This window comes from Xanthobacter sp. DMC47, from assembly GCF_056313845.1.
This window is the reverse complement of the sequence record NZ_JBQUZM010000001.1, coordinates 1,834,423-1,945,902: the sequence shown is the minus strand read 5'-3', so window position 1 is coordinate 1,945,902 and position 111,480 is coordinate 1,834,423. Positions and strand designations below refer to the sequence as shown.

Below are 111,480 nucleotides of genomic sequence, written 5' to 3'. Positions count from 1 at the left end.
CCATCAGTCCGCGCAACGCATGGGCGCGCTCCGGCACGGCGACGCCGCGCGCGGCTTCCACGGCGCGGCAGAAGGCGAGCGTGTAGGCCACCGTCGCATCGCCCGAATGGCGCCCGGCGATGCGGGCGGCCTCCTCCGGCGTGCGGCCGGTCATCAGGCCTTCCATGCCCTTGTGGACATAGCCAAGGCGCTCCTCCAGCCGCACCACCGTCTCGCCATAGGCGGAGAAGCGGAAATGGCCGGGCTCGATGATGCCGGCATGGACCGGGCCGACCGGGATCTGGTGCAGCCCTTCACCCTCCACCGGCAGCACCGGATAGGCCTCACCCGCCCCTGCATCGGGGATAGCGGCGCCGAGCGGCGCGCGCACGCCCCAGCGGGCATGGTCGAGCCACGGGCGTTGATCGGGGGCGCCGGTGGGCGTCAGGCCGAACAGGTCGCGGACGGTCCGCTCCAGCCGCGCCGCGGGGGGATGGTGCCGCGCCACGGACGGGAAAGAGCCGGTGGGGCAGGGGAGGGTGGCGAGGGCGAGGCGGCCGGTGGCCTCCTCCAGCAGCGCCATGTGGACGGCGCCGCTATCGCCGAACAAAGCGGAGAGGGTGAGCCGGCCCGCAGCGAGTTCCGCGCACAGGCCGGTCCATTCCGCCTCGTTCACGCTCACGCGCGGCCAGGGGCGGCAGGCGGAGCCGTTGCGGGCGAACAGATCGGAGAGGTTGACCATGCCGCCCTCCTAGCCCAGCACCGCGGCCACATGGCGGAACCACGCGACCAGCTCCGGCGGCAGATAAAGCCCGGCGGCGAAGACGAGGGCGAGGTGGACGCCCATGGGCACGAAACTCGCTTTCACCGGATCGGTGCCCGGGCTCGGCTCACCGAAGGCGATGGCGGAGAGCTTCACCATCAGCGCCCCGAAGGCGATGAGCAGGCCGAGGACCAAGATCAGCGCCAGCCAGGGCCGGGCGGCGAAGGCGCTGGTCACCACCAGGAACTCGCTCATGAACACGCCGGCCGGCGGCAGGCCGGCGATGGCCACGACACCCGCCACGAGGCTCCAGCCCAGCAGCGGGTGGGAGGTGGTGAGGCCGCGGATCTGCGCCAGCTCCTGCGTGCCTTTCACCTGACAGGCATGGCCCACGGCGAAGAAGATGGCGGACTTGGTGAGGCTGTGCATGGTCATGTGCAGCAGCCCGGCGAAATTCGCGAGCGGCCCGCCGAGCCCGAAGGCGAAGGCGATGATGCCCATGTGCTCGATGGAGGAATAGGCGAACAGGCGTTTGATGTCCCGCCGCCGGTACAGCATGAAGCCGGCGAGCAGCAAAGAGCCGAGGCCCATGGCCATCATCAGCGGCCCCGGTGCCAGCGTTCCGGGATGGGCGGCGAGCAGCGACTTGAAGCGCAGCACCGCGAACAGCGCCACATTGAGCAGGAGGCCCGAGAGCACCGCCGAGATGGGGGTGGGGCCTTCGGAATGCGCATCCGGCAGCCAGGCATGGAGCGGGGCGAGGCCCACCTTGGTGCCGTAGCCCAGCAGCAGGAAGACGAAGGCGACGTTGAGCAGCGCCGGGTCGAAATCGCGGGCGTGCTTCATCAGCACGCTCCAGATCATCCCGTCCGTGCCTTCGCCGACCACGGGCTGTGCCACCATGTAGACGAGGATGGTGCCGAACAGGGCGAGCGCGATGCCCACCGAGCCGAGCATGAAATATTTCCACGCCGCCTCGATGGCCGCCTCGGTGCGGTAGAGGCCGACCATGAGCACGGTGGTCAGCGTCGCCACCTCGATGGCCACCCACATCACGCCGAGATTGTTGGAGAGCAGCGCCAGCGTCATGGCGCCGAGCAGCACCTGATACATGGCGTGGTAGAAGCGCAGGTTGAGCGGCGTCAGCCGTCCCGTCTCCAGCTCGTGGGCGATGTAGTCGGCGGAAAACCACGCGGTGGTGAAGGCGACGAAGGTGTTCAGCACCACGAAGACGATGTTGAGATCGTCCACGATGAGGAACGGCCCGGCGATCCGCGGCGCGCCGAGCAGCAGCAGGGCCAGCGCGAAGGTGAGGCCGCAGGCCGCGACATTCAGCAGCGCGCCCGCGCGATAGGACGGCACCAGCGCCAGCAGCACGGCGCTCATGGCGGGTACCGCGACGAGGAGGGGAGCGGGGTCTGAGAGGATGCTCATGCGCGCCCTCCCCGGAAGCGGTCGAGGGCGTCCACGTCCACGGTGTCGAACCGCTCGCGGATGCGGAACAGGAAGATGCCGATGACGATGAGGGCGATCAGCACCGAGAAGGCGACGGAAATCTCCACCACCAGCGGCATGCCCTTCGCCCCCGTGGCGGCGAGGATGAGGCCGTTCTCCAGCGACATGAAGCCGATGACCTGACTGACGGCATTGCGCCGCGTCACCATCATCAAAAGTCCGAGCAGCACCACGGAGAGGGCGAAGGCGAGGTCTTCGCGCGCCAGCGCATCCGCCGCGCCGCCGACACCGGCGGTGGCCTTCAGCATGACCACGAGGGAGAGCGCCACGAGGGCGATGCCCGCGAGCATGGTGGGGCCGATGGAGACCACCGTTTCCACCTGACGGTGGATGCCGAGGCGGGCGACCATGCGGGCGAGCGCCAGCGGGATCACCACCGCCTTGAAGACGAGGGCGATGGCGGCGGTGACATAAAGATGCGGCGCATCCTGCGCCAGCGCCTGCCAGCCTACCGAGAGGGCGAGTACCACCGCCTGAAGGGCAAAGACTTTCAGCAGCGCATAGAGCCGGTCCTGATAGAGCATCAGGAAGCTGATGAGCACCAGCGCGCCGGCGAACAGATGGGCCACGTCGAACACGAGGCTGGCCGAGAGGGCGGCGTCCAGCGGCGTTCCGTGCGCGAGTTCGAGCGTGCGGTCCATCACAGGATCCTCGACACGAAGAGGAGCAGGGTGCCGAGCAGCCCCAGCATCAATGCGGCGCCGAGGAAGTCCGGCACACGGAACACCCGCATCTTGGCGATGGAGGTCTCGAACACCGCCAGCAGCACCGCGCCCGCCGCGAGCTTTGCGCCATAGCTCGCCATGCCGAGCAGCACGGCGCCGGCCCCGGCGCCGGCCGGTGCCAGCCCCCACGGCACGAACACGCAGGCGACGAGGGAGAGGAAGAGGAGGAGTTTGAGCTGCGCCGCCAGCTCGATGAGCGCGAGGTGGCGGCCGGAATATTCCAGCACCATGGCCTCGTGGACCATGGTCAGCTCCAGATGGGTGGCGGGATTGTCCACCGGGATGCGCCCGTTTTCGGCCACGGCGACGATAGCGAGCGCCACCAGCGCCAGCGCCAGCGATACGCGCAGGCCCACGCCCGCGACCATCACCGAGGCGATGGTGGAGAGCTGGGTGGAGTGGGCGACGAGGGCGAGGGAGAAGACGATCATGATCATCGCCGGCTCGGCCAGCGATGAGATCATCACCTCCCGGCTCGATCCGATGCCGCCGAAGCTGGTGCCCACATCCATGCCCGCCAGCGCCAGGAAGAAGCGGGCCGAGCCGAGCAGCGCGGTAATCACGATGAGGTCGGCGGACCAGGAGAAGATGAGCCCAGTGCCGAAGGTGGGCACCAAAGCCGCCGCCACCCAGGTCGCCGCGAACAGCAAATAGGGCACGGCGCGGAACAGCCAGGAGGCGTTCTCCGCCAGCACCGCCTCCTTGTTCAGGAGCCGGGCGAGGTCGCGGTAGGGCTGGAAAATGGAGGCGCCGCGCCGCCGCGTGAGGCGCGCCTTCACCTTGCGCACGAGGCCGGTGAGGAGCGGCGCCAGGGCCAGCACCAGCAGCATCTGGGTGCCCTGCACCAGCAGGTTCGCCATCATGTCCATAGCGCCAGCACCAGGAGCAGGAGGACGAGGGCCCCGAACACCAGCGCCAGATACTGGCGGATGGTGAGATATTGCAGGCGGTTGGCCCGCGTCGCGATGCGCTCCGCCAGCCCGGCCAGCGGCAGGAACAGGAAGGCCCAGGCGGGATCGCGGGCGGTGATCTCGATGCGTGCCGGGGCGAGCGCGCCGGGCGGCGGCATCTCCACCCGTTCGCGCGCCGCGAACAGGGTGCGGGCGAAGACGCGGCGGATGGGCTGGGCGAAGGAACCAGCGGAATATTGCGTCACCGGGTCGGCATTGGGAAAGCCGCAATCCCACGGCGGCGCGCGCCGCACCGCCCCGGTGGCGAGGCGGTGGATGATGAAGGCCGTGAGCAGCGCCGAGGAGGCGATGAAGAGGAAGACGAGGAGGCCGTTATAGGACGAGCGGCTTTCCGCCACCGGCACGATGGAGAGCCATGCCACCTCGCTCTGCGCCGGCATCTTCACGCCGATGAGGGCCGCGACGGCCGGCTGTAAGGCATCGATGACGAGGCCGGGGAACAGGCCGGCGGCGACGCAGATGCCGGCAAGGGCCAGCATGGCCGCGCGGGAGAAGGCGTCCACCTCATGGGCGTTCGCCGCCTGCTCGCTGCGTGCCCGCCCGAGGAAGACGATGCCGTAGAGCCTTACGAAGCACGCCGCCGCCAAAGCCGCTGCCAGCGCCAGCAGCGCGCCGGCTGCGGGCACGGAGAGCTTCAGGCCCCAGGCCGGAAGTTCCGGGCTGAGCAGGATGGCCTGGAACACCAGCCATTCGGAGGCAAAGCCGTTCAGCGGAGGCAGGGCCGAGATGGCCGCCGCGCCGATGAGCATGGCCACCGAGGTCACGGGCATGCGGTGGATGAGCCCGCCGAGGCGGTCCATCACCCGCGACCCCGTGGCGGTGAGCACCGCCCCGGCGCCGAAGAAGAGCAGGCTCTTCATGGCCGCGTGGTTGAACACGTGGAACAGCGCCGCCGTGAAGGCCAGCGCCGCCGCCCCGCCGAAGCCCGAGGCCTTGAAGGCGAGGGCGAGGCCGAGGCCGACGAAGATCAGCCCTATATTCTCGATGGTCGAGAAGGCCAGCACGCGCTTGGTGTCGCCCTGCAGCAGCGCCTGCAGCACGCCGACGACGCCGGCCACCGCGCCCGCGACGATCACCGGGATGCCCCACCACCACTCGGGCGGGCCGGCGAGATCGAACACGATGCGGATGAAGCCGTAGACGGCGACCTTGGTCATCACCCCGCTCATGAGCGCGGAGACATGGCTCGGCGCGGCGGGGTGGGCCAGCGGCAGCCAGACATGCAGCGGCACGAGGCCGGCCTTGGAGCCAGCGCCGAGCATGGCGAGCGCCAGCACCACCGCGCCGGCCCAGCCGGTGGGCGGGGCGGCGCGCATGGCCTCGAAGGTGAAGCCCCCGCCTGACGCCAGCAGGCCGAAGGCCAGCATCAGCGCCAGCGTGCCGAAGGAGGCCATGAGGATATAGACGAGGCCCGCCTGCACGTTGCCGGCCTCCTTGTCGTGGGAGACCACCAGCGCCCAGGAGGCGAGGGACATGAATTCCCAAGCGAGGAGGAAGGTATAGGCATCCGCCGCCAGCGGCACGAGGCTCATGCCGGCGAGGAAGGCCGGGAAGAAGGGCAGCACCCGCTCGGGCGCATGATCATGCCGACCATAGCCGAGGCCGTAGAGGCTCGCCGCCGCGCCGCCGAGATTCACCACGAACAGGAAGACGGCGGAGAGCGCATCGAGCCGGAGGTTCGCGCCGATCCACGGAATGCCCAAAGGCAGCACAAGGGCGCCCGTGGGCGCGGCGATGGCGGTAAGGGCGGAAAGCGCGGCGAGCAGCGTCACCACCAGCGCGCCGCCATAGACCACTGGCCGTCCAAGCGGCCCGCGCGCCAGCAGCACGCCGGCCACGGCCAGCGCGAGCAGGGCGGCCACGGCTGCGAGCGCCGTCAGAAGCTGGAAGGTGGGGGCGAGGGCGGGGGCCATCTCAGTCCCCCGTCGCGCGCGGCGCCTTGAGGCGCACGCCCCGTCCGCCGCCGTCGCTCACCGCGCCTTCGCCGATGAGATCGACCCCGGCGGCATCCAGAGCCCCCACCAGCTTCATCAGCGAATCCACATTGCCGCGGATCACGCCGTCGCTGGCTTCCATGCGCTGGATGGTGGGGAGCGAGAGGCCGCACAGGCCGGCAAGGGCGCGCTGGTCGAGGCCGAGAAGGGCGCGGGCGGCACGGAGCTGGGCAGCAGTGATCATGATCGCTGACGGCAGGCGTTAAGCGTGATTTGTGCTGCTTACACCCGGTCTATTAAGCGATCAAGCATTATTAGTGATGTTTAAAACATCACTTCATCGCGAGGGCGGGCGGCAACGGTCGGCGCCCGCCCCATGTCGCCCGCCCTTGCCGCGGGGCTCACGCCTCGCGGATGTCGTTGGCCACGCGAGCGAGAATCTCGACGATCCGCGTCTCGGCGCCGCGGTTCTGCTCCAGCTTCTCGCGCGTCACGTCGCGCAGGTTTTCGAGCGCCGCCTCCACCAGGCGGGGCAGCTCGGCGCCGTGGCTCGGGCCATTCTCGCTCCAGCCCATCCACTTCTTCACCCGGCCCATCTTGAGGCCGATCTCGGACAGGCGGCCGATGATGGCGTCGGCGAAGTCGCGGTTCTCGGCGAGGTAGGCGCGGCCTTCCTCGGTGATGGCGTAGCGCTTCTTGGAGCCGTCGGCCTCGGCGGTCACGTAGCCGGCCTCTTCCAGGAAGGTGAGGGTGGGATAGACCACGCCCGGGCTCGGCGAATACCAGCCGGCGGTCTTCTCCTCGATCAGCTTGATGATCTCGTAGCCGTGGCGCGGCTGCTCGGCGATGAGCGACAGGGCCAGAAGCTTGAGGTCGCCCTGGGCCAGCATGCGGCCGATGCGGAACATGTCGCCGCCGCCGCGCCCGCCGCGTCCCCCCGGCCCGCCGCGATGGCCGCCGAAATCGCCAGGACCATGGCCATGGCCGCCACGGCCCGCGAACTCATGTTCGCCGAAGTCCCCGCCCATTTCGCCGCCAAACCCGCGGCCACGGCGGGCGTCCCGCCAGTCTCGTCTGCATCCGAACATTCGGAAGTCTCCTTAGATATGTCGTTCGATATAACGACGATGGTTATATCGTTCGATATATCTCGATGACAAGGGGGCCCTCCGAAAATTCCGTTCAGGCTTTCTGAAGGCCGGCGCTTGCAGGATCGGCCGGATCGCCGGAGTCTTCCCACATGGCCATGACCGATCAGGACCGAGCCGCCCGCGCCGCCCACGGCCTCGCCAGCGCCGCCGCGCCGGATGTGGCGACGGCCATCGAAGGCTGGCTGGCGCGGCTCGCCCATGAGCGCCGCCTCTCGGCCAAGACGCTGGAGGCTTATGCCCGAGATCTCTCCGTCGTCCTGCTGCGGCTCACCGACCACCTCGGCCGCCGCCCGACGCTGACGGATCTGGCCGCGCTCACGCCGGCGGATATCCGCGCCGTGCTCGCCTCACGCCGCGCCGAGGGCGTCGCGCCGCGCACGCTGGTGCGCCTTCTCGCAGCCGCGCGCTCCTTCGGCCGGCATCTGGAGCGGGAAGGGCAGGGCAAGGTCGGCGCGCTTACGGCGGTGCGCGCACCCAAGGTGCCGAAGGGTCTGCCCAAGCCCGTCTCCGTCTCCGCCGCCCGCGCGCTGGCCGATCCCGACACCCGTGCCGGCGAGGCGCGCGAGCAATGGGTGCTGGCGCGCGATGCGGCGGTCATCGCCCTTCTCTACGGCGCTGGCCTGCGCATCTCCGAGGCGCTGGGCCTCACGGCCGGGATGCTCTCGCCCGGCACGGCGCAGATCACGGTCACCGGCAAGGGCAACAAGACGCGCATGGTGCCGCTGATTGCCCCCGTCCTCGCGGCGGTGGAGGCCTATCGCGCGCTCTGCCCTCATGCGCTGGCGCCGGACAAGCCGCTGTTCCGGGGCACCCGGGGCGGGCCGCTCTCGCCGCGCATCGTGCAATTGGCGGTGGAGCGGATGCGCGGGGCGCTGGGCCTGCCCGACAGCGCGACGCCGCACGCCTTGCGCCATTCCTTCGCCACTCACCTCCTCTCGCGCGGGGGCGACCTGCGCGCGATCCAGGAACTGCTCGGCCACGCCTCGCTCTCCACCACCCAGATCTATACCCAGGTGGATGCGGCGGCCCTCATGAATGCCTGGCGCGCCGCGCACCCGCGGGCCCGTGCGCACACGGGGAACTGACCCATGACGTTCACGCCCATCCGCCCCATCATCGAGCATCTGTCCGTCACCACCGTGGACCTTGCCCGCGCGGTGCGCTTCTACGATGCGGTGCTGGCCCCTCTCGGCCTCGTGCGGGTGGCGGATTATGACGAACCGGAGGGGGCGTCCGCCTGCTGGGGGCCGCCCGGCACCCTGCCGGCCCCGGAGGGTGTGCCGGGCGCCGCGCCCTTTTGGGTGCAATTGCGCGAGGGGCCGGTGACGCCGCCACCGGGCACCCATATCGCCTTCTGCGCGGCGGATCGGGCGGCGGTGGAGGCCTTCCATGTGGCGGGCCTCGCCACGGGCGGCACGGATTACGGCGCGCCGGGCCTGCGGCCCCAGTATGGCCCCGGCTATTACGCCTCGTTCCTGATGGACCCGGACGGCTGGCGCATCGAGGCCGTCGCCTACGTTTAGAAGCGGCAAAGCCATTTGCCGGCTGTGGGCCGGCCGCGGTCGGCCCTTTCAATGGTGGTAAACGCTCCGTTATCCTTCGCAAGTGATTCGCGGCGCGCCGCAGAGAGGCTGCGGCAACCGCAGGGCAGGGGAAGGACACCGGGGCGAATGGCGGAGCGCATCCGGAGGAGCGGCGCGCGGCGGCCGGCGCGCGGGCGCAGGCAGCAGCCAGCCCCGGCGACGGGATGCGCGAATTTCTGCGTCGGCACCCGGACCGCACTGTTCGGCTCCTTCCTCCTTGCCACCACTGCCCTCGCCGGCACCCCGGCCGCCGCCGACGGCTGGAGCATCGCCATGGGCGCGGCCGAGGCGCTTTGGCCGGTCATCGCATTATCCGCCTGTGCCGTTGCCGGCCTCGTCGCCCTGAGGTCCCGCCGGGTGGCGGCCGATCTCGGCGCGCGCATGGACAAGGCCGAGGCCGAGGCCCGCGACGCCGGTGCCGCCGCTGCCCGGGCGCGGGCGGAAGCCCATGCCGCGCGCACCCTTCTTACCGTCGGCGCGCCCGCCTTCATGGCCTGGAGCGGCCGCGCCCTGCCGGTGGATGTCCATGGCGCGACGCCGGAAGCCTTCCGCGCCGGCCTCGGCGCCGCCTCGGTGGTCTTCGACCGGGCCCTGGAGCAGTTGCGCCGGGAAGACGGCGCCGTCTCCCAACAGGTGGAGACCCCGGCGGGCCCCATGCGCCTCGAGGGGCGCAGCCTCGGCGGCGCGGGCGTGCTGCTCGTACGCCCGGCCGATGCTGCGGAGACGTCCGCAAAGGCCGAGGCTGCCGATTTCGCCGAGGCGGAGCGGATGGCCCATGGCCTCGCGGCGGCCCTCGATGCCGCCGCGGCTCCGGCCTGGCTGCGCCGCCCGGACGGAACGCTGGTCTATGTGAACCCCGCCTTCGCCACGGCGGTGGGCGCGCCCTCCTCCGAAGAGGCGCGCGCGGCGGGCCTCGACCTCCTCGACGCCCGCATCCGCAGCGCCGCTCTGACCGCCGAAGGGACGGCCGGCACCTTCCGCCAGCGTGTGAAGGCTGTGGCCAGCGGCCAGCGCCGCCAGATGGACGTGGTGGAGGTGGCCGGCCCGTTCGGCACCGCTGGCATCGCCATCGATGTCACCGGCGAGGATGCGGCGAAGGCCGAGACGGCCCGCACCGTCGCCGCCCACCAGCGCACTCTGGACCAGCTGACCACCGCCGTGGCCATCTTCGGCGCCGACGAGCGTCTCGTGTTCCACAATGCGGCCTATGAGCGGCTGTTCGATCTCTCCCCCGGTTTGCTCGACCAGCGCCCGCCGGAGAGCGAGATCCTCGAAGACCTGCGCCGCCGCCGCAAGGTGCCCGAGCAGGCCGATTTCCGGGCGTGGCGCGCGCAGTTGCGCGAGGCCTATCGCGCCATCGAGCCGGTGAACGACTGGTGGCACCTGCCCGGCGGGCAGATGCTGCGGGTGGTCATCACGCCCAATGCCGAAGGCGGCATCACCTATCTGTTCGACGACCTCTCCGAGCATCTGGCGCTGGAGAGCCGCTACAACAGCCTCATCCGCATCCAGGGCGAGACGCTGGATGGCCTCGCCGAGGCGGTGGCGGTGTTCGGCGCGGACGGGCGGCTCAACCTCTACAACGAGGCCTTCCTCGCGCTCTGGTCCCTCGATGCCCAGGCCATGGGCGACAAGCCCCATGTGGACGCGGTGGCCGCCATGTGCCGCCCGCTCTATGGCGAGACGGCCGCCTTCTCCCGCATCCGGCAGGCCGTGACGGCCATCGGCCCGCGCGATGCGACCACCCTGCGCATCGAGCGGCCGGACGGCCGTGTGCTCGACGGCGCCACCCAGCCGCTGCCCGACGGCGGCACCATGGTGACCTTCCGCGATGTGACCGACAGCGTGCAGATCGAGCGCGCGCGCACCGAGCGGGAGCGGGCGCTGACCGAGCGCGCCGAGGCGCTGGAGGCGGCAGACAAATTGAAGAACGCCTTCGTCGGCCACGTCTCCTACCACCTGCGTACGCCCCTCAACACCCTGATGGGCTATGCCGACATGCTGCGCGAGGGCCTCGCCGGCCCGCTCAACGACCGCCAGCGCGACTATCTCGACCATATGCGCCAGTCTTCGGACCTGCTGCGCGCCCTCATCGATGACATCCTCGACCTCGCCACCATCGATGCCGGCGCCATGGAGCTGGACCTCGCCGAGGTGGATGTGCGCGAGCTGGTGCTCTCGGTCGCCGAGGCGGTGCGCGACAGCGTGGACGAGGCGCGGCTTTCCCTCGCGGTGATCATCGATCCTGCCGCGGGCACCTTCGTCGCCGATGCGCGGCGGCTGCGGCAGATCCTGTTCAATCTCCTGTCCAACGCCATCGCCGTCTCGCCCGAGGGCGGCACGGTGTCGCTCGGCGCCGCGCGGCGCGAGGGGGCGCTGGTGTTTACCGTGCGCGACGAAGGCCCGGGCGTCCCGGCGGAGGTGCGGGAGACGCTGTTCGACCGGTTCGAGAGCCGCAGCGCCGGCCCGCGCCATCGCGGGGTGGGCCTCGGCCTTGCCATCGTGCGCTCCTTCGTGAGCCTGCACGGCGGCTCGGTCACCGTGGGGCCGGCCTCCGCCACGCGCGGGACGCTCGCCACCTGCATCTTCCCCCTCGACGGCGAGCGCCGGCGGGAGGCTGCCGAATGAGCATCCTGCTCGAACGCCTCGAAGGCCAGCCGGTGGCCTGCCGCGTGGTGCTGAAGGACCTCGCCGCCACCAGCCGCCTCGCCGCCCTCATCGCCAGCTGGTTCGGGGGGAAGGACACCATCACCCTCACCGGCGACCTCGGCGCCGGCAAGACGGAGCTGGCCCGCGCGCTCATCCGCGCCTTCGCCGACGATGGCGGCGTGGACGTGCCGAGCCCCACCTTCCCGATCCTGATCTCCTACGACTTTCCCCGCGGCCGGGTGGTCCACGCCGACCTCTACCGCATCCAGGAGCCGGACGAGCTGGACGAGCTCGGCTGGGACGAGCTGCGCGACAACGCGCTGCTGCTGGTGGAATGGCCCGAGCGCGCCGAGGAGCGCCTGCCTGCCGACCGCCTCGACGTGGCGCTCTACCTCGCCGCCGGCACGCGGGACGCGGCCGATCTCGGCCCCGAGGCGCGCATTGCCATCGTCACCGGCTACGGCAGCTTCGGCCCGCGGCTCGACCGGCTGATGATCGCGCAATCCCTCATCGAGCAGAGCGGCTTTGCCGAGGCGGCCCACCGCTTCCTGCAGGGCGACGCCTCTTCGCGTTCCTACAGCCGCCTCGTGCTCGGCGACCGCTCGGCCATCGTCATGAACGCCCCGCGCCAGCCGGACGGGCCGCCGCTGAAGCGGGGCCTGCCCTACAGCCAGCTCGTGCATCTGGCGGAAGACGTGAAGCCGTTCGTCGCCATGGACCGGGCACTGCTGGCGCAGGGGCTCTCCGCACCGCTGATCTATTCGGCGGATCTCGAAGCCGGCATTCTCGTGCTGGAAGACCTTGGCCCGGAATTCGTGGTGGCCGGCACCCCGCCCGCCCCGGTGCCGGAGCGCTATCGCCTGGCGGTGGAGGTGCTCGCCACCCTGCACAGCCGCCCCCTGCCGCGCACGCTGAACATCGCACCCCGGGTGGAGCGGGCGCTGCCGTCCTACGATGTCGCCGCCATGCTCACCGAAATCGACCTGATGCTGGACTGGTATCTGCCGTCCCGTGGCATCCGGCTGGACGGCGTGGTGCGGGAGGAGTTCCGCCTGCTGTGGCGGAGCGCGCTGAACCCGGCCATGGCCGAGCCGCCCACCTGGGTGCTGCGCGACTATCACTCCCCCAACCTCATCTGGCTGCCCCGCCGCGAGGGCCTGCGCCGCATCGGCCTCATCGATTTCCAGGATGCGGTGATGGGGCCGGCCGCCTACGACGTGGTGTCGCTGGCGCAGGATGCGCGGGTGGACGTGCCGGAGGAGCTGGAACTCGATCTCGTCTCCCGCTACGTGGCCCTGCGCCGCGAGGCGGATCCGACCTTCGATCCCCGCAGCTTCGCCCGCACCTATGCGCTGATGGGCGCCCAGCGGGCGAGCAAGATCCTGGGCATCTTCACCCGCCTCAACGATCGCGATAGCAAGCCGCACTATCTCAAGCACCTGCCGCGCATCCGCCGTCATCTTGCGCGCTGCCTCGCCCACGAGGAGCTGGGATCGCTGCGCATGTGGTATGAGGCGGTGCTGCCATCGAAGGACCTCTCCGCGTGACCGCTGCCCCCGACACGCTGCTTGACCCGCCCGCCGCCGGAACCGTCCGGATCGATACCGCCATGGTGCTGGCCGCCGGCCTCGGCACCCGCATGCGGCCGCTCACCGACACCCGCCCCAAGCCGCTGGTGGAGGTGGAGGGGCGCGCGCTGGTGGATCATGTGCTCGATCGTGTCGCGGCCGCGGGCATTCCGCGCGCCATCGTCAATCTGCACCACCATGCGGACATGCTGGAGGCGCATCTCAAGGCGCGGACGGGCGCACCGGACATCGTCCTCTCGGACGAGCGCGGGGTTCTGCTGGAGACCGGCGGCGGCGTGCGCAAGGCGCTGCCCCTGATGGGGGGAAAGCCCTTCCTCGTCATCAATTCCGATACCATCTGGATCGAGGGCGCGCGGCTCAACCTCATCCGGCTCATGGAGCAGTTCGACCCGGAGCGGATGGATGCGCTGCTGCTCCTCGCCTCCGCGGCCCATTCCATCGGCTATGACGGCATGGGCGATTTCCAGATGGACAAGCTCGGCCATCTGGAGCGCCGGGGCGAGCGCACCATCGCCCCCTTCGTCTATGCCGGCGCCGCCATCCTGAAGCCGGAGCTGTTCGAGGGCACCCCCGAGGGCGCCTTCTCGCTCAACCGCGTGTTCGATCGGGCGGGGGCGGCGGAGCGGCTGTTCGGCTTGCGCTTGGACGGCATCTGGATGCACGTGGGCACGCCCGACGCCATCGCCTTGGCCGAGGAGGCCATCGAGCGGTCGAGCGATTGAGGCTTTTCATCTGGTGGGACTGGGAGTGAAGCCGTGCCGCGCGTGCTGACCATTCCGCCGTCCGCGCCCTTCCTGCCGGTGCTCGCGCGTGCCCTGCTGGACGGCGCGCTGGTGGAAGGCTTCGCGCCGCGGACCGATCCCCTCGCGCTCGCCGGAGCCACCGTCTTCCTGCCCACCCGCCGCGCCGGGCGGCTGTTCGCCGAGGCGCTGCTGGAGGCGTCGGGCGGAACGGCGCTGCTGCTGCCGCGCATCGTGCCCCTCGGCGACGTGGACGAGGACGCGCTCGCTTTCTCCGAGGACGCCCCGGTGCTCGCCGCGCCCCACGCCATCGCGCCGGTGCATCGCCGGCTCGTGCTGGCCCGGCTCGTGGCGCACTGGCGCGATACCCTGTCCAAGGCGGTGGCGCGGGAGGCTGTCGCCGCCGGCACCGCCTCAACCTTCGCGCTGGCCGATGCGTTGGGCGCCCTGTTCGACGATCTCACCACCGCCGGCCTCGGTGTCGAGCGGATGGACGGGCTCGTGCCCGACGAGCTGGACCGCTATTTCAAGGTGGGGCTGGATTTCGTGCGCATCGCCCGGCGCGCCTTCAGCGCCTATCTGGCGGAGGAGGGGCTGGTGGAGCCCGCCGCCCGCCGCGACGCGCTGGTGGATGCGGAGGCGCGCCGCCTCACCGCTTTGGGTACGGCGGCCGGGCCGGTGATCGCCGCCGGCTCCACCGGCTCCATGCCGGCCACCGCGCGCCTCTTGAAGGCCATCGCCAGCCTGCCCCATGGCGCCGTGGTACTGCCGGGCCTGGACCTCGATCTCGACGCGTCGTCCTTCGACCGGCTTGCCGATCCCCTGCTGGGCGCGCCCGACCATCCGCAGTACGGCCTCGCCCGGCTGCTCGGGACCCTCGGCGTGGAGCGGCGCGAGGTGATCCCGCTGGCCCCGCCCGCCCCCTTCGGCCGCGAGCGGCTGATGGGCGAGGCCCTGCGACAGGCGGAGACGACCGATCTCTGGGCGTCGCTGCCCGTCCGCCTGCCGCCCGACGCTCTCGCCGCCACCATGGCCGGCATCAGCGTCGTCGAGGCGGACGACCCCCGCTCTGAGGCGCTGGCCATCGCCCTCCTGTTGCGCGACAGCCTGGAGCGGCCGGGCGAGACGGCCGCCCTCGTCACCCCCGACCGCGATCTCGCGCGCCGGGTGGCGGCGGAGATGGCACGCTTCGGCGTGGCGCTGGACGATTCCGCCGGTACGCCACTGGCCGACGCGCCCGCCGGGCGCCTCGCGGGGCTGCTGGTGACGGCGGCGGCGGAAGAACTGGCGCCGGTGCCGCTGTTCGCCCTTCTCACCCATCCGCTGGCGCGCTTCGGGCTCGATGCGGATGCAAAGGCTCATGCGGTGGCGGCGCTGGAGCTGGCGGCCCTGCGCGGACCACGCCCCGCCACCGGCATCGCCGGCCTCTTCGCCGCGCTCGATGCCCACGATCCCGAAGGCTACCGCCGCTCCGATCCCCGCAGCCGCATCGACGGGGCGGCCATCGCCGCCGCGCGCGATCTGGTGCGGCGGCTCGAGGGGGCGCTAGGCCCGCTGCTGGCGCTGGGCGAGCGGCACGGCGCGGTACCCCTCGACGAACTCGTCGCCGCCCATCGCGCCGCTGTGGAGACGGCCGGCGGCCCGCTCGATCCCGAGGCCGAGGATGCGGCCGAGGCGGCGCTGGCCCGCACGTTCGAGACGCTGGGGCGCGTCGCCGGCGACGGCCCCGCCCTCGACCTCGCTTCCTATGCCGATGCGGCGGGCGCGCTCTTCTCCGACACCATGGTCCGCCCCCGCGCCGAGCCCCATGCGCGCATCCGAATTCTCGGCCCGCTGGAGGCGCGTCTTGTCCATGTGGACCGCATGGTGCTGGGCGGTCTTGTGGAGGGCTCCTGGCCGACCATTCCCGAGACCGACCCGTGGCTGAGCCGTCCCATGCGGGCGCAACTGGGGCTGGACCTGCCGGAGCGGCGCATCGGCCTCGCCGCGCACGATTTCGCTCAAGCCTTCGGTGCCCGCGAACTGGTGCTGAGCTTCGCCGCCAAGGTGGGCGGCACCCAGAGCGTGCCCTCCCGCTTCGTGCAGCGGCTGAAGACGGTGGCCGGGGAGGCGGAATGGGACGCCACCCGCGCGCGCGGCGCGCGCTTCGTCCGCGCCGCGCGGAAGCTGGACGAGGCCCCCGCCGTGCCGCGCGCCACCCGCCCCGCGCCCGCCCCGCCGCTGGAGCTGCGCCCGCGCCGGCTCTCGGTGACGGAGGTCGAGACATTCCTGCGCGATCCCTATTCCATCTACGCTCGCCACGTGCTCGGCCTGTCTCCGCTGGATGACCTCGACGCTCCTCCGGGCGGCGCCGAGCGCGGCAGCGCGCTGCACGAGGCCGTGGGCCGCTTCACCCAGGCGTTTCCCGATGAGCTGCCCCCCGACGCGCTCGCGCGGCTGCTCGAGGAGGGTGCCCGCGCCTTCGCGCCGCTGAAGGCGTTCCCCGCCGAGCATGCCCTGTGGTGGGCGCGGTTCGAGCGGGCGGCGGCCTTCCTCGTCGCCTTCGAGCGCGAGCGGCGGATGCATCTCGACCGCATCGTCGCCGAGACCAAGGGGAGCCTGGAGATCCCGCTCGCCGCCTCCACCTTCCGCCTCACCGGCCGCGCCGACCGCATCGAGATCAAGCGCGACGGCACGCTCGCCATCATCGACTACAAGACCGGCACCGCGCCGAGCGCCAAGCAGGCCGCCTCCCTTTCCCCGCAGCTGCCGCTGGAAGCCGCCATGGCCCGGCGCGGCGGGTTCGAGGGGGTGCCGGCGGCGCCGGTGGAGGAACTCACCTATGTGGAGCTGAAGGGCGGCGCCGAGGGCGGCGCGGAAAAGCCGGTGAAGGTGAAGGACCGCTCCACCCACGATCTCGCCGAGGATGCCCTCGCCGGCCTCGAAAGCCTGCTGAAGGCGTTCGAGAATGTGGCGCAGGGCTATCGCTCGCTGGCTGCGCCGCAGTGGTCCGGGCGCTATGGCGACTACGACCACCTCGCCCGCGTGCGGGAATGGGCGCTGGCCGGGGAGGAGGGCGAATGAGCACCGACACTCCTCTCGCCACCGGCCCCAAGGCCGAGGCCACCCGCCGCCAGTCGGAGGCGTCACACCCCGCCGTCTCCGCCTGGGTCTCGGCCAATGCCGGCTCGGGCAAGACCCATGTGCTGGCCCGGCGCGTCATCCGCCTTCTGCTCGCCGGCACGCCGCCGGGGCGCATCCTGTGCCTCACCTATACCAAGGCGGCGGCGGCCAACATGGCCAACCGCGTGCTCGCCATCCTCGGCCGCTGGGCGCGCATGGACGATGCCGCGCTCGATGCCGCCATCGCCGAGACGGTGGGCGAGCCGGCGGATGCCGCGCTGCGCGCCCGCGCCCGCCGGCTGTTCGCGGCGGCGCTGGAGACGCCGGGCGGGCTGAAGATTCAGACCATCCATGCCTTCTGCGGCGGCCTTCTGCACCGCTTCCCGTTCGAGGCGGACGTGGCGGCCGGCTTCCGCGAGCTGGACGAGGTGGCCCGGCGTGAACTGATGGCCCGCATCCGCGCCGACCTCGTGGTGGCGGCGAGCCTTGCCCCCGTATCCCCCGCCGGCGAGGCGCTGGCGCGGCTGACGGAGGAGATGTCCGACAGCGGGCTCACCGGCCTCATCGAGGCGGCGGTGGCGCTGCGCGCGCGCATCCTGCCGCTCGGCGACACGCCTGCCGCCCGCCGCGCCGCGGTGGCGCGGGCGCTGGGGCTTCCCGACGGGCTAACGGTGGCGGACGTGGAAGCCGAGATGTTGGCGAGCCCGCATCTGCCGCGCTCCGGATGGGAGAGCGTGGCCGCGACCCTCGCCACCTCCGACAAGGCCACCGACCGCAAGCGCGCCGACGACCTCGCCGCCGCCGCTGCGGCGGAGGACGACGCGTCGGCCCTCGTCGCCTATCGCGGCGTGTTCTTCGGCTCGGAAGGCCCGCGCTCGGACAAGAACCTCCTCACCAAGGGAATGGGCACCCGCGAGCCGGACCTCCTCGCCCGCCTCACCGCCGAGCGCGACCGTCTCGCCGGCCTCGACGACCGCCTCAAGGCCGCCTGGACGCTGGAGCGCACCGGCGCGGCTCTCACATTGGGCGCGGCGGCCTGCCAGGCCTACGAGACCGCGAAGGCGGCGCGCGGCCTGCTGGATTTCGACGATCTCATCACCAAGGCGGCCGCCCTGCTCGCCGAGCAGCCGACCTTCGTGCAGTTCAAGCTCGACCAGGGCATCGACCACATCCTCGTGGACGAGGCACAGGATACGAGCCCCGAGCAGTGGAAGGTGGTGGAGGGCCTCGCCTCCGACTTCTTCTCCGGTGAAGGCGCGCGGGCGGGCGTGACACGCACCATCTTCGTGGTGGGGGACGAGAAGCAGTCCATCTTCTCCTTCCAGGGCGCCGATCCGCGGGCCTTCGGCGCCATGCGCACGACCTTCGAGCGCAAGGTGGGGGCGGACGGCTTCCGCCGGGTGGAACTGCCCCACTCCTTCCGCTCGGCGCCGGGCGTGCTGGAGGCGGTGGACGCCATCTTCCAGAGCGCCGACGCCCATGCCGGCCTGACGCTCGATGCTGTCGCCCCGGTCCATGCCGCCATCCGGGCCGACGCGCCGGCACTGGTGGAGATCTGGCCCACCACCGTGCCCGAGCCCCATCCCGAGCCGGACAACTGGCGCCGGCCGCTGGACGAGGTTCCCACCGACGATCCCGTCAGCCGGCTTGCCGCGCGCATCGCGAGCTTCATCCAGGCGGGGATCGCGAACGGCCTCGCCATCCCGTCCCGCGACGGGCGGCCCATGCGGGCCGGCGACGTGCTGGTGCTGGTGCGCCGGCGCGGGCGGGTGTTCGAGGCGGTCATCCGCGCGCTGAAGGAGCTGAAGGACCCGCGCGTGCAGGTGGCCGGCGCCGACCGGCTGGTGGTGCCGGAGCACATCGCCGCCCTCGACCTGATGGCGCTGGGCGATGCGCTGCTCTCGCCGCACGATGATCTTTCGCTCGCGTCAGTGCTGAAAAGCCCGCTGTTCGGCTTCACCGACGACGACCTCATGCGTCTGTGCCCGCAGCGCAAGGGGACGCTCGCCTCCGTGCTCGCCGCCTCCGACGATTCGCGCCACCGCGCCGCCGCGGCCCGGCTCGCCGGCTGGAAGGCGGAGGCCAAGGGGCTGCGGCCGTTCGATTTCTACGGCCGCGTGCTCGGCCGCGACGGCGGGCGGCGGGCCATGCTGGCGCGGCTCGGCCCTGAGGCGGCGGACGTGCTGGACGAATTCATGGCCCTCGCCCGCACCTATGAGGGGGCGGAGCCCGCGAGCCTCGCCGGCTTCCTCGCCTTCCTGCGGCGCGGCGGGGCCGAGACCAAGCGCGACATGGAGAGCGGGCGCGACGAGGTGCGGGTGATGACCGCCCACGGCGCCAAGGGGCTGGAGGCGCCTCTCGTCATCCTCGCCGACACGGTGGATATGCCGCGCCCGCGCATCGCCGGTGGCCTCCTCACCCTGCCGGGGGAGGGCGTGCCCGTGCTGGCGCCGCGCAAGGCGGAAGACCCGGAGGTGCTCGCCACCGCCCGAGCCGCCGCCGCCGCCCGTGAGCTGGAAGAATATCGCCGGCTGTTTTACGTGGCGCTGACCCGCGCCGAGGATGCCCTCGTGATCTGCGGCGCCGAGACCCGTGCGCCGGCCAACGACAAGCCCCACGCGCGGCCCGAGGGTTGCTGGTACGACCTCGCCCGCGCCGCGCTGGAGCCGGAAGCCGACGCCGGCCCGGCGCTGGGCTTCGAGGGCGAGGTGCTGCGCTGGCGCCGGGGGCCGGGGCTGAAGGTGGCGGGCGGCGGCGCTGCCGTGGTGGCGCCGCTCGAGGCGGGGGAGGCGCTTTCCTTCCCCAATCCCCCGCCGCCCGAGCCGGTGCTGCGGCGCCTGCGTCCCTCCAGCATCGAGGGCGGCGCCGTTCCCGAACGACCCGCCGCGCCCGCGCCGCTGCCGGAGACTGCGCTGCCCCCCCTCGTGCGCGGCGATCTGGTCCACCGGCTGCTGGCCGGCCTGCCGGAGGTGACGGCGGCCGAGCGTGAGGCCGCGGGCCTGCGCCTGCTGCGCCACGCGGCGGACGGGGTGGACGCGGCGGCGCACCGGGCGATTCTTGCCGAAGCGCTGGCTGTGCTCGGCCATGCGCCCCTCGCGGAGCTGTTCGGCGCCGGGAGCCGGGCCGAGGTGCCGGTGATCGGGCGCATCACGGGGGCGGGCGGAGAGGTGTTCGCCGTCAACGGCCGCATCGACCGGCTCGTCCTTCTCCCTGACCGCATTCTCGTCGCCGACTTCAAGACCGACCGGGTGCCCCCCGCAAACCCCGCGGAGGCCGGCGAGAGCTACATTTCCCAGCTGGCGGTCTATGGCGCCATTCTGTCGCAGGCGTTCGGCGGGCGGCCGGTGGAGGCGCGGCTGATCTACACGGCCGGGCCGCTTGTGGTGCCGCTCGATCCCTCCCGGCTCGCCGCGGCGCTGGCGAAGCTTGGCGTTGCGGCGCCGGCTTTCGCCTCCCTCGGCGTCAAGGGCGCGTGAAGCCGCCTTGACGGGGAGGGGAGGGGCTACCTACGTTCTCCCCCAACATCCAGTGGTTCTCCCCGTTCTGCCCTACGAGGTATGTCATGGCCGTCGAGAAGGTTTCCGATCAGAATTTCGATCAGGACGTGCTGAAGTCCAGCGCGCCGGTCATCGTCGACTTCTGGGCGGAGTGGTGCGGCCCCTGCCGCATGGTTGCCCCCATCCTGGAGGAAGTCTCCGGCGAGCTGGGCGAGAAGGTCCGCATCGTGAAGCTGAACGTGGACGAGAATCCGCAGACGGCATCCAAGTACGGCATCATGTCCATCCCCACCCTGCTCCTGTTCAAGGACGGCAAGATCGCCTCCCGCCAGGTGGGCGCCGCCCCCAAGGCCAAGCTGGTGCAGTGGATCAACGGCTCGATCTGAGCGGTCCGTGCCCCCGAATGTGAAAAAGCCCCCGGTTCGGGGGCTTTTTTGCGTTTGGGTGATTGGATCGGGCGTCAGCCCAGGCTTGCCAACGGCTTTCCGGAGGCGGTCACACGCTCCACCATGAAGGCCGAGGCGGCGCGCACCCGCCAGGGCCGGTCGAGGCAGAGGCTTGAATCGTTGAGGCGGGCGGCCTCCGCCTGCGCCTCCCCCTCGCTGGCGAAGCGATGCGCCTCGCGCGGGAAGAAGGCCCCGCCGGGGATGATGACGGCCTCGCCGTCTTGCGTATCGATCCGCGTCTCGCTGCCGTCGAAGAAGACCCAGCCGCACGGCGCACCGGGCACGGCGCGGGCAACGACATGGGCGAGCGAGAGGGGGACGCGGCGGCGCGAGGGCTGCCAGCGCGGCATACGGAAACTGAACATCGGACCCGTCGTCCTCTATCGCCCCTGAGGTGTCTTCCATGGGGAAATGCTCAAGGGCGCCGGACCGTTCCAACCTGCGACGTCAGGAACGTTTACAGGATGTTGCCGACCGCGGGGCATGGGCCCGCGAATCAGCGTGGACTCAATAACTGACGGCTGCGAGATAAAGCCCGGCCGCCGGCGCCATCGGGCCGCAGCGGGTCCGGTCGGCGGCGGCGAGGGCGGCGGCGAGGTCATCCGCGCTCCAGCGGCCTTCGCCCACCCGCATGAGCGAGCCCACCATGGAGCGCACCTGATGGTGCAGGAAGGACCGGGCCGAGGTGACGACGCGAATCTCGTCGCCATGGCGGGAGACGTCCAACTGGTCCAGGGTCTTCACCGGCGAGGCGGCCTGGCATTCGGCGGCGCGGAAGGTGGAGAAGTCGTGCTTTCCCAGAAGGCGCTGCGCGGCGACGTGCATGGCGTCGGCGTCGAGCTTCTGGGGGATGCGCCACGCCCGGTCGCGGTCCAGCGCGAGATCCGGGCGGCGGTTGACGATGCGGTAGAGATAGTGCCGCTTCGTGGCCGAGAAGCGGGCGTCGAAACTGTCCGGCACCTTCTCGGCGGAGAGCACGGCCACCGGGTGGGGCCGAAGCTGGGCCGTCATGGCATCGCGCACCGTGTCCGTGTGCCAGTCCTTGCTTAGATCCACATGGGCCACCTGCCCGGTGGCATGGACCCCGGCATCGGTGCGCCCGGCGCCCGCCACCGTCACCTTTTCCCCGCAGAAGCGCTGGAACGCCTCGGCCAGCACGCCCTGCACGGTCGGCAGGTCCGCCTGCATCTGCCAGCCGGCGAACGAGGTGCCGTCATATTCGATGGTGAGCTTGTAGCGGGGCATGGCGGGTTGCCGCCGTCAGGCGAGCCGGCTTCCGGGCGGGACGGCATTGCCCCTAAGGAAGGTGTCTGCGCCCATGGGCTGCTTGCCGGCCTTCTGCAGTTCCACGAGACGCACCGCCCCCGGGCCGCAGGCGATGGTGAGGTGGTCGTCCAGCACCGTGCCGGGCGCGGCGGAGCCGTCCGCCAGCGTGGAGCGCAGCACCTTCACCCGCCCCTCTTCCGGCCCGAGGGGGAACCAGGCGCCGGGGAAGGGGGAGAGGCCGCGAATGCGGTCGTGGACTTCTTGGGCGGGCTTCGACCAGTCGATGCGCGTCTCCGCTTTCTCGATCTTGGCGGCATATTCCACGCCGGTGGCCGGCTGAGGCGTGAAGGCGAGGCCGCCGCGCTCCAGCGCCGCGAGCGCCCGGCCCATGAGGTCGGCGCCGATCACCATCATCCGGTCGTGCAATTCGCCGGCGGTCATGTCCGGCCCGATGGGGATGCGCTCCACGAGGCCCACGGGGCCGGTGTCCAGCCCCGCTTCCATCTGCATCACCGCGACGCCGGTCTCCTTGTCGCCGGCCATGATGGCCCGCTGGATGGGCGCGGCGCCGCGCCAGCGTGGCAGCAGGGAACCGTGCAGGTTCAGGCAGCCAAGGCGCGGGGCATCGAGGATGGCCTGCGGCAGGATGAGGCCATAGGCCACCACCACCGCCACGTCCGCATCATGGGCGCGGAAGGCGTCCGCCGCCTCCTCGCCCTTCAGGCTTTTCGGCGTGAACACCGGCAGGCCGAAGCGCTCGGCAACCGCATGGACGGGCGAGGGGGTGAGGTCGAGCCCCCGACGGCCCGCCGGGGCAGGGGCGCGGGTATAGACCGCAACCACCTCATGGCCGCGCCCGACGATCTCCGAGAGGGTGGGCACGGCGAAATCCGGCGTGCCCATGAAGACGATGCGCATGAACCTCGTGTCCCGTGATCGCCCGCTGCGACGGGGTCAGGCCTCGGCCTTGTGCTTCGCCTGCTTGGTGAACTTCTTGATGACCCGGTCGCGCTTCAGCTTGGAGATATGATCGATGAAGAGCACGCCGTTGAGGTGGTCGATCTCGTGCTGCACGCAGGTGGCGAACAGGCCCTCGGCCTCCACCTCCCGCGTCTTGCCCTCCACGTCCAGGAAGCGCACCGCCACCTTCGCCGGCCGCTCCACCTCCTCGTAATATTCGGGGATGGAGAGGCAGCCCTCGCTGTAGACCGAGGTCTCCTCCGAGGCGGCGATGATCTCGGGATTGATGAGGGCGATGGGCTTCTTGTTCTCGCCGTCGCGCGCCACATCGATGGTGATGACGCGGCGCTGCACACCCACCTGTATGGCCGCCAGCCCGATGCCGGGGGCGTCGTACATGGTCTCGAACATGTCCTCCACCAGCTTGCGCACCTCGTTGTCGATCTTTTCGACCGGGGCGGAAAGCGTGCGCAGCTTGGGCTCGGGGATGATGAGGATGGGCCGGATCGTCATTCGAGCGAGATAAGCGAAGCTGCCGCATAGGTCAACATGTTCGCCGTTTGTTCAAGGAAGAGAATCACGTAAGAAGAGAAGGTTCACGCAAGAGCAAGGCATGCCGGTTGTGCTGTTCACCTTCGGCGGGCGGCCCTTCACCGTGGCCGAGGCGGCTGCGGTCGCCGCGGCGGTGCTGGCGCTGCTGCTGTTTCTGGTGCTGGTGAGCCTCGTGCGCCAGTCGCGGGCGCGCGCCGCCGCCGCCTCCGAGGAAGCCCTGCGGCGCGACGAGATGGACCGCCGCCTGCGCGAGCTGGTCCGCGTGCAGTCGGAGACCGCCGGCCGCGTCCAGAGCATGACGGAGATCCTCGCCCAAAGGCAGAGCGAGCTTGCCCGCGCCGTCTCCGACCGCCTCGACCAGACCTCCCATCGCCTTGGCGAGACGCTCTCGACCGCCGCCCGCGCCACCCATGAAAGCCTGACGCGGATCGCCGAGCGCCTCGTGATGGTGGAGGCGGCCGAGCGCAGCCTCGGCGATCTCTCCGCGCAGGTCGTTTCCCTGCGCGAGACGCTCGCCAACAAGCAGGCGCGCGGCGCCTTCGGGCAGGCGCGGATGGAGGCCATCGTCTCCGACGGGCTGCCGCGCGGTAGCTTCGCCTTCCAGTACACCCTCTCCAACGGCAAGCGGCCGGACTGCGCCATCTTCCTGCCGGGCGACCCGCGCCCGCTGCTGGTGGATTCCAAATTCCCGCTGGAGGCCGTCACCGCCTTCCGCGAAGCGCCGAGCCCCGAGCACCGCAAGGCCGCCGGCCAGCGCCTGCGCAACGATCTCTTGAAGCACGTCTATGACGTGGCCGAGCGCTATTTCATCCCCGGCGAGACGCAGGACGTGGCGCTCATTTTCGTGCCGTCGGAATCCGTCTACGCCGAGATCAGCGAGCATTTCGACGGCGTGGTGCAGGAGGCCTATCGGCTGCGTGTGGTGCTCGTCTCCCCTTCGTTGCTGATGCTGGCCGTACAGGTGGTGCAGGCCATCGCCAAGGATGCCCGCATGCGCGAGGAGGCGGACCGCGTGCGGACGGAGGTCGCCGCCCTCGTGGACGATGTGAGCCGCCTGCGCGAGCGGGTGGGCGATCTCGCCAAGCATTTCGCGCAAGTGGGTGACGACGTGCAGCGCGTCATCGTCTCCGCCGACAAGATCGCCCGGCGCGGGCTGCGGCTGGAGCAGCTGGATTTCGACGCGCCGGGTCCGCCGCCCTCCGCGCCTCCCCAGTGAGGGCAGCCCCATGCAGAAGCACCGCATCTATACGACCAGCTTCGCCAGCGTTTACCCGCTCTATATCGCCAAGGCCGAGCGCAAGGGGCGCACCCAGGCGGAGGTCGACGAGATCATCCGCTGGTTGACTGGCTATTCCGATGCAGAGTTGCGCGCCCTCGCCGCCAGCAGGACGGACTTCGAGACCTTTTTCGCTGAGGCGCCCACACCCAATCCCGCCCGCGCGCTCATCACGGGCGTCGTCTGCGGTGTGCGGATGGAGGACGTCGCCGAGCCGACCATGCGGGAAATAAGGTATCTCGATAAGCTCATCGACGAACTGGCGCGCGGGCGGCCGCTGGAGAAGATCCTGCGCAAGGGCTGAGGCTGTTGATGTGGCCGCCCTCCGCATCTGCGGCATCTTGCGCGGCGGCGTTCGAGGCGGGATGCTGGCAGCCGAGATGAATCGCGCGCCGGTTGTTGCGCGCCCGTGACCTTTAAGGACGAAATGCCCGAACTGCCCGAGGTGGAAACCGTCCGCCGCGGCCTGATGCCCGTCTTGCAGGGCGCCGTGATCGAGAGCGCCGAAGCGCGCCGCCCGGACCTGCGCTGGCCGCTGCCGGAGAATTTTGCCGAACGTCTGGCGGGTCGCCGCGTGGAGGCCATCGGCCGCCGCGCCAAATACCTGCTCGCCGATCTCGATGGCGGCGAGGTGATGATCCTGCACCTCGGCATGTCCGGCTCCATCCGGGTGGAGGGGGCAAAGGCGGTTCGGCCGGGCGCCTTCCATTATCCGCGCGCCGAAGCGGGGCCCCACGATCACGTGGTGCTGCACCTCGCCGGCGGCACCACCGTCACCTTCAACGATCCGCGCCGCTTCGGCGCCATCCTGATCGTGCCTTACGACCGGCTGGAGAGCCATCCGCTGCTCGCCGGGCTCGGCCCGGAGCCGCTGGGCAATGCTTTCCACGCGGACTATCTCGCAAGCGTCTTCGCCCGCCGCAACACCTCGCTGAAGGCCGCGCTGCTGGACCAGAAGCTCGTCGCCGGGCTCGGCAACATCTATGTGTGCGAGGCCCTGTTCCGCGCCGGCCTCTCGCCGCGCCGTCTCGCCCACACCATCGTGACGGGCGACGGCAAGCCGACGCCGCGGATGGAACGCCTCGTCACCGCCATCCGCGACGTGCTGCGCGAGGCCATCCAGGCCGGCGGCTCCTCGCTCCGCGACCACAAGCAGGTGAGCGGCGAGCTGGGCTATTTCCAGCATACCTTCCGCGTCTACGGCCGCGAGGGCGAACCCTGCCGGACCCGGCATTGCAAGGGCATCGTCCGCCGCATCGTGCAGGGCGGGCGCTCCACCTTCTACTGCCCCGTCTGCCAGCGATAGCGCAGCCTCGCACGGCCGCTGTGCGAGGCTGCCACTTCGCATCAACGCCGAGGCACGGTAGAGCACGTCTCCCGTGCGCGCGAAGCGCCGCCGAGGCTATCGACCGGTGTCACGCCGGCTGAGGAGGAGATGAGGATGGCTTACGAGACGATCCTGTTGGAGGTGGACGAGCGGGTCGGCATCATCCGGCTGAACCGCCCGCAGGCGCTGAACGCGCTGAACGCCCAGCTCATCAACGAGCTGAACGCCGCCCTCGACGTGCTGGAGCACGACCGCGCCATCGGCTGCATCATCCTCACCGGCTCGGAGAAGGCGTTCGCCGCCGGAGCCGACATCAAGGCGATGCAGAACTTCACCTATCCGGACACATATCTCGACGACTACATCACCTCCTGGGAGCGTCTCTCGCGCACCCGCAAGCCGGTGATCGCGGCGGTGGCCGGCTTCGCGCTGGGCGGCGGCTGCGAGCTCGCCATGATGTGCGATTTCATCCTCGCCGCCGACACGGCGAAGTTCGGCCAGCCGGAGATCAAGCTCGGCGTCATGCCCGGCTCCGGCGGCACCCAGCGCCTCACGCGCTTCATCGGCAAGTCGAAGGCCATGGAGATGTGCCTCACCGGCCGCCTGATGGATGCGGTGGAAGCCGAGCGCTCCGGCCTCGTCTCCCGGATCATCCCCGCCGCCGAGCTGATGACCGAGGCACTGAAGGTGGCGAAGGTGATCGCCGGCATGTCGCTGCCTGTCGCCATGCAGACCAAGGAGGCGGTGAACCGCTCCTACGAGACCTCGCTCGCCGAGGGCATCCGCTTCGAGCGCCGTGTGTTCCAGTCCCAGTTCGGCCTTCCCCACCAGCAGGAAGGCATGGGTGCCTTCATCGAAAAGCGCCCGCCCGACTTCAAGGCCTGACCACGACGCGGGTGCGGCCCCACCGGCCGCACCCGCCTTCCCCATCTTTCCGCGACAGAGCGCAAGGAGCGTGTTGACAAGCAAGCCGCACCCCCTCTATGTGTCGCGCTCCCAGCCGGCCAAAACCGGACGGGGCCCAGGTGGCGGAATTGGTAGACGCGCTGGTTTCAGGTACCAGTGGTGAAAGCCGTGGAGGTTCGAGTCCTCTCCTGGGCACCATCCCCTTCGGGATAAGCCTTATCCGTCAATGGCTTAAGAGCGATTTTCGTCCCACTTTCCGGGGGTACCGGAGACGGTGGGACAAACTCTTCCCTAGATAGCTTCTGCCGCGCCGCCGCTGCCAATCGTTTTTGGCTGGCTGATCGCGTGTACCGATCCACCTCCTTTGAGGTGCGGTGTCCCGTCATCGACATGATCTCGCGATCGCTCGCGCCGTGCTCGGCGAGGGTGGCGGCAAAGTGCTTGCGCAGGCCGTGGGCGGAACGGCCCTGAAGCCCGGCTTCCCTGCACCAATCCCTGAAGCGGTTGCCGAACACGGCAGTCGAGGCGAAGGGCTTGCCATGCTCGTTGACGAGGAATGTGCGCCGGCCCTCGGGCAGCGCTTCGAGAACAGCGCGCAAGCGCTCGCTCACGGGGAGCGTCAGCGTCACCGGCTTGCGATTGCGGTTCTTGTGTTGGGTGAAGGTCAGGGCCCCATCCTTCATCATCGGCGGACCAAGCCGATGCACATCCGAAATCCGTTGCCCGAATTCAACGAAGAGCATCAAGGCAAGGCGGGCCATCGTGCCAGTGGGGTGCTTCGCCTCGAATGCCCGCACGTCGTCGTCACTCCAGGCGGGGATGCCGTCAGGGCGCACAGGCGGCAGATAGGGCACCTCCTTCGCCGGATTGTTGTCGGCGAGGTCGCACGCCACGGCAAATGTGAAGAGCTGGCGCAGCGCCTTCACCATGGAATTTGCCGCGCCTGGGGTGTCGGCCTTCTTGTCGCGGAAGCTGCGAACATGGCGGGGCAGCATTGCCTTGAAGGGCAAGTCTCCGCATGGCGAGCCTGATGGCGTCGTCTCTTGGCACAGGCGCTCAAGGATAGAGCGGCGCACTCGCCGCGTCGTCTCGTCCAGGCCACGGAAATCCCCGCTCGCGAAATAGCGCTCGCACAGGGAGCGGAGAGAGCCGGGGGGAGCCGGCTCCTTCTCGGTTCGCGAACCCGCCTTTTGCGGCCTGATGCCCACCAGCGCGTCACGATAGATCGACCAGAACGCCGGCGTTCCGTAGTCCTCACGGATGCGCACCTTGGGCTTGCCGGGCATGCGCACGTACCAGCGCACGTTGCCGTGCCTGTCGGTGTCGCGGGAAAGGTGGGGTGGGTTCTGGCGAGGCATTTTAGCCGACAGCTTCATCCCAAGGATTCGCGGCTTCGCCGGTGACAGCGTCCGGCATGGGCGCAACGGGGTTTTCGGCGACAAGCACCACCTTGCCGCCAGGCTCGATTTCAAGCCTCGGATTATTGAAGCCAGCATCGCGCGCCGCTTTGAGCAGCTGCGTCGCGTCGGACTTCCGAATGAGCGCGGGGCGTTTCGCCATCACATGCCTCGTTACGAAATTGGTGCGGCTGCGCTCGCCTTGGCCCTGACATGTGCGTCTGCGTGGGAGGGAGGCGAACTTTCCGGTGTTGGGCCAGCCGCAGGCCCTCAGGATGACCCCACGCCGAACGGGTTAAACGCCTTTCGAAGAATGGATGAGCACGGTGCGCACCGGCGTGCGCGTCAGAGCGGCAAGGCGCCGCTCCAGATCGGTGATGACGCGGCCCATCTCATCGAGCGAGCCGTATTCGTGGGCACGGCCATCGCTGTATTGGACTTTGCGGATGCCGCGGGCGCGGGCCGCGCGCAGCTCGGTGAGCTGCGCTTCCAGTGTGGCGAGGTCATCGGCCATGGTCAGTTCCCTGCGTTGCGGTACCAACCGCGCCAGTCGATGAACGCGCACCCGAAGTCGAGGCGAATGCGGGTCTCGATGCCGTCCACGTCGAAGCCCGCACGGCTTTCCAGCTGAGGGCCGGGCTCGCTGGCGAGGTGGGCGTAGATCAGGCCGTCGACCGTGGGATCGACCACATACCAGGCGTTCCCGGCAATGCGCGGCTCCACCACCGGCGTCAGCTTGCTGGCGAAGGGGTTGGCCTCATCGACCGAGGTCGCGGAGATGGACGAGACGATAAGGTCGGCCTCGGTCTCCTTGGCCGGGCCGACGACGAGATACTTCGGCACCACGCTGATGAGGTGGCCGGCATCGTCCGTCTGCGCCCGCATGGCGAGCCGCGCCGCGCTGAGGCTGGACACATCCACCGCCGCGCCGGTGGCGGCGAGGTTGCCGTGCCCGGCGTGAAAGAGCGCCTTGCCGTCAGCCATAGTCGGGCCAACACCGCCCCCGGAGGTGAGGAGCTTTGCGAGCTTGTCCGCCTCGAAGCGTGCGGCAGCATCGCCGAACTTGCGGGGCACGTCCGAAAGCGCCCCCGTGTCGTCGTTGACAAGCGCCTGGCGGGAGATGCCGAACACCTTGCCGAAGGTTTCGAGGATGACGGATTCACCGGCCTCCCCGAACGTCCCGCGCTTGAACTCGCCCGCTTCGTTCACCTTCTCCAAGTCGGAGATGCCAGAAGTCCGGATGAAGGTCCGCTTCCGGAAATCAGGCAACGTCACCTGCCGGGCGAGGGGTTTCAGGCCGGAAGCCGCCGCCTTGTAGGCCGTCGCGAGCACCCGTCCCTGGGTGTCGGCGAGGGCCAGCGCGAAGTCGGACGTGGTGTGCAGCGCGCGCGTCACCACCTCGGCGGTCCCGAGGCCCGTCACAGGCACGCCGCGGGCCCGAAGGCAGTCGCGGGCGATCTCCGGAATGGAAAGGCCCACATAAGCACGCGCCGCTTCGGAAGGGGTGTGCCCCGGATTGGCGCGGGTGTAGAGCGCCTCGCCGATGGCCGCCGCCCGCATCGCCGGGTCGGTATGGTCGACACCGACGCTGATCGTGCTGGTGCGGAGCTGACCGGCCGGGGCCGATCGGGCGCGCATGGCGTCGAACGCAGCAGCACGGGCCGCTTCGGTGTTCACGCCGGCATCGATCTGGCCATCAATCCAAGCCTGATCGAGTCCGGCGACGCTCGCAATGGAGCGGATCTCCGCGTTGACGGCGGCCCGGTCCGCGGACGCCGTGGGGATGGGGGCCGCCGCGGCGGGCGGGGTCACGCTCGCCGATTCAGCGGGCGCACTGGTGGGGGCCGTCATGGTCTCACCTCGAATGGTGGCCTGGCGGTCGGCGGGAATGGGGACGATGGAAAGCTCAACCGGGCTCCAGCGGGTCGCGGTCTTCACGCGCCGTCCGCCTTCGGTGGTTTCTTTCCAGTCGTGAACGACATAGCCAACGGAGACACCGCGAAGGTGCCCGTCGCGAATGTCCTGAACGATGGGATCAACATCCGCCCGCCGGGACAACTTGATGACGGCGCGGGCCTCTCGGTTCCCGCCGACCGTCCAGGCTTTCTGGACGGAGCCCAGCACGTCGGTCAGGTCGCCCCGGCGGTGGCTGTTCAGGACGGGGGCGCCGATGAAGGTCGACCAGTCCTGATCAAGGTTGAGGCGCTCGGTGTAGGCGCCGCGAGCGTCGTAGCGCTCCACCGGCGCACCCGTGGAAAAGGTCACTTCAAGGGTGCGCTGCTCGGCGTCCCAGCTGGTGGCGGCGAGCGGTGCGCGGCGGGTGATGATGTCGGCAGGCGCGTTCATGCTGCCCCCTTCTTCCGGCGCTTCTGCGCGAGGATGTCGAGACGGTCGGCGAACAGGCGGCAGGCGCGAGCCATCCGGCGAAGCTCATCGCGCGAGCATTGGGACAGGATGGGATTGGCGAAGTGCCAGAAGCGGGACCATGAGGGGACGATGAGGTCGGGTTTCATGCGTCGGCCTCTTCCTTCGCAGCTTCGCCCTCTTTGCCCTTGGTCTCCTGGCCTTGCGTCGCGGCTGGCGCCGAACCTCCTGCCGCGAAATTGAGCCCGAGGGCTGCGGCCCGCGCATTGTCCGCCGCGATTTCCGCATCGAGGGCTTCGAGGTCATAGCCACGGGCCGCCACCGCCTGCCGGCGGCTCATGAGACCGGCGCCGATAGCGGCAATTTCGGCCTGGCTGTCCTTCGCCGGATCCACCCATTCCTGGCGCGGCGTGATCCAGCGGGCCGAAAGGTAAGGCTCCGGATCGCGCTCGAAGCCCGGCGCAGCAAGTCGGCCGGAGAGCACTTCGGCGGTGATGAACCGGCGCCAGACGGGCCGGCAGAACTGATAGACCAGCAAATTGTGCTGGAGCGCTTCTACTCGGCGGCGGAACGCCACCAGTCCGGCGCGGATGCTGGAATAGTTGGTGCCCGAAAGGTCGCCCGTGAGCGTCTCATAGGGGACGCCGAGGCCGGCGGCGATTTCCCGCGCCGTCACCTTGAGGAACTCGATCACCTCGGCACCGACACTCGCCGGGTCGGAAAAGCGGATGTCCTGCCCCGGATGGAGCACCTTGAGCGCGCCCGGCTCCATGCCGCCCTCGAGATTGCCCGAGCTGTCCGGCTGACCGGGGAACCCCACCGGCTCCGCGTTCGGATCGATGATGAAGCCGGTCAGCAGTGCCGCCACCTTTTGGCGGACAAGCTGGGCGTCCGAGGCGGCGTCATAGTCGGCGAGACGCAGGAGCACCGGGGCGAACCACGAGAGGCCGCGCACCTGGCCCGGCACGTCCATTCGGAAAATGTGGCAAACGTCTTCGGCCGGCAGGCGCACGGTCTCGAAGGTCGTGCCCAATGGCAGGCCCGGCCGCTCGCGGAACACGTGATAGGCCAGCCGGCGGCCCGCCGCGTCGAACTCGATGCCGGCGATGATCCGCACACCATCCGCCAGCTCGCGGTGCATGGATGCGTCGACCTGTTCGCCGTCGATCAGACGAAGGCGCAGACTACCGCGCGCATCATGGACGAAGGCCACGAAGGCCTCGCCGTCGACCACCATGCGGCGCATGATCAGCTCTTGCAGGCCGTAGAAGTCCGACCGCCCTTCCGCGTCGGCGGTATCGGTCCAGCGTTCGAAGCTGGCGCTGATCGTCTCGCGAACGGAAACCTGTGGGTGCGTGCACTGCCCCTTGATGCCTGCGCCGACGCCGGCCGAAACCCACGCCTCGGCCCCCGATGCGGCAAGCGGGTTGTTCGCGACCAGGGCACGGGCACGCTTCGCCACTGGGCCGCGCGCGGCGAGCTGTGCGCCGAGCTGGTTGGACATGTCGTTGAAGCCGCGCCACCGCCGGCCGCCTCCGGCCGCATCGTAAGAGCGGCGGGCGGCCCCGAACGCGGCGAACGGCCGGCCAAGCGTGTCGAATAGGCGGGTAAGGGACGGGATCATTGGGCCACACTCCGCTCGACGCGGATCAAGGGGCGCGGGAGACGCTGCGCCAGCTCTTGGCCGAGGGCGCGGCAGTCGAGAATCAACGCACTCGCTGACTTCCCTTCCGCGTCCTGTCGCGCGAACCACTCGGCGGGCGCATCGCAGCGCGCTGCATCGCCGTCGTGGGGAACGACGAGGAAGCGGCGTGCCTTGCTGCCGTGGAGGCCGACGAAGGGTGCATCTTCGGGGGTGACTGATGCCCACTCGGCGAAGGTCATGACCAGGGGTGCAGCGAGGGCGGCGATGTCAGCCGCGGCCCCAACGAACATCTGATGGTGGGTCAGCTCCCGCAGGATCACAAGGAAAGCCAGATCAAGGCCCTTGAAGGCTGTCCGGCCGCCATTACGACCGGGCTGGATCAATCCGCGCCGCAGCCAATCTCTCTGGGTGACTTGGCTCACCAACGTTGCCGCCTCAGCCTCGGCGGAGCTAAAGCGCTCCTCATGAATTTCGATACGAGCACCGGGCTTGAGCGACATGTGAGACGTCCCACGATTTCGTTCACCATGCCACAGCTCGGGTGGCGTGGGAAGTCTCACGATTTCGAATTTTGAACTAGGCGAGGATGACGGTGGGCGCATAGGTGCCCGATGCAGTCTCATCCTCAGTCCATCCGAGGTCCGGCTCCTCGTCGCCCTGTTCCGGCTCGCGGCCATCGTGCTCGTCTTCGAGGTCGGCGCCGCTGTGAGTGTCGCCTTGGCCCCAATGCTCTTGCGAGGGGTTGCCGAGCGGCGAATACCAGCCCTGGCCGGGTGTCTTGAGGCCGCGTGGCCACGAATAGGCAACGCCGCTCGGTTCCTGTGCACCGAGGCTTGGTTCATCATCGCCATCGGGTTCGGCGTCGGCGTCCGGCTCCAGGTCGGCCTCGCCTTCCAATTCATCGAGCATGGCGAGCATCGCTTCGATGGCGGCTTCCATACGCTCCCGAAGGCGCGCCTGCTCCACCATCACGAACTCGCGGACATGCTTTCCCCGTTCGCGAACATGGGTGCCCATGCGCGTGCTCCTGTGGTATAAACCCAAATCAGGCGAGATTGCCGATTTGAAGTATACCTAAAACAGGCAACGTTGCAACATGCCTCTCACCCCTGCGCAGTGCCGGGCAGCTCGGGCTCTTATCGAATGGTCAAGGGAAGACCTGGCATTGCGAGCCGGTGTCGCTATTCGAACAATCGCCGACTTCGAGGCAGGCCGTAGAGAGCCGATCAAAGCCACAATGGGGGCGATGCAGCATGCGTTGGAAAGCGCAGGCGTTGATTTCATCGCGGGCGACGGCGGCGGGCCAGGCGTTCGCTTGCGCCACGTTGACACTTAAGCGTTGCTATGGGCACCATCCGCGTGGCCCTTAGGGGAGAGCTTCTCCCCCCGTCGTCTAACGGTTAGGACGTCCAACTTCTAATTGGAAAACGTCGGTTCGACTCCGACCGGGGGCCGTTTCGCCCGTTCTCGCTGCATGCATAGCCGTGGGAGTTCCGGTAAGGCAGCGGCTCCGTACATATCTCGCGGCACCGTCTTTGCTTGCAGCTACGTGTTGTCGGCGCTGTACAGCGGTGCTGACGAGTTCGCGTACACGGCGAAGTGGCTGGCTACACAGAACGTGAGTTGCGTGACTTGACGAAGTCATGTACGAAGTTAATGCCTCCGGCCAATCGAAGCTGTTCGCGCAGCCTTGTTCAAGGTACTTGAACAAGGCTGCGCAAACGGCTTGGCGTACCGGCGGCTTGGTGGGAATTTTGCGTTGATCGACAATGCAAATTTCCGTGATGCAGAGTCGCTATATGGCTGATCATCGTTCACCCAAGACGACATAGAACGTCGGGTTAACGAGTGCGCCGTAGAGTAAGAGGCAGGGAGACGAGTATGACCAATGTCGCGAAGTCACATGATCTGGAATCGCTCGCAACGTGCCTGGAGCGTCTAGAGGTCATCGTGTCGAAGACCGGGGATGGCTCGTTCACGGTTTATAGCACCTCAGAACCGTTATTTTGCTTCGAGAGAGATACACTCGGCGAAATACACGAACTTGTTGTGGATTCGTTAAAATCCTACGTTACATCGTTTTATCAGGTGGATGGTGCTGAGGTAACGGTTGAGAGCCACCCGGTTGTACCATCCGCACCTATTCGCGTCGAACACGTGGAGCCCATCTCGCGTTTGCGGCCAACTATCGGTAATCTCTTTGGCGGGAATCAACTAGCCTGTGCGTGATTCATGCCTTGGTTTCGCCTGCCACCTGACCGTCTCAAAGATCTTCCCCTGTTCGGAATTGACCTCATAAAAGACGAGGGGGATTTTGCTTGGTATCATGGTGAGAACGGACGGATGCGCGTCGAAAAGGCGTGCCCCTGCGTTTTCTTCAGTGATGTAGCAGAAGCCCATCAGTGTGGGGCTGAGGCAGTATTGATAACGGGTGGATCAGAGCACGGAAGTTAGCCCTGGTCCCCTGTTACCCATCGCGATTTGAAAGAACAAATTTCTTCTGCGGGGGGCAAACCCGGCGGTGTGGTGGCCTCGCCGTCCAAAGAGCGAGATTCCGTCAGACGTAAATTGCCCGAATTTTGCGCCTGTAGTGCTGCATAGGCATACACTCGGCAATCTAAAGCCTCGTTTCGGACCCCCGGATCCTTCCGCCATTCACGGATCGGCACACCTCGCCGCCACGTCTTAAGGAGCCGTTCGGCGCCGAGCTGGCGGAAATAATCGAGGTCCCGCCCCACGGGGAAATGGCAATAGCCGGGGCCGGGGGTGGTGAGCCGCAAGCGGTTCGTGATCGCCTCCTTTGCCGCATCCACGCCCACGATGAACGGCGTCAGCAGCTTCGCCCGATCCTTCGGCTTGGGCGGGCGCTTGGGCCAGACCGGAAGGCCGGGGCCTGCGCGGCCCTTGATCGCCCAAACCCGCCGGCCGCCTCGGTCGCGGGCGAAGCGGTAGACGGTTTGGGTGTGATGACCGCCCGAATCGATAGCGACAGCGCGGATGGGTACCGCGCCCATCAGTCGATGCGGGAAAGTCCGAAGCAGCTCGGCGTCGAGCGCGCGCCACACCTCCGGCTCGGCCGGATTGCCCCATAACACCGTATATTCGAGAGACCACGATTCCTCGCCCGGTCCCCAGCCCACGATTTCCAGCTCCAGGCGGTCGCCCTGCACGTCCACGCCGGCGGTGATGACCGCCACCGGCTCCGGCAGTTCGTCACCCCAGTCCTCAAGGCGGGAGAGGAAGCCCGCCGCCTCGATGGCGGCATCGTCGCGATCCTCGAAGGGCTCGCCGAGCTTCAGGTTGGTCCAGGCCTTCAGCCGCAGCGGGTCGCTCTTCGCGGCGAGGAAGTCGGCGGCGATCTCACCCCAGCTCTCGAAGGGCGAATAGAGCGCGGAGAGGTGGAAGCCGGCGGTGAGCCCATCGCCCTCGGCGGTCGCGCGCCACTCGCCGGCCGCCAGCAGCCCCGGCTTGTCCGCCTCCTCGATCACCCCGCCGCAGGCCTCGCAGCTATAGAAGGCCTTGCGCGGCTCTCCTTCGGGCCACGTCACCCCGCGCCACGCGAGCACCTGGTGCGTGCCGCAGTGGGGGCAGGGCACGAAATAGCGGCGACGGTCGCTCTCGGCATAGGCCTTTTCAATGCGGGAGATGCCGGCCTCGGTCGGCGTCGAGATGAGGAAGATTTTGCGCCGGCCGCGGAAGGTCACGGTGCGCTGCACGGCGAGGGCCACCGGGTCGCCTTCCCCGTCCGCGTCGGCCGGGAAGGCGTCTACCTCATCGAGCACCAGATAGCGGGCGGGGGTCGAGCGCAGCCCCGTGGCCGAATTCGCGCCAGTCATCACCAGCGCGCCGCCGGGAAACTCCTTCATGCCGACCGTATTGCCGGGGTCCTTCGCGCGCGCGGGCGCGATCTTGTCCTTCAGGGCCGGCGTGCCCTCAATGAGGGGCTCGATGCGTGTGCGCGAATTCCGTCGCACCATGTCGATGGAGGGCCACACCGCAAGGATTAGGCCTGGCGCGTGAGCGATCCAATAGCCGATGGCGTTAAGGCCGGCTTCGGTCCCTCCCGTCTGTGCGCCCTTCATGAGCACCACCCGTTCCACCGGCGAGGCGGTCGAAAGGCAGTCCATCACCGCGGCGAGGTAGGGTACGCGGCTGGTGCGCCACGGGCCGGGTTCGGCGTTCATGCCGGGCAGGATGCGGTGTCTATCCGCCCACTCCGTCACAGTGATCTGCAATTCCGGCCGCAGGCCCGCCCGCCATGCGGCGTCCACCAGCTCGGCGGTGAGCGAGGCGAGGTCATCCATGGTCGATATCTCCGAGCGGCAGATCGGCGAGGCGCACCAGTTGCTCGCGCACCAGGCGGTCGAGGAGGGGCACCACGGCGGCGAGGTCCGCATTGGTGAGGCGGGCGATGTCGGGCGCCACTCGATGCACCCACCCGATCCAGGCGTCGCGTTCGGCGCGTGCGCGGGTCTCGATGGTGCGCAGCGTCGCCCGGCGGTCGATAAGGGCACCGCCCATGCGCTCGGCCTTGAGGCGGGCGATCTCGGCTTCCGATTCCTCCTTGGCCGCGCGAGGGGTGAGTGGAGCCGGCCGGCGGCCATCGTCGTCCAGGGAGGCGCGGCGCCGGTTCGGGTCCACGTTCGCGGCCACCCAAGCACGGCCCCGCGCCACATGGATGCGCCCGTTCGGCTCCACCGGGAGGCCGGCAGCGATCATCTGCGACACCCGTCCCGGCGAGACGCCGATCAGCTCGGCGAAACCCTTTTTGGACATGGTGTCGGGCGGGCCGCCACCGCCGCCGAAGAGGTCGGAGCCATGCGTCTCTGGCATGCTCAAGTCTTCCTCAAGCCTCGGATTTTAGGCCTAAAATGCTCCCCCTCTAAAAAACCCTCGCGCCCTGTCTGCCCGTATTGAGATCCGGCCGGGAGGACCCTTGCCAAGGCCTTCAACTCGGCCTCGATGGCCGACTTCTCCTCATGGAAGGCTTCGGGGTCTCGGTGTGACGGCGCCAGCCGTCGCACCCGACCAGCGAGGCCCACCAATGCCGCAGCGGCGGTGCTGGTGTCGGGACGGGGGACACCCCCTAAGGGGGGATGTCCCCCGTCCCGCTCCCACCGGGACAATCGGGACTGTCCCGCTGGGACATGCGTGTCCCGCTTCATCGGATGATCCATGCGAAGGGCTCCCAAACGCCAATGATGCCCTTGGCCTTGAGGCCCTCCCGCGCGCGCTGGAACGCCTTCTTCTTCGCGTCCGGCGTGTCGCCAAGCCCTCGCCTGTAGGCATACTCCCGCCATGTTTCGATGCGCACGCCACGCGTGGAGGCGGGGGCATGGTTGCCCTTCATCTCCTCGCCCTGCTGATCGATCGCCTCTATCAACGCCTCACGCGCAATCCGCTCGGCATTGGAGAGCTTGGGCAGGCCCTTCGTCTCACCGGTGCTCGCGTCCGCGGGCGACACAACGCAGGAGGTGATGTCATCACCTTCCTCGTCTGTCCCGAGAACCGATTGCAGCAGCTCGTACGTGAAAGGCGCTATGTCCCCGCCGTCCTTCACCTTCGCGATCTTGCCCTCACACAATCCCGTCTCGTGGCGGGATATCTCTATTGCCGCATCGACAGCTCCGAGCAGGGCGTTCGAGCCCCGCGCGCCTCGCTCGCGGTCCTTGCCGGAGTGGTGCACAACGAGCACGTGGCACCCCAGCTCACGCTGCATGCGCTCGGCCCGCTGCACCACGACATTGATGTCACGCGCCTTGTCCTCGTCACCGCCGCCGATCATTCGGGAGAGCGTGTCGAGCACCACCAGGCGCAAGGGCGCGCACATCATGCCGGCGTGCTGCTTGACGTCGGCGATCAGCGTCTCGACACCATCGTCGTCATCGAACAGGTTGACGGAAGAGGGCACGAGAACGAACGGCCGGCCGGGTTCTCCGCCACGCTCCTTGCGCCATGCTTTCATGCGCTGGCGCATGCCGGAGCCACCCTCGCCCGAGACGTACACCACGCCTCCGGCCGTGACGCGCCGGCCGAACCACTCACGCCCGTGAGCAACGTGCAAGGCGAGGTCAAGCACAAGGAACGTCTTCGAGGTGCCGGGCGGACCGTAAACGGTCGATAGACCGCCGTCGACCAGCATCCCCTTCACCAGCCACTGCAACGGCGGTTGCTTGTCTTCGTCGCCCCACCAGACGGCGGGGAGCCGCGTCGCAACGGTCGGCTTCCATGGGGGAGCCTCTTCGGCAAGGCGGTGCAGATCCTCCGCGCTGCCGCCGGCCGCAATCCAATCGGACACATCGCCCTTGCGCGGCAAGCCGGCGAGGGCAAGCACGCGCACGCGCGCCGCCACCGGTGCGAGCGAACGCGCGACCTTTTCAGCATGGTCCCGGCCGGCGTCATCGTTGTCCGGAAGGATGACGATATCGGCGCCTGTGAAGTGGGTGGCGAAGTCATCCCGCCATTTGCCTGCACCGCCCGCATTGCACGTGGCAGGGATGTTGAAGGCCCGAAGGCGGTCAACGTCCTTCTCGCCCTCTACGATGAAAACGGTTCGCTCATGTGCAATTGCTTCGATCAGCTCCGGCAAGTGATACGGCACCTGCCGCACGCCCTTGAGGTTCCACGCATAGCCCCCCGCGCCATCGGGGCGCCGCTGGCGGAAGTCCTTCGGTTCCGAGCGGACCACCTCGAAAAGGAGGGTGCCTGTCTCATCGTGGTAGGGATAGGTCGCCACGATGCGGCCGCGGGCGCTGGGCACCTCCGGGCGGCCGGCGAAGTCCGGGAACTCACGCCGCAACCAGCTAATGGCCGCATCCTTGCCGCCGCCAAGGTGCCGCGCGATGAGGTCCAGAACGCCCCCGCCCTCGCTCGCCTCATGGTCTGCCCACGTGCCTTTGTGGGGACCGCCGACCTTGACTGACAAGCTGCCGTTGGTGCCGTACCGCCATTCATCATTGGAAGAGTGGCGCGGGTTCGGCGGTCCCAAAAGACGCTCCGCGACCGCTCCCATCAGCTCGGTGAAATCGGTCATTTGTCCGACTCCGCCGGTGGGATAGCCCCGTCGAAAACGTCTTTCGGATCAGTAGAGGAATTTTCGTCCCACTTCTCGCCAGTGCCTTCGGAGAAGGACCTATTGCGGGTCCTCTCCTGGCACCATTTACCCTTCCGGGTAAGTCCCAAAAGCTCCTAAAACCCTTGCAAACACTTAATTGGCCGGCCCAGCCGGGTGCGGGGGGTGTCCGGTAGTATCCCCGGTGCCGTTGACCATGCGCGTGGCGCGGGGTGGCCGAGAAGCGCTCGCGGGGGTGCTTGTATCCTTGAGCGATGCCTTGCCGGCGCGGGTGATTTCGGTGGACGGCTTCGATCGCTCCGGCGTTGCCTATGTCCAGCTCTGCTCTTCCCCCAAATCACGCCTCGACGGATGGTTGGAATCGCCGCCGCCCGTCCCGATGCGGCGCGGGCATCCTGATCCTTCGGCTGCAACAGTTCGCGCTTCAGGCCGCGGTCGATCCCGCGTGATGCAGCGATCCATGGTGACAGCGATGCGACGGGCGCTGCAGCTTTTCGCGGCGTACCGCACCTCCGAGGGGGTTGCGCATCGGCGCGACTTGGCCTGTAGAGAGGGCCGCGGGCGCGATGCGATGCCCGCACAGGGATCTGGAGACCAAGATGGCCGACCTCATCATCATCGCCTATGACTCCGAGGCCAAGGCGGAGGCCGCGCGGCAGGAGCTGCTCAAGCTCCAGAAGGAATATCTCATCGAGCTGGGCGATGCCGTGGTTGCGGTGCGCCAGGAAGACGGCTCCATCAAGCTGCACCAGCTCATCAACACCACCGTCGCGGGCGCAGCTTCCGGCGGCCTGTGGGGCGGGCTCGTCGGCCTTCTCTTCCTCAACCCGCTGCTCGGCATGGCCATCGGTGCCGGCGCCGGCGCGCTCGCCGGCAAGTTCACCGATGTCGGCATCAATGACGACTTCATCAAGCAGGCGAGCTCGGCCCTCGGCCCCAATCAGGCTGCGCTCTGCGTGCTGGTGGGCAAGGTGACGGCCGACAAGGTGGTGGCCGACATGGCCCAGTTCGGCGGCACCGTGCTGCAGACCAGCCTCTCCAAGGAGCAGGAAGAAAAGCTCCAGGCCGCGCTCAAGGGCGCCTGAGGTTTCGACTAGAGCGGGCGCCGTCTGAAAACGGGCGGCGCCCGCTCAATCCAGCCGCTGACGCGCCAGCCACTGGCGCGGCGTGGTTCCGAGTTCTGAGCGAAAGGCGACGCGCAGGGCCTGCGCGTCCGCAAATCCACAGCGCTGGGCGATGGCCTCGAGCCCGCGGGCACCGGAGGCGAGCAGATCTTGCGCCTGGGCGAGACGCGCCCGTTTCAGCCAGTCCCCGAGGCTGCCGCCGGTGCGCGCGCGGATGTGGCGGGTGAGGCTGCGGCGGCTCATGCCCATGCGGGCGGCGAGGTCATCGAGCGCCGGGGTGGCCGAGGGATCGGCCCTGAGGCTTTCCAGCAGATCGGTGACGCGCTTGTCGGCGGGCGTGGCGATGGTGGGCCGCGCGATGATCTGCGGCTGGGCGCCGGCCCGCTGCGGCGCCACCACCAGATGGCGCGCCACCCGGTTCGCCTCGCCGACGCCGGAGAGCCGCGCCATGAGGTGCAGGCAGCAATCAAGACCGGCGGCGATGCCGGCCGAGGTCAGCACCTGGCCTTCGTCCACGAACAGCGCGCCGGCATCTACCCGCACCAGCGGATAGCGCCGCGCGAAGGTTTCCGCCCGCGCCCAATGGGTTGTGGCGCGCCTTCCGTCGAGCAGACCCGCCTGCGCGAGCCCGAAGGCGCCGAGACACAGGCCCGCCACCAGCGCGCCGCGCGCTTCCGCCGCTTTCAGCTCCGCCACCAGCGGTTCCGGCACCGGCTCGTCCGCATCCCGCCAGCCGGGGAGGATGACCACATCCGCCGCGCGGGCGGCCGACAGGGGATGCGGCGCCTCGATCACCAGGCCGCCGGTGGCGGACAGGCGGGGCGCTTCCGCGCAGACATCGACCCTGTGGCCGCCCGCGAGGAAGGGCTCGCCGAACACCGCGAGGGGCGTGGACAGCATGAAGGGGCTGATGCCGTCATAGGCGAGGATGGCCAGGCGCATTGGCCCGATTTACATGGTTCTTGTCCATCAGGCCACTGACGGCCGGCGCGGCGCCGCCCTAGAAGAGGGGCATGCACAGGAGCGAGCCATGACCCGAACCCTTCTCGTCATCGACATCCAGCAGGATTATTTCCCCGGCGGCGTGCTGCCCCTGTGGCAGGCCGAGGAGACCGAGGCGCGTATCGTCGCGGCCATCGGCAGGGCGCGGGCGGCGGGAGACCGCATCGTCCTGGTGCGCCATGTCTCCGCCGCACCGAAGGGCCTGTTCGCGGCGGACGGGCCGGGCATCGTCATTCGTCCGGCGATCCTGGAGGCGGCGGGCGATGCGCCCGTCGTCACCAAGCGGTTCGCTGACGCCTTCCAGGAGACGGACCTTGCCGCGCATCTCGCCGGCACGGACGACCTGCTCGTGTGCGGAATGATGACGCAGAACTGCGTCGTCTTCACCGCTCTGTCGCGGGACGCCGACGGCTATTCGGTGCGCGTGATCGGGGATCTGTGCACCGCGCCCATCGAGGTCGTCCACCGCATCGCCCTCAATGCCATCGGCTCGAAGACGAAGCTCGTCACGGCCGCGGAGGCGGGGCTCGCCTGAGCGCCGTGGCTTTCAGGCGAGGGCGTCGATGAAGTGCGCGAAATTCTCCAGCGGCTCGCGCACAGTCTCGAAAGTGTTCTCCGGCGCCGCGAGGTCGGCGTGGCCAAGTGCCATGCCGCAGATGACCATCTCGGTGTCGGGGATGGCGAGGCGCTGCGCGATCACGGTGCTGTAGAGCATGAACGCCGCCTGCGGGCAGGTGTGGAGGCCGAAGGCGCGCGCGGCGATCATGATGTTCTCAAGGAACATGCCGTAATCGAGCCAGGAGCCCGCCTCCATGTCGCGGTCGATTGTGAAGATGAGGCCCACCGGGGCACCGAAGAACAGGAAGTTGCGGGCGTGCTGCTCGCGCATCCGGCCTGTGTCGGTCTTGCCGATGCCCAGCGCGCCGTAGAGGTCCCACCCCACCTTGCGGCGGCGGCCGAGATAGGGCTCGCGCCACTTGCGGGGGTAATAGGCATATTCCTCGGCACCCCGATCGCCGGAAAGCGAGAGCGCGTGCAATTCGGCGGTCAGCGCGGCGAGGGGCGCGCCGCGCAGCACCCGCACGCGCCAGGGCTGGATGTTGGAGCCGGATGGTGCGCGGGCGGCAAGCTCGAGGATCTGCGCGACGATTTCGTCTTCCACCGGCGTCGGCAGGAAGGCGCGGATCGAGCGGCGCGAGCGGATCGCCTCCGCGGCGGAGAGGGGGGCGGCGGAATCGGTCGGAAGGGGCATCGGGCAGAGATCACCGGCAATGAACGGGCCTGGACGGGCGGCGCGGAAGGTAGCGCGCGCGGGGCGGTCATTGAAGGGGTGGATGCCCGGGAAGTGATGCTGGGGGCGGACCCGGTATGCGCCCCGGGTCCGCCTTGAGTGGGGTCGGTCGACAGGCCCCCGCGCCTGTTCGATCGCCCTCTTCGCGCAGATGACGAGCGCGCACGCCGTAAGCGGCGCGCCTTCGGCTCAGAATGTGGCCTTCAGACCGGCATAAGCGGAGAAGGGCTGGCCGGGCGACTGCATCTGCGGATTGCTGAGACCAAGATATCCAGTGTCGAAGAAGGTGCCGTAGCTGGCGTACTTCGCATTGAACAGGTTGTTGATGTAGCCAAACACCTGGAAATTGTCGGTCACCTGATAGGACGTGTGGAGATTTGCGACCCAGTATCCAGGAAGCATCGGCGCCTGGTTCGCATCGTCGCCCACGTAATACTGGCTGGAGACGGCAATCACGTCGCCGCCCAGCTTCCATTTCGGCGTCACCATGTAGTCGAGGCCGAGTTTGAGGGTCTGGGTGGGAATGCCGGGAATGGTGTCGCCCGGCGTCACCAGCACCTGCCCGTCGGTGGCATAGGGGTTGTTGGGCGAGGCGAGATAGCCGGTGAACTGGTAGGTGGCGTTGAGATAGGCGTAGTTGGCGTAGAATTTCCACGGCCCGTTCACATACTGCATCTCCGCCTCGAAGCCCTCGCGGCGGGTGGCGGGCACGTTGGTGTAATAGCCGTAGCCGGTCTGCTGGCTGGCGAGGGACACGATGTCGTCGTCGCTGTCCACGCGATAGACGCCGAGCTTCCAGTTCACCTTGCCGCCGAACAGCATGCCGTTGCCGCGCAGGCCCACCTCGTAGGTGTGGGAGACCACCTGGTTGAGCGGCGGGTCCGCCACCAGGGAGTTCTCCAGCAGGCACGGCCGGTTGGGATCGGCGCAATTCAGCTCCAGCGGGGTGGGCGCGCGGTTGGACTCCGAATAGCCGCCATAGAGGGTGGCTTCCGGCGTGAGCTTGTAGGTGAGGCCGATGAGCGGATTGATGCGGGCGAAGGTGTAGTCGCCGTTGAGCTGCGGGCTCGTCCCGGTGCCGTCCTGCATGGAGATCTGCGCGATGTTGAGGCGCGCGCCCATGGTCAGGGTCGCCCGGTCGGTCATGTCAAAAGCGTTGGTGGCGTAGAGGCCGTAGTATCGGGTGCTCGCGTTGAGGTCCACCGGCAGGTAGAAGACCTGATACTGGTCGGGCAGCGAATAGTCCGGGATGTTCTTGATATAGGTCCCGGTGCCCACCACCTGAAGGGTATTGGTATTGGTGATGCCCAGCTCCGAATTGGAGCGGAAATTGATGTCGCTGGAATCGACGCTGCCGCCGATGACGAAGTAATTGTCATGGCCGAACAGCTTGTCGGTGCTGGTCGCCTGCACCGAGCCGCCGTAGGTGGTGGTGTCGGTCCAGGTGCGGTTGATGACACCGTAGAGCTGGTTCGGTCCGAGCGCGGAAAAGGGGATGGTGTTGCCGTTCTGGTCATACAGCACCATCTGGCTGCGGAAAGCGGCATAGGCAGGATTGGTCGCCGGGTTGCCGCCGCCGGGCGGACCGGTGAACTGATCCTCCTCCAGGCACATCTTGGTGTTGCCGACGCCGGGGTTCCACTTGTTGGAACAGGCCTCCAGATCGGCGTCGTTGCCGTCCACATGCGCCTGGCTGAACTTGCGGGCGTAGAGATTGCCCTGCAGCTGCCAGGTATCGGTGAGGTCATACTTGCCGTTGAGGGCCAGCATGCCGACGTTGTTCTCGGTGGTCTGCGGCCAAGTGTAGATGGAGTTCCAGTTCTGGTCGAGCAGCTGCACCGGGGTCGGGCCGACCACGCCGAGATTGGTCGTTGCAGCACTGGCGACGAGGTGGACCTCGGTCTTGTCGTTCTTCCAGCCGAAGTCACTGTAGAAGCGGGCGAGGTCGGACGGCGACTGGAGCCGCCAGCCATCGGCGTGTACGGCGTCGGCCGCGATGTAGACGCCGAAGCCGTCCTTTTCGCCGCCATACTGGATGTTGCCGCCGATCTGGCCGAACGAGCCGCCCTGAATGCTCCCTTCGAAGCCGTGATAGTTGAAGCCGTTCTTCATCTGGATGGAGACGGCGCCGCCCAGCGCGTTGAGGCCGAAGGCGGGATTGTTGGAGAACACCTCGGCGCGGCTGATGGCGACCTCCGGAATGAGGTCCCAGTTCACCGTGTCGCCGAACGCCTCGTTGAGGCGGATGCCGTTCTGGTAGACGGCGATGCCCTGCGGAGTGCCCTGCAGCGGCGAGGCGGCGAAGCCGCGGAAGCGGAAATCCTGGAAGAAGGCGTTGCCCTGAACGTCCGTGGTATTGGCGCTGGGCGTGTACTGGAACAGACCGTCGGTGACGGCGAAGGAATTCAGCCGGTCGAACTGGTCGGCACCGATGATGGTGACCGCGCCGGGCACCTTGTCGGCATCGATGCCGGTGCCGGAGAGCGGGGTGGTGGCGACGACCTCGACGGTGCCGAGCTGGAGCGTGCCGGAGGAATTGGCGGACTGCTCCTGGGCCATGGCTGGGAAGGCCGCCAGAAGCGCGACCGGCACGGCCGCCGCGGAGAAGCCGAGCGCGATCGCGATGGCGTGCTTCGAGGCGATGCTCGCCGATGCCGATTTGCCGGACGCCGCGCGGCGTGAAACCGCCCGCTCCGCACCCATACCCCGTGAGGCTCCGCTCCCGCGCTCCCCGTGCATCTCCCGCCCCTTTCAGCCCTCGTCCGACCGGGGCCGTTTTTTTGGCGGTGTGACGTCGCCGCGATGGTCCGCGCCCGGCGCTGGGGCATCGTGTGGGTCGTCACACCAGAATTCTACCACCATGAAACCATAAGCGCGCCCGAAGTGCCGTCAATCGGCCACAGAGCTGAGAATTCTCTTAGGTTTTCAAAGTGTGTCTTCTTGGGAACGCCCGAGGGACAATCGGGAAGATTCGGCAACGAAAAACCGGGAACATTTGGCAAAACGGGTGCGTGCTCTCCGCCCCTTGTGATGATGATCAACTATAGGCTCGCCCGACTAGACTTGTCGTGTGTGATTCTTCCCGACCATTCGAGAGCGTGTAAGGCAGGCGGGGGGCGGGCGGCTCCCCCGCCTCGGCGTCAACCCGCGTCCGCTACGTGTGCGACGAGGCCCGTCCGGCCCGGCGACACGTGCTCGGCCATGGTGTGCCGGTCCGGGAAATCGCCCCCGTTCTGGGCGCGGAAGGGGATGGGCGCGTCCGTGAACAGCCCGCCGAGACGCTGGCGCCAGCCGGCCTTCGCCGCTTCGACCTGCTCCGCGCTGGTGAAGCGGCCGGCGCCGTAGACGGGATGGATCGGCAGCACGTCCATGCCCGGATAGAACAGGGCGCCGTGGGTCAGGGGAAACAGCAACTGGTCGATGGGGCCGTTGATGCCGCGTGGACCGTAGTCGGCGGCGGGGCCGCCCGTCTGCACATTCACGAGCGCCCGCTTGCCCTTCAGGATGCCCTCGCCGAAGCGGTGCTCGTTGGTGCCCGTCTTGTAGCCATAGGCGAAGCCGAAGGCATAGACGCGCTCGATCCACCCCTTGAGGATGGCGGGCACGCCATACCACCAGAGCGGAAACTGCAGGATCACCGCATCGGCGGCGAGGAGCTTTTCCTGCTCCGCCACCACGTCGGGCGGCTGCCGGCCGGTCGCATAGGCGTGGCCGGATTCCGCGACGAAGGAGAGCCGCTCCGGATTGGCGCGGCTCGGGAAGTCGTCGGCGTCGAACACCGCCTTCCAGCGCATGCCGTAGAGATCGGAGGTGAGAACGCGGTGGCCTTCGGCGGCTAGCGCCTCCACCGTCACGTCCACCAACTGGCGGGTGACGGAGGCAGGCTCGGGGTGGGCGAAGACCACCAGGACTGTCTTGGACATCACTGAAACTCCTCGGCGCGCGGCGGGCGGCCCTTGGCCGATGGGGCGACGCGCGGTGATGCCGGCAAGCTAGGCCGCGATATGCTATATATGAAATCGCATCTCGTCTGAGTTGGCATAATTTTGATGGATACCAGCCGTCTCGATCTCAATCTCCTGGTCACGCTGGAGGCGCTGCTCGCCGAGCGGAACGTGACGCGGGCGGCGGCGCGGCTCCATCTCAGCCAGCCGGCGGTGAGCGCGCAGCTCGCCCGCCTGCGCGACCTGTTCGACGATCCGCTGCTGGTGCCGGCCCGGCGCGGCATGACGCCCACCGCCAAGGCGCTGGACCTCGCCGGCCCGCTGCGTGCCGCGCTGGACCAACTGCGCATGACGCTGGAAGCGCGCGACTTCCACCCGGCGACGGCGGAGCTGACCGTATCCATCGCGTGCTCGGACTATATCCAGGCGGCCGTCGTCATGCCGTTGGTGCTGGCGCTGCGGGAACGGGCACCGGGTGTGCGGGTGGCGGTGCGCCATCTGCTTCCCGATCTGATGGAGCCGCAGCTCGCGTCCGGGGAGACCGACCTCGTGCTTGCCACTCCGCTGCCGACGCAGCCGCATCTGCGGGCGCAGCATCTGTTCGAGGAGACCTATGTGCTCATCGGCCGGCGCGGCCATCCACGGCTCAGGCCGGGACTGACCATCGAGGCCTATGCCGAGCTGGAGCATGTGATCGTGTCGCGCAGCGGCGGACACTTTCACACGCCCGTGGATGAAGGCCTCGCCGCGCTGGGCCATCGGCGCAACGTCGTGATGTCGGCGGCCTCCTTCCTGTTCATTCCGGAGATCGTCGCGGCGAGCGACCTCGTGGCGCTGGTGCCGCGCCGCCTCCTGCGCGATCCGCCCGCCCGCCTGGTGATGATCGACCTGCCGTGGCTCGCGGAGCGGTTCGAGGTGGGCCTCATCTGGCACGAACGCACCCACGGCCATGCCGGCCAGCGCTGGCTGCGCGCCCTCATCGCCGAAGTCGCAGGCGCGGCGCCGTCCGCACCCTAGAGCACGCGCCGATCCGATCGCACCGCGCTCAGATCGGATTACGCGTTCTCTGTCTTCGCGTGAGAGGGCGATTCACCGATCAAGTTGATTCAACTTGATCGGATCGCGCTCTGGGCCGCGCCCGCCGTTCCGTGCCGGGCCACCTCGGCGATGGCCATGTCCAGGGCGATGCGCAGGGGCTCGCCCGAGCGTGCGGTCTTGGCGAGCAGTAACCCGCCCTGAACGGCGCTGAGCACGGCGATGCCGAGGGTGTGCGGATCGGCAGAGGGGCCGAGTTCGCCGCGCGCCTGCATCCGGGCGAAGCCCAGCTCCAGGAGGCCGCTCCACTTCTCGAAGCCGGCGGCGCAATCGAGCCGCGCGGTCTCGAAATCGTTGGACACTTCGCTCGCCAGCGACCCCAGAGGACAGCCGGAGGTGCCGCCCGCCGCATTGATCGCCAGCAGCGCGTCGCGCCAGCGCTTCAGGGCGTAAAGGGAATCAAGCGTGGCGAGATAGGGGTCTTGAGCGGCGAGCACGCGCTCCGTCTGGAAGCGGATCACCTCCAGCACCAGCGCATTCTTGTCGGAGAAGTAATGATAGAGCTGCGATTTGCTGAAGCCGCCCGCCTCCATCACGTCGTCGAGGCTGGTGCGCTCGGCGCCGTGGGCGTGGATGAGGTCCGCCGCCGTCTCGATGATGCGGGCGCGGGTGGCGGCGCCGCGGCGGGTGAGGGCAGGTGGGGGCGTCGGCGTCTTCGACATGGACAAAGCCTAACTGAACTGGACTTGACAGTCCAATTTCTTTCTGGCGCCTTGGACCGACAAGTCCAGTTGAAGGAGTATTTCCATGTCGCGTTTGGAGAATGGCGCTACGTTTCCCGCGCTCACCGTCGCTGCCGTGGGTGGCGGAGCGATTGCGCTGCCGGGAGCCCTCGCCGGCTCATATGGGGTGGTGCTGGTCTATCGCGGCGCCTGGTGCCCCTATTGCCAGGCGCAGTTGGCCGGCTTCCAGCGTGCAGCCGAAAAGCTGGCCGCGACCGGGATCAAGGTGGTGGCCTTCTCGGTGGACGACGAGGCAACGAGCGCCAGCACCATCGCCCGGCACCACCTGTCCTTCCCCGTGGGCCACAGTGTGAATGCGGATGCCGTCGCCGCAGCGCTCGGCGCCTACACCAATGCGGAGCCGCATTACCTGCAGACCACGGGTTTCCTGCTGGACCCGGAGGGCCGCGTGGTGAACGCCGTCTATTCGAGCGGTCCCATCGGCCGGCTGGTGGCCGAGGATGTGATCGGCATGGTCACCTACCTCAAGTCCAAGGCCTGAGGCTCTGCCGCCGCCCGCGCCGCATCAGGCGCGGGCGAGGCCAGCGGCGATCTTCTCGGCGATCATCAGCACCGGAATGTTGGTATTCGCCGTGGGCAGGCGGGGCATGGCGGAGGCATCCGCCACATAGAGGTTTTCGCTGCCGATCACCTTGCCAGTGGGGTCGAGCACCGCCCCGGGATCGTCGGGCGCACCGAGGCGGCAGGTGCCGCTGGCGTGCCAGACACCGAACACGCTGCCTCGAACGAAAGCCTCCAGCCGCGCCTCATCCGCGACGATCTCCGCCAGCGAGACACCGCCGGACATGAAGCGCTTCAGCGCCATCTGGCGCAGCCCCGCCGGCACGTCGAGGAGTGCGCCCAGCGCCTCGGCGACGAGCGCATTGGTGCGGGAGACGCGGCTGAGGCGCTTCACGAAGGGCGAGAAGGCGGCGGGAAAAACATCCCCCGCATCCGGGTTAAGCGCCTCGCAGACGAGGAGCGAGAAGAGCGTGCGCACCCCCGCCTTCATCCGTGCGAGGTCGGAGGGATGATCGAGCAGGTTGAGGTCGGCCTCGGGGTAGGCGCGGGGATCGGCAGACACGAGGCGCACGGACCCGCTCGACTTCGGCCGGTTGCACCACAGGAAGTAGAGCCCCAGCCGCCGGCCGAGCCCGTGCCAGCCCGCCCGCGCGGAGGCGGTGGCGTAGAGGTCCGAAGCCTCCCCCTCTTCCACACCGGAGGAAAATCGCAGGGCGGCGAAACTGGCCCGGCGATAGGACATGGGCAGGCGTAGCCGCTCGGGCAGATACTGGCAGAGGGTGAGGGTGGGATGGTCGCGCAGGTTGCGCCCCACGGCGGGACGGTGGACGGCCACCGGGATGCCCAGCGCCGCCAGCGCCACCCCATCGCCGATGCCGGCGCGCATGAGGATGGCCGGCGTCTGCAGCGCGCCCGCCGTCACCACCACGCGGCCGGCGGCAACTTCCATCACCGCGCCGTCCCGCTCCACCTCGACCCCCGCGGCCCGGGCGCCGTCCATCCTGAGGCGCAGGAGACGCGTGCGGGGCCAGATCGCAAGGTTGGGCCGGGCACGGGTGGCGGCATCGAGATAGCCGACGGCGGCGGAGACACGGCGGTCGTGTTCGTTGTTGAAGGCGGGCGGGAAGACCCCGTCCGCGAACTCGCCGTTCTGGTCCAGCCTGCGAGGCAGCCCGCTCGCCGCGAAGGCCGAGGTCGCGGCCTCGGCGAAGGGTGGCCAGCCGGGCGGCAGGATGCGGCGGATGGGAATGGGCCCGTCGTTGCCGTGCAGCGGGCCGCCGCAGTCGAGATCGCGTTCCAGCTTGATGAAGTAGGGCAGAACGTCGTCCCAGCCCCAGCCGGCGGCCCCGAGGGCGGCCCATTCGTCATAGTCGCGCGGCAGTCCGCGATTGGCGGACTGGACGTTGATGCTGGAGCCCCCGCCCATGATGCGCCCCTGCTCATAGGCACGGGAGCCGCGCGTGCCGTCCACCCGCTGAGCGGTGAAGGCGGAGAGGCCGGGCCAGACGAAACGGTCGCCGTGGAACAGGCCCATGGGGTAGCTGTCGGCGATGGCGTCGGGCACGGCGCCGGGCGGCGTGTCCTCCCCCGCCTCGATCAGCAGGACGCGGTGGGCGGGATCCGCCGAGAGCCGGTTCGCCATGACGCAGCCGGCGGAGCCGCCGCCGACGATCACCGTGTCGAAAAAGGGCATGTCCGAAAGAGGCGTACGGGCGGGCATCAGACCACCCCGGCCTCCTGATAGATGTGCTTGATCTCCATGAAGTCGATCAGCGCATCATAGCCGTGCAGCCGTCCGAGGCCGCTGCGGCGATAGCCGCCGGTCTCGGCCTCCGCGAACAGCTTGTTGTGGTCGTTGATCCACACCGTGCCGTTGCGCAGCGCCCGCGCCACCCGCATGGCCCGCGCGCCGTCGCGGGTCCACACGCTGGCGGAAAGGCCGTAGTCGGTATGGTTGGCGCGCGTCACCGCATCCTTTTCGTCGGAGAAGCGCTCGATCACCACCAGCGGTCCGAAGATCTCCTCCTGCACGAAGAAGGCGCTGGTGTCGGCATGGGCCAGCAGCGTGGGGGAAAGGAAGGTCCCGGTCTCCAGCGCGCCGCCGGGGCGGCTGCCGGCGAGCACCACCTCGTCGGCGAGCGCCATGGCCTCCTCGGTCTTGCGCTCCACCTGCGCGCGGGAGGGTTCGTCGATGAGCGGGCCCATCTGGCTGCCCTCCGCTGCGCCGGGGGCGATCTTCAGGCCGGCGAGGGCATTCTTCAGCGCCGCCTTCATGGCATCGAAGCGGCTCTCGTGGACAAGGATGCGCCGTGCCGCCGTGCATTGCTGGCCGGCGATGATGGTGGCCGCCGCCGCGAGCTTCGGCGCCACGGCCTCCACGTCCGCATCCTCGAACACGAGGCAGCAGGACTTGCCGCCCAGCTCCAGCGATAGCTTCTTCATGGTGGGCGCGGCATCGGCCATGATACGGGCGCCGGTGGCGTTTGAGCCGGTGAAGGAGATGACATCCACCTCCGGCGAGGCCACCAAAGTGCGCGCCACGTCATGCCCCGTCTCTGTGACGAGGTTGAGGACGCCGCGCGGCAGGCCCTCCACCTCGGCCAGCGTGCGCAGGATCTCGGCGGTGACGAGGGCGGTCTGGGCGGCCGGCTTCACCACTGCCGTGCAGCCCGCGGCGAGCGCCGGCGTCAGCGCGCGGATGAGCAGCACAGCCGGCGCGTTCCACGGGATGATAAGGCCGGCGACGCCCGCCGGCTCCTTCAGGAGCGTCGAGAAGGCGCCCGGCTCCACCTCGAACACATGGCCGGGAATGTAGCGCGTGATGCCCGCATAATAGCGGATCTCCGAGATGGAGCCGGCGATCTCGCCGCGCGACTGGGCCAGCGGCTTGCCATTCTCGGCGGTGAGCAGGCGGGCGAGGTCGTCCGCCCTCTTCTCCATGGCATCTGCCCAGCGCAGCATCACCATCTGCCGCAGGCGCGGGGCCTGCGACCATTCCGGCCGCTCGAAGGCGCGCCGTGCGGCGGCAATCGCCGCCTCCGCGTCGGCTGCCCCGCTCGCCGGGAAATGGCCGAGCATGGCGCCCGTGGCGGGATCAAAGCTCGGCGCGGTCTCTCCCGAGAGCGCGCCTTGCCAGGCCCCGTCGATGAGGTTCTGGGCCGCGAGCGGGGTGATGGCGTTCATGTGTCCTCCCGGCCGTCCGTGACGGCGTTTGTCTTCAGCCGTGCAGGTCAGCCGTGTCCTGCCTTCAGCGCCGCCTCGCGCAGGGCGGTCAGCGTGGTCGAGGGGGTGATGGCCTCGGGGTCGATGACGAGTTCGAGCAGCGCCGGCTTGCGGTGCTCGGCGGCGAAGGCGCGGGCGCGGGCAAAGGCGTCGGCGAAGGCTGCCGTCTCCTCTACCTTCTCGCCGAATGCGCCATAGGCGCGGGCGAGCGCCGGAAAGTCGGGATTTTCCAGCGTCGTGGCGTACACGCGGCCGGGATATTCGCGCTCCTGATGGGCGCGGATGGAGCCGTACATGTTGTTGTTGACGACCAGCACGACGACCCCCGCCCCGTACTGGCAGGCGGTGGCCAACTCCTGCCCGCTCATGAGGAAGCAGCCGTCGCCGGCGAAGCAGATCACCTCGCGCGCCGGTTCATGGAGCTTGGCCGAGATGGCCGCCGGCAGGCCGTAGCCCATGGCGCCGGAAGTGGGCGCGAGCTGGGTGCGGAAGCCGCCGTAGCGATGGAACTTGTGGACCCAGATGGCGTAGTTGCCGGCGCCGTTGGTGAGGATGGCATTCTTCGGCAGCACGTCGCGCAGATGCATCATGACTGCGCCGAGATCGAGCGGGCCGGGCATGGTGCCGGGGGTCTGGTCTGCCTCAAAGGCGGCGCGAGCGGACCGCACCTCGTCGCTCCACGGCATGCGGGAGCGCCAGCCGGCGGGACCCTTGGGTTTCAAGGCAGCGGCAGCGGCGGCGAACTCCGGCATTCCCGCATTGATGGGCAGGTCCGCCTGATAGACCCGGCCGAGCTCGTTCGGGTCGGCATGCACATGCACGAAGCGCTGCGCCGGGCGCGGCACGTTGAACAGGGTGTAGCCGTTGGTGGTCGTCTCGCCGAGCCGTCCGCCCACGGCAATGATGAGGTCGGCGTTGCGGATGCGGGCGACGAGCGCCTTGCTCGGGCCGAGGCCGGCGTGGCCGATATAGTTGGGGTGGGTGTTGTCGAGGATGTCCTGCCGCCGGAAGCCGGCTGCCACCGGCAGGTCGAACGCCTCCACGAAATGCGCGAAGTCCCGGCAGGCGGTCTTGGTCCAGCCGCCGCCCCCCACCAGAACGAGGGGCCGCGCGCTCTCCCCGATCATTGCCGCAAGTCGCGCCATGTCCTCCGCGCCCGGATGGGCGGCGACGCGGCGGTAGGCTTCGGCATCCGCCGTCTCGCATTCGTCGGCGAGAACGTCCTCCGGCAGCGCCACCACCACCGGGCCTGGGCGGCCGGAGGTCGCCACGTGGAAGGCGCGGGAGACGAGTTCCGGGATGCGCTCGGGGCGGTCGATCTCCACCACCCACTTGGCCATGCCGCCGAACATGGCGGGATAGTCCACCTCCTGCCACGCCTCGCGCTGGCGCATGTGCGAGCCCACCTGGCCGATGAACAGGATCATCGGCGTGGAATCCTGCGCGGCGGTGTGGACGCCGATGGCGGCGTGGCTGGCGCCCGGTCCGCGCGTGACGAAGCAGATGCCGGGCTTCGCGGTGAGCTTGCCATAGGCCTCCGCCATGTTGGCGGCGCCGGCCTCGTGGCGGGTGACGATGGTCTGGATCGCCCGGTCGGCTCCGCCGAGCGCGTCGATGGCGGCGAGGAAGCTCTCGCCGGGCACGCAGAAAACGCGTTCGACGCCATGAATCTTCAGCGCGTCCACCAGGATTTCGCCGCCGGAGCGCAAGGTCTTCGTGTTCGCCATGGTCCTGCCCGTGTGTGGTCTTGCCCGGTCCTGCCGGGGTGCGAGGCCGCGCCTTTTCGGCGCGACCCGCGCGTTTGAGGGTTGCCCAGCCTAGAGCGCGATCCGATCAAGTTGAATCAACTTGATCGGTGAATCGCCCTCTAACTCTAAGAAGAGAACGCGTGACCCGATCTGATTGCGGTGCAATCAGATCGGCGCGTGCTCTACCGAAAATTGCCCTTGGTTTCCGGGATGATGAGCGTGCCGATGAGGTAGAGCACGAACACGCCGCCGGCGAAGAAGGAGAGCGACAGCGGCAGGTCCGCGGGCGTCGGGCTCGCCAGCGAGACGAAGGTGGGCATCATGCCGCCGATGGCGAAGCCGATGTTCCACGACAGGCCCGTTCCCGAGGCGCGCATGGCGGTGGGAAAGCGCTCGTTGAGGAAGATCAGCACCGGCGCGTAGCCCGCATTGCCCATGAAGGCGATACCCAGCGCATAGAGCACGATGGTGGAAAGATCGGTCGCCTTCGCCATGCCGAGATAGAAGGTCGGCAGGAGGATGATGGCGGCCATGCCCACCAGCAGGAAGGTCTTCTTGCGGCCGATGATATCGCTGAGCGCACCCACCAGCACCGCCGAGATGAGGGCCGACACCGAGCAGGCCATCAGGATGTAGGACGAGGTCTGGTTCGGCAGCTGGTTGATGAGCTTCAGGAAGGTCGGCATGTAGCCGGAGGTGAGGTAGTAGCCCGCGCCGCCGCCGATGGTGATGAGCAGGTTCACCAGCAGCACGTTGCGGTAGCCGCCCGCGAACAGCGCCTTGAGCGGCGTCTGGGCAACGACGCCCTGCGCCTTCTTCGCCGCCTTCTGCTTCTGCATCTCCTTCCAGTACGGGGATTCCTCAAGGTTCCGGAAGATGAACCAGCCAAGGAAGGACGAGAGCAGGCCGGAGAAGAACATCACCCGCCAGCCGGTCTCGGCGAAGGCATCGCCCGGGAACAGGGTTGAGGTGACGAGGAAGACGATGGAGGCGAGGAGCGCACCGATGCCCGCGCCGCCGCCGCCGACGAGGCCGGACATGAAGCCGCGCCAGTTCGGCGGCACCGATTCCGTGCCGATGGTGTGGGTGGAGGCCACCACGCCCCCCACGAACACGCCCTGCACCAGCCGCAGTAGCAGGAAGATGACCGGCGCGATGGCGCCCACCTGATGGATGGTCGGCAGCAGGCCGAAGGCGGCGGTGGAGAGGCCGACGCCGGTGATGGCCACCAGCATGGCGCCCTTGCGGCCGTGGACATCCGCATAATGGCCGAACAGGGCCGAGCCGATGGGCCGCATCAGCAGCGTCACCGCGAACGAGGCATAGACCGCCGCCAGCGACCAGGTGGGATGGGTGGAGGGGAAGAACAGCTGCCCCACCACCGGGGCCACATAGAGCAGGATGAACAGGTCGAACAGATCGAGCGACCAGCCGAGCACCGACGCGATGATCGCGCTGTTGCGCTGGCGGCTCCCCACCGCGATGGCGGTGGGGGCAGTTGCGTCTTGAGCAGACATTGTTGTTTCCTCCCGGCCCTGAGGGGCAGTTTCGTGCTCAGAAGCCCTTGAATTCGGGCTTGCGCTTTTCGTGGAAGGCCTCGACGCCTTCCTTGAAGTCGTGCGACTGCCGCAGGCGGCTGTAGCAGTGGCCTTCCAGCTCGATGGCGATGGAGAGCGGGGAATCCTCGGTATCGTTGAGCAGCTTCTTCGCCGTGCGCTGGGCCATGGGCGAGAAGGCGACGAGTTCGTCCACGAGGGCGTCGGTGGCCTTTTCCAGGTCCGCGTCGGCGACCTTCTCGGTGGCGATGCCCCAGTCGAGGGCCTGCTGGGCGCTGATGCGCTTGGAGCGCATCACGATGTCCTTGGTGCGGGTGATGCCCACCATCATCTGCAGGCGTGCGGAGCCGCCGGAGCCGGGGATCTGGCCGAGCTTCTGCTCGGGCAGGGCATATTGGGTGGTGTCGGTCACGATGCGGAAGTCGCAGGCGAGCGACAGCTCGAAGCCAACGCCGAAGCAGAAGCCGCGGTTGGCGGCGATGACGGGCTTGGAGGCGCGGAACGGGGCCGCGATGTTCCAGGCGAGCTTGGAGACGGTCTCCGGCGAGGCCTCCATGAAGCCCTTGATGTTGCCGCCGGAGGAGAAATGCTCGCCCACCGCGCGCACCACGATGACGCGCACGCGATCGTCCTCGTCCAGCGTCTCGAACACGAGGCGCAGCTGGTCGCGCTCCGGCATGGAGACGATGTTGAAGGGCGGACGGTTCAGGATGATGTCGGCGCGCTGTTTGGCTTCGTCGATCTCGACGCCGAACCCGTCGAGCTTGGCGAGGCGGGGGTCGGAGAAGGTGTAGGCAACAGCCATTTTGGACTTCCTTTTGGATGATCTGCGATTGGTAAGAAGAGATCAGGCGGCGGAATGGGCGGCGTCCGCCTCGGCCACGTATTCGCCGGCCACGAGCTGGCGGCGCAAAAGCTTGCCCACCGGTGATTTCGGAATGTCGGCCACGAAGACGAAGCGGCGTGGGCGCTTGAAATTGGCGAGGCCCGAGGTGCGGCACCAGGCATCCAGCTCGCCCGCCTCCACCGGCGCGGCGCGCTTGACGAAGGCGACGACGATCTTGCCCCACTTCTCGTCGGGCAGGCCCACCACGGCCACTTCCGAGACGGCGGGGTGAAGCGAGAGGCAGCTCTCGATCTCAACCGGGGAGACGTTCTCGCCGCCCGTGATGATCATGTCGTCCACCCGGCCGGTGACGAAGAGGTCGCCGTCCTGGTCGAGAAAGCCGGTGTCGCCGGTGAAGTACCAGCCGTCGCGCAGGGACTTCGCGTCCGCTTCGGGGCGCCGCCAGTAGCCCTCGAAGGATTCGTCCCCCGCCAGCAGCGCGATGATCTCGCCTTCCTCACCCTCGGCGGCGATCTCCTCGGCCGAGGTGGCGCCGAGGCGCACCACGCGCACCATCTGGTTGATGCCCGCGCGGCCAGCCGAGCCAGGCTTCAGGATGGCCTTCTGGTCGATGGTGAAGGTGTAGATTTCCGAGGAGCCGTAATGGTTCACGAACAGCTCGGGCCTGAACTCCGCATCCAGCTTCTTCAGCAGCCCGTCGGTCATGGAGGCGCCGGCGAAGCCGAGCTTGCGCACGCTCGACACGTCGGTCGAGGCGAAGGCGAGATCATGCACGAGGTCGTGGTAGAGGGTCGGCACCAGATAGAGGTTGGTGACGCGCTCCCGTTCGATCAGCGCCAGCGCGCTCTTGGTGTCGTAGCGTGGCAGGCAGACGAAGGTGCCGCCGATGACCGACATGGCAATGAGCGAGCGCACCCCCATGGTGTGGTAGAGCGGCATCACGCCCAGCGTCACCTCGCCCCGCCGATAGAGGTTCTGCGCCACATGGGCGATGCCCGCCGCCCGCTCTGCCCGGTGGCGGCGCGGCACGCCCTTGGGGCGGGAGGTGGTGCCCGAGGTGTAGAGCATGATGGACCAGGCATCCGCCCCCGCCCGCGGCAGCGGGTCGGGTGCCGCCTCGGCCAGAAGCTCGGCGAAGGGCACGGCGCCCTCAGCCGCGACACCCACCGCGATGGTGAGGAGGCCGGCGGTGCGTGCCGCGCCCTGCACCGCTTCGGCGGAAACCGCCTCGAACACCAGGGCCTTGGCTTCGGCATTCTCCAGCGCGAAATCGATCTCGTCGGCCTTGCTGCGCCAATTGATGGGGGTGATGACGATGCCGGCGAACTGGCAGGCCCAGTGCAGGGTCGCCGCCTCGAATCGGTTCTGCAGCACGCTCACCAGATGGTCGCCGGGTTTCAGTCCCAGCCGGTCGAAGGCGGCGACCACGGCGCCGATCTTGCCGAGCCACGCGCGATAGGTGAGGCGCAGGTCGCCGTCCACGATGGCGATGGCTCCCGGATCGCGCGCCACGCTGGCGAGGAAGCTGGTGCCGAGGTCAAGCATGGGCGGGTTCCCCCTGGACTTTTCGCAGTTCCGCCGCCGCTTCCAGCGCGGCGCGGACGATGGGCGTGTAGCCGGTGCAGCGGCACAGATGGCCGGAGAGGAGATCGCGCACGGCTTCCTCGCTCGGGTCGGGCTCCGCCTTCAGGAACACGTCGAGCGACATGAGGATGCCGGCGGTGCAGAAGCCGCATTGCAGGGCGTGATGGCGGCGGAAAGCGGCCTGCAGCACCGAGAGGCGATCCGGTGCGGGGGCGAGGCCCTCCACGGTGCGGATGGCGCAGCCCTCGACTTGCACCGCGAGCGTCATGCAGGCCCGGGTGAGCATGCCATCCACGTCCACGGTGCAGGCCCCGCACACGCCATGCTCGCAGCCGACGTGTGTGCCGGTGGCGCCGATCTCGTGGCGCAGGAAATCCGAGAGCAGGGAGCGCGGGGCGGCCTGCCCCGACACGGGGCGGCCGTTGAGGGTGAAGCGCACGGTATGGCGCGCCTTGGCGCTCAGGCGCGGCATTGTCTGGCCTCCTCGATGGTGGAACGGCCGATGCGGCGCACCAACTCGCGGCGATAGCGGGCGCTGGCGTGCACGTCGTCGCGGGCATCCAGTTCCCACGCGAAGGCGTTCAGCGCATCCTCGAGCGCCGAGCCGTCGAGCAGCGGGAAATCCCGTGCCACCGGCATGTCGGCGACGCCACCCACGCCGAGGCGGATGCCCGTGTCCGACACCAGCGCGGCGCAGGCGACGATGGCGAAATCCCCATGGCGGCGGGCGATTTCGCGGAAGGCCGTGCCCTCGCCCCTTGGGGCGGGGAAAGAGACGGCCTCGATCATCTCGTCGTCGGCCTTGGCGGTAGCCATCATGCCGGTGAAGAAGTCCTCCGCCGCCACTTTGCGCGCGGCTTTGGCGTTCCTCAGATGCACATGGCCCTTCAGCGTCACGAGGCAGAGCGGCAGCTCCGCGCTCGGGTCCGCATGGGCGATGGAGCCGCAGACGGTGCCGCGGCTGCGGGTCTGGGCGTGGCCGGTGAAGGGCAGCGCCTTGACGATGAGCGGCGCGGCATGGGCCAGCCCATCGGAGGCCAGCAACCGCGCCTGCCGCACGCCGGCGCCGATCTTCAGCGCGCCCTTCTCCTCGTCCATCCGCGCGAGGGGGGTGACGCGCATGATGTCCACCAGCACCTTGGGCCGGGCGAGGCGCATGTTGAGCATGGCCATGAAGGACATGCCGCCGGCGAGGATGCGGGCGTCCGAGCCCTCCTCGCGCAGCACGGCGAGGGCTTCCTCCACGCTCTCGGCGCGGACGTAATCGAAGGCCGCGGGCTTCATCGCGCGTCCCTCCCGAGGAAGGAGGAGAGCCGGGCGAGGAGCCGGGCGACGAGGCCGCCGTCCGGCGCCGCACCGCCGCCCGCCTTGCGGGCCAGCGCCGCGAAGAACTGGCCGATGATGACCTTGGCCGCGCCATCCAGCAGGCGTCCACCGACGCTCGCCACCTTGCCGCCCACGAAGGCCTCGTAGGTGTACGAAAGCTCCGTCCCGCCCGCGCCGTCCGGCGTGAGGCTGATGCGGCCGGAGCCGCCGCCGAAGCCGAGGTTTCCGTCCACCTTGCCGGAGAGAGTTACGGCGTTCGGCGGATCGAGGTCGGAGAGCGCAACCTGCGCCTTGTAGCGGCCCTTCACCGGGCCGATGCCCAGCGTCACGTCGGCGGTGAATCTGGTGTCCGAGACTTTCCGCACGTCGTGGGCGCCGGGGATGATGGCGGCGAGCGTGTCCGGGTCGAGCAGCATGGCCCACACCGCTTCCGGCGTTGCGGAGACATGAGCCTTGCCGTCCCCGCGCATGAGCCGCTCGCCCTTGCCGGAGGGGGCCGGAGCCGCCATGGCGCGGGCACCCGCCGGAGCCGGCGGCTCCGCGCCATGGATCAGGGCAGCCACGGCGGAGGGCACCAGCGGCAGGCGCACGTCCGTGATGCCCAGCGCATCCGCCACTGCATTGGCGAGGCAGGCGGGGGTGGACATGCAATTGCCTTCGCCCACGCCCTTGGCGCCAAGCGGCGTGAAGGGGGAGGGGGTCTCCATATGGACGATGACCGGCTCGGGCACCTCCATGGCGGTCGGCACGAGATAGTCGGCGAAGGTGCCGGTCAGGAAGCTGCCGTCCTCGCCATAGGCGTACTCTTCCAGCAGGGAGGCGCCGAGCGCATGGGCGAAGCCGCCGCGGATCTGCCCGTCCACCATGCCGGGGTGGAGGATGGTGCCGCAGTCATGCGCGGTCACGTAGCGGTCGATGCGGATGGCGCCCGTGTCGCGGTCGATCTCGATGCCGCAATAATCGAAGATGAAGCCATGGCAGAGGGAGGAATTGATGTGGTCGCCCGCGTCCGCCGCGGTGAGTTCCGGCGGCGTCCAGAACACCGTCTCGCGGATGGTGGGCGCCACCCCTTCCGGCAGTTGCGCCGGCGACCAGTGGGAGAGCGCGGCGACGCGGGAGAAGGGCACCGCATTGGCGGGATTTGAGCGGGCGGCGATCTTGCCGCCGGCGAACATCACGTCCTCCGCAGGCACGTTCAATTGGGCGGCCGCGACGCGGGCGAGGCGTTCCGCGATGCGGTCGGCCGCCATCTTCGCGGCGCCCGCCACGGCGGCAGCGAAGCGGCTCGCATAATTGCCGGAGGCGATGGACCAGGCATCCTTCGCCGTGTCCATCTCCGCATTCACGCGGATGTCGGACGGCTTCAGGCCGAGCACATCCGCGACCACCTGCGAGAGCACGGTGCGGTGGCCCTGGCCTTGCGGGACGGAGGCGACGTGGACGGTGACAGAGCCCACCGGATCGATGGCGATGGTGGCGGTGGCTTGCGCGCCGTTCTTCGGCCCTGCCTTGTGCCGCTCGGCGGGCGTGAGGAAGGTCGCGATATAGCCCATGTTGGAGACCGAGGGCTCCACCACGGCGGCATAGCCGATGCCGTAGATGCGGCCCTCCGCGCGGGCCTTGTCCCGCCGGGCCAGAAGCTCTTCGAGATGGCCGGCCTGAAGGCCCAGCTCCAGCGTCTTCTGGTAGTCGCCGGAATCCAGCAGCGCGCCGGAGGCGGTGCGATAGGGGAAGGCATCCGCCGGCACGAGATTGCGGCGGATCACCTCCAGTGGGTCCAGCCCCAGCTCCACGGCGATGCGCTGCACCAGCCGTTCGAGGGCGAGATAGACCTGCGGGCCGCCGAAGCCGCGGTTGAGGCCGGTGGGGCACTTGTTGGTCACCACGACGCGGTTGCGGACGGTGAGGTTCGCGATGTCGTAGGCGCCGGTGAGGTTTCCGTGCATCCGGTAGAGCGTCGCCGGCTCGGGCGCGCGAAGGTGCGCGCCGCAATCCTCCACCTGATCGTAATCGAGCGCCGTGATGCGCCCGTCCGCCGTCACCGCGGCGGTGAGGGTCGTGGCGCGGTTGGTGGCGGAGACGGAGGCCATGAGGTGTTCGAGGCGGTCCTCGATCCACTTCACCGGCCGGCCGGACACCCGCGCCGCCACGGCCCCCAGCACGATGTAGGGGAAGATGCCCTGCTTGATGCCGAAGGATCCGCCGCTGTCGCGCGGCGTGCGCAGGCGCAGGCGATTGCCCGGCACCTTCAGCGCCCGCGAGATCACCGCATGGATGGAGAAGGGGCCCTGGAAATTGGCGAGGACGTCATAGGCATCCTCGTGCGGGTCGTATTCAGCGACCAGCCCATAGGTTTCGATGGGCGTGCAGGAATTGCGGGGGTAGCGCACCGAGATGGCGATGCGGTGCGCGGCCTTCGCGAAGGCGGCTTCAGGGTCGCCATAGCGGAAGCTGCGGTCGGAGGCGATGTTGTGCGGAAAGCCGTCGTGCAACAGCGGCGCGCCGTCTTCCATGGCGACGAGCGGGTCCACCACGGCCGGGCGCATCTCGTAGGCGACCTCGATGAGGTCGAGGGCGTCCTCCGCCACGTAGCGATCCTGCGCGACCACGAGGGCCACCGGCTCGCCGACGAAGCGCACGCGGTCCACCGCCATGGGCCAGCATTCCACCGGCGCCTTCACCCCCACCACGAGGGAGTTGGTGAGCCCCGCCACGTCGGCCCCGGTGAGCACGGCGGCGACGCCGGGCAGCGCCTTGGCGGCGCTGGTGTCGATGGAGGCGATGTCCGCATGGGCGTGGGGCGCCCGCAGGATCGCCATGTGGAGCGTGCCGGGCTTCACGCCCAGATCGTCCAGATAGCGGCCGCCGCCGGTGAGAAGGGCGGCATCCTCCACGCGCTCGATGGCGCGGCCGACCCACTCTCCCGCCTTGTCGTGCGGCGTATCCAGCATCCCGGCGCTTCCCTTTTTGCCCCGCAGGTGCGGCGGCTTTGGTTGGCGGGAAGGTGCCGGGACAGGGCGGCGCGGGCCATGCCGAGCCGTCTCAGCTTTTACCGAGGAGTCTCATTCGGCGTTGTGCGGTGCGGTGGGAAAGGCAGGGCGCCGAGGCCTCGAAAGCCCTTATGCCGCATCAGCCTTTGGCGCGGGCGCGCCTCACATTGCGATGCGGGAGATGGCGCGGAATTCGCTGGGCGTCACGCCGGTATGATCGCGGAAGAAGCGGGTGAAATGGGAGGGGGCGGCAAAGCCGAGGCGCTCGCCGATATCGGTGAAGCTGTCGTCCTCGGCGGTCACGGCGGCCACCGCCGCCTCCACCCGCATCACGTTGAGATAGATGCGCGGCGGCACGTTGGTGGAAGCCTCGAACAGGCGGAAGAAGTGGGCGCGGGAGAGCCCCGCTTCCCTGGCCAGCGTAGACGTGTCCACCTCTTCGGCGAGGTTGGCGCGCATCCCGTCCACCACCCGGCGGATGCGCCAGTCCATGCGGCGCTGGCCGTCCAGCGCGCGGATGGAGAAGCTGCGCCAAGGGGTGAAGCGCTCCACCACCGCGATCATCAGATCCGCCAGCAGCGCCTCGTGGACGGCCTTCGCGTCCGGTTCGGCCATCATGGCGGCGGCGAGGTCGTGGGTCAGGCGGTGGATGCGCGGCGAGACCTCACCGCCAGGCTGCTCGAAGAAGCCGGCGCCGCCCGAGGCCACCCAGCCGGGGCGGAAGGTCTTCAGCCAGTCCGGCTCGATATAGAGGGCGAGGATGATGGTCTTCGGCCGGCTCGGATCATGCACATAGGCATGGGGCTCCCAGCCGTTCACCAGAACGCACGAACGGTCGGTGAGGGGAACGAGCCCTTCACCGACCGCGAATTGCGTGTCCGCGCCCTCGACCTTGAGGAGCACATGGCAGTGCGGATGCGCGTGGCGCACCAGCGGGCGGTCCATATCCAGAAGGGCGACCCGCCCGAAGGCTCCATGCGCGATCCGGAGTGCGTTCGACATCCGGCCTCTTTCTATGCTTAAGCTTTCGCCTTCCAGGGGATCAGCATCCGCTCGATCTCGTCGAGGATGACGGAGAAGACGAAGCCGAGCAGGGCAATAACCAACAGCCCCACATACATGGTGTCAACCGTCAGCACCTGCCAGGCGTTCCAGATCATGTAGCCAATGCCGTCCGAGGCGGCGACCATCTCCGAGATGGCGATGAGGATGAGGCCCATGCCCATGGCGAGCTTCACCCCGGCCATGATGGAGGGCAGCGCCCCCGGCAGCGCGATGGTGCGGAACACCTGCCAGCGGCTGGCGCGGTAGTTGTGGCCCACGTCCAGATAGATCTTGTCGATGTTGGCGACGCCCATCACCGTATTGATCAGGATGGGATAGAAGGCGCCCAGCGCCACCATCACCACCTTGGACATCTCGCCGAGGCCGAAGATGAGCAGCACGAGCGGCAGGATGGCGCTTTTCGGGATCGGGTAGGTGGCCGAGATGAGCGGATCGATGGCCGCGCGCAGCGGCTTCGAGATGCCCATAGCGAGGCCGAGGAACAGCGCTGGCACGCCGCCGAGCAACATGCCGAGGAAGAGGCGGCGCAGGCTGGCGAGGAGGTTCGTCCATAATTCTCCGGAAGCAACCAGCGCGCCGAAGGTGTGGACGATGCTGGAGGGCGGCGGGAAGAAGCGGGCATCGATGAGCCCCATGCGCGCCGCCGCCTCCCACAGGCCGAGCAGGACGAGGGGCGTGAGAAGCCCGATGAAGCGTTCGCCGACGAGGCCGGACCTTTTTGCCATCACTTGCCTCCCTCGGCATTCATGCGGGCGCGCTGCACCTCGTCGCGCAGCTGCTCCCAGATGTGGAACACCAGATCGCCGTAGGCGGGATCGTGGCGCAGCTCCAGCACGTTCCGGGGGCGGGCGAAGGGCACGTCGATGATGGCCTTCTCGCGCCCCGGATTGGCGGTCATGATCATGATGCGGTCGCCCAGCGTCACCGCCTCGTCCACCGAATGGGTGATGAAGACAACAGTCTTCTTGGTGGCTTCCCAGATGCGCAGCAATTCTTCATGCAGCAGCATCTTGTTCTGCTCGTCGAGCGCCGAGAAGGGCTCGTCCATGAGCAGGATTTCCGGATCGTTGGCGAAGGCGCGCACGATGGAGACGCGCTGGCGCATGCCGCCGGACAACTGGTTGGGATAGCGGTCGCGGAAACGGTAGAGGCCGATGCGCTCCAGCCACAGCTTCACGCTCTCCGCCACGTCCTTCTCGGCGACGCCGCGCATCCTGAGGCCATAGGCGGCATTGTCGTAGACCGTCATCCAGGGGAACAGGCTGTCGCCCTGGAAGATCATGGAATTCTCCGGCCGGCTCGGGTCCGTCCGGTTGAGCTTCATGGTGCCTTCGCTGACGCTCTCGAGCCCCGCGAGCATACGCAGGAGAGTGGTCTTGCCGCAGCCCGAGGGGCCGACGATGACGAAGAACTGGCCCTGCGGAATGTCGAGGTCGATGCCGTCCACCGCCACGAAGCCGGACGACCCGAAGTATTTGCGCACGCCGCGCATGGAAATCTGCACCGGCGGCGCGGCTTCTGCAGGGCTCGGCTTCACGTTCAACATGCTCACGACGGCCATGAAGTCTTCCTCCGGATTCCGGATGGGGCGGCGCCGCACGGGCGCCGCGCGCGCGTCAGTCGCGCATCAGTTCTGGGCGGCCTTGTAGGGGCCGAGCGCCTTCAGGGTGTTCTCGGCGAACGAGGTGTCCACCACGTCGGAGACCTTGGCCGGGCGCTCGATGTAGCCATTCTCGGTGAAGAACTTGAGGTCTTCTTCCATGCTCGCCGTATCGACCTTGCCATCGGGGTCGATGCCGTTGGGGATCATGGTCTTGAACAGCTCGGCATCCTTCAGGCCGGTGGTGCGCATGATGGTCTTGACGACCTCGTCGGCACCCTTGCCGTCGAACTTTCCGCCCGCGGTGGCATCGTTGAAGATGCGGGCCGCCTTCACATAGGCGTTCATGAAGCGCTGGGCGACGTCGCGGCGCTTGGCGATGAAGTCGCCGCCGTAGAGCAGGACGGCCACCTGCTGGTTCGGATAGCCGTCCACCACGAAGCGCACGGCGACGCCGTTGTTCACCGCCTGGGTCACCGAAGGCTCGGTGGTGATCGCGGCATCGATGGCGCCGGTGGTGAAGGCGGCGATCTGCTGCGGATAGCCGATGTAGTTGTGGTTCACGTCCTTGTAGGTGAGGCCCGCCTTGGCGAGGAGATGCGCCATCTTGGCATTGGTCGCCGCACCCGGGCCGACGGACCCAACGCGCATGCCCTTGAGATCGGCGATGGTCTTCACCTTGCCAGAGTCCACCAGCTCCTTGCGGACCATGAGGGGCATGTAGTCGTAATGGACCGGGGTGGAGCCCTTGTCCGCCACCACCTTGATGTTGATGCCGCGCGCGGCCGCATTGTAGAGCCCAGCGGAAGAGGCGCCGGCGCCCACGTCGATCTGGCCCGAGCCCAGCGGGGCGACCATCTTCGGTCCGGAATCGAAGGCGATCAGCTCCACGTCGAGGCCTTCCTGGGCGAAGATGCCGCGCTCCACGCCGAGGTGGAACACCACGTCCGACACCACATTGTTGATGCCGACCTTCACCTTGTCGGCGGCCTGCGCGCCACCGGCCGCGGCGAAGGCGACGGCAAAGGCTCCGGCGCAGAAGAGGCGGCGGGTCGTCGTCTTGAACATCGAAATCCTCCCGGACTGGCGGCCGGTGCGTAGGGCGCCCGGCTTTTTGTGTTGGTTCGCGGACGGGTCCGCGCTGCTTTGGGATCAGGAGACCTGAGCGACGATGCGGGCGAAGGCGGCGTTGGGGTCCTTCACCAGCGCGTCGGCAAGGTCCACGCTCTCCTCGCCCTTCACGCGGATGCGCCGGAAGGCGAGGGGATCGTCGGAGAGCGGCGCGGTGGCATCGAGCCCGAGCTTGGCGCTTATGCCGCCCTCTTCGGTCGAGGGGTCGAGCTTGGAGCCGAGCGCGCCGGAAACGACCACCATGTCGCGATCGGCCTGGAAGCGGGTCGCCACCGCCCACTCGATCTCTTCGGCGCTGGAGATGTCCACGTCCTTGTCCACGACGACCACCTGCTTCACGTCGTAATGACCGCCGAAGGCGCACAGAATGATGTTCTTGGCCTCGCCCTCGCGCTGCTTGTCGATCTTGACGACGAGGTGATAGCGGCAAGTGCCGCCGCGGGTGAGGCGCACGTCCAGCACGTTCGGGAAGGAGCGCTTGAGGTGCTGCAGCAGCGTCGCCTCGCGCGGCACGCCGCCGAGCACCAGATGCTCGAACGAGCCGCCGACGATGGTGTGATAGATGGGATGGCGGCGATGGGTCACCGCATCCACCTCGATCACCTCGCGTGCGGCGCGCGGGCCGTAATACTGCGGGAACTCGCCGAATGGGCCCTCCGGCTCGCGCACCTTGGGCAGGATGCGGCCTTCCACCACGATCTCGGCGGCGGCCGGCACGCGCACCGAATTGGTCTTGCACTTCACCACCTCGACCGGGCGGCCGAGGAGCGAGCCGGCGATCTCCATCTCGTCCTCGTCCAGCGCGCAGATGGCCTGCGAGGCGAGGAGCAGCGCCGGGTGGGCGCCGATGACGATGGCGATCTCCAGCGCCTCGCCCGCCTCTTCCGCCATGCGGTAATAGGCGAGCGTATGGCGCGGCAGCAGCAGGACGCCGATGCGGTTCGGCCCGCTGATCTGGCAACGGTGGATGGAGACGTTCTGCACCCCGGTGACGGGGTTGCGTGCGATCAGCAGGCCGGCGGTGATGTAGGGTCCGCTGTCCAGCTCGTTGTGCGAGGGAATGGGAAGCTGGGCGAGGAGATCGACCTGTGGATGCACCACCTCCTGCACCGGGGCGGAGGTGACCTCCACGCACGGCGTGGGCTTTGCGGCGGCGGCGAGGAAGTGGGGTAGCAACTGGGCCTCGGTGACGCCGAGGCTCGCGGCCACCCATGCGCGCTGGGTGAAGAGGTTCACCACGACAGGCATGTCGTGCGCCTTGCCGTCCACGCCCACGGGATGGGGGAACAGCACGGCCTTGTCACGCTCGGTGCGCTTGGCCACGGCGGCGAGATTGTCGGCCAGCGGCAGGTTTTCCCGCGCGACCGCCAGACGGCCATGCGCGGCGAGGTCGGCGAGCCAGGTGCGCAGGTCCGGGGGCGTCTGCGCGGCGGGGCGGGGGCGGGGGTCCAACATGGGTCTCAGGTTCCGCTGGTCGGGAAATTCGGGGGTCAGCTGGCGGGCGAGATCTGGCGCAGCGGCGTCTTGCGGCGGCGGGGGCCACTCTCCTCGCCCCAGCGGCGCACCGCGCCCACCTCGATGTCGAACAGGTCGAGCACCCGCCCGACCGTATGGTCGATCATCTCTTCGAGACTGGCGGGGCGGGAATAGAAGGCCGGCATGGGCGGGGAGATGATGGCGCCCATCTCGGACACCTGAGTCATGGTGCGCAGATGGCCGGTGTGCAGCGGCGTCTCGCGCGCCATCAGCACCAGGCGGCGGCGCTCCTTCAGCACCACATCGGCGGCGCGGCTGAGCAGGCTGGAGGTGACGCCGGACGCGATCTCCGACATGGAGCGCATGGAGCAGGGCGCCACCACCATGCCCATGGTGCGGAACGAGCCGGAGGAGATGGCGGCGGCCATGTCGTCGTTGGAATGGCAGACGCTGGCGAGGGCCTTCACGTCCGCCACCTTGCGGTCGGTCTCGTGGGCCAGCGTGATCTCGGCGGTGCGCGACATGACGAGATGCGTCTCGATGCCGGCGGCGCGCAGAAGCTCCAGCATCCGCACGCCATAGATCACGCCGGAGGCGCCGGAGATGCCGACGATGAGACGCTTGTGATCCTGCATGGCATCTCCTCCGCGCTGCCGCACGTGTGGCCGGGCCGGACGGGAGATGTGGAGAAAGGCAAGACGCATCATTCGGGCGCCATGCGCCCGTCCTTGCCGACGATCCCTCCCCGCCACGGGCCGCTTCGACCTTCTGGGCGACGGCTCCATGAGCCGGTTATGGAGTCATAGACAAAGGTCGTAATCACTGCAAATAATGAATGATTATCGGCGCTATCATTAGCGCTGATTTCAGGCGTGGCCGCGAAGGACAATCGGCGATGGACCTCAGGCAGATGCAGTATTTCCTGTGCCTCGCGGAGACCGGCAACGTCACCCGCGCGGCCCGCCAGCTCAACATCGTGCAGCCGGCGCTCAGCATGCAGATCGCGAAGCTCGAAGCCGAGTTCGGCAAGAAGCTGTTCGACCGCACCGCGCATGGTGTCTCCACCACCCCGGCGGGGGAGGCGCTGGCGCGGCTCATCTCGCCGATCGTGCGGGACGTGGAGCACGCCATGCAGGAGATGGCGCGGCTCGACGGGCGGGTGTCGGGCCGCGTGGTGGTGGGGCTCATCACCTCGGTGGCGCAGAGCACGCTGGCCAACTCCTCCGCCACCGTCGCCGCGCGTTACCCGGACGTGGAATTCTCTGCCTGCGAGGGCTACACCGAGACCATGATGGATTGGGTGACGACGGGTCAGCTCGACCTCGCCATCATCAACGTCCCGCGGCAGAAGAGGGGCCTCGCCTCCCAGCACATCCTTGACGAGGAGATGGTGTTCGCCGCGCGCACCGATGCACCCCTCACCGTGCCGGACAGCCTCGGCTTTGCCGATCTCGGCGGGCTGGATCTGGTGCTGCCCTCCAAGCGCCACGGCCTGCGCGCCATCCTCGAGGCGCAGGCAGCCGAAGCGGGGATCGAGCTGAAGCCGCGCATCGAGATCGACACCCTCTCCGCCATCTGCGAGGTGGTGGCAACCACGGACCTCGCCACCGTGCTGCCCACCATCGCCCTGCATCAGGTGCTGGCGGCGGGACGGGTGCGCGGGCATCGGTTCGCCACCCCGCTCACCCGCTCCATCGCCGTGGTGCATCATCCGCGCCGGGCCATCTCGGCGGCCGCCCATGCGGTGGTGGAGGTGATCCGGCAGGATCTGGTGGATGCCGCCACCTCAGCCGCCACCTTCGTGCGCGCTGCGGCGCCGGTGCCGCCCGTGCGGCGGCGGGGACGGGGCAAGATCAGTCAGGCTGATTGCTTCAATAATCCATAATTATTTGCAGTGATGAGCGCCCGCGCTCTACCACAGCTCTAACGAGACAAGACGAGGAAACGCCATGGCAAACGTGGCAAGAGAACGTGGCGTGAGCGCCGGGACCGTCCCACCGACTGCCGCGCCGGCAGCCGCATCTTCGCCGCCTGCGGCCGCCTGGGGCGCCGGTTCCGGCACCAGCGCCGCCGCGCGGCTGAAGCAGCGGATGCCGACCCTGGACTATCTGGACCGTGCCGCCCGCCGCCGCATTCCCCGCTTCGCGTACGACTTCCTGGAAGGCGGCACCGGCGCTGATGTGGGCATCGCCGAGAACCGCGCGGCGTTGGATGCCGTGAAGCTGGTGCCGCGCTATGGCGCACCCGGTCCGGTGGATTGCGGCGTCGATCTCTTCGGCACCCGCTACAGCGCGCCCATCGGCATCTCGCCGGTGGGCGTGGACGGGCTGGTCTGGCCCGGCGCCACGCAGCTCCTCGCCAAGGCGGCGGCGAAGGCACGCATTCCCTACGTGGTCGGCACCCTCGCCAGCGCCTCCATCGAGGAGGTGGCGGCGCTCGCCGGCGACTGCACCTGGTTCCAGCTTTACGGCCTGCCGGGGCGCGACCATCTCGTGACGCTCGATCTGGTGCGCCGGGCCGACGCGGCCGGGGCCCGCGCCCTCGTCGCGACGCTGGATGCCCCCGTGCGTTCCAAGCGCCCGCGCGATCTCAACAACGGTCTCGTCGTGCCCTTCCGCACCACGGCCCGCACCGTGCGCGACGTGGCGCTCGCCTGGCCGTGGGCGCTGGCGCTGGCGAAGGCCGGCACGCCGCAGTTCGCCAACATGGCGCCTTATGTGGAAGCGCCCGCGACGCTGCCCAAGACCGCCGGTTTCGTGCAGAGCGAGATCAAGGGCACGTTTTCGTGGGAGGCGGTGAAGCGCCTGCGGGATGCCTGGCCGCGCGCGCTGGTGATGAAGGGCATCCTGCATCCGGCCGATGCGGAGATGGCGATTTCCATCGGCGTGGACGGCATCCTCGTTTCCAATCATGGCGGCCGCCAGCTCGATGCGGCACCGGCGGCCATCGACGTCTTGCCCGCCATCGCGGAGGCGGTCGGAAGTCGCGCCACCGTCCTCTACGACAGCGGCATCCGCTCCGGCCTCGATGTGGCCCGCGCGCTGGCTCTGGGGGCGACCAGCACCTTCTGCGGCCGCGCCTTCCTCATCGGTCTCGCCGGCATCGGCGACGGCGGCGCAGACTATGTGGCGGAGATGCTCACCGAGGAAGTGCAGGTGGCCATGGGCCAGCTCGGCGTGCGCGACCTCGCCGCGCTCAAGGGCGTGGAGCGGCGGCACGCGGCCGCCTTCGCGTTCCGGCCGTGACGGTCCGCCCCGACGCCGCCGTCCTCGACCGCCTCCGTCAGGCGGTGGGTCCGGCGGGAGTGCTGGAAAGCCCGGCGGATACCGAGCCCTTCTGCACCTCTTTCGGCGCGACCTTCCACGGCGCTGCGGCCCTCGTGCTGCGCCCGGCCTCCACGCAGGCAGTGGCCGACGTGGTGCGGCTCTGCGCCGCGGCGCGCATCCCCATCGTGCCGCAGGCCGGCAATACCGGCCTTGCCGGCGGTGCCCAGCCGGATGGCTCGGGCACGGCCGTGATCCTGAGCGTCGACCGCATGCGCAAGGTGCGGGCGGTGGACGTGGCAAACGACACCGTCACGGTCGAAGCCGGCGTGACGCTGGCCGAGGTGCAGGCCGAGGCGGAGCGGGTGGACCGCCTGTTCCCGCTCACTCTCGCCTCGGAAGGCTCCTGCCGCATCGGCGGCAACCTCGCCACCAATGCCGGCGGCACGCAGGTTCTGCGCTATGGCAACATGCGCGCCCTCGCCCTCGGGCTGGAGGTGGTTCTGCCGGACGGGCGCATCTGGGACGGCCTGCGCGGCCTTCGCAAAGACAATGCGGGCTACGACCTGAAGCAGCTCTTCATCGGCTCGGAGGGCACGCTCGGGATCATCACCGCGGCGGTGCTGCGCCTGTTTCCCCGCCCGCGCACCACGGCCACCGCGATGGCCGCCATTCCGGATCCGGCAGCGGCCATCGCGTTGCTGGGACGCGCGAAAGCGCGGCTGGGGGACAGCCTCTCCGCCTTCGAGCTGATGCGCACGCCGAGCCTTACCCATGCCATCGCCGCCCTGCCGGGCCTCGTCGCGCCCTTCGCCGAGGCGCACCCGTGGGTGCTGCTGGTGGAGGCCAGCGCGCAGGAGGGGGGCGACAGCCTCAATGCAGGCCTGGAGGCGCTGCTGGGGCAGGGGCTGGAGGATGGGCTGGTGCTTGATGCCGTCATCGCCGCCTCCGGCGCACAGCGGCGCAATCTCTGGGCGCTGCGCGAGGCGCAGGCGGAAGCGCAGGCCCATGCCGGCAAGGGCGTGAAGCACGACATCAGCGTGCCCGTCTCCGCCATCCCCGCCTTCGTCGAACGGGCCGATGCGGCGCTGGACGCACGCTTTCCCGGCATCCTGCCCTTCACCTTCGGCCATGTGGGCGACGGCAATCTCCACTACAATCCGGTGATGCCGGCCGACTGGACCGAGGAGCAGCGCCGGGCGCGGGCCGGCGAGATCAACCGCATCGTCCATGACGTGGTGGCGGATTTCGGCGGTTCCATCAGCGCGGAGCACGGCCTCGGCCAATTGCGCGTCGCGGAGGCCGAGCATTACAAGTCCGCCGTGGAGCTGGATTTGATGCGCGCCGTGAAGGTGGCGGTTGACCCGCACGGGCTCATGAATCCCGGCAAGGTGCTGCGGGTGCGCTAGAGCACGCGCCGATCTGATTGCATCGCAATCAGAGCGGATAACGCGTTCGCTTTGCTTAGAGTTAGATGGCGGCGGCGATGGCGCGCACCGCGGCTTCTTCCTCAGGCGTGGCCGGACGGCCGGCGAAGGACGCCACCACCTGCGTCATGGCGGCAATGGCGAGGGCTGGCGCATCGACCCCGGCGGGTGCGGGCGTGCCGGCCGAGAGCGTGCCCAATTCTTCCAGTTCGATGATCTCGGCGGCGATCTCGGCGGCCTGCACCTGACTGCGCAGCTTCGCTGTCCGCTCGTCCGGCGCGGGACTGGGGCCGGTCTTCAGGCGGCGGCGCACGACGCGCAGCGCCTTCACAACCTCGCTGTGCCACGCCGCCACGCGCGCCCGCGCTGTGGCGATATCGGCGGCGCCGACGTCACACCGCAGAATGGCCCCGCGCCAGGCGGCGAAGAGGAGGATGTTGACGTCGATTCCAGCGCTATCCTGCAAGGCGAGGCAGGCCGGCGGCACGCCTTCGCGGCCATAGAGGGCGAGGGCAAAGTCCTTCAGGGTGGGGGTCTCGTCCGCCATCGTCGCGCCCTCTCTCGTCTCCGGCGAAGGCTTAAGCGCGGAGCGCGCGGGACGCAATTCATCCGCATTGCCGCGCCGGGTGAAGGCTGCTTCACTCCGTCGGAACGGAGGCGCGCCCATGCCCGCAGACGAGATTTCGCCGAAGACCTTTGTGCTCGTCCACGGCGCGTGGCATGGCGGCTGGTGCTGGCGGGAGGTGGCGGACCTCTTGCGCGCGCGTGGCCATCGCGTGTTCGCGCCCACGCTGACCGGCCTCGGCGAGCGGCGCCATCTCATGAGCCCCGACATCAGCCTCGCCACCTTCGTTGCGGACGTGGCGGGCGTGATCGAGGCAGAGGAGCTGGAGGACATCATCTTCGTCGGCCACAGCCATGGCGGGGCGGTCATCAGCGGCGTGGCGGACGCCATGCCGGAGCGCATCCGCGCCCTCGTCTATCTCGATGCCACCATCCTCCAGAACGGCGAGAGCGCCTTCGGCGTGCTGCCGGCAGAGGTGGTGGACGAGCGGCGCCGCAAAGTGGCGGGGACGGGGGGCATCGCCATGCCGGTGCCTGATGTGACGGCCTTCGGCGTCCCCGCCGACCATCCCCGCGCCGAGTGGGTGCGCCGCCGCCTCACGCCCCATCCGGTCGGCTCCTACGAGAGCCCGCTGGCGCTCGCGCATCCGGTCGGCAACGGGCGGCCGTGCACCTACGTCTCGTGCACCGACCCGCTCTATCTGCCCATGGAGCCGGCGCGGGCCTATGCGCGGCAGGCGGGCTGGAGCTTCATCGAGATGCCCACCGGCCACGATGCCATGGTGCTGGAGCCGGAGGCGCTGGCGGGGCTGCTGGAAGGCGTGGGGTGATGAAGCCTCAATACTTCAGCTTGGCATAATAGGACGTCGCCGCTGCGGCCCGCGCCTCCCCCAAGGTGCGGATGCCGCGCGCGCGGAGCAAAGGCAACAGTTTCAGGAAGATTTCCGCCGTCACCAGCGCATCGCCCAAGGCCGTGTGACGGCCGGAGACGGTGACGCCGAGGCGGCCGGCGATGGCTTCCATGCTGCGGCTCTCCTCGCCCGGATGGGCAAGGCCGGCAAGGAGCAAGGTGTCGAGCACCGGCTGGTCGAAGGCGACGCCGCTCGCCTCTTCCTTGAGGGTGAGGAAGCGCATGTCGAAGGCGACGTTGTGGCCCACGAGGACCGTCTCGGCCGCGAAGGCGTGGAAGGCCGGCAGCACCTCGCCGATGCGGGGCTTGCCGCGCACCATCTCCGGCCGGATGCCATGCACCGCGATGCCGGCCTCCGGGATGGAGCGGCCGGGGTCCACCAATTGGTCGAAGCATTCGCTGCCGAGGATGCGGCCGTTGACGATGCGGGTGGCGCCGATCTGGATGATCTCGTCGCCCCCTGCGGGATCGAGGCCGGTGGTCTCGGTGTCGAACACCGTATAGGCGAGGTCGCTCAAGGCGCGGTCGTCGCTGGCGTGGCTGCCGGCGCTGGCGGCGAAGAGATCGAAATCGAAATAGGCCGGCCGGCTCTCCGCGGGGGCCTGCGCCTCGGCATGGCCTCCCGAGGCGGCGGGGAGCAGGAAGCGGAAGCAGGCGCCGGTGCCGGTCCGCGCGCGCTCCAGCCAGAGTTCCCCGCCGTGCCGCTCCACCACATCGCGGACACAGAGCTGCGAGGCGCCCATGGGCGCGCCCGGCCAGCCGGCACCGCCCGCCGCCGCATGGGCATCGGCGAAGGCGAGGTCGAGATGCACCCGCCCCCCGGCCGGCGACAGGCGCAGCGCGAAGGCGGGATCGGCGCCGCCCTCGGCCTCGGCCACGCGGGCGGCAAGGAAGGCGAGCGCGCCGATGAGGGCGAAGCTGTCCACGCTCAGCCAGATGGTCGCGTCCACATCGTCCGTCGCGACGGCATGGCCGGTGTCGGCGGAGATCCGGCGGGCAGCGGCGGCGGCAAGGTCCGCGCCCAGCATGTCCTGCAGTGGCCAACTCCGGCCCGTGCTGCTCGTTGCGTCGGCGGCGAGCGAGAGGCGGGTGCCGAGCCCCATCACCTCGTCACGGACCACCGCCTGGAACCGCTCGCGATCGGGCGCGTCGAGGTCGGGATAGTCCAGCATGTCGAGGGCCGCCTGCATGGCGGCGAGCGAGGCGCGGGCGGATTCGTTGAGGTCGACGAGGGTTCGGTCCTGCCGGGCGCGGGCTTCGTATTCGTCGGTGATGTCGTCGAGCAGCAGCACGAAACCGGTCACCGCGCCCCCCGCCTCGGCCCGCACGGGCGCGAGCAGCACCCGCACCAGATGGCCCAGCGGCGTGGTGGTGACGAAGCGGGCGGAAGGCCGCGCTTCGCCGCGACCCATCAGGCGCTCCACCGTCTCGCGCGCATGGTCCATCAAGGCGCGGTCGATGACGGTGTGGATGGAGCGGCCGAGGCCGATGGGATCGGCGCCGACGCCTTCCGCCGTCCCCGGCGCGCGGAACAGGCGGCGGAAGAGGGTGCGGGCGCGGGCGTTGTAGAGGAGGATGCGGCCTTCGAGGTTCAGCACCACCACGGACTGCTCCAGCTCTGCCATCAGGGCGGCGAGCTGGTCGCGCTGGAAGGCGACGTCGCGGCTTGCCTCGGCGACGAGCCGGGCCATGTCGTCCTGAAGCGCGCGGCGCTGGGCGGCGAGATCGTTCACCGCCTCGGCGAGCGCCTTGAGGCCTGCCGGGCCGGAGGCGGGAACCGGAGGCGCGGAAGGATCTCCCGCCAGCACCCGTGCCGCGGCGGCGAGCCGGGCCGGCGCCTCCACATGGGCCCCGTAGAACCGCCGCGCGAGCAGGCCGGCTCCGGCGGAGAACAGCACCCACCACAGCACCAGAACCATGCCGTGGCTCTCAACCACCGGGGCGAGGGCGCCCAGAAGCTCGGTGCGCGCTTCCCCATCCAGCGCCATCAGCAGGAAGCCGGCACCCAGCACCAGCCACAGCGCAAGGGCGAGCCCCGGCAACAGCATGGCCAGAACAGCGCCCGTCCCCCGCGGCAACCTCATGCAGGAAGGCTCCCCGCGGGCGGCTCGGCCAGCATGTCCTTCACCTTCTGCATCAGCTCGCGGGTGGAGAAGGGCTTGGTGACATAGGCATCCGCCCCCGCCCCGACGCCGCGGGCCATGTCGGTCTCGCGGCCCTTGGCGGTGAGCATGACGATGCGGGTCGAGCGCACCTCGGCATCCGCGCGCACCGCCTCGCACACGTCGAAGCCGCTCATGCCGGGCATGGTGGCGTCCAGCAGCACGAGGCGGGGATGCTCGCGGCGGATGGTCTCCAGCGCCTCGCGCCCGTCGCGGGCCACCAGCACGGAAAAGCCCTCGCGCTTCATCATGAATTCCAGCGAGACGACGATGTTGGGCTCGTCATCGGCAATCAGCACCTTGGCCCCCTGGGGGCAGGGCGCGGGCGTCGGGCCCGTCTCCACTGCGATCTCCCTGTCCATGGCGTTTCCTCCTCACATGGTGTCTTCGGCTTCTGCCGAGGTTTTTTCTGTTAAGGCGTCTGCTCCCCGGGGCCGGAGCGGCAGCCGGAAGGCGAAGCATGCGCCTTTCCCCTGCCGTTGATCCAGCCAGATCTTTCCGCCGAAATGATCCACGATCCGGCGGCTGATCGGAAGCCCGAGCCCGGTGCCGGGCGGTCGGCTCAGGGCATCGCCGCCCTGGCGGAATTTCTCGAAAATGGTGTCGCGGTCGGCGGGCGGTACGCCGGGGCCGTTGTCCTCCACCTGCACTTCGAGGCCCTCGGCATCGGGGATGAGCCGCACGTCGATGCGCCCGCCTTGCGCGGGGACGAATTTCGCGGCGTTGGAGATGAGGTTCAGCATCACCTGGGTGAGGCGGTCGGGATCGGCCTTGAGGAGCGGTACCGTGTCGGGGGCGGTGAGCACGATCCGGGCGCCTTTGGTGCGGGCGAGCTCCGATGTGGCCTTCACCGCGTCGGCGACGAGGGTGCGCAGGTCCACATCCGTGCTGTGCCACTCGGCATGGCCGGATTCGATCTTCGCCATGTCCAGCACCTGGTTGACGAGCCGTCCCAGCCGCTCGCTTTCGCCCACGATGATGCGCAGGAAGTCCTGCCGCTGCTCGCCCTCCATGTCCGGCGTGTCCAGCATCAGTTCGGACAGGGCGCGGATGGCGGTGAGCGGGGTACGCAGTTCGTGGGTCACCGACGACATGAAGTCGTCCTTCAGTTCGTCCAGTGTGCGCAACTGGGCGTTAGCGGCGGAGAGTTCGGCGGAGGCGATCTCCAGCGAGCGGGATTTTTCCTCCAGCGCGCGGGCGTAGACGCGCAGTTGCGAGGCCTCGTTCAGGATATCCATCACGTCGCCGGCATTGAGCGGCTCCTCGTCCGCCACCGCCGCCACCAGCACGCGGGCCGAGGCCGAGCCGACCGCGCCGGCGATGCGGCGCTCCACGATGTCCACGAGACGGGCATCGGCGGTAAGGTCCGCCACGTCGCCGGTTCCGCGTTCGCGGGCGTGCGCCTCGAAGATCTGCCGGGCGGCCTCCGCGCCCAGCAGGCGCCGGGCGAGGGCTTCCAGGTCCGCCCGGCGCGCCCGCCCGCGCCAGAAGACGGGATCGGCGGCACTGCGGCCACGGGCGAACACATCCACGAAGAGGAGCGCCTGGCTCGCCTCCCGCCCGGACGGCGCGCGCCAGAGCGAGAGCCCCACATAGAACACGCCGTTGACGAGAAGGCTCCAGAACAAGGCGTGAGAGAGGTTGTCGAGGCCGGAGAGTCCGAACAGCCGTTCGGGCGCCAGGGCAGCGATGCCGAACGGGCCGTGGGTGAGGAAGGCGCCGTCCATCCAGCCGGATTTCGCCACCGAGGGCAGCATCAGCGTATAGGCCCACACCGCGAAGCCGCCGAGCAGCCCGCCCAGCGCGCCGAGGCGCGTTGCGCCGCGCCAGTACATGCCGCCGAGCAGCGCCGGGGCGAACTGCGCCACCGCCGCGAAGCTGATGAGGCCGATGGAGACCAGCGCATAGGCCTCCCCCGCCACCACGAAATAGAGATAGCCGAGCAGCAGCACCCCGAGGATGGCGGCGCGGCGGATGTTGAGGAGGAGGCGGGTGAGGTCGCCCCCGTCGGCGCGGATGAGCTTCAGGCGCAGCAGCGCCGGCATCACGAGGTCGTTGCAGACCATGGTGGAGACGGCGATGGTCTCGACGATCAGCATCCCCGTCGCCGCCGAGAGCCCGCCCACATAGGCGATGAGCGCAAGGCCGCCCGCCCCGTGCGCCAGCGGCAAAGTGAGGACGAAGGTCTCCGGGTCCGCGCCCTTGCCCAGCAGCACGAGGCCGCCGAGCGCGAGGGGCAGGACGAAGATGTTGATGGCGAGGAGGTAGGCCGGAAACACCCATGCGGCGCGCTTGAGGTGCCGCTCGTCCACGCATTCCACCACCATCATCTGGAACTGGCGGGGCAGCAGCAACACCGACAGGCCGGAGAGGAGCGTGAGGCTGAACCATTGCGCCCAGGCGAAATTGCCGGCGCCCGAGAGGGTGAGCAGGCCCTTCACGCCGGGCAGCGCCGAGGCGCGCGCCCACACATCGGCGAAGCCGCCGAACAGGCCGTAGGTGACGAAGGCGCCCACCGCGAGGAAGGCGACGAGCTTGACGACGGATTCCGCCGCCACCGCCGCCACCATGCCTTCGTGGCGCTCTGCGCTGTCGAGGTGGCGGGTGCCGAACAGGATGGTGAAGAGCGCGAGGGCGATTGCGACGAGCAGCGTCCCGTCCTGCCACCAGCTCGGAGCCGTCGCCTGCGCGCCGGGCGTCGTGAGCACCGTGTAGCCGGCGGAAACGGCCTTCAGCTGCAACGCGATGTAGGGGACGATGCCGACCACCGTGATGAGCGTCACCACCGCCGCCACCAGCGGGCTCTTGCCATAGCGGGAGGCGATGAAATCGGCGATGGAGGTGATGCGATAGGTCTGGGCGATGCGGATCATCTTGCGCACCACCACCCACGCCACCAGCATCACCAGCGTGGGGCCGAGATAGATGGGCAGGAACCAGACGCCTGTGGTCGCCGCGCGGCCGACGCTGCCGAAATAGGTCCAGGCGGTGCAATAGACCGCCAAGGACAGGCCGTAGACCCACGCATTGCCGATGAGCGAGCGGCCCTCCCGCGCGCGCCGGTCGGCGAAGGCGGCGATGGCGAACAGCGCCGCGAGGTAGAGCGCGGCGGCACCGATGACGAGGGCGGGAGAAAGGGCGAGCGGTGCGGGGGTCATCACGCCGCCTCAGGGCTCGTCCGGCTTGGCCGGGAGGAGAGAAGAGGTCGCGCCATGCCCCCGCCGTTCGCTGGCGAAGGCCAGCGCCGCGATCAGCGCGCCCCAGATGACGAACAGAGCCACCGGCAGCAGCGGCAGGCCGAAGACGGTGGCCTCCGTGTCCCATACCGCCAGCAGGGGGAAATTGAAGGCGAGCGCGCCCAGCGCCGCCAGCGCGACCAGAACCTGACGGTCCGGTCCCTGGCGGGCCGGTCCTTGGCGGTCCGGTCCTGGGCGGTCCGGTCCTGGGCGGTCCGGCCCACGCCCTCCCGGCGGCTCGGCGGACTTTGCGGAACCGCGGCCGGCGCTCATAGCGCGTCGAACCGGTAGTGGCGGGAGAGCCACTGCTTGAAGCCGCGCACGATGGCGAGGGCCTCCTTCAGCGCCTGCCGGTCCAGCGTGCCGAGGTCCGCGAGGCGGAGCGCATTGCTGGGCGGTCGGCCGTCCGCGATCTGCCTGAGATTGCTGGACAGCTTCATGCCCATGAACAGGCGCAGCGCATCGGTGAGATCGCGGGCGAAGCCCTCCTCCATATGCCCGGCCGCCACCAGCGCGGCGAGCCGGTCGGCGGTGCCGAGCGCGGTGATGCGATGCTCCAGCGCCAGGGCCCGCACGCCGTGGACGAGGGGGAAGATGCCGAGCTTCTTCAGGTCCACCTCGGCCGCGCCCCGGCCGGTGAGTCCGGGCAGGCGGCTCCACCAGCTCGCGCCGTCGCCGAAGCGCTCCACCGCCTGGGCGAAGCGGGCGAAATAGCCGTGGTCGCCCATCATGAGGAAATCCACATGCGCCCGCGCCGCCGCGAGCAGGGACGCATCGCCCGCCACCGCCACGGCATCGAGGAAGATGGCGAGGTTCATGGGGCCTTCGGCGACGCTGCCGTGGATCCAGTCCTTCAGCGTCTCCTTGAAGGCGGATACGGGCTGGCACCAGGTGGGCAGGCTGAGCATGACGCCGCCGGGGCAGGGCGGGTAGCCGAAATCGATCAGCGCCGCGGTGAAGCGCGCGGTGATGTCGTCGAGCCCCTCGAAGACGAAGCCGTCGGCGAGGATCAGGCCGTTGTCCTGGTCGGTCTTGATGATCTGCTCGCCGCGCCCCTCGCTGCCCATGATAACGAGGCAGGACTGGGCGCGCAGCTCTTCCGGCGCCAGAAGCTCCCACAGGCGGCGGAACACCTGCCGGTTCAGCTCGCCCACCAGCGCCGCGATCACCTCCACCCGCACCCCGTCGGCATTGAGCACGGCCACCATGCTGTCGATCTGGCGGGCGGCGGCCTTCAGTTCGTCAAGGCTCGCCGCGTGGGCCGCCTCGAGGGCGATGAGGTGGGAATGGTTGGCGACGAAGGCCATCAGGTCGAGCTGGCCGAGCACGCCGACGATGCCGTCGCCCCCCGTCGCCCGCCCGCCACCCGCGCGCACGAGGAGGCGGTGGATCCGGTGGCGCAGCATCAGGATGAGGGCCTCGAACAGTTCGGCGTCGGGCGAAATGCACCAGGGCTCGAATGTCGCGACCTCGCGCACCGCGAGGGCGGAAGGGGGCGTGTCGCGGGTGAGCGCGTCGCGCAGATCGGTGGTGGTGAAGATGCCGATGCGGCCGGCGTCGCGCACCACGGCCTCGCTGAGGCGGCGGGCGGAGAGATCGCGGCAGAGGGTGACGAGGTCGGTCGCCCCGTCCACGAAGAAGGGCTTGCGCAGATAGACGTCGCGCACCCGCGAGGTCATGAGCGAGACCAGCTCGCGCCGGTCCCGCTCCGACGGCGAGGCCCGCCCGGGGGCGGGCGGGCCGGACGCTGCGGGGGCGTCCTCGGGACCGTGGGGGTCTGCGCCCCGGGCCGTGGCGGCCCGGGGTTCGTTCTCCCGGCGGTCCCCGTTCGGGGGGCCGGTCATGTCGTCCGGCCGTGGCATGGTTTCAGCCTAGCACGGGGTCAGTGCCCCGAGGCCTCCGCCGCGCCAATGCCCGTCTCCGAGCGCACTTCCTGCGCCGGGAAGCCGGCCCGGTCGATCTTCGCCCGCTGGCTGTGGTCGAGGATCGAGAACAGCCAGATGCCGACGAAGCCGAGCGTCATGGAGAACAGCGCGGGCGACGTGTAGGGGAACGGCGCCGAGCCGGCCGGGTTGCCCAGCGTGGCTTCCCACACCGACGGCGACAGCACGGTCAGCACCACCGAGGACAGGAGCCCCAGGAAGCCGCCAATCACTGCGCCCTTGGTGGTGCAGTCCTTCCACAGCACCGACATGAACAGCACCGGGAAGTTGGCCGAGGCGGCAACCGCGAAGGCCAGCGACACCATGAAGGCGATGTTCTGCTTCTCGAAGGCGATGCCGAGCAGCACCGCGAGGATGCCGAGGCACAGCGTGGTGATGCGGGACACCTTCAGCTCGGAGGCGCTGTCGGCCTTCCCCTTCTTGATGACCGTCGAGTAGAGGTCGTGGGACACCGCCGAGGCACCGGACAGCGTGAGGCCGGCCACCACCGCGAGGATGGTCGCGAACGCCACCGCCGAGATGAAGCCGAGGAACACGTTGCCGCCGACCGCATGGGCGAGATGCACCGCGGCCATGTTGTTGCCGCCCTGCAGCGCGCCCTTGGCGTCCAGGAACTCGGGGTTCGTGAGCACGAAGGTGATGGCGCCGAAGCCGATGATGAAGGTGAGCAGGTAGAAGTAGCCGATCCAGCCCGTTGCCCACATCACCGACTTGCGGGCTTCCTTCGCGCTCGGCACGGTGAAGAAGCGCATGAGGATGTGCGGCAGGCCAGCGGTGCCGAACATCAGCGCCATGCCGAACGAGATGGCCGAGATCGGGTCCTTGATGAAGGAGCCGGGGCCCATGATGGACTGGCCGGCGGCGGCAGCTGCGGCCGGCGTGGTGCCGGGCTTGGCGGCGGCAAGGTTGGTCTTCACCTCGACGGCGGCGGCGAACATCTTCTCCGGGGAGAAGCCGTAGCGCCACAGCACCATGACGGCCATGAAGGTCGCGCCGCCGAGCAGCAGGCAGGCCTTGATGATCTGCACCCAGGTGGTCGCGGTCATGCCGCCGAACAGCACGTAGATCATCATCAGCGCGCCGACGATCACCACCGCGATCCAGTAGTCGAGGCCGAACAGCAGCTTGATGAGCTGGCCGGCGCCCACCATCTGGGCGATGAGATAGAAGGCCACCACCACCAGCGTGCCGGAGGCGGCGAACACGCGCACCGGAGTCTGGGCGAAGCGGAAGGCCGCCACGTCGGCGAAGGTGAACTTGCCGAGGTTCCGGAGGCGTTCTGCCATGAGGAAGGTCAGGATCGGCCAGCCGACGAGGAAGCCGATGGAGTAGATGAGGCCGTCATAGCCCGAGGTCATCACCGCGGCCGAGATGCCGAGGAAGGAGGCGGCGGACATGTAGTCGCCGGCGATGGCGAGGCCGTTCTGGAAGCCGGTGATGCCACCGCCCGCGGTGTAGAAGTCGGCCGCCGACTTGGTCTTCGCGGCCGCCCACTTGGTGATGTAGAGCGTGCCCATCACGAACACCACGAACATGGTGATCGCGGTCCAGTTGGTGGCCTGCTTGTCGGCCTGCCCGAGGTCGCCGCCGGCGGCGAGCACCAGCGAGGGCGCGAGGACGAGCGCGGCCGCCGCGCCGATCGCGATCGCGCGGCGGGCGAAAGAGGTCGAGAGCGTCGCGTTCACTTGAGCGCCTCCTGCTTGATCTTCTCGGAGAGCGCGTCGAACTCGCCGTTTGCGCGGCGGACGTAGATGGCGGTGATGATGATGGTGAACACGATCACGCCGAAGCCGATCGGAATGCCCCAGGTCATTACGCCGTCGCCGATGCGCGCGGCCAGCACGTCCTTGCGGAAGGCGATAAGCAGGATGAAGCCGTAGTACACGACCAGCATCGCCAGGGTGAGAATCCACCCGAAGCTTGAACGGCGCGCTTTCAGCGCCTTGTAATTGGGATCGGCCGCAATGCGTGCGGCCACGGATGTTTCCATGGGTCGCCCTCCCTGAAAGCCCGCGGTACCCGTGGGCCCCGGTTGTTATCTTCGTGATCGACCTTGGCCTGGACCGGCCTCGTCACCTTGCACTCTGTATCAGAGCCGATGCCGCGCGCTAGTTGAGGAAACCCCGTACTTTCGGCCATACGCCAAATGTATTGTGCAGTGCGCCGACTACCCGGGTGACGACCGCGGGAATCAATGATCTGCAAATGCTTGGCATCGATCTTGACGTTTTATTACGTGGGGATCGGGCCAGTTTTCCGGGCGGGAAGCGTCGTTGTTGCGCGGGAAAGGCGCCTAATACTTTCGGGTGAAGGGCGCGACGCCTTCGACTTTCGTTGTAACAATGACGTAGGGGAAGGGCGGCCGGGTTGCGTCGGGTCGCCAATGCGACGAGTTCCCCGCCGCCCTCCGGTCAGGCCGGAAGGAGGCGGCGGAACAGGGCGGATGCCCCCGTCACCGCCGGCCCTGGCCCAGGAAGGTTTCCGCGAACCAGCGGTCCAGCGTCATGGGCGGCTCCTGCTGGGGCGGGGGCGCCGGCATCTGGCCGACCACGGCCGACGGGCGGTCGTCCGGCATGTCGGCCGGCGGCAGGTAGGTGGCGCCCGGCTGGCCGTAGCCGTTGCCGCCGAAGCCGTAGGACCTGAGGCCGCCCGGAAGCTCCGCCACCGGCACGCCCTGGTGCGCCGCCTTCATGACGCGGCTCCACACCTCCACCGGAAGATTGGCGCCGGAGGCCTTTTTGGTGGGCGAGGAATCATCGTTGCCGAGCCACACCGCCGTGACGTACTTCGCCGTGTATCCGACGAACCAGGCGTCGCGGTAGTCCTGCGAGGTGCCGGTCTTGCCGGCGGCCTCCCAGCCCGGCAGGTCGGCGCGGCGCGCGGTGCCGGTGGACAGCGTCTGGGTCATCATGTGGTTCATCATTGCAACATATTCGGAGGCGACGACGCGGCCCATGCCGGTCACGTTGCGCTCGTAGAGCGGCTTGCCGTCCGGTCCCGTCACGCTGTCGATCACGTGGGGCATCACCCCGAGGCCGCCGTTGGCGAAGGGCGTGTAGGCGCCCGCCAGCTCCAGCACCGACACTTCGGACGTGCCGAGCGCGATGGAGGGGTTGGGGTCGAGGTTCGAGGAGATGCCCATGCGGTGGGCGGTCTGCACCACGGCCTTGGGGCCGAACTCCAGCACGAGGCGGACCGAGACGGTATTCAGGGAGAGCGAGAGCGCGGTGGTGAGCGTCACCGGACCGCGATAATCCCGGGTCGAGTTCTCCGGCCGCCACCCCTTGAGCTGGATCGGCGCGTCGTCGCGCACGCTCTCCGGCGTCAGGCCATGCTCGACGGCGGTGAGGTAGATGAAGGGCTTGAAGGCCGAGCCCGGCTGCCGCCGGGCGGTGACGGCACGGTTGTACTGGCTGTCGGCATAGGATCGGCCGCCGATGAGCGCCTTCACGCCGCCATCGGGATCGAGCACCACGATGGCGCCCTGGCCGACGCCATACTTGGCGCCCGACTTCGCCAGCGTGTCCTCAAGCGCCGCCTCGCCCGCCTTCTGGAGCGCGGGATCGATGGTGGTGCGGACCACCACGTCGCCGGGCAGTTCGCCGTCGCCGAGCACGGAATCGAGCTGGTCCATCACCCAGTCGGCCACGTAGCCGGAGGAATCCGGCATGCCGCTGCGGGCGAGCTGGGCCGGCCGTGCCTGCGCCGCGCTCGCCATGTCGGCGGTGATGAGCTTCTGGTCCCGCATGGCGGCGAGCACCAGATTGGCGCGGGTCTGCGCGCCCTTGAGGTTGCGCGTCGGGGCAAGGCGCGAGGGCGAGTTGACGAGCCCGGCCAGCATGGCCGCCTCGGCCAACGTCACCTGCCGGGCCGACTTGCCGAAATAGCGCTGCGCCGCCGCCTCCACGCCATAGGCGCCGGCGCCGAAATAGACGCGGTTCAGATAGAGGTCGAGCAACTGGTCCTTGGTGAACTTGTGCTCCAGCCACAGGGCCAGCACCAGCTCCTGCATCTTGCGGGAAGCGGTGCGCTCCTGGGTGAGGAACAGGTTCTTGGCCAACTGCTGGGTCAGCGTCGAGCCGCCCTGCCTGAGCCGGCGCGAGGTGAGGTTGGTGACGAGGGCGCGCGCGAGGCCTTCGGGATCGAGGCCGAAATGGCTGTAGAAGCGCTGGTCCTCAATGGCGACGAACGCCTTGGGCAGATAGGGCGGCAGCTCGCCGATGGGCACGGCGACGCCGCCCATGTCACCGCGTGTGGCGATGGTCTTGCCATCGGCACCCTGCACAGTGACGGTGGGCGGACGCTTGGGGATCATCAGCGTCTGCATGGACGGCAGCTTCGACGCCTCGTAGGCGATGACGCCGGCGAGGGCGAGCAGCGCCCACACGCCCAGGATGAAGCCCCATTTCACAAGCCGGAACACGAGACGCCCCCCTCCGCCACGGCGGGGCCGGCGCGGCGGGGGCTCGGAACGGCCGCGGCGCGGGGCGGGATCGGGACGCATGTCGGGTTCCGCCTTGGCCTTGGGCCGCGCAGCCGCCTTGCGGGCCGGGCGGGGCGGTTCCGGGGGCGGTGCGGCGGAGCGGTCGCGCGGGTCGAGGCGGATGTCGAACAGGGATTCGGGCCGCTCCATGAGCGGCTCGCGCCTCATGCCGTCCCCCCGTCCCTGTGCGGTCATTCCATTTCCCGTCGCATAGCCGGCCTAGATCGCAGCCGCGCGGCTCCTTCCACCACCAAAATGGGGCGAAGATCAGCCGCTGCGGCAGATCGTGCCCGCCTCACCTCAAGGAAGCGTTACGCGGCAAGCGTTTTCGGCCGGCGTCTTGGGAGAATGCCCTAGGGACACTTGCTCCAGTAGCCCACGGTCTTCGCCGGCGTCGTGTAGAACCAGCAGGTATTCGGCGCCGGCGCCGGGCCGACGAGGGGCGTGGCGAGGCCGCCCGGCAGCACGCCGAGCGGCGCGCCAGAGCCCGGCTGGGCGCCGATGGGCGTATTGGTGCGGAAGGGCGCGGGCTGGATGATGGGCGTGGGGTCCGCCGGCACCACCGGCTTCGGCGCCGGCAGCTTCGGCCGGGGCGTCACGACCGTGGGGGCGCGCGGGACGACCGGGGCGGGCCGCACGACGGGACGCGGCGCCGGCCGCTGGATGGGCGGAATGACCGCGGCTCCGCCCACGATGGGCGTACCCACACCCGTCGCGGCCAGGGCAGCGGCTGGCGCGAGCGCCATCGCGAGCACTACAGCACCATACATGACCATACGACATGTATGGACGGTCCCAGCGCGGAGCTGTCCGTAAGGCATGTGTTCCATAACGGAAATATAGGTTCCGCTGCGGCTGATTCGAGAGCGACCAATCAACGCCGCTCGCGGCCGGGCGCTGATTGCGGTACAGATGAAGGCTCCTGTCCTTCGTGCCCCCAAGATCGCCGAGCAATGCCCACCGTCCGTTCCTCCAAGGTCAACCGCGTCATCGGCGAACCCTTTGAAGGCCAGGCCCTCAAGGCCGAGATCAGGGAAATCGCTTCCGCCCACAAGGGCCGCGACCTCGATTTGCGCAATGCCGTCGTCGCCCGCCTCAAGAAGGGCATGCAGGAAGGCCGCGCGGAAGCCGAGCGCCTGCTGCTGGAAGACGGCTGCGGACGCTGCTGCGCCATGCGCCTCTCCGCGCTGCAGGATGCGGTCATCACCAGCGCCTATGAGGTGGCCACCACCTTCCTTTATCCGGTGGACAATCCCTCCCGCTCCGAGCGCATGGCCGTGGCGGCAGTGGGTGGATACGGCCGGGGCATGATGGCGCCGGGCTCGGATACCGACATCCTGTTTGTGCTGCCGTACAAGCAGACGGCCTGGGGCGAGAGCGTCGCCGAGGCCATGCTCTACATTCTTTGGGATCTGGGGCTGAAGGTCGGCCACGCCACCCGTTCGGTGGAGGAGTGCCTGCGGCAGGCGCGGGCCGACTTCACCATCCGCACCTCCATCCTGGAAGCGCGCTACCTCGTGGGCGACAAGGCGCTGTTCGAGGATTTGGAAACCCGCTTCGACAAGGAAGTGGTGGAGGGCACCGGCGCCGAATTCGTCGCCGCCAAGATGGCCGAGCGCGAGGACCGCCTGCGCCGCTCCGGCCAATCGCGCTATCTCGTCGAGCCCAACGTCAAGGAGAGCAAGGGCGGCCTTCGCGACCTGCATACGCTCTTCTGGATCTCCAAGTACGTCTACCGGGTGCAGACCGCGAGCCAGCTGGTGGCCAAGGGCGTGTTCACCCGCGAGGAGGCGAACCTCTTCAAGAAGTGCGAGGACTTCCTGTGGTCCGTGCGCTGTCACCTGCACTTCCTGACCGGTCGCGCCGAGGACCGCCTCTCCTTTGACCTGCAGCGCGAGATGGCGCTGCGCCTCGGCTATACGGAGCATCCCGGCCAGAAGGACGTGGAACGCTTCATGAAGCACTATTTCCTCGTGGCGAAGGATGTGGGCGATCTCACCGCCATCCTTTCCGCCGCGCTGGAGGAGCGCCACGAGAAGCCGGTGCCCGGCCTCAAGGGCATGGTGGAGCGCTTCCGCGCCGGCTCGCGCCGCATCACGCTGAAGGACACGACGGACTTCATCCTCGACCACGACCGCCTGAACGTGGCGGATCCGGAGGCGTTCATCCGCGACCCGGTGAACCTCATCCGCATCTTCCACGTGGCGGACAAGCGCAACCTTGCATTGCATCCCGACGCCAGCCAGCTCGCCGCCCGCTCCCTCGGCCTCATCGATGCGAGCGTGCGCGAGAATCCGGAGGCGAACCGCCTGTTCCTGGAGATCGTCACCTCCAAGGACGCGCCGGAGACGGTGCTCCGGCGGATGAACGAGGTGGGCGTGCTGGGGCGGTTCCTGCCGGAGTTCGGCAAGATCGTCGCCATGATGCAGTTCAACATGTACCACCACTACACGGTGGACGAGCACCTGCTGCGCTGCATCGGCATCCTCTCCGAGATCGAGCGCAAGGTGAACCCGGAGAACGGGCTCGCGAACGAGCTGATGGGCACGGTGAAGAACCGCAACCTGCTCTACGTGGCGCTCCTGCTGCACGACATCGCCAAGGGGCGCCCGGAGGACCACTCGGTGGCGGGCGCCCGCATCGCGCGGAAGCTCTGCCCGCGCTTCGGCCTCTCGCCGGTGGAGACCGAGACGGTGGCGTGGCTGGTGGAGCAGCACCTCGTCATGTCCACGGTCGCGCAATCCCGCGACCTCTCAGACCGCAAGACCATCGAGAATTTCGCCTCCGTGGTGCAGAACCTGGAGCGCATGAAGCTGCTGACCATCCTCACCACGGCCGATATCAAGGCGGTGGGGCCGGGCACCTGGAACGGCTGGAAGGCGCAGCTCCTGCGCACCCTTTATTACGAGACCGAGCCGGTGCTCACGGGCGGCTTCTCGGAAGTGGATCGCGGCAAGCGCGTCACCGCCGCCCAGTCGCAGTTCCGCAATGCACTTTCCGACTGGGACGACGAGAAGGTGGCGGCCTATGTGGCGCGCCATTATCCACCCTACTGGCTGCGCGTGGACCTTGAGACCAAGCTGCGCCATGCCCGCTTCGTGGATGAGGCGGAGGCGGCGGGCCGCTCCATCGCCACCCATGCGTCGCTGGAGCCGGGCCGTGGCATCACGACGCTCACCGTTCTGGCGCCGGACCATCCCAAGCTGTTGTCCATCATCGCCGGGGCCTGCGCCGCGGCCGGCGCCAACATTGTGGACGCGCAGATTTCCACCACCACGGACGGGCTGGCGCTGGACACCATCGCCATCCGCCGCGCCTTCGACCATGACGAGGACGAATTGCGGCGCGCCAACCGCATCCGGGAAGCGGTGGAGCAGGCGCTGACCGGCGAGGTGCGCCTGCCGGAGGTGATGGCCAAGAAGCTGCCGAAGGGCCGGCGGACCTTTACCGTCGAGCCCGAGGTGACGGTGAACAATTCCTGGTCGAACCGCCACACGGTGGTGGAGGTCTCCGGCCTCGACCGGCCGGGCCTCTTGTTCGCCCTGACCAACACGTTGTCGCGGCTCAACCTCAACATCGCCTCGGCCCACGTCGCCACCTTCGGCGAGCGGGCGGTGGACGTGTTCTACGTCACCGACCTGATGGGCGCGAAGATCACCGGTGCCGCCCGCCAGTCCACCATCCGCCGCGCCCTCGTCTCGGTGTTCGAGGGACCGGTGGAGGACGAGGAGCCGGCGCGCCGGGTGGCGCGGGGGTGACGGGGCGCCGCGGATCGGGCGGGGCAGCCGTTTTTTCGCCGCGCTCGCGTGGCTCAGATGCCAATCGTTTGCACCTCGTTTGCACTAGGCGACGGTGCGGCATACCTTCTGCCGCGCCTCCTTCCGACCCTACGACCCAAGACCGACGATCGCGATGACCGACGACCTCCTCCTCGATGCCTCCGACGCCACCCGTGCCGCGCGCGCGGCGACGCGCGTCGTCGTGGCCATGTCGGGCGGGGTGGATTCGTCCGTGGTCGCGGCGCTGCTGGCCCGCGCCGGCTATGACGTGGTGGGCGTCACCCTCCAGCTCTACGACCATGGCGAGGCGGCGCACCGGGCCGGCTCCTGCTGCGCGGGGCAGGACATCTATGACGCCAGCGAGGTGGCGCGCACGCTCGGCATTCCGCACTACGTGCTCGATTACGAAAGCCGCTTCCGCGAGGAGGTGATCGACCGCTTCGCTGCGAGCTATGCAGCCGGCGTCACCCCCATCCCCTGCGTGGACTGCAACCGCACCGTCAAGTTCCGCGACCTGCTCGCCACCGCGGAGGAGCTGGGCGCTCGCTATCTCGCCACCGGCCATTACGTGGCGAGCCGCGCGCTGCCCGGCAGCGGACGCGGCCTGTTCCGCGCGGCCGAGGAGGCGCGGGACCAGTCCTATTTCCTCTATGCCACCACGGCGGCGCAGCTCGACAAGCTGCGCTTTCCCCTGGGCGAGATGCAGAAGGCGGACGTGCGGGCGCTGGCAGCCGAATTCGGACTGCCGGTGGCGGAGAAGCCGGACAGCCAGGACATTTGTTTCGTGCCCGGCGGCGATTATGCCGAGGTGGTGCAGCGCCTACGGCCCGAGGCCGGCGAGGCGGGCGACATCGTGCATCTGGATGGCCGGGTGCTCGGCCGCCACAAGGGCGTGCTCCACTACACCATCGGCCAGCGCAAGGGCCTCGGCATCGCCACGCCCGAGCCGCTCTATGTGATCTCCATCGACGCCTCCCGGCGCGAGGTGCGCGTCGGTCCGCGTGAGGCGCTGGCGGTGCGGGCGATCTCCATGGCCGACGTGAACTGGCTGGGCGACATACCCTTCGACGCGGCGCTGGATGTCGAGACCGAAGTTTATGTGAAGGTGCGCTCCACCCGTCCCCCGGTACCGGCGCGCCTGGGTCGGACGGCGGACGGCACCCCGGCGGTGCATCTGGCGCTCGGCGAGGAAGGCGTTGCGCCGGGGCAGGCCTGCGTGCTCTACGATGCCCCGGGCGCCGGTGCCCGCCTTCTGGGTGGCGGCACCATCGTGAAGGCGGAGCGGGTGGCGAAGGCGGTCGCAGAGGTCGCCTGAGGCCGGGTTGCCCTCGGGACTTGGGGCGGGAGAGACGGCAATGGCGGTTCAGTACGATCTCGAGGGCCAGAAGAAGGCCTATGCCAAGTGGGCGCCCATCTATGACAAGGTCTATGTGAAGCTGCTGGCGGACGCCCAGCGCAAGACCTCCGCCGCCGCTGCCGCCTGCGGTCCCGACATTCTGGAAGTGGGCGTCGGCACCGGGCTGGTGCTGCCCTATTACCCCGCGCACTGCCGCGTCACCGGCATCGACCTCTCCTTCCACATGCTGCAGAAGGCGGTGGAGAAGAAGGTGGAGCGCGGCCTGAAGCAGGTGGGCCTGCTCTGCGCCATGGACGCCTGCAAGCTCGGCTTCGCCGACCACAGCTTCGACGCCGTGACCGTGCCCTTCGTCATCACGCTGGTGCCTGATCCGGAAGGCGCGCTGGACGAGATGTACCGCGTGCTGCGGCCGGGCGGCGAGATCGTCATCGCCTCCAAGCTCGGCGCGGACGAGGGCGCAACTATGCACGTCGAGGCGGCGCTGGCTCCGCTGGTGAAGAAGATCGGCTGGAGCATCGCCTTCAAGGCGAGCCGCCTGCGCAATTGGGCGGCCAAATACCCCGACATGGAAGTGGTGAGCATCGCTCCCGTCTTCCCGGTGGGCTTCTTCAAGATGGTGCGCATCAAGAAGAAGGCGGCCTGAACCTCCTGTTCACAACAGGGGCGCGGCTTTCTTGACACCCGTGCGGCCCCGCCTCTATATGCGCGTCTCCCGGCGCCGCGCGCGTCGGATGTGCGTTGTGGCAGCGTAGCTCAGTTGGTGAGAGCGCCGGATTCATAACCCGGAGGTCGGCGGTTCAAGTCCGCCCGCTGCTACCACCCGTCTCCTGCCTCCAAATTTTCTTCACGGCGCCACTTCATCCAGAAACGCGCGCACCGCCGCGCGCGTTTGCGCGGCCCGCCCCACCAGCAGATGGCCGCCGGTATCGTAGGCAATGAGCCGGGCGCCGGGGATGCGCGCCGCCGCCACTTCCGCCGCCGGCAGCGTGTTGAAGAGGTCGTCCCGCGCCGAGACGATGAGGGTGGGCGCCGTGATCCGCTCCAGCGGCAGCACGGGGTGTGGGCAGGCGCTGTCGAGCCGAATGCCGGCGGCCCGCTCGGACACCGGCGCGATGGCGCCGGCGATCTTCAGCACCCGCGCGCGCTCCTCCTCCCCCGCCTGATCCAGCAGCGCCGGCCGGACGCCGACGAAGCGGATCACCATGGTCGGCCCCAGCGCGCCGATGAGCCACCAGAAAAAGTCGCCTCCCGCCTTCACGATGGCGAAGGCGAGCCGGCTGCCTCCGGTGGGATCGGTGGCCACCGGGCTGTGCGGGGCGTCGAGGGCCGGCACCAGCAGCACCAGCGCGCGCACCCTCTCGGGATGGCGCACGGCCAGCGCCGCAGCCGACCGCGCGCCCGCGGACAGGCCCATCACGATCACCTTGTCGAGGCCGAGATGGTCGAGCAACGCTGCGTAAGCATCCGCCTGCGCTGCGACGCCGCCGTCGGGCGCATCCACCGCTGCGGCGGGCGTGCCGGTGCGCAGATAGCCGAAGCGCGAGGGCGAGATGAGGCGGAAGCCGCTTCCCATCAGTTCGTCGGCGAAGAACAGGCCATGGTCGAAGCCGCCACCCGCGCCATGGATGGAGAGCAGCACAGGCCCGTCACCGCGGTCGGCATATTCCACTGCCCCGCCGGGGAGTGGCGCGATTTCGCTCCCGGAGGCGACGCGCGCGAGGGCCTGCTCGTATGCCGCCCTGAACCTGCGGGCGACCACCACCGCCAGCGCGAGGCCGGCCAGGGCGGCGAGAAGGGCGAGGGTCAGTCCCATGGCGTCGTCACTCCGCGGCATCGGCTAGGCGCCCCGGTTGGCCGCACGCGGACGCTTCCGCTATAGGTAGCCCGACGCAGCCATGGGGTCACGGCGCGCGAGGAGGGGCCATGACATTCACCGAAGCCGTCCGCAGCTGCCTCAGTCAATATGCCGGCTTCCAGGGGCGCGCGCCGCGCAGCGAATTCTGGTGGTTCTGGGTGTTCACCCTGCTGGTGGAGATCGCGGCTTTCGTCGTCGGCACCATGCTGCTCGCCGGGTCCATCACCGCGACGCAGGTCAGCGGCGGCCAGATCGACGCCTGGTATTTCTTTGCGGGGCCCAACTGGCTTTCAACCGTGGTGCATCTCGCCCTGATCCTGCCTTCGCTGGCGGTGGCGGTGCGGCGGCTGCACGACATCGGGCGGAGCGGCTGGTGGTTCCTGCTCCTCTTCATTCCGTTCGGCTTCTTCGTGCTCCTGTTCTGGTGGGTGCAGCCCTCCCAGCGCGAGCCGAACGCCTATGGGCCTCCGCTGCTGCCGGTGCGCTAAGCCTCCGGTCAAATGAAAAGGCCCGCGCGCATCCTGCGGCGGGCCTTTTTCACGTCCGGTCTTCCAGCGCTCCGGGATCAGGTCTCGTCGGCGCGGGTGCGAATCCACTCGATGATGCCCGAGAAGTCCTTGCCCTCGTTCCCCTCGGCCGCGAACGCGGTGTAGAGGGCGGTCGCCGCGGCACCCAGCGACGTGGCGGCGCCGGCCGTCTCGGCGGCTTCCTGAGAGAGCTTCAGGTCCTTCAGCATCAGCGCGGCGGCAAATCCCGGCTGGTAGCCGCGATTGGCGGGGCTGGTCGGCACCGGGCCGGGCACCGGGCAATAGGTGTTGATGGACCAGCATTGGCCCGAAGATGTCGAGGCGACGTCGAACAGCGCCTGATGGGAGAGGCCGAGCTTCTCGGCCAGCACGAAGGCTTCCGAGGCGGCGATCATGGAGATGCCGAGGATCATGTTGTTGCAGATCTTCGCCGCCTGACCGGCGCCTGCCCCGCCGCAATGGACGATCTTCTTGCCCATCAGCTCTAGGATGGGCTTCGCCGCTGCGAAGGCTTCGTCCGTGCCGCCCACCATGAAGGTAAGGGTGCCGGCTTCCGCCCCGCCGACGCCGCCGGAAACGGGGGCATCCACGCTCGCGTGACCGGCCGCCTTGGCTGCCTCATGGAAGGCGCGGGCGGAAGCGACGTCGATGGTGGAAGAATCGATGAAGAGCGTGCCCGGCTTTGCTGCCGCGAACAGGCCGTCCGCCCCGGTGGTCGCACCCACCACATGCTTGCCGGAGGGCAACATGGTGACGACCGCATCGGCGGACGCCACCGCCGCCTTGGCGCTGTCGGCGATGGCGAGGCCCTTGGCCTTCGCCGCCTCCAGCGCGGCGGGCACGAGATCGAAGCCGGTGACGGCGTGCCCCGCCTTCACGAGGTTGGCGGCCATGGGCCCGCCCATGTTGCCGAGGCCGATGAATGCGATGGTGGCCATGATGGTTTCCTCTCTGCCCTCTTCCCCAAGGGGGAGAGGAGATTTTTAGCTAGTTCCCCTGCGCGATCAGCGCGCGGGCGACGATGAGGCGCATGATCTCGTTGGTGCCCTCCAGGATCTGGTGGACTCGCAGATCGCGCACGATCTTCTCGATGCCGTAGTCGGCGAGATAGCCGTAGCCGCCATGCATCTGGAGCGCCTCGTTGGCCACCTCGAAGCCACGGTCGGTGGCAATGCGCTTGGCCATGGCGCAGAGCTGCGTCGCATCCGGCGCCTTGGCGTCCAGCGCGGCGGCGGCGCGCCAGAGGAAGGTGCGCGCGGCCTCCAGCTCGGTCGCCATGTCGGCGAGGCGGAACTGCAGCGCTTGGAACTCGTCGAGCCGCTTTCCGAAGGCCTTGCGCTCGCGCATGTAGGAGAGCGCCTTCTCCAGCGCCGCCTGCGCCCCGCCCAGCGAGCAGGCGCCAATGTTCAGCCGGCCGCCGTCGAGCCCGGCCATGGCGATCCTGAAGCCCTCGCCCTCCTCGCCCAGCCGGTTCTCCACCGGCACCCTGACGCCCTCGAAGGTGACGGTGCGGGTGGGCTGCACGTTCCAGCCCATCTTGCGCTCGTTGGCACCGAAGGAGAGGCCCGGCGCGCCGTTCTCGATGACGAGGGTGGAAATGCCCTTCGGCCCGTCGCCGCCGGTGCGCACCATCACCACATAGATGTCGGAGGAGCCGGCACCGGAGATGAACTGCTTCTGGCCGTCGACGATGTAATGGTCGCCGTTCCGCACCGCCTTTGTCTTCAGCGCCGCCGCGTCCGATCCCGCGCCGGGCTCGGTGAGGCAATAGGAGGCGAAATGCTCCATCGAGGCGAGGCGCGGCACCCATTTCCTGCGCTGGGTGTCGTCGCCGAAGCGGTCGATCATCCAGGTCGACATGTTGTGGATGGAGAGATAGGCCGAGGTGCCGGGGCAGCCGGTGGCGAGTTGCTCGAAGATGAGCGCCGCATCGAGGCGGGAGAGGCCCGAGCCACCCACGTCCTCCTTCACATAGATGCCGCCCATGCCGAGGGCGGCGGCGGCGCGCAGCTGCTCGACGGGGAAATGCTTCTTTTCGTCCCACTCCACGGCATAGGGCGCGATCTGCTCGTTGGCGAAATCGCGGGCCATGTCGCGGATGGCGATCTGGTCCTCGGAGAGCGTGAACATGTCAGGGGCGCTTTCGTGCGAGCCATCCAGTGCCCGCCGAGATATGCGCCCGACGGACCCGCCGATGCCAGAGCCGCCCCGTCCTGAGGACGGAGCGGCTGATCCGGCGTGTCAGCCCATGGTGGGGATCACGAAGTCCGCGCCGTCCTTGATGCCCGAGGGCCAGCGGGAGGTGACGGTCTTGGTCTTGGTGTAGAAGCGCACGCCGTCCGGGCCGTGCTGGTTCAGGTCGCCGAAGCCGGAGCGCTTCCAGCCGCCAAAGGTGTGGTAGGCGAGCGGTACCGGGATCGGCACGTTGATGCCCACCATGCCCACGTTCACCTTGGAGGCGAAGTCGCGGGCGGCATCGCCGTCGCGGGTGAAGATGGCGACGCCGTTGCCGTATTCGTGCTCGGTGGGAAGGCGCAGGGCCTCCTTGTAGTCCGGCGCACGCACGACGGAGAGCACGGGGCCGAAGATCTCTTCCTTGTAGATGCGCATGTCGGCGGTCACATGGTCGAACAGGCAGCCGCCCATGTAGAAGCCGTTCTCATAGCCCTGCATCTTGAAGCCGCGGCCGTCCACCAGCAGCTTCGCGCCCTCCTGGACGCCGAGGTCCACATAGCCGCGCACGCGCTCCAGCGCCTCGCGGGTGACGAGGGGGCCGAAATCGGCGGAGCCGTCGGTGGACGGGCCGATCTTGAGGTTCTCGACGCGGGGGACGAGCTTCTCCAGCAGCCGCTCGGCGGCTTCCTCGCCCACCGGCACCGCCACCGAGATGGCCATGCAGCGCTCGCCGGCGGAGCCGTAGCCGGCGCCGATGAGGGCGTCCACGGCCTGGTCCATGTCCGCGTCGGGCATGACGATCATGTGGTTCTTGGCGCCGCCGAAGCCCTGGATGCGCTTCCCGTTGGCCGAGCCGCGGGCATAGATGTACTGCGCGATGTTGGACGAGCCGACGAAGCCGATGGCGTGGACGTCGGGATGGTCGAGCAGACCGTCCACAGCCTCCTTGTCGCCGTTCACCACATTGAGGATGCCGGGGGGAAGGCCCGCCTCAAGCATCAGCTCGGCGAGGTGCATGGGCACGCCGGGATCGCGCTCGGACGGCTTCAGGATGAAGGCGTTGCCGCAGGCGATGGCCGGGCCGAACTTCCACATGGGGATCATGGCCGGGAAGTTGAACGGCGTGATGCCGGCCACCACGCCGAGCGGCTGGCGCATGGAATAGATGTCGATGCCCGGGCCGGCGCTGTCGGAGAAGTCGCCCTTGAGGAGGTGCGGGATGCCGATGGCGAACTCGATAACCTCAAGGCCGCGCTGGATGTCGCCGCGGGCGTCGGGCACGGTCTTGCCGTGCTCGCGGGCGAGCAGGTCCGCCAGCATGTCGTAGTCGCGGTGGACGAGTTCCAGGAACTTCATCAGCACGCGAGCGCGGCGCTGGGGATTGGTGGCGGCCCAGGCGGGCTGCGCGGCCTTGGCATTGGCGACGGCGGCGGCAAGCTCGTCCTTGGAGGCGAGGGCCACGTGGCCGACCACATCGCCCGTCATGGGCTGGTAGACGTCGGCGAAGCGGCCGGACGTGCCGGGCACATGCTTGCCGCCGATGAAATGGCCGATCTCACGCATGATGCGGGTGCCTCCTTGGGCGTTCTTCTGGGAATGCGTTTCCAATGCGGCGCCACCGCTTTCCGGCAGCGTTCGTTGGCCGGCACACTGCCCTATCTTTTTGTGCACAGCTACGGCAATCTCCGCACCATTGATGTGCACCCTTTCACAGTCCCGAGAGCCATGCCCGGCGGCGATTTCGAGTGGTCCGACCTCACCTTCTTCCTCGCCGTGGCGCGCGCCGGGCGGCTGACCGTGGCGGCGGCGCGGCTGAAGGTGGAGCACTCCACCGTGAGCCGGCGCATCGCCGCGCTGGAGACGGCGCTCGGGGCCAAGCTGTTCGACCGGCACCCCCACGGCTATGCGCTGACGGCGGCCGGAGATCGCCTGCTCGCCGCCGCCGAGGGCATGGAAACGCTGGCACTGTCCGCGCAAGGTGAGATCGCGGGATCGGACCTCGGCGTGTCGGGCACGGTGCGGATTGGCGCGCCGGACGGCTTCGGCACCTTCTTCCTCGCCCCGCGCATCGGCGCGCTCTCCGATCTGCACCCGGAGCTGGACATCCAGCTCCTCGCCATGCCGCGTCTCTTCTCCCTGTCGAAGCGCGAGGCGGACATCGCCATCTCGCTGTCGCGGCCGAAGGAGGGGCGCCTCCATGCGCGCAAGCTCACCGACTACCGGCTCGGCCTTTATGCCGCCCGCGCCTATCTGGAAAAGTACGGTGCCATCGAGAGTCGCGCGGCGCTCCAGCGCCACCGCTTCATCGGTTATGTGGACGATCTGATCTACGCGCCGGAGCTGGACTACGTGCCGCTGGTCGCTAAGGACCTTCGGGTGCGCCTGAAAAGCTCCAGCCTCGTCGCCCAGATGACGGCGACCCGCGCGGGGGCGGGCGTGTGCGTGCTGCCCTGCTTCATGGCCGACCTGTTCGCCGGGGAGGGGCCGGAGGCGCTGGTGCCCATCCTGCCCACGGAAGTGGGCCTGACGCGCACCTTCTGGCTCCTCACCCACGCCGACACCCGCGACCTCGCCCGCATCCGCGTCGCCGCCGATTTCATCGCGGAAGCGGCGCAGAAGGGGCGGGGCGTGCTGATGCCGGGGTGAGGGCGCTGCGCCCTACTTCAGGCTCCAGTACTGGTCGGACGGCCCGCCGGCCACCTCGCATGTGGCGAGCTGCAGGCGCGCGCCGTTCGCGGTGGCGGCCGCGCCCTTCACGTCAATGCAGAGGCCCGACAGCTTGTGACGGATCAGTCCCTCCTGGGTGAACTGCCACTGCTGGTCGGTGGTCGATCCGTTGGGGTTTTTGCCGGACAGCTCGCAATCATAGAGGATGAGCGCCGTACCGGCCTTGATTCCGGGCGCGCCGGGCACGTCGATACACTTCTTGGACAGCGTGTTGCGGATGAAGCCCTGGGGCAGGACCTCCCACCTTTGGTCGGTGGGCGTGCCGTTGGGGTTCTTGCCGGAGAATTCGCAGGCGTAGAGGATGAGGGGCGACCCGTTCTTGACGCCGGGCGCGCCCGACACATCGAGGCACTTGCCCGAAAGCTGGTTGACGATGAACTTGCCCTGTGCGCTCGCCTCGCCCGCGCAGAAAAGCCCCGCCGTCGAGAGCGCGGCGGCAAGCAGCCAGTTTCCGATTCTCATGCAATCCCCCATCCCGGCCGTGATGGTCCGGCTCTTTTCCCCTGCCGAGCTTGGCCTTGGCGTGGGTCTCATGGCAAGCCCCGAGCGGGCGCAATAGGCCCCGCACCTTGACTGGCTCCCCCTCTCCCCCTATAGGAGCCGCTTCCCGATAGAGCGGGTGAGTGCACGCGGGTCTTCTGGCCCCGACGCGTTCCCCGCGCCATACGAAGAAAAAAGGACTTTCGCCATGTCCCGGCGGTGTGACCTGACCGGCAAGGGGGTTCAGAGCGGCAACCTCGTGAGCCACTCGAACCGCAAGACCAAGCGCCGGTTCCTGCCGAACCTGTGCAACGTGACGCTGGAGAGCGAGACGCTGAAGCGTTCCGTGCGCCTGCGCGTCAGCGCCAACGCGCTGAAGAGCGTGGACCACCGCGGTGGCCTCGACGCCTTCCTCGCCAAGGCCCGCGACGAGGAGCTGTCTCCTGTCGCCCTCGACCTCAAGCGCCAGATCGCCAAGGCCGTCGCCGCCGCTGCCGCGGCCTGAGCTTTCGGCTTTCCGAGAATTTTGAACCGCGGACGGCAACGTCCGCGGTTTTTCGTCGTGGGCGGGTCCGTTCGGTGCATCTTGCAGGGGGGGCGCCCTCTCGGCGCTTGTCATCCCCCGCTTTATGCGGGGGATCCACCCCGCCGTTCGCCGGCTCTCTCGATCGCAGCACCCTTCCCGGCCCACGGTGGATCGCCCGCACAAGGCGGGCGATGACTGCCGGGGGAGAGGGGGACGATGAGCGGACGCCAGCGCTGGCAGAGAATCGCCCCTCCCCCGCGGCTCACGCCCTCGGCGGCAACTCCGGGCGCGGCGATGGCGGGGGCAGGGCTTCGGCCCGCTCGGCGGGGGAGCGCAGGATGGGCTTGAAGAAGCCCGCCGTGGAGCCTGCCACCAGCCAGTAGGCGAGCCCACCGGCGAGGCCCGCGGCCACCACGTAGAAGGGATCCCCCGCCACCGCCGTCGCCCCGTCGGTGGGCGCGAAGAGCTGGGCGCCGATCCAGGCCGAGACCACGCCATTGGCCGCGTGGAACATCCACGAGCGGATGGCGAACGCCTCCGAGAATAGGATGCCCACGGCCGCGACCAGCCACATCAGCATCAGCAGCATGAACAGCACCACCACCGTGGTGACGATGGCGACGATGAAGCCCAGCGCCCGGTCGCCCGGATCGGTGGCGGTGAACAGCGTACCGATCCGCCATTCCCCGATGAGGATCACGCACGCCCCCGCGATCACCGACGCAAAATAGCCGAGCGGAACGAGGACGAAGCGCAGCAGCAGGCGGACCAGGTTGTCCATGGGCTCAGGCGGCCTCGGGCAGATGGCAGACCGCTTCCACGTTGAGTCCGTCGGGATCGAACACGAAAGCCCCATAATAATCGGGATGGTAGTGCGGGCGCAGGCCCGGCGCGCCATTGTCCACGGCCCCGGCGGCCATCGCGGCGGCATAGAAGGCATCCACCGCCGCCCGGTCCTTCGCCGTGAAGGCGAGGTGCAGATGTCCGGTGGAGGTCGGCGCATCGCCGATCCAGAAGTCCGGTTTGCCGGAGCCGACCAATCCGAAGCCGATATAGGTATGGCCCCCGGGCGGGTTCACCTCCATCAGGATGCCGTAGCCGAGCGGGGCAAGGGCGGCGAGATAGAAGGCGCGGGAGCGCGCCACGTTGTGAACCGAAATCCCCACATGGTCGAGCATGGCACGCATCTCCGGGAAGGGGCGGAAATTACTCCTCCGCCTGGGCCATCATGGCGCGATAGGCGAGGCGCTCGCGGGCGGAAAGCTTCTCGCTCTCGCTCTTGAGTTGGCCGCAGGCGGCGAGGATGTCGCGCCCGCGCGGCGTGCGCACCGGGCTCGCATAGCCGGCGCGGAACACGATGTCCGAGAAGCGCTCGATGGTCTCCCAGTCCGAGCACTCGTATTGCGTGCCCGGCCAGGGGTTGAACGGGATGAGGTTGATCTTGGCCGGCACGCCCTCGAGCAGCTTCACCAGCGCGCGGGCATCGGCGGGCGTGTCGTTCACGCCCTTCAGCATGACGTACTCGAAGGTGATGCGCTTGGCGTTGGAGGCGGCCGGATAGGTGCGGCAGGCCTCCATCAGCTCCTTGATGGGGTATTTCTTGTTGATGGGCACCAGCACGTCGCGCAGGTCGTCGCGCACCGCGTGCAGCGAGATGGCAAGCATGGGGCCGACCTCGGAGCCCAGCCGCTCGATCTCCGGCACCACGCCGGAGGTGGAGACGGTGATGCGCCGTTTGCCGAGGCCGAGGCCGTCGCCGTCCGAAAGGGTCTCGATGGCTTCCTTCACGCTGTCATAGGCATAGAGCGGCTCGCCCATGCCCATGAAGACGATGTTGGTGACGAGCCGGTCGCCCTCGGTCGGCAGGCCGGGCCCCACCGCGCGCTCGCGGCCGGGATAATCGCCCAGCCGGTCGCGGGCGACCATGACCTGCGCGACGATCTCGGCGGCGGTGAGGTTGCGCACCAAGCGCTGGGTGCCGGTGTGGCAGAAGGAGCAGTTGAGGGTGCAGCCGACCTGCGAGGAGACGCACAGCGTGCCGCGGTCGCTCTCGGGGATATAGACCGTCTCGATGTCGTGGGGCCGCTCGCCGGGATGATCGGCCGGGAAGCGCAGCAGCCACTTGCGGGTGCCGTCCTGCGACACCTGCTCGGCCACGATCTCGGGGCGGGCCAGCGTGTAGGCCTCTTCCAGCCGGGCGCGCAGGTGCTTGGAGACGTTGGTCATCTCCGAGAAGTCGAGGGCGCCGCGCAGATAGATCCAGTGCCAGAGCTGGTTCACGCGCATGCGCCGCTCCGAGCCCTTCACGCCGATGGCGTCGAGCGCATCGCCGAGCTTGTCCCGGTCGAGGCCGACGAGAGACGCGCGAGCAGGCGCGACGTCGCCGGCGAGGGGCGGCACGGTGGTTTCAGGCGTGAGCGTGGCTTCAGGCATGGTTTCGAGCGTGGACATCATCCGCCACACATAATCCCTCGCGGCCCGCCTTTCCACGGGAAGAATGCGGGAGCCGCCCCGCGCCCGCCTCAGGGCTTGGTCGTGCCGGCCCCGTCGCCCTCGGCGAGCAGCGCCTTCAGGCGGGCCTCCTCGGCCGCCGAAAGGCGCGGCGCTGGAGGTGCGGCGCTGCGGCGGCGCAGAGCGAGGACGGCGCCGAGGCCGCCCAGCAGCAGCACGAGGATGGGCGCCCCCCACAAAAGCGCATTGCGCCACGAGAAGCGCGGCCGCAGCAGCACGAACTCGCCGTAGCGGGCCACCATGAAGTCTAACACCTGGCTGTCGCTGTCGCCCGCCTTCAGCCGCTCGCGCACGATGAGGCGCAGGTCTTTCGCCAGCGGGGCATCGGAATCGTCGATGGACTGGTTCTGGCAGACCATGCAGCGCAGCTCCGCCGAAATGGTCCGGGCGCGACTTTCCAGCACTGGGTCGCCCAGCACCTCGTCCGGCTGCACGGCGAAGGCCGGGACACCGAGGGCGAGGAGGAAAAGAAGGGAGGCGAGGAGGGCGCGCGGGTTCAGTGCCATGCTGTTCACTCCGCCGGCGCTACGGCCTGCCGCGCCTTCTTCGCTGCTGGGCGGGGCGCGCCCACCCTGAGCCGCCGGTCGGCGAGGGAGAGCAGGCCGCCCAGCGCCATCACCACCGCCCCGAGCCAGATCAGCGTGACGAACGGCTTGAAGGTGGCGCGGACGGAGACGTGGCCGTCGGCGGCCTCCTCTGCCATGCTCACATAGAGCTGGCTGAAGCCGAAGGTGCGCAGGCCCGCTTCGGTGGTCGCCATCTGGCGGGCGGCGAAGGTGCGGCGGGAGGCCTCGATGGTGCCCTCGGAAACGCCGCCGTCGCGGATGGAGAAGACGGCCGTGCGGGCGCGGAAGTTCGGCCCGGTGCGGTTCTCCAGCCGGTCGAGGGTGAGGGTGCGCGAGCCGATGGTGATGGTATCGCCGAGCTTCACCGCGGCGATCTTCTCGAGGCTCCACGAGGTCTCGCAGACGATGCCCAGCAGGCACACGCCCACGCCGAAATGGGCGATGGCCGTGCCATAGGCCGAGCGGGGGACGCCGGCGAGGCGGGCAATCGCCACCTTTGCCCCCACGCGGCCAAGGCCGGCGCGCTCGGCGAGGTCGGTCAAAGCCCCGAGCATGATGAAGGCGGCAAGGCCCACCGCCAGCGGCGCCAGCACCGGGCCGCCGGTGGTCGCGGCCGCCGTCACCACCGCCGCGACGATGGCGAGGCCGGCGGCCAGCATCAGCCGCTGCGCCGCGCCCAGGATGTCGCCCCGCTTCCACGCCAGCAGCGGGCCGAACGGAATGGCGAAGATGAGGGGCAGCATCAGCCCGCCGAACACGAGATTGAAATAGGGCGGCCCCACCGTGATCTTGGCGCCGGTGAAGGCTTCCAGCGCCAGCGGATAGAGCGTGCCCACCAGCACCGCGGCAGCCGCTGCGGTGAGGAACAGGTTGTTGAACACCAGCGCCCCCTCCCGCGAGATCGGCGCGAAGAGGCCGCCCTGCTTCAGCTCGGACGCGCGGAAGGCGAACAGCGCGAGCCCGCCAGCGATGAAGAAGGTGAGGATGCCGAGGATGAACACGCCGCGCGCCGGATCGGTGGCGAAGGCATGCACCGAGGTCAGCACGCCCGAGCGCACCAGGAAGGTGCCCACCAGCGACAACGAGAAGGCCAGGATGGCGAGGAGGATCGTCCACACCTTCAGCGCGTCACGCTTCTCCATCACCACGGCGGAATGCAGCAGCGCGGTGGCAGCGAGCCACGGCATCAGGGAGGCGTTCTCCACCGGGTCCCAGAACCACCAGCCGCCCCAGCCCAGCTCGTAATAGGCCCAGTAGGAGCCGACCGCGATGCCGAGCGTGAGGAACACCCAGGCCGCCAGCGTCCAGGGCCGCACCCAGCGCGCCCAGGCGGCGTCGATCCGCCCCTCGATCAGCGCCGCGATGGCGAAGGAGAAGGAGATGGAGAGTCCCACATAGCCGAGATAGAGCAGCGGCGGGTGGATGGCGAGGCCCGGATCCTGGAGGATGGGATTGAGGCTGCGCCCTTCGGCCGGCGGGGGCACGATCCGCGCGAACGGGTTGGAGGTGAACAGGATGAAGGAAAGGAAGGCCGCGGCCACCGCGCCCTGCACCGAGAGCACCAGGGCCTTGAGCCGGTCCGGCAGGTTCGAGCCGAACACCACCACCAGCGCGCCGAAGATGGCGAGCACGAACACCCACAGCAGCATGGAGCCTTCGTGGTTCCCCCAGGTGGAGGTCACGCGGTAGACCAGCGGCATCTGGGAGTGGGAATTCTCCACCACGTTCACCACCGTGAAGTCGGAGGTGACGTAGAGCTGCACCAGCGCGCCGAACGCGAAGGCGACGAAGCCGAACAGGGCGAGGGCGATCGGCCCCGCCGACCCCATCAGCACGGCATCGCCCCGCGCGGCGCCCCAGGCCGGCAGGATCACCTGCGCAAGGGCCAGCGCGAAGGCGAGGGCGAGTGCGTATTGCCCGATTTCGGCGATCATGCCTCAGCTCCCGGGCTGGCGTGTGGAGGGGGAAGCGGCACCGGGCGCGGGCGCCCCGTCTTTCCAGTGGCCCTGCTGCTTCAGCGCGTCGGCGACTTCGCGGGGCATGTATTTCTCATCATGCTTGGCGAGCACGCTGTCGGCCTTGAACGCGCCGTCCGGCTGGAGCGCGCCTTCCGCCACCACGCCCTGACCCTCGCGAAACAGGTCGGGGAGGATGCCCTGATAGGCCACCTTCACCGTGGCGTTGCCGTCGGTGATGGAGAAGGTGGTGAGGGTGCCCGCCTTGGTGACGCTGCCGGTCTCCACCAGCCCGCCGAGCCTCAGGCGCGCGCCCGGGGCCACCTGCTTCTGCGCCACTTCGGTGGGGGTGCGGAAGAAGACGATGGTGTCGTTGAGCGCCGAGAGGATGAGGCCGGCGGCGAGCGCGAGCACGCCGAGCCCGGCGCCGATGAGGACCAGCCTGCGCTGTTTGCGCGTCATCCTTTTCCTCCTGTCGGCAGGGCCTTCTCCGCCGCGTCGAGACGGGCGAGGGCCGCCGGATCGTCCTTGAAGGCGGCGCGCGCGCTCTTGAGCGCGGCGTCCGCCTTGTCCTTGTCACCGAGCACGCCGTAGGCGCGGATCAGCCGTTCCCACCCGTCGATGTCGTTCGGCTCCTTGTCGAGCCGGGCGGCGAGACGGTCCACCATGCCCCGCACCATGGCGTTCCGGTCCTGCGGCGACATTTGGGCGGCCGCATTGACATCGGCGGCATTGGGACCGGGTGTCGCAGGGGAAGTGGCCGCGGGCGGGACCGTGCCGCCGACGCGGACAAGGGCGTCGGCCACCACGGGCCGGTAGAGGGCGGAGGCCGGCGTGCGGGCGAGCAGGTCGCTCCAGATGCGCGCCGCATCCTCGCGGCGGCCGTCCTGCTCGGCGGCGAGGCCGAGGAAATAGGCGGCGCGCGGCTCGGCCGGGTTCAGCGCGAGGGCGGCGGCGAAAGCCTTGGCGGCATCGGCGGTGACGAGGCCGTCAGCCGCCACCACCAGCGCGTCGCCGCGGGCCGACAGGCGTTCGGCGGTGGGGCCGAGGATGCGGATGGCTTCGCCATAGGCACGGGCGGAATCCTCCGGCCGGCCGAGGCGCAGATAGATGGGGGCGAGGATTTCATAGCCCTGCCCGTCATTGGGGTTCTTCTGCAGGTGCTCCTCCACGCGGCGCACGAGGATCGCCACGTCGCTGCGATCCGGCGACGCCGACAGGCGCTCGGCGAGGGGCGCGCCGGGAAGGCCGGGCGACCCCATGACGGCATAGAGCGCGGCCGCGCAGACCGGCACGAAGACCAGCGCGACGATGGCCGCCACGCGCCGGCGCCGGCCGGACACGGCAGGATCGGCGGAGGCGGCGTCGGCCACCGCGTCGGCGGCGAGCATGCGCCGGGCCACCTCGATGCGCGCGGCCTCCGCCTCGGCGGCGGGCAGCCGGCCGGACTTGGCGTCGCGGGCGATCTCGGCCAGCTGGTCGCGATAGACCGCAAGGTCCGCCTCCCGCGTCGGCTTCGTGCTGCGGGCGCGTGACAGCGGCCACAGCACGGCGAGGGCCGCGACGGCGGTCATGAGGGCGAGGGCCGTGAACAGAGGGAGTGGGATCATCACTTGCGAGCCGTTAGCGGCTGACGATCCTCGTGCATAGGCCACACGCCGTCCCAGCGGCGCGGAGCCGCAGGCGATCAGGCATTCGTGACCGATCCGCGCCAGATCGACACCGCTCGGGCGATCCGGTACACCAACGCCCGGCGCGCCGCATCGTGCAGCGCAACAGGGCGGAGGAGACGGGGATGGGCCTGTTCGACCAGATGGCGGGCAGCATGCTCTCCAACATGCTCGGCCGCGCCGGCCCCGAGGGTGCTGGCGCCCTGATCGATACGCTGCTGAGCGGCCCCATGGCCTCGGCACTGCCCGGCATCCTGGACGGCGCGCTGGCGAAGACTCCCTATGGCAGCATCGAGGGCGTGCTGGCGCAACTGCACGAGGCGGGGCTTGCGCACGAGGTGGAGAGCTGGCTCTCCAACGGCCCCAACGTGCCGGTGAGCGCGGACGAGATCGTCAACGCGCTCGGCGCCGAGCCGCTGACCGCCATCGCCAGCGGGCTGGGCCTCCAGCCGGAGATGCTGCCGGAGCTCCTGGCCAAGCACCTGCCGACCATCATCGACCGCTTCAGCCCCAACGGCGTGCTGGACCTGCCGGGGCGGTGATCGCCCGGCCGGTGAGCGTCGGGACGGGCACCGCCCGTCCCTCAGGCTTTACCTGATCGCAGTCACCTGTTCGCCGTCACTTGCATTCCTGCGCCACCCGGTCGAGCGCCTGACCGAGGCCGACCAGAGAATATTTGTCGGTGGTCGCGTTGCCGCGCAGCGAGGTGGAGGCGACGGTGAGATCCTTGCCGCGCTTCATGGCCTCCACCAGCTTGGCTTCGTCGGCCACGTTGCGCACCCAGGCGCCCTGGTCCTTGGTGTAGAGCTGGAGCGTGGCATTGCCGACCGTGAGGGTGGCGTCCGAGCCCTCCTTCAGCGGGAAGCCCACGGTCACGGTCACTTCGTTCTTCACGTTCTCCCCGGGGCGGGTGGAGATGAAGAAATAGGCCGGATCGCGCTTCAGGCCTTCCGGCGAGCGGGTTTTCGGCTGGGAGATGGCGTAGCAGACCTTGGGACTTGCCGTGGAGACGTAGACGCTCCAGTCGCCGAACTGCGCCACCGCCTTCGACTGAGGCTGACCCTGCGCTGCGGCCGGGGCGGCTGCGGCACAGGCGATGAACATGCCCAGGAGAGCAGGATGGACACGAGGAAGCGTCATGGCTTCTCCTAAATCGCTGGGGCCCTTTGAGGCAAACTGACTTCGGGCTGGCCGCCGGCTGTCGGGTAGCGAGGCAGGCGGTCAAAAAAATGGCGGGGTGGTCTTGCGTTTTCCTAACCCAAAGGCTCGGCTCCGCTCAATGCGCCGGACGTGTGAAGTCGCCCGATTCGTTGCGCCATGGGACTTTGCGAGACTGTCCGGCCGCTCGGTGAAGCGCAAGGCGCAGGGATCGCAAGGGGCCGGTGCCGTCGCGGAAGGGCGTGTTTACCCCGTGCTTCCGCCCGGTTGGGTTAATTTTTGGTAATCCGTTCCCGTCAGCCGGGAGAGAAGGAGCCTTCATGAAAGCGGTGGTGTGCGCGCGCCATGGTGCCCCCGAGACCCTCGAGATTCGCGACCTGCCGCAGCCGGCGCCGGGTCCCGGCGAGGTTCTGGTGAAGGTCGCGGCCATCGGCCTCAATTTCTTCGACACGCTCATCATCCGCGATCTGTATCAGGTGAAGCCCGAACTGCCCTTCTCCCCCGGTGCGGAATATGCCGGCCATGTGGCGGCGCTGGGCGAGGGCGTGACCGGCTTTGCCGTGGGCGACCGGGTGTGCGGCTATCAGACCTACGGGGCGGCGCGCGCGTATGTCGCGGCCCCGGCCCAGTTCCTGGCCAAGGTGCCGGATGACCTCGACCTCGTGAAGGCTGCGGGCCTCATCGTCACCTATGGCACGGCGCTCTACGCCCTGCGCGACCGCGGCGAACTGAAAGCCGGCGAGCGGCTCGCCGTGCTCGGGGCCTCGGGCGGCGTGGGCCTCGCGGCGGTGGAACTCGGCCGGGTGCTCGGTGCCCGCATCATCGCCTGCGCCTCCTCGCCGGAGAAGGTGCGCTTCGCCCTCGATCACGGGGCGGACGAAGGGTTCGACTATGCCTCGGGCGATCTCAAGGCCGCGCTGAAGGCGTTCGGCGGCGAAAAGGGGCTCGATCTGGTCTACGACCCCGTGGGCGGCGATATGGCCGAGCAGGCGTTGCGGGCGCTCGGCTCTCTAGGCCGCTTCCTGGTGGTGGGCTTCGCCGCCGGCGAAATCCCCAAGATTCCGCTCAACCTGCTGCTGGTGAAGAATTGCGACGCGCGCGGCGTCGCCTTCGGCACCCATGCCCGGGCCAATCCCGGCTGGCTGCGGGACGCGGTGGCCGAGCTGATGGGCTATGCCCGCGACGGCCGCATCTCCGCCCACGTGGACAAGACCTTCCCGCTGGAAGATTGCGCCGAGGCCCTTGGCGAGATTTCCGGCCGCCGGGTGAAAGGCAAGGTCGTACTGACCATCGCCGACTGAGCCTCAGGCGGGTCGGCCGTCCTCCGCGGCCGGCCGGCCGTCGGGGTCGAGGGCGGCCCGCGCCGCCTCGTAATGCTCCGGCTTCACATGGCCGGAGAGCAGCTTGAGCGCGCCCATCAGCACCGCTGCATCGTCGCCGAAGCCGATCAGCGGGAGGATGTCCGGCGTCAGGTCGAACGGCAGGATGAAATAAGCGAGCGCGCCGAGCAGCGTCGCCCGGACTCGCAAGGGCGTCTGGCGGTCGAAGGCGGCGTAATAGATTGCCACCGCGTCCTCGGCGAAGGGGACGTGACGCGCCGCGCCCCGCATCTTCTTCCAGAAGCCCTTGCGGACGCTGGCCTCGTCCTGCGCGGCCTGATCGCGCTCGACGCCGGACAGGTCGTCGAAGCCGTCGGGGTTCAGTGATTGCGTGAACATGAGATGTGAAATGGGGACCCGGCCGCCCGCCGCAAGGGCCGGGGCTAGAGAAGGGGATAGGCCGCTTCCACCAGATAGGGGCCGCCGCCGACCGAATCCCGCGAGGAGAACAGCACGAAGCGTGGCACGCGAAACGGTGGGCTGCGGAAGGAGCCGCGCGCGGCGAGGTAATCTGCCACCTGGCGGGAGGAGGCGTCGCGCAACCGGGCGAGGGTCACGTGGGGCTTATAATTGCGCTCCGCACCGAGGCCGAGGCGCTGCATGATGCGCTCCTGTTCGGCCTGCAGCTCCATCAGCGCCGCATTGGCCTTCACCGCTGCGAACACCGCGCGCGGCTTGTGGCCGCCGAACTGGTCCAGCCCGTCCAGCGCGACGTCGAAGGCGGGGCGGCGCACCTGCCCCAGCATCAGCATGATGTCGCGGCCGGTGGCGTCGTCCACGTCGCCGATGAAGCGCAGGGTGACGTGGTAGTTCTCCGGATCGATCCATCGGGCGCCGGAAAGCCCGCCCCGCAGCATGGAGAGGCCCAGCCCCACCTCGGTGGGGATCTCGATGGCGGTGAACAGTCGCGGCATTGAACCCTCCGCGATGGCCGGCGGCATGGTGCCGGTCTCACGAACGACCGCGGTGCAACCGCGGGTCCTGCACTGCCAGTGAAGGAGATTCGCGCGCCGAAGGAAAGGGCTCTGCCCTGTCTTCCGCATGGCCGAAACAAACCGCCCGGCCGAAGCCGGGCGGAAGGAAGGTCGAAGGCTCAGCGCTGGCCGGGCCGTGGCCTGTTCTGCGGTGCGGCCCGCTGCGGAGCCGCCCGCTGGGGCATGGCCCGCTGCTGCGGCCGCATCTGCTGGGGCCTCATCTGCTGCGGCCGTTGCTGCGGACGCATCTGCTGGGGCCGCTGCTGCGGTCGCATCTGTTGCGGCCTTTGCTGGGGCCGCTGCTGCGGACGCACCTGCTGCGGTCGGTTCTGCGGCCGCACGTTGGCGGGGCGGTTGGCCGGCCGGTTCGGCTGCGCCGACGGCCGGTTGGGGCCGGCGTTCGGATAACCGGGCCGGTTGGGGCCAGCATTCGGATATCCGGGCCGACCGGGTCCACCGGGCCGGCCGGGGCCCGCGCCGGGATAGCCGGGACGGTTCGGTCCCGCCCCCGGAACACCGGGCTGTCCGGGACGGCCGGGGCGACCGGGTCCGACGCCGGGCTGCCCGGGATATCCGGGACGGCCAGGACCCGCGCCGGGCTGGCCGGGAATGTTGCCAGGGTAACCGGGGCGACCGGGACGGCCGGGTCCGACACCGGGCGTGCCCGGATAGCCGGGACGACCCGGTCCCGCGCCCGGACCCCCGGGATAGCCCGGACGGCCGGGAGCACCGGGAACGACGGGCATTCCGGGGCGACCGGGGCCGACGCCGGGTCCACCGGGATAGCCGGGCGTGCCGGGACGACCCGGACCCCCGGGATAGCCCGGACGGCCGGGGGCACCGGGAACGAGAGGCATTCCGGGACGGCCGGGACCGACGCCCGGTCCCCCCGGATATCCGGGACGGCCGGGTCCGCCGGGTCCACCAGGTCCTCCGGGTCCACCGGGCCAACCGGGACGGCCGGGTCCTCCAGGACCACCGGGACCACCAGGACCACCGGGATAGCCGGGGCCACCGGGCCAGCCGGGACGTCCCGGACCGCCGGGTCCACCCGGTCCACCCGGCCAACCGGGTCCGCCGGGACCACCGGGCCAGCCCGGACGACCCGGGCCGCCGGGCCCGCCCGGCCAGCCGGGACGAACCGGCGGCGGGAAGCCGGGACGGCCGGGTACCCACGGTCCCGGACCCCATGCCGGCGGACGGCCACCCCAGCCGGGACCCCAGTAAGGCGGGCGCACCCAGCGCGGCGGCACGACCCACACCGAGTTCCACGGCCGGTTGTTCCAGCCCCAGTTGTTGTTCCAGTAGGAGCCGACCAGCACGCCTGCGCCGAACGCCAGGGCGCCCGTGGCGAAGGTGGTGAACACCTCCGAGCTGTCATAGGCCGGCACGTAGATCCGCTCGGGATCGGCCGGCTGGATGTAGATGGTGCGCACGGGGCTGCCGCCGCCGCTGCTGCTGGCGGGGAGTTCCTGCGTCGTCACCACCTGCTGAGGCGTCGTCTGCAGATTGCCGACAGCCTGCGCCTTGGCGCGCAGCATCTGAATGGTGTTGGAGACGTCCTGCGGCTGGGTCGAGAAGGCGAGGCCGAGGGATTCCGCCCACTCCATGTGCTCATGGAAGAGGGTGATCACATCCGGGAACCGCACCAGCGCCTTCACCGAGGAGTCCCAGTTGAAGGCGTCCACCGCGGTGAAGTTGCGTTCCTGCACGAGGCTCGGATTGGCAACGATCCAGTTGTAGGCTTCCACCAGCTGTTCCGGGAACAGGGTGGCCGGGAACAGGATGGCCAGCAGCGGGTCCGGATAGAGCGCGACCGGGCCGAGCAGATATTCAAGCTCGCTGAGCGAATAAGCCGGCTGCACCTGATCGCCCGGCTGGGGCGGCGGCAAGGCCTGCCCCTGTGGGCCGGGCTGGCCCTGCGGCGCAGGCTGTCCTTGGGGGATCGGCTGCCCCTGCGGATAGCCCTGGGCGCCCTGCGGCCCGGGGGGCGGCGTCTGGGCGAGGGCCGGGTAGATGGTCGACCAGCCGAACACCGCCGCGACGGCGATGCGCGAAAGGTTTCCCGTCCGCCCCTTGACGCAGTTTTTTACGGATATGCCACCCATGCGGCCCTCCTTGTGGCGGCGCGTTGACCGTAGGGTAGACCGGTCTGCGCAGCCGTGTCCTTGATGTTGCTCTATTTTCTCGAGGGCCTGC

Annotated in this window: 97 protein-coding genes, 3 tRNA genes and 1 pseudogene (1 of these 101 only partly in view); 33 read left to right on the top strand and 68 right to left on the bottom strand. The window is 69.1% G+C overall.

Features of this window, described 5'->3' with window-relative positions; translation table 11 throughout:
- From ACT54R_RS08990 to ACT54R_RS08960, 7 genes are all read right to left on the bottom strand, one after another.
- Window positions 1–721, bottom strand: partial view of a hydrogenase large subunit gene (locus ACT54R_RS08990; RefSeq protein WP_476325503.1) — the 5' end (the start) only. It extends 782 nt beyond the left edge of the window; the window shows 721 of its 1,503 coding nt (coding positions 1–721); it begins with the start codon at window positions 719–721; the stop codon falls past the left edge of the window.
- A gap of 9 nt (window positions 722–730) precedes the next feature.
- Complete coding sequence (locus tag ACT54R_RS08985) at window positions 731–2,176, bottom strand: hydrogenase 4 subunit F (RefSeq protein ID WP_476325501.1); 1,446 nt, start codon at window positions 2,174–2,176, stop codon at window positions 731–733.
- Complete coding sequence (locus ACT54R_RS08980) at window positions 2,173–2,898, bottom strand: hydrogenase-4 component E (RefSeq protein ID WP_476325499.1); 726 nt, start codon at window positions 2,896–2,898, stop codon at window positions 2,173–2,175. The genes ACT54R_RS08985 and ACT54R_RS08980 overlap by 4 nt, the downstream gene beginning before the upstream one ends.
- Entirely contained in the window at window positions 2,898–3,845 is a 948-nt protein-coding gene (locus ACT54R_RS08975) for a respiratory chain complex I subunit 1 family protein (RefSeq protein WP_476325497.1), read from the bottom strand. The genes ACT54R_RS08980 and ACT54R_RS08975 overlap by 1 nt, the downstream gene beginning before the upstream one ends.
- On the bottom strand, window positions 3,842–5,866 hold the full coding sequence (gene hyfB, locus ACT54R_RS08970) for a hydrogenase 4 subunit B (RefSeq protein WP_476325495.1): 2,025 nt from the start codon (window positions 5,864–5,866) through the stop codon (window positions 3,842–3,844). The genes ACT54R_RS08975 and hyfB overlap by 4 nt, the downstream gene beginning before the upstream one ends.
- Window position 5,867: 1 nt before the next feature.
- On the bottom strand, window positions 5,868–6,131 hold the full coding sequence (locus ACT54R_RS08965; protein ID WP_168458356.1) for a helix-turn-helix domain-containing protein: 264 nt from the start codon (window positions 6,129–6,131) through the stop codon (window positions 5,868–5,870).
- A 157-nt stretch (window positions 6,132–6,288) separates the two neighbouring features.
- Entirely contained in the window at window positions 6,289–6,915 is a 627-nt protein-coding gene (locus ACT54R_RS08960; protein WP_476326440.1) for a PadR family transcriptional regulator, read from the bottom strand.
- Between the two features lie 212 nt (window positions 6,916–7,127).
- Here ACT54R_RS08960 and ACT54R_RS08955 point away from each other — a divergent pair, with 212 nt between their 5' ends.
- The 8 genes from ACT54R_RS08955 to trxA all read left to right on the top strand — a co-directional run bounded on the left by ACT54R_RS08955 (window position 7,128) and on the right by trxA (window position 20,584).
- Window positions 7,128–8,123 (top strand): tyrosine recombinase XerC, encoded by a 996-nt coding sequence (locus ACT54R_RS08955; protein ID WP_476325493.1) that lies wholly within the window; start codon window positions 7,128–7,130, stop codon window positions 8,121–8,123.
- 3 nt (window positions 8,124–8,126) lie between these two features.
- Window positions 8,127–8,561, top strand: coding sequence for a VOC family protein (locus ACT54R_RS08950; protein WP_476325491.1), 435 nt, complete (start codon window positions 8,127–8,129; stop codon window positions 8,559–8,561).
- Between the two features lie 147 nt (window positions 8,562–8,708).
- A complete protein-coding gene (locus ACT54R_RS08945; RefSeq protein ID WP_476325489.1) occupies window positions 8,709–11,249 on the top strand; it encodes a sensor histidine kinase in 2,541 nt (846 codons plus the stop codon).
- The gene (gene tsaE, locus ACT54R_RS08940; RefSeq protein WP_476325487.1) at window positions 11,246–12,817 is read left to right on the top strand and encodes a tRNA (adenosine(37)-N6)-threonylcarbamoyltransferase complex ATPase subunit type 1 TsaE; all 1,572 of its coding nucleotides are present in this window, start codon (window positions 11,246–11,248) and stop codon (window positions 12,815–12,817) included. The genes ACT54R_RS08945 and tsaE overlap by 4 nt, the downstream gene beginning before the upstream one ends.
- 62 nt (window positions 12,818–12,879) lie before the next feature.
- Entirely contained in the window at window positions 12,880–13,581 is a 702-nt protein-coding gene (locus tag ACT54R_RS08935; protein ID WP_168458741.1) for a nucleotidyltransferase family protein, read from the top strand.
- 33 nt (window positions 13,582–13,614) lie between these two features.
- Window positions 13,615–16,662 carry a double-strand break repair protein AddB gene (gene addB / locus ACT54R_RS08930; RefSeq protein WP_476325485.1) on the top strand — a complete coding sequence of 1,016 codons (3,048 nt, stop codon included), beginning with the start codon at window positions 13,615–13,617 and terminating at the stop codon, window positions 16,660–16,662.
- Window positions 16,659–20,177, top strand: coding sequence for a double-strand break repair helicase AddA (addA, locus tag ACT54R_RS08925; RefSeq protein WP_476325483.1), 3,519 nt, complete (start codon window positions 16,659–16,661; stop codon window positions 20,175–20,177). The genes addB and addA overlap by 4 nt, the downstream gene beginning before the upstream one ends.
- Before the next feature lie 86 nt (window positions 20,178–20,263).
- Window positions 20,264–20,584 carry a thioredoxin gene (gene trxA, locus ACT54R_RS08920; RefSeq protein WP_024276966.1) on the top strand — a complete coding sequence of 107 codons (321 nt, stop codon included), beginning with the start codon at window positions 20,264–20,266 and terminating at the stop codon, window positions 20,582–20,584.
- A gap of 74 nt (window positions 20,585–20,658) precedes the next feature.
- Here the strand turns inward: trxA and ACT54R_RS08915 are convergent, their stop codons facing one another.
- The 4 genes from ACT54R_RS08915 to def form a co-directional block, all read right to left on the bottom strand.
- Complete coding sequence (locus tag ACT54R_RS08915) at window positions 20,659–21,009, bottom strand: hypothetical protein (protein ID WP_168458349.1); 351 nt, start codon at window positions 21,007–21,009, stop codon at window positions 20,659–20,661.
- A 142-nt stretch (window positions 21,010–21,151) separates the two neighbouring features.
- Complete coding sequence (gene truA / locus ACT54R_RS08910; RefSeq protein WP_476325481.1) at window positions 21,152–21,889, bottom strand: tRNA pseudouridine(38-40) synthase TruA; 738 nt, start codon at window positions 21,887–21,889, stop codon at window positions 21,152–21,154.
- Window positions 21,890–21,904: 15 nt separating this feature from the next.
- The gene (fmt, locus tag ACT54R_RS08905) at window positions 21,905–22,828 is read right to left on the bottom strand and encodes a methionyl-tRNA formyltransferase (RefSeq protein ID WP_476325479.1); all 924 of its coding nucleotides are present in this window, start codon (window positions 22,826–22,828) and stop codon (window positions 21,905–21,907) included.
- 36 nt (window positions 22,829–22,864) lie between these two features.
- Window positions 22,865–23,383 carry a peptide deformylase gene (gene def / locus ACT54R_RS08900; protein WP_476325477.1) on the bottom strand — a complete coding sequence of 173 codons (519 nt, stop codon included), beginning with the start codon at window positions 23,381–23,383 and terminating at the stop codon, window positions 22,865–22,867.
- 100 nt (window positions 23,384–23,483) lie between these two features.
- On the opposite strand from def, the gene ACT54R_RS08895 reads away from it, so the two are divergent.
- The 5 genes from ACT54R_RS08895 to ACT54R_RS08875 all read left to right on the top strand — a co-directional run bounded on the left by ACT54R_RS08895 (window position 23,484) and on the right by ACT54R_RS08875 (window position 27,129).
- A complete protein-coding gene (locus ACT54R_RS08895; protein ID WP_168458345.1) occupies window positions 23,484–24,638 on the top strand; it encodes a DNA recombination protein RmuC in 1,155 nt (384 codons plus the stop codon).
- Between the two features lie 10 nt (window positions 24,639–24,648).
- Window positions 24,649–25,002 (top strand): DUF2200 domain-containing protein, encoded by a 354-nt coding sequence (locus ACT54R_RS08890; protein ID WP_476325475.1) that lies wholly within the window; start codon window positions 24,649–24,651, stop codon window positions 25,000–25,002.
- Between the two features lie 123 nt (window positions 25,003–25,125).
- The gene (gene mutM / locus ACT54R_RS08885) at window positions 25,126–26,004 is read left to right on the top strand and encodes a bifunctional DNA-formamidopyrimidine glycosylase/DNA-(apurinic or apyrimidinic site) lyase (protein ID WP_476325473.1); all 879 of its coding nucleotides are present in this window, start codon (window positions 25,126–25,128) and stop codon (window positions 26,002–26,004) included.
- A 135-nt stretch (window positions 26,005–26,139) separates the two neighbouring features.
- Entirely contained in the window at window positions 26,140–26,910 is a 771-nt protein-coding gene (locus ACT54R_RS08880; protein ID WP_476325471.1) for an enoyl-CoA hydratase, read from the top strand.
- A gap of 134 nt (window positions 26,911–27,044) precedes the next feature.
- Window positions 27,045–27,129, top strand: a tRNA-Leu gene (locus ACT54R_RS08875).
- Between the two features lie 191 nt (window positions 27,130–27,320).
- On the opposite strand, the pseudogene ACT54R_RS08870 reads toward ACT54R_RS08875, so the two are convergent.
- The 8 genes and pseudogenes from ACT54R_RS08870 to ACT54R_RS08835 all read right to left on the bottom strand — a co-directional run.
- Window positions 27,321–27,674: pseudogene (locus ACT54R_RS08870) on the bottom strand (tyrosine-type recombinase/integrase); the annotation flags it as partial.
- 616 nt (window positions 27,675–28,290) lie between these two features.
- The gene (locus ACT54R_RS08865) at window positions 28,291–28,491 is read right to left on the bottom strand and encodes a hypothetical protein (protein ID WP_476325469.1); all 201 of its coding nucleotides are present in this window, start codon (window positions 28,489–28,491) and stop codon (window positions 28,291–28,293) included.
- A 132-nt stretch (window positions 28,492–28,623) separates the two neighbouring features.
- Window positions 28,624–28,842, bottom strand: coding sequence for a phage head-tail joining protein (locus ACT54R_RS08860; RefSeq protein ID WP_476325467.1), 219 nt, complete (start codon window positions 28,840–28,842; stop codon window positions 28,624–28,626).
- Between the two features lie 2 nt (window positions 28,843–28,844).
- Window positions 28,845–30,674, bottom strand: a complete 1,830-nt coding sequence (locus ACT54R_RS08855) for a prohead protease/major capsid protein fusion protein (protein ID WP_476325465.1) — start codon at window positions 30,672–30,674, stop codon at window positions 28,845–28,847.
- Entirely contained in the window at window positions 30,671–30,841 is a 171-nt protein-coding gene (locus tag ACT54R_RS08850) for a hypothetical protein (protein ID WP_476325463.1), read from the bottom strand. The genes ACT54R_RS08855 and ACT54R_RS08850 overlap by 4 nt, the downstream gene beginning before the upstream one ends.
- Window positions 30,838–32,316 (bottom strand): phage portal protein, encoded by a 1,479-nt coding sequence (locus tag ACT54R_RS08845; protein WP_476325461.1) that lies wholly within the window; start codon window positions 32,314–32,316, stop codon window positions 30,838–30,840. The genes ACT54R_RS08850 and ACT54R_RS08845 overlap by 4 nt, the downstream gene beginning before the upstream one ends.
- Window positions 32,313–32,837 carry a MerR family transcriptional regulator gene (locus ACT54R_RS08840; RefSeq protein ID WP_476325459.1) on the bottom strand — a complete coding sequence of 175 codons (525 nt, stop codon included), beginning with the start codon at window positions 32,835–32,837 and terminating at the stop codon, window positions 32,313–32,315. Before ACT54R_RS08840 ends, ACT54R_RS08845 begins: the two co-directional genes overlap by 4 nt.
- A 76-nt stretch (window positions 32,838–32,913) precedes the next feature.
- Window positions 32,914–33,354, bottom strand: a complete 441-nt coding sequence (locus ACT54R_RS08835) for a hypothetical protein (protein ID WP_476325457.1) — start codon at window positions 33,352–33,354, stop codon at window positions 32,914–32,916.
- 79 nt (window positions 33,355–33,433) lie between these two features.
- Between ACT54R_RS08835 and ACT54R_RS08830 the strand changes: the two genes are divergently transcribed.
- From ACT54R_RS08830 to ACT54R_RS08820, 3 genes are all read left to right on the top strand, one after another.
- The gene (locus ACT54R_RS08830; RefSeq protein ID WP_476325455.1) at window positions 33,434–33,673 is read left to right on the top strand and encodes a helix-turn-helix domain-containing protein; all 240 of its coding nucleotides are present in this window, start codon (window positions 33,434–33,436) and stop codon (window positions 33,671–33,673) included.
- Between the two features lie 47 nt (window positions 33,674–33,720).
- Window positions 33,721–33,791 (top strand) — tRNA-Arg (locus tag ACT54R_RS08825).
- A 427-nt stretch (window positions 33,792–34,218) separates the two neighbouring features.
- The gene (locus ACT54R_RS08820; RefSeq protein WP_476325453.1) at window positions 34,219–34,566 is read left to right on the top strand and encodes a hypothetical protein; all 348 of its coding nucleotides are present in this window, start codon (window positions 34,219–34,221) and stop codon (window positions 34,564–34,566) included.
- A 221-nt stretch (window positions 34,567–34,787) separates the two neighbouring features.
- On the opposite strand, the gene ACT54R_RS08815 is transcribed toward ACT54R_RS08820, so the two are convergent.
- The 3 genes from ACT54R_RS08815 to ACT54R_RS08805 all read right to left on the bottom strand — a co-directional run bounded on the left by ACT54R_RS08815 (window position 34,788) and on the right by ACT54R_RS08805 (window position 39,370).
- Window positions 34,788–36,641, bottom strand: a complete 1,854-nt coding sequence (locus ACT54R_RS08815; protein ID WP_476325451.1) for a phage terminase large subunit family protein — start codon at window positions 36,639–36,641, stop codon at window positions 34,788–34,790.
- Complete coding sequence (locus ACT54R_RS08810; RefSeq protein ID WP_476325449.1) at window positions 36,634–37,170, bottom strand: hypothetical protein; 537 nt, start codon at window positions 37,168–37,170, stop codon at window positions 36,634–36,636. The genes ACT54R_RS08815 and ACT54R_RS08810 overlap by 8 nt, the downstream gene beginning before the upstream one ends.
- A 328-nt stretch (window positions 37,171–37,498) precedes the next feature.
- Window positions 37,499–39,370: an AAA family ATPase gene (locus tag ACT54R_RS08805; RefSeq protein WP_476325447.1), complete on the bottom strand. Its 1,872-nt coding sequence runs from the start codon at window positions 39,368–39,370 to the stop codon at window positions 37,499–37,501.
- A 638-nt stretch (window positions 39,371–40,008) separates the two neighbouring features.
- Between ACT54R_RS08805 and ACT54R_RS08800 the strand changes: the two genes are divergently transcribed.
- Window positions 40,009–40,494, top strand: coding sequence for a DUF1269 domain-containing protein (locus tag ACT54R_RS08800; protein WP_393973177.1), 486 nt, complete (start codon window positions 40,009–40,011; stop codon window positions 40,492–40,494).
- 45 nt (window positions 40,495–40,539) lie between these two features.
- Here ACT54R_RS08800 and ACT54R_RS08795 read toward each other — a convergent pair whose 3' ends face one another.
- Window positions 40,540–41,475, bottom strand: coding sequence for a GlxA family transcriptional regulator (locus tag ACT54R_RS08795; RefSeq protein ID WP_476325445.1), 936 nt, complete (start codon window positions 41,473–41,475; stop codon window positions 40,540–40,542).
- A gap of 88 nt (window positions 41,476–41,563) precedes the next feature.
- On the opposite strand from ACT54R_RS08795, the gene ACT54R_RS08790 reads away from it, so the two are divergent.
- Entirely contained in the window at window positions 41,564–42,070 is a 507-nt protein-coding gene (locus tag ACT54R_RS08790; RefSeq protein WP_476325443.1) for an isochorismatase family protein, read from the top strand.
- Between the two features lie 12 nt (window positions 42,071–42,082).
- On the opposite strand, the gene ACT54R_RS08785 is transcribed toward ACT54R_RS08790, so the two are convergent.
- The 3 genes from ACT54R_RS08785 to ACT54R_RS08775 all read right to left on the bottom strand — a co-directional run bounded on the left by ACT54R_RS08785 (window position 42,083) and on the right by ACT54R_RS08775 (window position 46,749).
- Window positions 42,083–42,787, bottom strand: coding sequence for a nitroreductase (locus ACT54R_RS08785; RefSeq protein ID WP_476325441.1), 705 nt, complete (start codon window positions 42,785–42,787; stop codon window positions 42,083–42,085).
- A 228-nt stretch (window positions 42,788–43,015) separates the two neighbouring features.
- On the bottom strand, window positions 43,016–45,529 hold the full coding sequence (locus tag ACT54R_RS08780; protein WP_476325439.1) for a TonB-dependent receptor: 2,514 nt from the start codon (window positions 45,527–45,529) through the stop codon (window positions 43,016–43,018).
- A 437-nt stretch (window positions 45,530–45,966) separates the two neighbouring features.
- Entirely contained in the window at window positions 45,967–46,749 is a 783-nt protein-coding gene (locus ACT54R_RS08775) for an NAD(P)H-dependent oxidoreductase (protein ID WP_476325437.1), read from the bottom strand.
- 126 nt (window positions 46,750–46,875) lie between these two features.
- On the opposite strand from ACT54R_RS08775, the gene ACT54R_RS08770 reads away from it, so the two are divergent.
- Entirely contained in the window at window positions 46,876–47,787 is a 912-nt protein-coding gene (locus ACT54R_RS08770; protein ID WP_476325435.1) for a LysR family transcriptional regulator, read from the top strand.
- Window positions 47,788–47,876: 89 nt separating this feature from the next.
- Here the strand turns inward: ACT54R_RS08770 and ACT54R_RS08765 are convergent, their stop codons facing one another.
- Entirely contained in the window at window positions 47,877–48,527 is a 651-nt protein-coding gene (locus tag ACT54R_RS08765; protein WP_476325433.1) for a TetR/AcrR family transcriptional regulator, read from the bottom strand.
- 85 nt (window positions 48,528–48,612) lie between these two features.
- Here ACT54R_RS08765 and ACT54R_RS08760 point away from each other — a divergent pair, with 85 nt between their 5' ends.
- Window positions 48,613–49,089 (top strand): redoxin domain-containing protein, encoded by a 477-nt coding sequence (locus ACT54R_RS08760; protein ID WP_476325431.1) that lies wholly within the window; start codon window positions 48,613–48,615, stop codon window positions 49,087–49,089.
- Between the two features lie 24 nt (window positions 49,090–49,113).
- On the opposite strand, the gene ACT54R_RS08755 is transcribed toward ACT54R_RS08760, so the two are convergent.
- From ACT54R_RS08755 to ACT54R_RS08685, 15 genes are all read right to left on the bottom strand, one after another.
- Complete coding sequence (locus tag ACT54R_RS08755; protein WP_476325429.1) at window positions 49,114–50,829, bottom strand: GMC family oxidoreductase; 1,716 nt, start codon at window positions 50,827–50,829, stop codon at window positions 49,114–49,116.
- The gene (locus ACT54R_RS08750; RefSeq protein WP_476325426.1) at window positions 50,829–52,292 is read right to left on the bottom strand and encodes an aldehyde dehydrogenase family protein; all 1,464 of its coding nucleotides are present in this window, start codon (window positions 52,290–52,292) and stop codon (window positions 50,829–50,831) included. Before ACT54R_RS08750 ends, ACT54R_RS08755 begins: the two co-directional genes overlap by 1 nt.
- A gap of 47 nt (window positions 52,293–52,339) precedes the next feature.
- Window positions 52,340–54,058 (bottom strand): thiamine pyrophosphate-binding protein, encoded by a 1,719-nt coding sequence (locus tag ACT54R_RS08745; protein ID WP_476325424.1) that lies wholly within the window; start codon window positions 54,056–54,058, stop codon window positions 52,340–52,342.
- A gap of 203 nt (window positions 54,059–54,261) precedes the next feature.
- A complete protein-coding gene (locus ACT54R_RS08740) occupies window positions 54,262–55,596 on the bottom strand; it encodes an MFS transporter (RefSeq protein WP_476325422.1) in 1,335 nt (444 codons plus the stop codon).
- Window positions 55,597–55,633: 37 nt separating this feature from the next.
- Window positions 55,634–56,440, bottom strand: a complete 807-nt coding sequence (locus ACT54R_RS08735) for an enoyl-CoA hydratase/isomerase family protein (RefSeq protein WP_476325420.1) — start codon at window positions 56,438–56,440, stop codon at window positions 55,634–55,636.
- A gap of 42 nt (window positions 56,441–56,482) precedes the next feature.
- Complete coding sequence (locus tag ACT54R_RS08730; protein ID WP_476325418.1) at window positions 56,483–58,027, bottom strand: AMP-binding protein; 1,545 nt, start codon at window positions 58,025–58,027, stop codon at window positions 56,483–56,485.
- Window positions 58,020–58,538, bottom strand: coding sequence for a (2Fe-2S)-binding protein (locus tag ACT54R_RS08725; protein ID WP_476325416.1), 519 nt, complete (start codon window positions 58,536–58,538; stop codon window positions 58,020–58,022). Before ACT54R_RS08725 ends, ACT54R_RS08730 begins: the two co-directional genes overlap by 8 nt.
- The gene (locus tag ACT54R_RS08720) at window positions 58,526–59,350 is read right to left on the bottom strand and encodes an FAD binding domain-containing protein (protein ID WP_476325414.1); all 825 of its coding nucleotides are present in this window, start codon (window positions 59,348–59,350) and stop codon (window positions 58,526–58,528) included. Before ACT54R_RS08720 ends, ACT54R_RS08725 begins: the two co-directional genes overlap by 13 nt.
- Window positions 59,347–62,343: a xanthine dehydrogenase family protein molybdopterin-binding subunit gene (locus tag ACT54R_RS08715; RefSeq protein ID WP_476325412.1), complete on the bottom strand. Its 2,997-nt coding sequence runs from the start codon at window positions 62,341–62,343 to the stop codon at window positions 59,347–59,349. The genes ACT54R_RS08720 and ACT54R_RS08715 overlap by 4 nt, the downstream gene beginning before the upstream one ends.
- Before the next feature lie 201 nt (window positions 62,344–62,544).
- Window positions 62,545–63,384 (bottom strand): helix-turn-helix domain-containing protein, encoded by an 840-nt coding sequence (locus ACT54R_RS08710; RefSeq protein ID WP_168462205.1) that lies wholly within the window; start codon window positions 63,382–63,384, stop codon window positions 62,545–62,547.
- A 17-nt stretch (window positions 63,385–63,401) separates the two neighbouring features.
- Window positions 63,402–64,172, bottom strand: a complete 771-nt coding sequence (locus tag ACT54R_RS08705) for an ABC transporter permease (RefSeq protein ID WP_168462206.1) — start codon at window positions 64,170–64,172, stop codon at window positions 63,402–63,404.
- On the bottom strand, window positions 64,172–65,008 hold the full coding sequence (locus ACT54R_RS08700) for an ABC transporter ATP-binding protein (protein ID WP_168462207.1): 837 nt from the start codon (window positions 65,006–65,008) through the stop codon (window positions 64,172–64,174). Before ACT54R_RS08700 ends, ACT54R_RS08705 begins: the two co-directional genes overlap by 1 nt.
- 66 nt (window positions 65,009–65,074) lie before the next feature.
- Window positions 65,075–66,115: an ABC transporter substrate-binding protein gene (locus tag ACT54R_RS08695; protein ID WP_476325409.1), complete on the bottom strand. Its 1,041-nt coding sequence runs from the start codon at window positions 66,113–66,115 to the stop codon at window positions 65,075–65,077.
- Between the two features lie 84 nt (window positions 66,116–66,199).
- On the bottom strand, window positions 66,200–67,633 hold the full coding sequence (locus ACT54R_RS08690; protein ID WP_476325407.1) for a UbiD family decarboxylase: 1,434 nt from the start codon (window positions 67,631–67,633) through the stop codon (window positions 66,200–66,202).
- A gap of 35 nt (window positions 67,634–67,668) precedes the next feature.
- Window positions 67,669–68,289: a UbiX family flavin prenyltransferase gene (locus ACT54R_RS08685; RefSeq protein WP_476325405.1), complete on the bottom strand. Its 621-nt coding sequence runs from the start codon at window positions 68,287–68,289 to the stop codon at window positions 67,669–67,671.
- A gap of 260 nt (window positions 68,290–68,549) precedes the next feature.
- Between ACT54R_RS08685 and ACT54R_RS08680 the strand changes: the two genes are divergently transcribed.
- The 3 genes from ACT54R_RS08680 (at window position 68,550) to ACT54R_RS08670 (ending at window position 72,326) form a co-directional block, all read left to right on the top strand.
- On the top strand, window positions 68,550–69,539 hold the full coding sequence (locus ACT54R_RS08680) for a LysR family transcriptional regulator (protein WP_476325403.1): 990 nt from the start codon (window positions 68,550–68,552) through the stop codon (window positions 69,537–69,539).
- 91 nt (window positions 69,540–69,630) lie between these two features.
- Entirely contained in the window at window positions 69,631–70,899 is a 1,269-nt protein-coding gene (locus ACT54R_RS08675; protein ID WP_476325401.1) for an alpha-hydroxy acid oxidase, read from the top strand.
- A complete protein-coding gene (locus ACT54R_RS08670; RefSeq protein WP_476325399.1) occupies window positions 70,896–72,326 on the top strand; it encodes an FAD-binding oxidoreductase in 1,431 nt (476 codons plus the stop codon). Before ACT54R_RS08675 ends, ACT54R_RS08670 begins: the two co-directional genes overlap by 4 nt.
- Window positions 72,327–72,387: 61 nt before the next feature.
- On the opposite strand, the gene ACT54R_RS08665 is transcribed toward ACT54R_RS08670, so the two are convergent.
- On the bottom strand, window positions 72,388–72,891 hold the full coding sequence (locus ACT54R_RS08665; protein WP_476325397.1) for a TIGR02444 family protein: 504 nt from the start codon (window positions 72,889–72,891) through the stop codon (window positions 72,388–72,390).
- Between the two features lie 118 nt (window positions 72,892–73,009).
- On the opposite strand from ACT54R_RS08665, the gene ACT54R_RS08660 reads away from it, so the two are divergent.
- Window positions 73,010–73,738, top strand: coding sequence for an alpha/beta fold hydrolase (locus tag ACT54R_RS08660; protein WP_476325395.1), 729 nt, complete (start codon window positions 73,010–73,012; stop codon window positions 73,736–73,738).
- 7 nt (window positions 73,739–73,745) lie between these two features.
- On the opposite strand, the gene ACT54R_RS08655 is transcribed toward ACT54R_RS08660, so the two are convergent.
- The 9 genes from ACT54R_RS08655 to ACT54R_RS08615 form a co-directional block, all read right to left on the bottom strand.
- Entirely contained in the window at window positions 73,746–75,902 is a 2,157-nt protein-coding gene (locus tag ACT54R_RS08655; RefSeq protein ID WP_476325393.1) for a 3'-5' exonuclease, read from the bottom strand.
- Window positions 75,899–76,342, bottom strand: a complete 444-nt coding sequence (locus tag ACT54R_RS08650; protein ID WP_476325391.1) for a response regulator transcription factor — start codon at window positions 76,340–76,342, stop codon at window positions 75,899–75,901. Before ACT54R_RS08650 ends, ACT54R_RS08655 begins: the two co-directional genes overlap by 4 nt.
- A 12-nt stretch (window positions 76,343–76,354) precedes the next feature.
- Window positions 76,355–79,138, bottom strand: coding sequence for an ATP-binding protein (locus ACT54R_RS08645; RefSeq protein WP_476325389.1), 2,784 nt, complete (start codon window positions 79,136–79,138; stop codon window positions 76,355–76,357).
- Between the two features lie 9 nt (window positions 79,139–79,147).
- Entirely contained in the window at window positions 79,148–79,489 is a 342-nt protein-coding gene (locus tag ACT54R_RS08640; protein WP_476325387.1) for a hypothetical protein, read from the bottom strand.
- Window positions 79,486–81,078, bottom strand: coding sequence for a putative nucleotidyltransferase substrate binding domain-containing protein (locus tag ACT54R_RS08635; RefSeq protein ID WP_476325385.1), 1,593 nt, complete (start codon window positions 81,076–81,078; stop codon window positions 79,486–79,488). Before ACT54R_RS08635 ends, ACT54R_RS08640 begins: the two co-directional genes overlap by 4 nt.
- Window positions 81,079–81,098: 20 nt before the next feature.
- The gene (locus ACT54R_RS08630; RefSeq protein WP_476325383.1) at window positions 81,099–82,844 is read right to left on the bottom strand and encodes a cation acetate symporter; all 1,746 of its coding nucleotides are present in this window, start codon (window positions 82,842–82,844) and stop codon (window positions 81,099–81,101) included.
- On the bottom strand, window positions 82,841–83,149 hold the full coding sequence (locus ACT54R_RS08625; RefSeq protein ID WP_168462220.1) for a DUF485 domain-containing protein: 309 nt from the start codon (window positions 83,147–83,149) through the stop codon (window positions 82,841–82,843). The genes ACT54R_RS08630 and ACT54R_RS08625 overlap by 4 nt, the downstream gene beginning before the upstream one ends.
- Window positions 83,150–83,611: 462 nt before the next feature.
- Window positions 83,612–85,810, bottom strand: a complete 2,199-nt coding sequence (locus tag ACT54R_RS08620) for a transglycosylase domain-containing protein (protein WP_476325380.1) — start codon at window positions 85,808–85,810, stop codon at window positions 83,612–83,614.
- Window positions 85,811–85,995: 185 nt separating this feature from the next.
- Entirely contained in the window at window positions 85,996–86,388 is a 393-nt protein-coding gene (locus ACT54R_RS08615; protein ID WP_476325378.1) for a hypothetical protein, read from the bottom strand.
- A 207-nt stretch (window positions 86,389–86,595) separates the two neighbouring features.
- Here ACT54R_RS08615 and ACT54R_RS08610 point away from each other — a divergent pair, with 207 nt between their 5' ends.
- The 4 genes from ACT54R_RS08610 to ACT54R_RS08595 all read left to right on the top strand — a co-directional run bounded on the left by ACT54R_RS08610 (window position 86,596) and on the right by ACT54R_RS08595 (window position 91,597).
- Complete coding sequence (locus ACT54R_RS08610) at window positions 86,596–89,400, top strand: [protein-PII] uridylyltransferase (protein ID WP_168462223.1); 2,805 nt, start codon at window positions 86,596–86,598, stop codon at window positions 89,398–89,400.
- A 154-nt stretch (window positions 89,401–89,554) separates the two neighbouring features.
- Window positions 89,555–90,736: a tRNA 2-thiouridine(34) synthase MnmA gene (mnmA, locus tag ACT54R_RS08605; protein WP_476325376.1), complete on the top strand. Its 1,182-nt coding sequence runs from the start codon at window positions 89,555–89,557 to the stop codon at window positions 90,734–90,736.
- Between the two features lie 40 nt (window positions 90,737–90,776).
- Entirely contained in the window at window positions 90,777–91,421 is a 645-nt protein-coding gene (locus ACT54R_RS08600) for a class I SAM-dependent methyltransferase (RefSeq protein ID WP_168462225.1), read from the top strand.
- 99 nt (window positions 91,422–91,520) lie between these two features.
- A tRNA-Met gene (locus ACT54R_RS08595) sits at window positions 91,521–91,597 on the top strand.
- Between the two features lie 25 nt (window positions 91,598–91,622).
- Here the strand turns inward: ACT54R_RS08595 and ACT54R_RS08590 are convergent.
- The gene (locus ACT54R_RS08590) at window positions 91,623–92,591 is read right to left on the bottom strand and encodes an alpha/beta fold hydrolase (protein ID WP_476325374.1); all 969 of its coding nucleotides are present in this window, start codon (window positions 92,589–92,591) and stop codon (window positions 91,623–91,625) included.
- 110 nt (window positions 92,592–92,701) lie between these two features.
- Here ACT54R_RS08590 and ACT54R_RS08585 point away from each other — a divergent pair, with 110 nt between their 5' ends.
- On the top strand, window positions 92,702–93,121 hold the full coding sequence (locus ACT54R_RS08585; protein ID WP_476325372.1) for a DUF805 domain-containing protein: 420 nt from the start codon (window positions 92,702–92,704) through the stop codon (window positions 93,119–93,121).
- A gap of 77 nt (window positions 93,122–93,198) precedes the next feature.
- Here ACT54R_RS08585 and mmsB read toward each other — a convergent pair whose 3' ends face one another.
- From mmsB to ACT54R_RS08570, 3 genes are all read right to left on the bottom strand, one after another.
- Window positions 93,199–94,098, bottom strand: a complete 900-nt coding sequence (gene mmsB / locus ACT54R_RS08580; RefSeq protein ID WP_476325370.1) for a 3-hydroxyisobutyrate dehydrogenase — start codon at window positions 94,096–94,098, stop codon at window positions 93,199–93,201.
- A 49-nt stretch (window positions 94,099–94,147) separates the two neighbouring features.
- Window positions 94,148–95,290, bottom strand: a complete 1,143-nt coding sequence (locus ACT54R_RS08575) for an isobutyryl-CoA dehydrogenase (RefSeq protein WP_476325368.1) — start codon at window positions 95,288–95,290, stop codon at window positions 94,148–94,150.
- 111 nt (window positions 95,291–95,401) lie between these two features.
- Window positions 95,402–96,898, bottom strand: coding sequence for a CoA-acylating methylmalonate-semialdehyde dehydrogenase (locus ACT54R_RS08570; RefSeq protein ID WP_168462230.1), 1,497 nt, complete (start codon window positions 96,896–96,898; stop codon window positions 95,402–95,404).
- Between the two features lie 162 nt (window positions 96,899–97,060).
- Here ACT54R_RS08570 and ACT54R_RS08565 point away from each other — a divergent pair, with 162 nt between their 5' ends.
- Window positions 97,061–97,981 (top strand): LysR family transcriptional regulator, encoded by a 921-nt coding sequence (locus ACT54R_RS08565; RefSeq protein ID WP_476325365.1) that lies wholly within the window; start codon window positions 97,061–97,063, stop codon window positions 97,979–97,981.
- Between the two features lie 12 nt (window positions 97,982–97,993).
- On the opposite strand, the gene ACT54R_RS08560 is transcribed toward ACT54R_RS08565, so the two are convergent.
- Window positions 97,994–98,524 (bottom strand): RICIN domain-containing protein, encoded by a 531-nt coding sequence (locus ACT54R_RS08560; RefSeq protein ID WP_476325363.1) that lies wholly within the window; start codon window positions 98,522–98,524, stop codon window positions 97,994–97,996.
- A gap of 226 nt (window positions 98,525–98,750) precedes the next feature.
- On the opposite strand from ACT54R_RS08560, the gene rpmB reads away from it, so the two are divergent.
- On the top strand, window positions 98,751–99,047 hold the full coding sequence (rpmB, locus tag ACT54R_RS08555; protein ID WP_024277232.1) for a 50S ribosomal protein L28: 297 nt from the start codon (window positions 98,751–98,753) through the stop codon (window positions 99,045–99,047).
- 283 nt (window positions 99,048–99,330) lie between these two features.
- Here the strand turns inward: rpmB and ACT54R_RS08550 are convergent, their stop codons facing one another.
- The 7 genes from ACT54R_RS08550 to ccmI all read right to left on the bottom strand — a co-directional run bounded on the left by ACT54R_RS08550 (window position 99,331) and on the right by ccmI (window position 105,710).
- A complete protein-coding gene (locus tag ACT54R_RS08550) occupies window positions 99,331–99,849 on the bottom strand; it encodes a hypothetical protein (protein ID WP_476325361.1) in 519 nt (172 codons plus the stop codon).
- A 4-nt stretch (window positions 99,850–99,853) separates the two neighbouring features.
- Window positions 99,854–100,246: a VOC family protein gene (locus tag ACT54R_RS08545; RefSeq protein ID WP_476325359.1), complete on the bottom strand. Its 393-nt coding sequence runs from the start codon at window positions 100,244–100,246 to the stop codon at window positions 99,854–99,856.
- Window positions 100,247–100,274: 28 nt separating this feature from the next.
- On the bottom strand, window positions 100,275–101,501 hold the full coding sequence (rlmN, locus tag ACT54R_RS08540) for a dual-specificity RNA methyltransferase RlmN (protein ID WP_476326438.1): 1,227 nt from the start codon (window positions 101,499–101,501) through the stop codon (window positions 100,275–100,277).
- A gap of 89 nt (window positions 101,502–101,590) precedes the next feature.
- Window positions 101,591–102,085 (bottom strand): cytochrome c-type biogenesis protein, encoded by a 495-nt coding sequence (locus ACT54R_RS08535; protein ID WP_476325357.1) that lies wholly within the window; start codon window positions 102,083–102,085, stop codon window positions 101,591–101,593.
- Between the two features lie 5 nt (window positions 102,086–102,090).
- Window positions 102,091–104,079, bottom strand: a complete 1,989-nt coding sequence (locus ACT54R_RS08530; protein ID WP_476325355.1) for a heme lyase CcmF/NrfE family subunit — start codon at window positions 104,077–104,079, stop codon at window positions 102,091–102,093.
- A gap of 3 nt (window positions 104,080–104,082) precedes the next feature.
- Window positions 104,083–104,562: a cytochrome c maturation protein CcmE gene (gene ccmE, locus ACT54R_RS08525; protein WP_168462237.1), complete on the bottom strand. Its 480-nt coding sequence runs from the start codon at window positions 104,560–104,562 to the stop codon at window positions 104,083–104,085.
- Complete coding sequence (gene ccmI / locus ACT54R_RS08520; RefSeq protein WP_476325353.1) at window positions 104,559–105,710, bottom strand: c-type cytochrome biogenesis protein CcmI; 1,152 nt, start codon at window positions 105,708–105,710, stop codon at window positions 104,559–104,561. Before ccmI ends, ccmE begins: the two co-directional genes overlap by 4 nt.
- A gap of 185 nt (window positions 105,711–105,895) precedes the next feature.
- On the opposite strand from ccmI, the gene ACT54R_RS08515 reads away from it, so the two are divergent.
- Window positions 105,896–106,312: a YidB family protein gene (locus ACT54R_RS08515; RefSeq protein WP_168462239.1), complete on the top strand. Its 417-nt coding sequence runs from the start codon at window positions 105,896–105,898 to the stop codon at window positions 106,310–106,312.
- 76 nt (window positions 106,313–106,388) lie between these two features.
- Here the strand turns inward: ACT54R_RS08515 and ACT54R_RS08510 are convergent, their stop codons facing one another.
- Window positions 106,389–106,910 carry an invasion associated locus B family protein gene (locus ACT54R_RS08510; protein WP_168462240.1) on the bottom strand — a complete coding sequence of 174 codons (522 nt, stop codon included), beginning with the start codon at window positions 106,908–106,910 and terminating at the stop codon, window positions 106,389–106,391.
- Between the two features lie 338 nt (window positions 106,911–107,248).
- Between ACT54R_RS08510 and ACT54R_RS08505 the strand changes: the two genes are divergently transcribed.
- Window positions 107,249–108,229 (top strand): NADPH:quinone oxidoreductase family protein, encoded by a 981-nt coding sequence (locus ACT54R_RS08505; protein WP_476325350.1) that lies wholly within the window; start codon window positions 107,249–107,251, stop codon window positions 108,227–108,229.
- Window positions 108,230–108,232: 3 nt separating this feature from the next.
- Here the strand turns inward: ACT54R_RS08505 and ACT54R_RS08500 are convergent, their stop codons facing one another.
- The 3 genes from ACT54R_RS08500 to ACT54R_RS08490 all read right to left on the bottom strand — a co-directional run bounded on the left by ACT54R_RS08500 (window position 108,233) and on the right by ACT54R_RS08490 (window position 111,389).
- On the bottom strand, window positions 108,233–108,646 hold the full coding sequence (locus ACT54R_RS08500) for a YkvA family protein (protein WP_476325348.1): 414 nt from the start codon (window positions 108,644–108,646) through the stop codon (window positions 108,233–108,235).
- Window positions 108,647–108,690: 44 nt separating this feature from the next.
- Complete coding sequence (gene thpR, locus ACT54R_RS08495) at window positions 108,691–109,221, bottom strand: RNA 2',3'-cyclic phosphodiesterase (RefSeq protein WP_476325346.1); 531 nt, start codon at window positions 109,219–109,221, stop codon at window positions 108,691–108,693.
- A 179-nt stretch (window positions 109,222–109,400) separates the two neighbouring features.
- Window positions 109,401–111,389: a DUF3300 domain-containing protein gene (locus ACT54R_RS08490; RefSeq protein ID WP_476325344.1), complete on the bottom strand. Its 1,989-nt coding sequence runs from the start codon at window positions 111,387–111,389 to the stop codon at window positions 109,401–109,403.
- Window positions 111,390–111,480 lie beyond the last annotated feature (91 nt).

Excerpts from the sequence above, each read along its gene's own strand:
- ACT54R_RS08985 (WP_476325501.1), bottom strand. The coding sequence starts at position 2,176 with ATGAGCATCCTCTCAGACCCCGCTCCCCTCCTCGTCGCGGTACCCGCC.
- ACT54R_RS08980 (WP_476325499.1), bottom strand. The coding sequence starts at position 2,898 with ATGGACCGCACGCTCGAACTCGCGCACGGAACGCCGCTGGACGCCGCC.
- ACT54R_RS08975 (WP_476325497.1), bottom strand. The coding sequence starts at position 3,845 with ATGATGGCGAACCTGCTGGTGCAGGGCACCCAGATGCTGCTGGTGCTG.
- hyfB (WP_476325495.1), bottom strand. The coding sequence starts at position 5,866 with ATGGCCCCCGCCCTCGCCCCCACCTTCCAGCTTCTGACGGCGCTCGCA.
- ACT54R_RS08965 (WP_168458356.1), bottom strand. The coding sequence starts at position 6,131 with ATGATCACTGCTGCCCAGCTCCGTGCCGCCCGCGCCCTTCTCGGCCTC.
- ACT54R_RS08960 (WP_476326440.1), bottom strand. The coding sequence starts at position 6,915 with ATGGGCGGGGACTTCGGCGAACATGAGTTCGCGGGCCGTGGCGGCCAT.
- ACT54R_RS08955 (WP_476325493.1), top strand. The coding sequence starts at position 7,128 with ATGGCCATGACCGATCAGGACCGAGCCGCCCGCGCCGCCCACGGCCTC.
- ACT54R_RS08950 (WP_476325491.1), top strand. The coding sequence starts at position 8,127 with ATGACGTTCACGCCCATCCGCCCCATCATCGAGCATCTGTCCGTCACC.
- ACT54R_RS08945 (WP_476325489.1), top strand. The coding sequence starts at position 8,709 with ATGGCGGAGCGCATCCGGAGGAGCGGCGCGCGGCGGCCGGCGCGCGGG.
- tsaE (WP_476325487.1), top strand. The coding sequence starts at position 11,246 with ATGAGCATCCTGCTCGAACGCCTCGAAGGCCAGCCGGTGGCCTGCCGC.
- ACT54R_RS08935 (WP_168458741.1), top strand. The coding sequence starts at position 12,880 with ATGGTGCTGGCCGCCGGCCTCGGCACCCGCATGCGGCCGCTCACCGAC.
- addA (WP_476325483.1), top strand. The coding sequence starts at position 16,659 with ATGAGCACCGACACTCCTCTCGCCACCGGCCCCAAGGCCGAGGCCACC.
- trxA (WP_024276966.1), top strand. The coding sequence starts at position 20,264 with ATGGCCGTCGAGAAGGTTTCCGATCAGAATTTCGATCAGGACGTGCTG.
- ACT54R_RS08915 (WP_168458349.1), bottom strand. The coding sequence starts at position 21,009 with ATGTTCAGTTTCCGTATGCCGCGCTGGCAGCCCTCGCGCCGCCGCGTC.
- truA (WP_476325481.1), bottom strand. The coding sequence starts at position 21,889 with ATGCCCCGCTACAAGCTCACCATCGAATATGACGGCACCTCGTTCGCC.
- fmt (WP_476325479.1), bottom strand. The coding sequence starts at position 22,828 with ATGCGCATCGTCTTCATGGGCACGCCGGATTTCGCCGTGCCCACCCTC.
- def (WP_476325477.1), bottom strand. The coding sequence starts at position 23,383 with ATGACGATCCGGCCCATCCTCATCATCCCCGAGCCCAAGCTGCGCACG.
- ACT54R_RS08895 (WP_168458345.1), top strand. The coding sequence starts at position 23,484 with ATGCCGGTTGTGCTGTTCACCTTCGGCGGGCGGCCCTTCACCGTGGCC.
- ACT54R_RS08890 (WP_476325475.1), top strand. The coding sequence starts at position 24,649 with ATGCAGAAGCACCGCATCTATACGACCAGCTTCGCCAGCGTTTACCCG.
- mutM (WP_476325473.1), top strand. The coding sequence starts at position 25,126 with ATGCCCGAACTGCCCGAGGTGGAAACCGTCCGCCGCGGCCTGATGCCC.
- ACT54R_RS08880 (WP_476325471.1), top strand. The coding sequence starts at position 26,140 with ATGGCTTACGAGACGATCCTGTTGGAGGTGGACGAGCGGGTCGGCATC.
- ACT54R_RS08865 (WP_476325469.1), bottom strand. The coding sequence starts at position 28,491 with ATGGCGAAACGCCCCGCGCTCATTCGGAAGTCCGACGCGACGCAGCTG.
- ACT54R_RS08860 (WP_476325467.1), bottom strand. The coding sequence starts at position 28,842 with ATGGCCGATGACCTCGCCACACTGGAAGCGCAGCTCACCGAGCTGCGC.
- ACT54R_RS08855 (WP_476325465.1), bottom strand. The coding sequence starts at position 30,674 with ATGAACGCGCCTGCCGACATCATCACCCGCCGCGCACCGCTCGCCGCC.
- ACT54R_RS08850 (WP_476325463.1), bottom strand. The coding sequence starts at position 30,841 with ATGAAACCCGACCTCATCGTCCCCTCATGGTCCCGCTTCTGGCACTTC.
- ACT54R_RS08845 (WP_476325461.1), bottom strand. The coding sequence starts at position 32,316 with ATGATCCCGTCCCTTACCCGCCTATTCGACACGCTTGGCCGGCCGTTC.
- ACT54R_RS08840 (WP_476325459.1), bottom strand. The coding sequence starts at position 32,837 with ATGTCGCTCAAGCCCGGTGCTCGTATCGAAATTCATGAGGAGCGCTTT.
- ACT54R_RS08835 (WP_476325457.1), bottom strand. The coding sequence starts at position 33,354 with ATGGGCACCCATGTTCGCGAACGGGGAAAGCATGTCCGCGAGTTCGTG.
- ACT54R_RS08830 (WP_476325455.1), top strand. The coding sequence starts at position 33,434 with ATGCCTCTCACCCCTGCGCAGTGCCGGGCAGCTCGGGCTCTTATCGAA.
- ACT54R_RS08820 (WP_476325453.1), top strand. The coding sequence starts at position 34,219 with ATGACCAATGTCGCGAAGTCACATGATCTGGAATCGCTCGCAACGTGC.
- ACT54R_RS08815 (WP_476325451.1), bottom strand. The coding sequence starts at position 36,641 with ATGGATGACCTCGCCTCGCTCACCGCCGAGCTGGTGGACGCCGCATGG.
- ACT54R_RS08810 (WP_476325449.1), bottom strand. The coding sequence starts at position 37,170 with ATGCCAGAGACGCATGGCTCCGACCTCTTCGGCGGCGGTGGCGGCCCG.
- ACT54R_RS08805 (WP_476325447.1), bottom strand. The coding sequence starts at position 39,370 with ATGACCGATTTCACCGAGCTGATGGGAGCGGTCGCGGAGCGTCTTTTG.
- ACT54R_RS08800 (WP_393973177.1), top strand. The coding sequence starts at position 40,009 with ATGGCCGACCTCATCATCATCGCCTATGACTCCGAGGCCAAGGCGGAG.
- ACT54R_RS08795 (WP_476325445.1), bottom strand. The coding sequence starts at position 41,475 with ATGCGCCTGGCCATCCTCGCCTATGACGGCATCAGCCCCTTCATGCTG.
- ACT54R_RS08790 (WP_476325443.1), top strand. The coding sequence starts at position 41,564 with ATGACCCGAACCCTTCTCGTCATCGACATCCAGCAGGATTATTTCCCC.
- ACT54R_RS08785 (WP_476325441.1), bottom strand. The coding sequence starts at position 42,787 with ATGCCCCTTCCGACCGATTCCGCCGCCCCCCTCTCCGCCGCGGAGGCG.
- ACT54R_RS08780 (WP_476325439.1), bottom strand. The coding sequence starts at position 45,529 with ATGGGTGCGGAGCGGGCGGTTTCACGCCGCGCGGCGTCCGGCAAATCG.
- ACT54R_RS08775 (WP_476325437.1), bottom strand. The coding sequence starts at position 46,749 with ATGTCCAAGACAGTCCTGGTGGTCTTCGCCCACCCCGAGCCTGCCTCC.
- ACT54R_RS08770 (WP_476325435.1), top strand. The coding sequence starts at position 46,876 with ATGGATACCAGCCGTCTCGATCTCAATCTCCTGGTCACGCTGGAGGCG.
- ACT54R_RS08765 (WP_476325433.1), bottom strand. The coding sequence starts at position 48,527 with ATGTCGAAGACGCCGACGCCCCCACCTGCCCTCACCCGCCGCGGCGCC.
- ACT54R_RS08760 (WP_476325431.1), top strand. The coding sequence starts at position 48,613 with ATGTCGCGTTTGGAGAATGGCGCTACGTTTCCCGCGCTCACCGTCGCT.
- ACT54R_RS08755 (WP_476325429.1), bottom strand. The coding sequence starts at position 50,829 with ATGCCCGCCCGTACGCCTCTTTCGGACATGCCCTTTTTCGACACGGTG.
- ACT54R_RS08750 (WP_476325426.1), bottom strand. The coding sequence starts at position 52,292 with ATGAACGCCATCACCCCGCTCGCGGCCCAGAACCTCATCGACGGGGCC.
- ACT54R_RS08745 (WP_476325424.1), bottom strand. The coding sequence starts at position 54,058 with ATGGCGAACACGAAGACCTTGCGCTCCGGCGGCGAAATCCTGGTGGAC.
- ACT54R_RS08740 (WP_476325422.1), bottom strand. The coding sequence starts at position 55,596 with ATGTCTGCTCAAGACGCAACTGCCCCCACCGCCATCGCGGTGGGGAGC.
- ACT54R_RS08735 (WP_476325420.1), bottom strand. The coding sequence starts at position 56,440 with ATGGCTGTTGCCTACACCTTCTCCGACCCCCGCCTCGCCAAGCTCGAC.
- ACT54R_RS08730 (WP_476325418.1), bottom strand. The coding sequence starts at position 58,027 with ATGCTTGACCTCGGCACCAGCTTCCTCGCCAGCGTGGCGCGCGATCCG.
- ACT54R_RS08725 (WP_476325416.1), bottom strand. The coding sequence starts at position 58,538 with ATGCCGCGCCTGAGCGCCAAGGCGCGCCATACCGTGCGCTTCACCCTC.
- ACT54R_RS08720 (WP_476325414.1), bottom strand. The coding sequence starts at position 59,350 with ATGAAGCCCGCGGCCTTCGATTACGTCCGCGCCGAGAGCGTGGAGGAA.
- ACT54R_RS08715 (WP_476325412.1), bottom strand. The coding sequence starts at position 62,343 with ATGCTGGATACGCCGCACGACAAGGCGGGAGAGTGGGTCGGCCGCGCC.
- ACT54R_RS08710 (WP_168462205.1), bottom strand. The coding sequence starts at position 63,384 with ATGTCGAACGCACTCCGGATCGCGCATGGAGCCTTCGGGCGGGTCGCC.
- ACT54R_RS08705 (WP_168462206.1), bottom strand. The coding sequence starts at position 64,172 with ATGGCAAAAAGGTCCGGCCTCGTCGGCGAACGCTTCATCGGGCTTCTC.
- ACT54R_RS08700 (WP_168462207.1), bottom strand. The coding sequence starts at position 65,008 with ATGGCCGTCGTGAGCATGTTGAACGTGAAGCCGAGCCCTGCAGAAGCC.
- ACT54R_RS08695 (WP_476325409.1), bottom strand. The coding sequence starts at position 66,115 with ATGTTCAAGACGACGACCCGCCGCCTCTTCTGCGCCGGAGCCTTTGCC.
- ACT54R_RS08690 (WP_476325407.1), bottom strand. The coding sequence starts at position 67,633 with ATGTTGGACCCCCGCCCCCGCCCCGCCGCGCAGACGCCCCCGGACCTG.
- ACT54R_RS08685 (WP_476325405.1), bottom strand. The coding sequence starts at position 68,289 with ATGCAGGATCACAAGCGTCTCATCGTCGGCATCTCCGGCGCCTCCGGC.
- ACT54R_RS08680 (WP_476325403.1), top strand. The coding sequence starts at position 68,550 with ATGGACCTCAGGCAGATGCAGTATTTCCTGTGCCTCGCGGAGACCGGC.
- ACT54R_RS08665 (WP_476325397.1), bottom strand. The coding sequence starts at position 72,891 with ATGGCGGACGAGACCCCCACCCTGAAGGACTTTGCCCTCGCCCTCTAT.
- ACT54R_RS08660 (WP_476325395.1), top strand. The coding sequence starts at position 73,010 with ATGCCCGCAGACGAGATTTCGCCGAAGACCTTTGTGCTCGTCCACGGC.
- ACT54R_RS08655 (WP_476325393.1), bottom strand. The coding sequence starts at position 75,902 with ATGAGGTTGCCGCGGGGGACGGGCGCTGTTCTGGCCATGCTGTTGCCG.
- ACT54R_RS08650 (WP_476325391.1), bottom strand. The coding sequence starts at position 76,342 with ATGGACAGGGAGATCGCAGTGGAGACGGGCCCGACGCCCGCGCCCTGC.
- ACT54R_RS08645 (WP_476325389.1), bottom strand. The coding sequence starts at position 79,138 with ATGACCCCCGCACCGCTCGCCCTTTCTCCCGCCCTCGTCATCGGTGCC.
- ACT54R_RS08640 (WP_476325387.1), bottom strand. The coding sequence starts at position 79,489 with ATGAGCGCCGGCCGCGGTTCCGCAAAGTCCGCCGAGCCGCCGGGAGGG.
- ACT54R_RS08635 (WP_476325385.1), bottom strand. The coding sequence starts at position 81,078 with ATGCCACGGCCGGACGACATGACCGGCCCCCCGAACGGGGACCGCCGG.
- ACT54R_RS08625 (WP_168462220.1), bottom strand. The coding sequence starts at position 83,149 with ATGGAAACATCCGTGGCCGCACGCATTGCGGCCGATCCCAATTACAAG.
- ACT54R_RS08620 (WP_476325380.1), bottom strand. The coding sequence starts at position 85,810 with ATGAGGCGCGAGCCGCTCATGGAGCGGCCCGAATCCCTGTTCGACATC.
- ACT54R_RS08615 (WP_476325378.1), bottom strand. The coding sequence starts at position 86,388 with ATGGCGCTCGCGCCAGCCGCTGCCCTGGCCGCGACGGGTGTGGGTACG.
- ACT54R_RS08610 (WP_168462223.1), top strand. The coding sequence starts at position 86,596 with ATGCCCACCGTCCGTTCCTCCAAGGTCAACCGCGTCATCGGCGAACCC.
- mnmA (WP_476325376.1), top strand. The coding sequence starts at position 89,555 with ATGACCGACGACCTCCTCCTCGATGCCTCCGACGCCACCCGTGCCGCG.
- ACT54R_RS08600 (WP_168462225.1), top strand. The coding sequence starts at position 90,777 with ATGGCGGTTCAGTACGATCTCGAGGGCCAGAAGAAGGCCTATGCCAAG.
- ACT54R_RS08590 (WP_476325374.1), bottom strand. The coding sequence starts at position 92,591 with ATGGGACTGACCCTCGCCCTTCTCGCCGCCCTGGCCGGCCTCGCGCTG.
- ACT54R_RS08585 (WP_476325372.1), top strand. The coding sequence starts at position 92,702 with ATGACATTCACCGAAGCCGTCCGCAGCTGCCTCAGTCAATATGCCGGC.
- mmsB (WP_476325370.1), bottom strand. The coding sequence starts at position 94,098 with ATGGCCACCATCGCATTCATCGGCCTCGGCAACATGGGCGGGCCCATG.
- ACT54R_RS08575 (WP_476325368.1), bottom strand. The coding sequence starts at position 95,290 with ATGTTCACGCTCTCCGAGGACCAGATCGCCATCCGCGACATGGCCCGC.
- ACT54R_RS08570 (WP_168462230.1), bottom strand. The coding sequence starts at position 96,898 with ATGCGTGAGATCGGCCATTTCATCGGCGGCAAGCATGTGCCCGGCACG.
- ACT54R_RS08565 (WP_476325365.1), top strand. The coding sequence starts at position 97,061 with ATGCCCGGCGGCGATTTCGAGTGGTCCGACCTCACCTTCTTCCTCGCC.
- ACT54R_RS08560 (WP_476325363.1), bottom strand. The coding sequence starts at position 98,524 with ATGAGAATCGGAAACTGGCTGCTTGCCGCCGCGCTCTCGACGGCGGGG.
- rpmB (WP_024277232.1), top strand. The coding sequence starts at position 98,751 with ATGTCCCGGCGGTGTGACCTGACCGGCAAGGGGGTTCAGAGCGGCAAC.
- ACT54R_RS08550 (WP_476325361.1), bottom strand. The coding sequence starts at position 99,849 with ATGGACAACCTGGTCCGCCTGCTGCTGCGCTTCGTCCTCGTTCCGCTC.
- ACT54R_RS08545 (WP_476325359.1), bottom strand. The coding sequence starts at position 100,246 with ATGCTCGACCATGTGGGGATTTCGGTTCACAACGTGGCGCGCTCCCGC.
- rlmN (WP_476326438.1), bottom strand. The coding sequence starts at position 101,501 with ATGCCTGAAGCCACGCTCACGCCTGAAACCACCGTGCCGCCCCTCGCC.
- ACT54R_RS08535 (WP_476325357.1), bottom strand. The coding sequence starts at position 102,085 with ATGGCACTGAACCCGCGCGCCCTCCTCGCCTCCCTTCTTTTCCTCCTC.
- ACT54R_RS08530 (WP_476325355.1), bottom strand. The coding sequence starts at position 104,079 with ATGATCGCCGAAATCGGGCAATACGCACTCGCCCTCGCCTTCGCGCTG.
- ccmE (WP_168462237.1), bottom strand. The coding sequence starts at position 104,562 with ATGACGCGCAAACAGCGCAGGCTGGTCCTCATCGGCGCCGGGCTCGGC.
- ccmI (WP_476325353.1), bottom strand. The coding sequence starts at position 105,710 with ATGATCCCACTCCCTCTGTTCACGGCCCTCGCCCTCATGACCGCCGTC.
- ACT54R_RS08515 (WP_168462239.1), top strand. The coding sequence starts at position 105,896 with ATGGGCCTGTTCGACCAGATGGCGGGCAGCATGCTCTCCAACATGCTC.
- ACT54R_RS08510 (WP_168462240.1), bottom strand. The coding sequence starts at position 106,910 with ATGACGCTTCCTCGTGTCCATCCTGCTCTCCTGGGCATGTTCATCGCC.
- ACT54R_RS08505 (WP_476325350.1), top strand. The coding sequence starts at position 107,249 with ATGAAAGCGGTGGTGTGCGCGCGCCATGGTGCCCCCGAGACCCTCGAG.
- ACT54R_RS08500 (WP_476325348.1), bottom strand. The coding sequence starts at position 108,646 with ATGTTCACGCAATCACTGAACCCCGACGGCTTCGACGACCTGTCCGGC.
- thpR (WP_476325346.1), bottom strand. The coding sequence starts at position 109,221 with ATGCCGCGACTGTTCACCGCCATCGAGATCCCCACCGAGGTGGGGCTG.
- ACT54R_RS08490 (WP_476325344.1), bottom strand. The coding sequence starts at position 111,389 with ATGGGTGGCATATCCGTAAAAAACTGCGTCAAGGGGCGGACGGGAAAC.